Genomic DNA, 112461 nt, shown 5'->3' on the forward strand with positions numbered 1-112461 from the left:
CCTGACCACCACCCCCAACCAGAACCCACACCCAACTTCGGCGCCCAGCCCCCGCGTTCGGCGCCCGCACGAGACACCCGCCCCCTCCACGCCCCGCACGCCCGCTTCCGCCCCCGGCGCCCGACCCGCCTCGACCACGACCCGCCCGCACCGACCATGACCCGCCCGCCCCGATCCCGCCTGCACCGACGATGATCTGCCCGCCCCCGCCCGCCTTCGACCGCCCCGATTGCTCGGCGCCTTTGCCCGCTTGTTCTTCGACCTGTCCCATTCGATCCCGCTCATGACCAAGGAACATGGACACAACTCCACCCCTGCCCATCGCCCAGGTGTTCCGGACCGAGATGAACCACGGCGGGCCCCTGTCGGCGACCCAGGCACACCAGGTCCTGCTGTACTGCGCGCTGGACGCGGCGTGCGTGCCGATGGACCCGCCCGCCGTGCAAGCCGTCGTCCGGCTGGCACAGCTGGACTACCCCACCGTCCAGGCCGTCATCGACTGGATCACCACGGCCGGAACCCGACGCCCCTGACCCGATCCCGCCCTCGCCGTTCGGGAACCCGGCGCCCCTTCGACCCTGTTCCCGGGCCTGGGCCCGCCCCGGCTCCCGCTGGCGTGGGGGAGCAGCAAAGGTAAGGAAGGCGGGACGTGAAAGGGGTGCCTTTGGTCAAGGGGTGATCGTGGTTGGTGGCGCCTCCCGACCTGGGGAAGGCTGGTGGCCGTGCCCCTGACTTGTTGAATCGACCTCAGACGCCAGGTCTGCAGCCGTAGCGTGCAAGGTGCCGGTCGGCACGGGCTCGCGTTGCCCCATGCCGCCCCGCGGGGCTGGCTCATGATTAGCGTGCCGCCGCCGACGGGCGCCCGCGCGGTGTGGCTCGACAGAGGCATGAACGTGTGAGACCGCAACTTCAAGTCAGGTCAGGGTGCCCACCGCACACTTCTGCCGCTTCGAGTACCAGGTCAGGACGTGCGTGATCACGATCGGGCTCGACCTTCGCAAGTCCTCTCACACCGCCGTCGCGATCGACGCCGTAGGCCACAAGATCGGCCAGCGTCGGTTCGTCGTGAACGCCGGAACCTTCGGCCAGCTCATGCGCTGGAGCGAGCAGTGGCCCGAGCGACGCTTCGCAGTCGAAGGAGCCGGCGGCCTCGGAGGAACCCTCGCCCATCAACTCGCCGCCGCAGACGCGCCGTCCGGCCGGGCTCGCGCCCGACTTCGACGTCGTCTGCCTTCCTCGTCACCGAGGAGCAACTAGGGGAGTTCGCCCTTGCGGTCCGCCAAGCGGCCCAAGAAGTCTCACGGCGGCTCTGACCGAGGGGGCACAACGGGCAACTGCTGCCCACTCCGCCGCTTGGACCGGCACCATACTGGCCCGGCGAGGCAGTTCCGTTCGATCCGTGCAATAGGTGCGCCAGTAGGCGGCGACCAGCAGCAACCGGCTCTCTGAGGGCGCGCAGGCGGCGGAGGCAGGAGAGATCTCTCCGATATCGCCGCCGTCCCTTCGCGACGAGCACCGCTCCCGCGCACGCACATTTGCACCCCTGTCGTGTATGCCGCACTGCACCCCACTGCGGGGACCGTCGTTCCGCTGGCCGCCATGGAGGAGCAGTGACCAGTCCCGAAGAGCAGGACTTCGGCGTCACCGCCCGGGGGCGAGGTGATCGGAGTATGCGCCGCAAGCCGGGAAGCCACGAGCCCGGCGCCGGTCTTCGCCCGACCGCCCCCAGCCTGCTCACGATCCGACCATACGGAGCCACCGCGAGACCGGGGCAGGTGGTGCGACGGCCGGACCCAGACATCGGGTTCCGGCCGTCATCCGGGAGTATGCGTGGCTCCCGCTCACCCCGCGTTGCGAAGGATCACGCGTCCGGCGCTGAGGGACGGGTGAAGCTGAAGCTGTCAAGGTTCGCCACGCCGGGTGAGGAACCCAGAGCCACGAGGAAGATGTCGTGTACTCCCTTGGTCGGCGTGATGGGGACCGACTGGGGGATGTAGGTGTCGAAACCTCCGGTGGACAGCACGGTCACGGTGCCGATCACCGGTCCGGTGCGGCTGTCCACGCGGATCTGGAACTGCCGCCCGCTGTAGGACGGGTCGTCCCCGATGCTGCCGGTGAACCAGTCGCGGCCGTTGCCGAAGTCGACACCGGTGTACTTGACCCAGTCACCACCGTCGAAGTTGCCCAGGACGCTGCCGGTGCCCGCGTCGTGTCGAGCGACCCCGCTGCTGTCGGAGTACCGCTCGGCCTGCACGGTCGTACGTTCCACCGTCGAGCCGCCCACCCACTTCGGCACGCCGTACTGGTAGGCGCCGGCGTCGGGATGCCGGTCACGGTACCCGTCGGTTGCCGGTGGCCTCACCACGCCTGCCGAGCGGGCGGGGGAGCCGGCCTGGAGCGAGTAGTCGTGGTTCAGGGGATCGGTGAACAGAGGGTCCGTGGAGTAGGGGAGGTTGTGGGTCTGGGAGACATTGGCCGGACCGTCGGTGTCCCCGATGTTGTTGGCGATATCCATGTCGCTGTAGGTGCCGCCGAAGAAGCTGACGGCCCTGCTGTCCGTGCCCGAGGTGTTGTTGTAGACCTTGTCACCGGACGAGGTGTCCCCATTGAACAGGACGACACCGTAACTGGTGCCGTTCCAGGCGACGTTGTTGTGCACGGTCGCGTTGAAGACGTTGTTGTCCAGGTAGATGCCAGGGGCGAGCGTGCCCCTGCCGGCAAGCCCGGGATCGTGCAGCAGGTTGTGGTCGAGCACGCTGCCGGCCATGTCGACCTTGCAGCACACGTAGATGGCGCCGCCGTCGGTCACGAGGGTGTTGTACCCGGAGAAGTCGTTGTAGGAGATGTGGTTCCCGGCGAACGCCTGCCCCGTCATCTTGTTGTCGACGTTGAGGTCGCTGCGGCCCGCGCCGGCGACGGTGTTGTGGGTGATCGTGTGATCGGAGCCGATGACGTTGATGCCGGCCGCGTAGCTGCCGAGGTAGTCGACGTTCGTGATGGTGTTGTTGCTGACGGTGTTGTCCGTGCCGGTCACCACCACGCCGTTGCCCGCGCTCCAGTCGACCGTGCTGTTGCGGAAGCTGTTGGCGGTGCCGTTGAGGATGATGCCCGAGGTCGATTCACCGGCGGTGAGCATGGCGCAACCGTCGGGGTTCTGCACCATGTTCGGGTCAGGGTCGAGATCGTCGTAGGCGGAGACGTAGCGTGCCGTGATCCGGTCGAGCACGTCGTGGGTGGAGGTGGCCGACGTCTTGATGGTGGTGCCGCGCACCCCGATTCCGACCAGGGAGGTGTAGGAGCGGCCGGACAGGTCGAATCCCACCTCGCGCTGCTTCGCCTCGACGGTGTGCTCCGCAGGGCTGTCCCCGTCCTTCGTCCACGCATAGAGGGTGTGGGCGCCGGAGTCGTAGAACCACTCCCCGGAGTGGCCGAGCAGGCTCAGCCGTCCGCTCAGGGCGTATGTCGTCTTTTGATTGGGGCTGAGACTGATGCAGTTGGGCAGGGAGTCGGCAGTCAGGCTGCCCACGGAGGAGGCGGTGACTTTGGCGGTCTCGGTCACGAACCAGTTGCGAGCGGTCAGCCGGGCTCCCTTCCAGAAGCCCTCGGGCTGGGTGAGCGCGGTGTCGGACAGGCTGTTCTGGGTGCCCGACTCCGCCGTCGCCCAGTGCGGGTCGAGCGGGTTGTCACCAGGGTAGGGCCACTGGGCCTCGATACTCATGGCGCCGTCGACGAACACCTGGTTGCCCGGCAGTTCGGGGTTGAGCGTGGCGGTGGCCTGGTACACATGACCGTCACCGACCGCCGAGGCGAATGGCGAACCGTCGATGGTCGTGTCGTGGGACTTCAGCCGGGAGAGGTCGTCGTCGGTGACCTTCGACCAGCCGGTCACCGGGTCCGTGCCGTCTACGGTCACACTCGCGCCGGGAGCCGCGCGGTACGTGATTCGGGCCTGGGCGGTGCCCTGGTGGGCCGGGGTGATGCTCTCGTGGTAGGTGCCCGAGGCGATCTCACAGGTGTCGCCGGCGGTCATGACTGCGGCGCATTTCTGTATGTGCTCGAAGGGAGCGGAGGCGGAACCGCTGTGGGTGTCCGACCCGGAGCTACTGACGTAGTAGGTCCTGCCGTGTGAGGTCTGCGCGCCGGCGGCGGCCGTCCCGGCGGACAGGAGCACCGTGGCGGAGACGAGCGCCGCCAGCCGCAATCTGGACTGGTTCATGATTGATCCAATCGCCTATCGATGATCGAGCAAGCTAGCGGCGTCGCCAGGACATCGTCAATCACTTGCAACGCTATCGATTAGATGTGAAGTGAACCTTAGAGCGGACCACGACTGTCCCGGAGCTGGCTTCGGACAGGGAAACGGCTGTGTCCCGCGACCACACGGTCGCGGGACACAGCCGTTTCCCTGTCCGGCTCAGCCGGCGGGGATCTCACCTCGCGCGTGAGCGGCGAACTTCTCGGCCGCCAGCTGCGGGTCGCCGGACTCGAGCGCACGCAGCAGGCCGGCGTGCTGCTCGGCCATCTCGCTCCAGTCGCCGGCGAACAGCGGGTCGGACACGACACGAAGGGCACGCAGGCTCGGCTCCATCACAGCCCACACCTTCGGCAGGAAGGGGTTGTTGCTCGCTACGCAGACCATCCGGTGGAAGACGATGTCGGCGTCCCGGAACCGCCCCACGTCACCTGCCGCGGCCGCCTCGCGCATGAGTTCCACCTGGGCGTGAAGCTGGGTCAGTGCCGTGGCGGAGGGGTGTTCCGCCAAGGTCCGCGCCGCCAGTTCCTCGATAACCACCCGGACCCCGCGGGCAGCGTCGGCGTCGTCCTGAGACACCGAGGCGACGAAACTGCCGCGCCTCGGGACGTGCTGCGCCAGTCCCTCGTGCACCAGGCGCTTGACCGCCTCCCGGACGGGCGCCTGGCTGACGGCGAGCTGGCGGGCGATCTCGGACTCCACCAGGCGATCGCCCGGTTTGAGCTCTCCGCTGATGATCAGGCCGCGCACTCGTGTGTACACCTGGTCGGACAGCAGGACCCGCGTCAGCGGCTGTCCGATGGCGCCTGCCATGAAGCCTCCTTGTGTAGACCTATCCGCATCTTATCGATGATCGCGTCAATTTCGTTACCGCCTCTTGACAGCTGGATCACGCAGGCGTTCATATCGCCTATCGATAGAAGCGAATCTTAGGGAGCGCGTCATGAGACTGAGACATACCCGAGCAGTCGGCACCGCGGCCGTCGCCGTGCTCTCGCTCAGCCTGGTCACGGCCTGCGGCGGGGGAGGCTTCCAGTCCGAGGACGGCAGCGACGCGAGCGGGGGAGCGACGGGCACCGTACGGATGCTCGTCAACATCACACCGAACCTGACCAAGAACTACTGGCGCGACCTCGTGGCCCCGTTCGAGAAGGCCAATCCCGGCATCAAGGTCGAGATCGAGGCCCCCACATCGTCGGACGGTGCCGTGGACACCACACTGCCGCAACTGCTCGCCGCAGGCAGCCCACCCGACGTGGTCGAGGGCTCGCACAGCAACAAGGTCGTGCCCTACTTGCGCGACCTGTCGGACCAGTCGTGGGCGACGTCGGCACCCATGGCCGATGCGCAGCGGCTCGACGGTCACCTCTACGACGTCTCGATCGGCCAGCAGGCCCAGTCGCTGATCTTCTACAACAAGACAGCCTTCACCAAGGCCGGCATCACCGATGAGCCGACCACCATGAAGGAGCTGACGGCTGACATGGCGAAGCTCAAGAACGCCGGCTACCTCCCGATGCAGACGGCGGGGGAGTGGGTGACCGAGGCGCAGTTCATGCAGCTGTTCGTCCCCACGCTCACCACCTCCGACCCGGACTGGTACCTGCAAGCTGCCAAGGGCAAGCGCTCCCTGGCAACGGACCTCGGCCCGGCCGCGACGCAGTACAAGTCGTGGATCGACAAGGGGTACATCGACAAGAACGCCCTCGGCACGAAGTACGCGGACGGCGAGACCGACTTCCTGTCGGGCAAGTCCGCGCTGTACCCGATGGGTTGCTGGTTCGTGGCCGCCGAGCACGCTGCGAAGAAGGACTTCGAGGTCGGTGTCTTCGCGGCACCCCAGATGACGAACCCCTCGACCCCGAGCCTGTCGGTCACCCCCGGCTCCAACTACCGAATTTTCAAGGGAAGCAAGCATCAGGCCGCCGACGCCAAGCTCGTGCAATTCCTGACGACGGACAAGGCGGCAGTCGAGAGCCAGCTCAGGCAGGACACCTCCTACCGCACCGGCTATCCCTACCAGCTCACCCCCCTTTCCGACGAGGTACAGAAGCTGCTGGACGACGCGGCCGACGGTCACCAGGCGATCATGGGCGGTGGCGAGTACCAGATGCCCGCCGGTTTCGAGGACGAGGAGGGCAAGCAGATCCAGAGTCTCTACACCGGCGGCAGTCCCTCCACGGCCATGAAGAACGTCGATGCCTGGCTGAAGGCGCAGCCCAAGTGAACGTCGGCCCTTCGCCCCGCCGTCCGTCTGCGCGGCTGCGATCCCCCCTGGGCAGCGCACGCACGCGAGACCGACTGGCCGGAGTGGTGATGACCACCCCCGCCGTAGTGCTGTTCACCGTAATGATGATCGTGCCGCTCGCACTGTCGGCCTATCTCAGCCTGACCAACTGGGACGGCTACACCGCCGACCCGGCTCTTGTCGGCCTGCACAACTACCGTCAGCTGCTGCACGATCCCGAGGTCCGCCACGCTGCCTGGGTCACCGGCCTGATCGCCGTCGTCGGCACCATCGCGATCAACCTGGTCGGCCTCGCGGCCGCCCTGGCGATCGCCGCCCCCTCACGGGTGAACACCTTCCTGCGCACCGTCTTCTTCTATCCGTACGTCATCAGCGCGTTGATCATCGGCTTCCTCTGGTCCGCCCTGCTGTCCACCGACGGCGCGATCAACGCGGTGCTCCACACGCTCGGACACGCGGGCCTGCCCTTCCTGTCGCAGCCCGGATGGGCGCTCGCGAGCCTGATCCTCGTCATCGTCTGGTCCGGCTTCGGCTTCACCCTCGTCCTCTACATCGCGGGCCTCCAGACGGTCCCGGCCTCGCTCGTCGAGGCCGCGCGACTGGACGGGGCGGGACGCTGGCAGATCGTGCGCAACGTCACTCTGCCCATGATCGCCCCGATCGTCACCGTGAACGTCGTCCTCACCCTCGTGTCCCTGCTGCGTACCTACGATTTGGTGCTCTCGCTGACCGGAGGCGGCCCCGCAGGCACCACGCAGACCGGTGCCTATCTGATCCTCGCCGAGTCCTTCCAGAACAACGTCCTGGGTTACGGATCCGCCCAATCGGTTGTCCTCACCGTCATCACCGCCATAGCCGCCCTTGCCGTCACCCTGCTGCGGCGGCGCGTGGACGCGGGAGCTGCCGCATGAGCCACGAACAAGGACCTCTCGTCCGGTTGTCCGACGCGATTTCGCCGCCTGCCGAGGACCGGCCGCACATCCCGGCCTGCGACGAGCCCGTCCGACCCGCTCCACCGCGGACGGGGGCCCGGCAGAGCGCCTGGACCGCCGTCCGGGCGGTCACGCTCAGCATCGGCGCGCTGGTGATGCTCGTGCCGCTGTGGGTACTGATCGTCAACGCCTTCAAGTCCGAACAGGACATCCGCACATCGCCCTTCGGGGTGCCGCTGTCACGGCTGAGCCTGTCGCACCTCCACGACGCGCTGACCGATCCCGACTTCGACGTGGTGAAGGCGTACGGCGTCACGATCCTGTTCGTGGTGCTCGTCAATATCCTGTCCCTGCTGCTCGCGGCACCCGTCTCGTATGTCGTTGCACGCGGCCGCACCCGATGGCACACCGCGCTGCTCCTGCTGTTCGTGGCAGGCACGTTCGTGCCCAGCCAGGTGTTGCTCATCCCCGTCGTCTACGTCCTGAAGTACCTCGGACTGATGGGCACGATCCCCGGATTCGTCCTGTTCGAGACCACGCTGACGCTGCCCGTGTCGGTGTTCCTCTACAGCGCGTACATCCGGACCGTGCCGGCGGAACTCGACCAGGCCGCCGCCGTGGACGGAGCGGGACGGCTGCGCACCTTCTGGCTCGTGGTCTTCCCACTCATGCGGCCCATCGTGGCCACCGCAGTAATCCTGCACAGCCTGAACGTGTGGAACGACTTTGCCAACCCGCAAATCATCCTCGGCCCCGGCAGCGGCCTCTACACCGTCACCACCGGGGTATACGCCGCCGTCGGCAAGTACTCCACGCACTACGCGGTGGTCTTCCCCAACCTGTTGCTCGCCGTGCTGCCTGCCCTCGCCTTCTTCGTGATCATGCAGCGGCACATCATCAGCGGGCTGACCACCGGCGCCACGAAGGGCTGACATGACCTTCACCGAACCCGACCCCATGTCACGTCCGAGGCCCGAGATCGTCGCCACCACCCCGAGCACGGCACCCCCGACCTGGGCCGTCCTGCAACGCCGCCTGTTCGACGACCTCGACACGGCCTGGCGCGCCTTCCGTGACCGGTACACCGACCCCCGGGACGGCCGCCTGCGCTTCGCCGGCCGCATCGACGACCGCGACGGCGCCGACGACTTTTACGAGGCATTCTTCAACTGGCCCGCTCTCTACCTGCTCGGCGGCGCGGACGACCTGCTGCCCGCCGTCAAACGGCACTGGGAGGGTGTCACCGCACAACTGACCGAACTCGGCCTCTACAAGGACGAGTTCGAGCGCGGCTACGACTGGTTCCACCAGGGCGAGGCACTCCTGATGTTCTACGGCATCTGCGCCGCCGACCCCGCCGACGAGCGCTTCCGGCGGCGCGCGCTGCGCTTCGCCGAGCAGTATCTGCCCGACAGCCCCGCCGGCAACTACGACCCCGAGACACGCATCATCCGCACCCCGCACAACGGCTCCGACGGACCACGCCCCGGCCTCGGGCCACAATGGGACGACGGCTTCGCCGCCGACCAGCCCGGCATGCGCCCCTACGGCCTGCCACTGGAGGACGTGCCCGGCATCACCAGATGGGACGACCTCGCCGACCCCGACCTCGCCGTTCGCATGGGCCACCACATGCGTGACCGCCTCGGCCGCGGCGACACCGTGGTCAACCTGGCGGCCACCGCCCTGGTGACCAACGCCTGGCTTTACGACCACGATCCGCGGTTCGCCGCCTGGGTACTGTCATACGTCGATGCCTGGCGCGAACGCGCCGCCGCCCGCGGTGCCATGCCGGACAACGTGGGGCCCACGGGCACCGTCGGCGAAGACCACGGCGGACGCTGGTACGGCGGCCATTACGGCTGGAGCTGGCCACACGGCGTGCACTCCGTCGGGGCCGCAACACTGGTCGGTGCCGTCAGCGCCTGCCTGGTCAGCGGTGGCTTCGACCGCCTCGACCTGGCCCGTCGCCCGCTCGATCAAGTGTGGGAACAACGCCGCACCGGCATTCTGTCCCACCAGGACACCAGCAGGCGGCACAGTTGGGAGCCGCTGCTGGGGGAGGAAGCGGGGAATTCCATCAACCTGCTGCCCACCCGCGTCGGCGTCCACGGATGGTTCGATCCTGAACCCGCCCAGAGCGCGTACTGGACCTGGCTGTGGTGGTTCGGCATGCAACCACAGGACCAGGCCCGCCTTGACGCCCTGCGGGACGCCGCCGGCTACGACTGGAGCGCCGTCCGGGCCTTCCGCGACAAGGAGGAGGCCGGGCACGAACCGCCCTGGTTGGCCTACCTCGCGGGCGTCAACCCCGGCTACCCCGAACAGGCCCACCGCATGGCCCTCGGCCAGGTCCGCCACCGTATGGCTCTCCTCGCGGCCGACTCCGCTGGGACCGAAGAGACCGACCTGCACCGGTGGCAGCGACTGAACCCCGTGGTCACCGAGGTGCTCACCCAGCTCACCACCGGTGCACCCCAGACCCTCTACAACGGCGGCCTGCACCTGGCCAGGGTTCGCTACGACGACCTCGACCGCGAACGCCCCGGGCTGCCCCCGGATGTGGCCGCCCTCGTCGACCGACTCGGGGCGGAAACGACCGGCCTGCACCTGGTCAACCTGAGCCTGACGCACACGCGCAGACTCCGCGTGAGAGCAGGCGCGTTCGGTGAACACCTGATCACGACCGCGCAGTGGGAGAGCACGGCCGACGAACACGTTCCCGACCCGCGCGACTACGCGCTGCCCGTACCCGCCACCCGATTCGACTCCGTCGAAGTGCACGCCAACGCCCTGCACATCACTCTGCCGCCGAGATGTGAACTGCACCTGCGGCTGGGCATGCGGCTGAACGCAATGCGCGCCGCGCACCAGAGCGCTACCGAACAATCCAGGAGAACTTCGTGACCGACACGCCCGCTTCCCCCGTGCCCGCTGACGCCGACACTGCGGACGCAGTGTGGCCCCTGCCCGTCCGGGGCGAGACACCAGGGCATCCGGACAGCGCGGAGCTCAGCGCACTCAGCCAGGTCAGCGCCGCCACCGCCTGCGCCAAGCTGCACGAGCTGGGCATCCGGCGCACCTACATCCAGGGACCGGCCCCGCTGACACCTGGCCAGAAGGTCACCGGTCGCGTCCGCACCCTCCAGTTCATGCCCCAGCGTGAGGACATCGCCAGCGGACTGGGCCAGGAGTACGTCGAGCGCAGCACCGCGCTGTGGGCCGTCCTGGAAGCGGTCGAGCCCGGGGACGTACTGGTTGTGCAGGCCTACGGCAGCGCCTTCACCGGCTGCTTCGGCGACATGCTCGTGCGCTATTTCAAGCGCAAGGGCGGCGCCGGCATCGTCGTGGACGGATGCATCCGCGACGCGCCCCGGGTCCGCCAGCTGGGTGTGCCGATCTGGTGCACGGGTAGCACGCCCCACTACGCCTCCCAGTCCGAACTCTTCCCCTGGGCGTACGACGTGCCGGTGGCGGCCGGGGGAGTGCTGTGCCTGCCCGGCGATCTGGTCGTGGCCGACGACGACGGAGCCGTTGTCGTACCCCGGGCGAAGTCCGCGCTCGTCGTCGCCAGCGCCTCCGACCACGAGCAGTGGGAGGAATTCAGCAGGCTGCGGATCGACGGCGGCGCGCGGCTGTCCGACTACTACCCGCTCACCCCCGACAGCCGTGAGGAGTATGAGCAGTGGCGCGACTCGCGTACGGCGTGACCGGCGGCCCACCTGCTCTGCCCCGGCTCGGACTCGGTTGCGCCCCCATCGGTGACCTGTATGCAGCCATCGACCCCGCCGACGCGGTCGCCACCGTGCACGCGGCGCTCGCGTCGGGCTTCGAGCTGCTGGACACAGCCCCCAAGTACGGCAACGGCCTGTCCGAAGCACGGCTCGGCCGGGCGCTCGGCTCCGTCGACCGACGCACATACCGGCTGTCCACGAAAGTGGGCTGGGACGTCGCCGAAGGCCGCGATCCGGTACCGGCGTTCGATCCGGAGGCTGTGCTGCGCAGCGTCGAAAGCAGTCTGCGACGGCTGGGCGTGGACCGGCTTGACATCGTTCATGTCCACGACCCTGACGACCATCTCGACCAGGCCGTGGCCGAGACCGTCCCCACGCTGCTTCAGCTGCGCGACGAAGGCGTCGTGGGAGCCGTCGGGGCCGGGATGAACAGCGACCGTTCGCTGGCCGAACTGGTACGCAGCGCCGACCTCGACCATGTCCTGATCGCAGGCCGGTACACCCTGCTGGAACAGGGGGCGCTGTCCGGTCTCCTTCCGCTGTGCGCCGACCGGGGCGTCGAGGTCATCGCGGCAGGTGTCTTCAACTCGGGCCTGCTCGCCGATCCTCGCCCCGGCGCTCCCTACAACTACAAGCCGGCCCCCGCGGACGTCCTGGCACGGGCCCTGCGGATCCAGGCGGTCTGCGAACGCCACGGCGTGCCACTGCGGGCCGCGGCGCTTCGTTTCCCACTTGCCCACCCAGCCGTGACCACCGTCATCGTCGGCGCAGCGAGCCCCGCCGAGGTTGCGGACAACGCGGCCATGACCCGGACGCCCCTGCCATCCGTGTTGTGGGACGACCTGCGCGATGCCGGTCTGATCGATGCGGGTGCGCCGCTGCCATGACGACGGACACCGAACCCGCAGACTCCGTCGCGCCCTTCGATCCGTATTTCGACACGCTGTTCCGGCCGTTCACGTCCGGCTGCCCGGTTGACCCGGCGGCCGAGGTCGAGCGGTTCTGGGCGGTGCCCGAGCGATACCTGCCACCCGCAACCGACGTCCATGACGACCAGGTGGCGGGACCGCACGGCCGGATACCGGTGCGTGTCCACGCGCCCGCGGACGGCGCCCCCACCGGCGGTGCGGTGGTGTGGGTGCACGGCGGCAGCTTCGTCAGCGGCAACCTCGACGTCCCGGAAGCGGACGCCGTGGCTCGGGCGCTGTGCGTGACCTCGGGCTGCATCGTCGTCAGCGCGACGTACCACCTCGCCGGCCCCGGCACCCGCTTCCCGGTACCGCATCACGACGTACTTGCCGCCTGGCGCTGGGCCCGCCGGCACCTCGAGGAACGGGGACTGGACCCGCAACGGACGGCCCTCGGCGGGGCCAGCGCAGGAGCGAACCTGGCCGCGGGAGTGGCACTGCACACGCGGGACACCGGTGAACCGCAGCCGGCCGGGCTCGTCCTGGTGTACCCGACGATGCACGCGCATGCACAGCCGCCGAGCGCCGAACTGGCACGCAAGACAGCTCGGTTGCCACCGGAGTTCCGCTGCCTTCCCTCTGCGGTCGACGAGATGACGAGAAACTACCTCGGTCCCGAGACGACCGAGGTGCCGGATCACGCCATGCCCGGGCAGGCGGATCTGCACGGTCTGCCGCCCACGCTTTTGATCAGCGCCGAGTACGACGACCTGCGCTCGTCGGCCGAGGCCTTCACGACATCACTGTCGGAGGCCGCAGTGCCCACACACATCCGCATGGAGGAAGGCAGTCCGCACGGCTACCTCGCCCATCCCGTCAGCCCCGCGTTCGACCGCTCGGTGCGTGCCATCGCCGGCTTCCTACGGTCCGTTCGGGGTGGGTCCCCCCTTGGGACACGGCTCGTCAGCCGATCGAGAGACGATCATGAGGCCTGCGCCGCAGATGTAGCACCCGGCCCCGTGACAACGATGCAGTGCCATTGCGGCTGAGCAGGTACGCGCACGCTCGCGCTGGGTGTGCATCGCGCTGCCGGCCACGACCACGCCCGCCAGATCATCGATGGTCTCCGGCAGCGGCTGGAAGCAAGTGATCCTGTTGGTCTTCTCGTCCACGTCGAGCCGGTCCGGGGCCAAGCTGAAACGCCTCGTCAGCCGCGATGGCGTGATGAGTTGTATCCGGCGCTCAAGAGCGTGCCCGAACATCAGGTCCTAAGTCCGGCGAAGGGGCGGGTCTGGATCCCTGGACCGATGATGGCGCGTCATCGCATGGCTACAGTCAGATCACATGGGAAACGACGGCACGCTCGACGAGGCCTACGAACGGCTACACCGGACCGGACCGGAATTTGAAGGCTGGCTGACCAATCACGGTCCCATGGCAGTGGAATCCATGGTCAGACGCGGACACGCGCGACAGGTCCACCGCTGGTTGGACCTCTACATGAATCGGCTGGACGATCGCCCCCGCGGCGCCTCGCCCATCACCGCCGCCGAATGGCGCACAGCGCTGGGGGACCCGCATCGTCTCGGCGACTGGCTTACGTTCTTCGAACGAGAGATCACCGAACGGCCCTGGCGCGCGGTACTGGAGACGTGGTGGCCGCGGCTTCTGCCCGGTATCGCGGCCGGTGCCACCCACGGGGTGATCCGTACCGGCCACGCCGTCCACGCCCTGCTGGAACACGAGGACGGACCGCGCCTGGCCGAGCTCGCCCAAGCCCTCGGCTACTGGGCGGCGCGCTGGCAGCGGGTGCCATCCGCCACCCCTTCCGGAACCGCCGACGCGGCGTCCGCTCTCGCGAGCGTTCCGCGCGTTCCCGACCAGACCGGGGGCATCAACCACCGCCTCGACCAGCTCACCGGCCTGACCGGCTGGCCGAGCGCGCTGGCCGCGCTGAGACCCGCCGCGGACGCCGGGGCGGCCCGGGACCTGCTGGCCGAACTGACGACGGCCGCCGCCATGCACTACCTCCCGAACGCGCACGGCTCGCCCGTCATGCTGGTTCACGCCGCAACGGCACCCATGGCTGTGCTGCGTACCTTGCCCGCAATTCCCAGCGCCCAATGGGTCATGAGCCTGCACGCGGCCTGGGGCGCGAGCGCGGCCGTGGCCGCGGCCTACACCCCGGACGCACCCGCACCTCGGCACACGCTCCCCGCCGCCTCCCAGTCAGCGGAAGAGACATTCGCCCTGGCCGTCCGCCACCAGGACGAACACGTCATCAAGCTTGCCGACACCTGTCTCGACGTTCACCAACGCACAGGCCGCCCCGATGCTCTGAGCGCGGTTATTCGTGCGACCGAACTGATCGACGAGCCCTGATGCCCCCCTTCGGCTCTGTTCCAGGTGCTGACCGAGCGCGAGGAGAAGAACAGCGTCGCCGTCGCCTCCAACGCACCGTTCGGGGGGTGGACCGAGAACTTCACTGATCCCCGCCTTTGCACAGCCATTGTCGATCGGCTCACCTTCAACGGCACGATCAAGCGTCGCCGGATCAACACGGCGATCGACGACCCGGCTGCGACGGCGCGTGCTTGCACGAGTTGGGTGGCGAAGTGCCAGTCTGCGCCTTCCGCGGGTGTGGGTATGTGCGGCTGGAGGCCGCGGGTGAGCTTGTGCATTCCGTCGATGGCTCGCAGGTGGTGCCGGGTCAGTGGGGAGGCGGGACCGGGGGTCTCGCCGCCGAGTACCCGTTCCAGAGTGGTCCAGGCTGCGGGCCCGCACCAGCCCATCTCGGCGACGAACGAGGGGTCGTGGTCTCGGTAGTGGGCGTAGTCCGTCTCGTTCCAGGGGTCCCAGAGGTGGGTGGGGCCGTGAGTGTCGGTTGCCGGGTCGGTGTGGAGGGCGCCGGACCATGGGGTATTGGGCAGGTACGGGCGGGTCGGGTCGAGACGGGCCAGTACGTCGGGCAGTATGTCGAGGTAGTAGCGCGTGCCCCATCCGCGCTCGCCGATCTGGTCGCTCCATCCCCAGTGGTGCCGGCCCAGTACTGTCTCGTTGCCGCCGCACCACACCACCAGGCTGGGGTGCGGCGACATGCGGGTGACGGCTTGCTCGGCCTCGGCAGTGACCAGTGCCGCGGTGGTGTCGTCCTCGCAGACACGGTCGTCAGGGTTCGGTCGGCCCCACCGGATCACGCACTACCAGCGTCGGGGGCTGGCAGCGTTTCCACGAGGCCTGCAGCCATCGCTCGCAGCAGCAATGTGAGGTGGGCCGTGAAGTCGAGCGTGAGATGCCGCCAGCCCGGAACCTGCTGGTACAGCTCGGCGAGGGTCGGCGTGGGATGGGCGGCCTGCCAAAGGCCGCTCGCCAGGGGGAGCGTGGCGGCCACAAGCGCCCGCAGTTGGCTGTTGGACATCAGGCTCGCAAGCTCCAACAACTCGATGATCTCGTCGTGCGCTGCGAAGGCGTGAGTCTTGTAGCGGCGGGCGCACTCGATGTCCACGTCACCCTCGAGGCTCATCGTGGCATGGGCGAGGAGGTCGCAGAACACCGGCAGTGATGCGATTGTCTCGACAAGCATGTCTGAAACGTCGGACGGGCCGAGGCCAGTCCGCCCAGCCAGTCGGGTGCTGATCGCGTTGCGCCAGTGCGTCCAGCCGCGCTCCGCGAGTGCCAGCAGCAGCTCTTCCTTGCTTGCGTAGTAGCGCCGCACGCCGGTGCGGTGAAGGCCGGCGCGCTCCGTCACGGCTGCGACGGTCACGAATCGTACGCCGCCGAGTTCGAGCGCGAGGGCTTCCGCGGCGGCGAGCAGGTCCTCGGAACGTTGCGCCTTGTCTTCTGTGGATCTCGCTCTCTCTCGCACCCCACCACGATAACGCACGTGACGTCGCGCTACGTGGTATGGTCTCGGTTAACGCATCACGAGGTGCGTTAGATCGATGTGAGGAAAGCTGTGAAAGCTGTGCAGGCTACCCATTACGGAGACCCGAACGTCCTCGAGGTGGTGGAACTACCTGACCCCACACCGGGTCCGGGTGAGATCACCATCGACGTCACCCATGCCGCGGTCGGCCTCGTCGACTTGTTCTTCCGTGAAGGTCGATTCAAGGACCGACCCGGGATGCCGCAACCGCCGTTCGTCCCCGGGCTCGAAGTCGCGGGGACGGTCCGTGCGCTTGGCGACGGGGTTGCCGGATTCACAGTCGGCGAGCGGGTCGTGTCGATGTCCAACGGGGGCATCAACGGCTACGCGTCGGTGTTCCTCGCGCAGGCAGCTCTAGTCGTGTCGCTCGAGGGGTACGACATCGACCCCGCTCTGGCGGTCTCGGTCGTGCCGAACGCGGCGATGGCTCACGTCGCATTGACGCGTGTGGCCCGACTCGTCGAGGGTGAGAGCGTACTGATCCACGGAGCGCTCGGCGGATTCTCCTCCGCGTTCCCCGGCATCGCGAAGCAACTCGGCGCCAGTCGGATCGTCGGCACGGTACGCGCGAGCAAACTCGAAGCCGCCGCAACCACGAAGCTTCCTTACGACAAAATCGTTGATTCGGCCGAGTTTCCGACTGCACTCGGAGAGGAGCGATTCGACGTCGTCATCGATCCGGTCGGCGGCGAGGTACGCAGCAGGAGCCTCGACGTGATGCGCCCCGGCGGCCGGCTCATCGCTTCCGGCAATGCGAGTGGTGACTGGGGCCACTCGATCGAGACCGACCGGCTCTGGCTGGGAAGCGTCGCATTCATGGGCTTCAACGCCGGTGCCTACATACCTGCCCACCCGGACACCGTGAGGCCTGCACTCGAAGCAGCCGTGTCGGCCGTCGCCGCCGGTCTCGGCCAGACTGAGGTCGATGTGCTCCCCTTCGGCCAGGCAGTCACGGCCCACGAGCGGATGACGAAGCGCTCCCTCAAGGGGCGTATCGCTTTGACGCCAGGCGAGTCGGCGTAAGGAACCGGACCGCAGCGAAACGCCGCCAAGGCGTACTCGTCCGGACATGGCCTTCCATTCATGTGATCGCTCGTGAAGCGATCCGGATCATTCACATCTTCGTTACGTGAGTCCCACAAATTCGCCGAGGCGTTCCGCTTTGAGTCGCCTCCAGTGCAGGGACAGCTCCCAGGGAGATCGCGTGCGTGCTACACCAGCGGTGGACTTAGCCGCGTCGGGCGGATTAGCTGGGGCCGATGCCGCCTTCAGCACTGTCGATGTTGTGCCGTCGGATGTGCTCGCCGCGATCGAGGAGCAGGCGCGGCAGACCCCTGACGCGCCGGCCGTGATCGACTCGATGGGCACGTTCTCCTACGCCGAGCTTCTGACCGCGGTGGTGCCGCTGGCTGGGTCGCTGCACGCGAGTGGGGTCCAGGCCGGGGACCTCGTGGGGTTGTGCATGCCTCGGGGTCGGGAGGCGGTCGCGGCGATGCTTGCGGTGCTGCGGGTAGGGGCCGGTTACTTGCCGCTCGACCCGGGCTATCCCGCGGCGCGGCTGACGATGATGGTCGAGGAGGCTGGGCCTCGGGTGGTGCTGGTTCCGGGTGACCGGGCGGACGGGTTCGCCCGCTCTCTGCCCCCGGGGACGTCGGTGCTCGCGGTCGATGCGGCTGCAGCCGCTGCTGCCGGGCCGGACACGACCGTCGTGCCAGAGGACCCGGCGTACGTCATCTTCACCTCGGGCTCCACGGGACGGCCCAAGGGCGTGGTCGTACCGCGCCGTGCCCTGACGCATTTCTGCCGGGCGGCCAACGAACGCTACGAGTTCTCTCCCGCCGACCGTGTGCTGCAGTTCGCTTCGCTCAGCTTCGACGCCAGTGTGGAGGAGATCTTCCCCCCGCTCCTGGGGGGTGCCACGGTCGTCGTCCGGGACGACGACATGATCAGCCGTCCCGATATCTTCCTGGACCGCTGTGCCGGCCTCGGCATCACCGTCCTCGATCTGCCGACCGCGTACTGGCACGATCTCGTCGGGGCGCTCGAGCGCGGCGAGACGGCCCTCCCGGCAACGGTGCGCATGGTGATCATCGGCGGTGAGGCGGTCCACGCGGAGGCGGTCGCCCGCTGGCAGAAGCAGGTCGGCACGCGCGTGCGGCTGCTCAACACCTACGGCCCCACCGAGACGTCGGTCGTGGCGACCGCCGTCGACCTGACCACGTGGGCGGGCGACGGCCCCGTGCCGATCGGCACCCCGCTGCCGGGTGTCACCGTACGGGTCGTGGCCGAAGACGGTACGACCGCTGTGCCCGGCGAGCCGGGCGAGCTGCGCATCGGTGGCGCAGGGGTGGCCACCGGCTACCTCGGGAGGCCGGATCTGACCGTGGACCGGTTCCGTGACGGTCCGGACGGGTGCCGGGAGTACCTGTCCGGCGACCGGGTGCGGCAACTGCCGGACGGCGGCCTGGAGTACCTGGGTCGGCTCGACCAGCAGGTGAAGATCCGCGGTTTCCGGGTGGAACCGGGCGAGGTCGAGAGCGCGTTGCGGCAGGTGCGCGGCGTCACCGACGCCGTCGTCCTCGTCGACGACGGCGCGGGCACGCCACGGCTCGCGGCCCATCTCGTGACCGCCGACGACGCGCCCGGAACCGACGCCGTCCGGCGTGAACTGGCTGCCCGGCTACCGCACTACCTTGTGCCGGCCGTGTTCTCCGTGCATGCCGCCTTCCCGCTGACGGCGCAGGGGAAGGTGGACCGCACCGCGCTGGCCGCTGCCCCTTCGGTGTCCCCGCCCGTGGCGGTCGACACCGAGGACTCCTCGCCCGAGGCCCTCGTGGCCGCCGTGTGGCGGGAGTTGCTGGGCGCCGGCGACATCCGCCACACCGACGACTTCTTCTCCCTCGGCGGGGACTCACTCTCCGCCATACGCATGATCAGTCGGCTGCGGTACTCCCACGGGGCCGACCTCACCCTCAGCGCGCTCTATGCGGCGCCGACCCTCGCTCACGTCGCCGATATCGTCCGTGCCGCCGACGGTGTGCCGCACCCGGCCCCTACTGCTGAGCGCGACGAGGACCGCCCGGCCGAGGAGCCGTCGACGCTCCCACTCACTGCGCTGCAGCGCGACTTCTGGATGGCCGAGCAGGTGAGCTCCGAACTGCCGGTGCACACCATCGGCATCCGCTACCGTTGGACGGCGCCCGTCCGCACCGAGCTGCTGCCCGGATGCCTCGCGGAGCTGGCCGCTCGCCACCCCGCCCTGGTTTCCCGCTTTCCCTATGTCGGCGACGAGCCCGTCATGACCGTCGGCACGTCCGCCACCATCCCGTTCGCCGAGATCGACCTGCGGGGCCTGGCACCGGAGGCGGCACGCGCGCGGGCGGCCGCGGAACGCCGCCGGATCGTGTCGGAGCGGATCGACCTCGAGCAGGGTCCCGTGGCGCGCGTGACGCTGGTGCGCACCCCCGACGGGGACGAACTCCTGCTGACAGTGCACCACTTGGTCTTCGACGGCTGGTCTGTAGGGGTACTTGGGGACGAGCTCGCTGACATATACGGCGACTTGAGCGCAGGTCGCCAGCCACGGCACGCCGACCCCGACCGGCTCACGCAGATCGCGCGGCGGCGGACGGCCGCGTTCGGCGATGCGGCGCTCACCGCGTACTGGCGCGAGCGCTTCGACGGCGCCGACCTGGACCTGGAGCTGCCCGCGGATCGGCCACGCCCGGCCGTGGCGAGCCACCGCGCGGGACGGGTCGCCCGCGGCCTGGATCCGGCGTCGCTCGCACTGCTGAACTCGTGCGCCAGGGAGCACCGGGTCAGCCTCTTCATGGTGGTCCTGGCGGGTGTGCAGGTCGTCCTCGCCAGGTACACCGGCCGCAGCGACGTGACCGTCCTGGCTCCGGTGGCGGGGCGGGAGGATCCGGCGCTGGACCGTGTCGTGGGCTCCGTCCTCAACATCCTTCCACTGCGCGGCGACCTGACGGGTAATCCGACCTTCGTCGAGCTGCTGGGCCGGGTGCGGGACGCGGTCCTGCGCGACCTGGAGCACCAAGGCCTGCCGCTTTCGCAGATCGCGGCATCGGTGCAACGGCCCGGCGGCGGCCGACTCGACCCGCTCAGCCGGGTGAGCGTCACCGTGCACAACACGGCGGCGCCGAGCGGCCGGCTGGTGGCGTATGCCGGCGACGAGGCACCCGCCGCCACCATGGCGGACCTCGCCATCGGCCTGGACTTCCCCGCCGATGGGCCGCTCCTGACCGTCGACTACGCGGCCGAACTCTTCGACGCCGAACGTGTCGAGGCCCTCGTGGACCAACTGCTGACCCTGCTGCAGGCCGCGGCCGCGGAACCCGGCACCGAGCTGGGCCGGCTACCGCTGCTCACCGAGGCGGAACGCCACACCATCCTGCACACCTGGAACGACAGCGCCGCCGAGATCCCCCCGGCACTCAGCCTGCAGGAAGTGTTCGAGGGCTGCGTCGCGCGGCGGCCGGACGCACCAGCCCTGACCTCGGGCCCGCAGACCGTCAGCTACGACTGGCTCAACCGCAGGGCGAACCGCGTCGCCCACCTGTTGCGCGAGCGCGGCGTGCGCCCCGGAGAGCGGGTGGCGATCTGCCTGGACCGCGGGATCGACCTGTTCGCAGCGATGTGGGGTGTCCTCAAGGCGGGCGGCGCCTATGTGCCGCTGGACCCGGCGTACCCGCGTGAGCGGCTACGTTACATGCTCGAGGACAGCCGTCCGGTAGCGCTGGTCACCCGGCTCGGCCTCGCGGGCGCCCCGGAGGCGCCCAGGGACACGGCGGTCCTCGCGCTCGACCGTGACGCCGCACTGGTCGACGCTGCGGCGGACACCGACCCGGTGCCCGTCGGGGCGCCGGACGACCCGGCCTACGTCATTTACACCTCCGGCTCCACCGGCCGCCCCAAAGGCGTGGTGGTGACCCACCGGAACCTGGTGCACGCAGCGGCCATGTGGCAGCGCGCCTACGACCTCGACCCGGACTGGACGTACCAGCAGGCAGCCAGCTTCTCCTTCGACATGTTCGTGGGCGAAACACTGCGCGCACACTGCACCGGCGGCCGGCTGGTCGTCGTCCCCCGCGAGACGTTGCTGGACCCGGCGGAGCTGTACGCGCTCATGCGCGACGAACGGGTCCAATGCACTGAACTAGTCCCGGCCGTGCTGCGGGTGTTGCTGGCCCACGCCGAACAGACCGGGGAACGCCTGGACTTCGTGCGGCTGCTCATCGGAGGCGGCGAGAAGTGGCAGGTGCGCGAGTACCAGCGGGCACAGCGCCTCGTTGGCCCCGGGAACCGGGTCGTCAACGCGTACGGCGTCACTGAGGTCACCGTCGACAACGTGTACTTTGACGGCGACGTCGACGACCTGCCTGCCGAGGCGCCGCTGCCTATCGGCCGCCCGTTCCCCAACAACCGGGTGTACGTGCTGGACGCACACGGGGCACCCGTGCCGCCCGGCGTGGTCGGCGAGCTCCACCTAGGCGGCGCCGGAGTGTCACCGGGCTACCACGAACGGCCGGAACTGACCGAGGAGAGGTTCGTCCTCGACCCGTACGCCCCGGATGACACGGGCGGCACGGCACGCATGTACCGGACCGGGGACAGCGCCCGCTACCGCCACGACGGCACCGTGGACTTTCTGGGCCGCTTGGACGACCAGGTCAAGGTGAACGGCTACCGAGTGGAGCTCGGTGAGGTCGAGGCCGCGCTCGGCGCGCTGCCCGAGACGGCGGCGTCCGCGGCCGCCGTGCACACCCTGCCCTCCGGCGCCGCCCAGCTCGTCGGCTACCTCGTGGCGGCACCGGACGCCGGGCTCGCTGAGGCGGCGGTCCGCGAGGCGCTGGCGACCGCGCTTCCCACGCACATGGTGCCCGCACGGGTGGTGTTTCTGCAGCGGCTGCCGCTCACCCCGAACGGCAAGCTCGACCGGCGCGCCCTGCCGACCCCGCCCGACGCCGCCGATGCCCCGGCGCGCACCGCGCCCCGGAACGCAGCCGAGCGACGCATCGCCGCGATCTGGGCGAGGACGCTGGGCGTGGAGGCGTCGGCGATCGGTATCGACGACAGCTTCTTCTCCCTTGGCGGCGACTCCTTCGCGGCGCTGCGGATCGTCCGGCAGATCGACCCGGGCCTGGCCCTGGTGGAGCTGTACCGCACCCCGACGGTGCGCGCGCTCGCCGCGCTACTCGCGGACCGCGCGGAGCGCGGAGAGGAGCGGGCGCCGCTGCTGCACCGGCTCACCCGGCAGGAGGCAGATCCGGGCGCGGGCGGCGTCACGGTCGTGGCGGTGCCCTTCTCCGGCGGCAGCGCCGTCGCGTACCAGCCGCTGGCCGAGCAACTGCCGCCACAATGGGGGCTGTACGCGGTCGAGCTGCCGGGCCACGACATGAGCAGGCCGGCCGATCCGCTGGTGCCGGGCGCCGAGGTGGCGTCCCGAGTGGTGGCGGAACTCGGCGCGGTGGAGGGGCCCGTCTTGCTCTACGGGCACTGCCTGGGCACAGCCGTCACGCTGGAGGTGGCACGCCAGGCGGAGGCCGCCGGTATCGATGTGGTGGGCGTCGGCCTTGGCGCCAGTTTCCCCACGGCGCGGCTCCCCGGGCGTTTCTTCGACTGGCTGCACCGGCTGCTGCCCACCGACTGGCTTACCTCCGACCGGGAGTACCTGTCCTACCTGCGGGCACGGGGCGGCTTCACCGACCTGGACGACCCCGAGCAGGAGCAGTTCGTACTGCGCAACGTGCGGCACGACGCGCGAGACGCTGAGGAGTACTACACCAGTATCTACCAGGACGCCCCGGCGTCCAGGTTGCGCGCCCCGGTCCTTAGCGTGGTGGGCTCCCGGGACCGGGTCACCGAGCTGTACCAGGAACGCCACCACGAGTGGGAGCACTTCGCGAACGACGTCTCCCTGGCGGTGCTGCCGAAGGCAGGCCACTTCTTCGTCAAAACGCACGCCGAGCCGCTGGCCCGAACGTTGGTGGAGCACGCCGAACGGTGGCAGGAGCCACCGGGGCCGGCGGACGGCCCGCCCGTGGACGAGGGCCGGCCGACCGGACTGGGTGCCGCGGACGAGGGCCATCGCACGGATCCGCCGCACAGGCGGCCGGCGCCGGGACGAAGGGCACCAGACCGAGCCTGTCCCGATTCGCCATCGTGGCACTTGGCCAGTTCCTGTCGATGATCGGCAGCAGTCTCAGCACACTCGTCCTGAGCATCTGGGTCTACCAACGCACCGGCTCGATCGCCGACTTCGCCGTCGTGAACGCGGTCGGCATGCTCCCCGGCATCCTCGCCGGACCGGTGGCCGGCGCGGTGGCAGACCGCTGGAACCGCCGCATGATCATGCTGACCAGCGACGCTGCGGCGGGCCTGGCCATGGGCCTGCTCGGCCTGCTGATTTTCGACCGGGGCCTGCAAATGTGGCAGGTCTATCTGGCCGTATCCGTCACCTCCGTCGCGGGGGCCTTCCAGCGGCCCGCTTATCTGGCCGCGGTGGCCCAGCTGGTCCCCAAGCGGTACCTCGGGCACGCCAACGGGATCAGCCAACTCGGTGTGGGCGTGGGCACGGTGTTCGCGCCCATGATGGGAGCCGGGCTCATCGGGGTGATCGGAGTTTCCGGTGTTGTCATGATCGACGTAGGCAGCTTCGTGGCGGGTGTCGCAACGCTCCTCGTGGTCCGCTTCCCCGACACCCTCTTCCGGCGGCGAGACGAGTCGTTCGGCAGGGAGATCACCGGCGGCTGGCGCTACATCGCCCGCCGGCCCGGACTCCAGGCGGCGCTGCGCTTCTTCGTCATCGACCACGCCTTCTACACCCTGGGCTTCGCGGTCATCACCCCGATGCTGCTCATCGAACAGTCCCCGCTGATGCTGGGCACGGCACTCGGCGCAGCCGGCCTCGGCGGCCTGTGCGGCAGCCTGGTGATGGGCCTGTGGGGCGGCACCAGCCGCAGGGCCCACGGCATGATCATCTCAATGGCGGTGGCCAGCCTGGCGATGGCCATGGTCGGCTTCGCCAGCCCGCCTCTGATCGTGTCCGGGATGTTCCTGCTGGCCTTCGGCGAGTCCCTGGCCGACGGCCACTGGATCGCCCTCGTGCAGACCAAGGTCGGCCTCGAACTCCAGGGCCGGGTACTGGCCATCTTCATGACGCTGATGATGCTGACCATGCCGCTCGGCTACCTGGTCGTCGGCCCGCTGGCCGAGCACTACGTGAAGCCGCTGCTGGAGCCCGGCGGTGCCCTTGCGGACACTGCCGGCGTGTTGCTCGGTACCGGCCCGGGACGTGGTCTCGCGCTGCTCGTTGTCGTCAGCGGACTGCTGCAACTGGGTTGGGCGGTCCGCGGCTGGGTCGACCCCCGCCTGCGGCTGCTGGAGGACGACCTGGCCGACGCTCTGCCCCCGGCGGAGATCGGCGACCTCGACGACCTCCAGGACCACGCCGACGCACAGCTCGTAACCACCCGCGCCTGACACCCCATACGCCGGCGCCTGCCCCGCACAACTGTTCCGGGCACCGGACGCACCTTCCTCCACCACCCCCGAAGGAACCTTCATGCCCACCCCCGCACCGCCGTCCGCCCAAGCGCCCTCCGACGCCTTCGGTACCCCCCTCATTGACGTCTCAGCCCTGGTGCCCGGCGCTCGAGTCCTGGTCAAGGACGAGACCCGCTACGCCTCGGGGAGTCACAAGGAACCCGCCGCCCGCGCCGTCGTGGCCCGAGCCGTGGCAGACGGCCACCGGCACGTCACCATCGCCACCTGCGGCAACTACGGGCGGGCCATGGCCACGGCCTGTCAGGCCGCCGGCGTGGAGTGCACGGTGGTCCTCCCCGCCGGCTGGAGTGACGGCGGCGAGGCGATGCGCGCCGCCGGAGCACACGTCCACCTCGTGGACGGGTCGTACGAGGACGCCGTCGACGAGTCCCGACGACTCGCCGCCATCGGTGACTGCGTCGACGGAAACGTAGACGGCCCCTACGTCGAGGCTGTGTTGGAGGGCCACGGTGTGGTCGTGTCCGCGCTGCGGGCCGCACTGCCTGAACCCCCCGCAGCGCTCTGGCTGCCTGTCGGCAACGGCACCACCGCAATAGCCGTGCGGCGGCAACTGGAGCTGCTCGGCTGGGACACGGTGATCAACGGTGTCGGCTCGGCCGGAAACAACCCGATGGTGACCTACTGGCCGGGCCCGTACCGCCCCCTGCCCCCGGAGTCCGTCACCACCACCGACCACAACCAGCCGCTGGTCAACTGGCATGCGCTGCAGGGCGACGAGGCGATGGCCGCGATCGCGGCCACCGGCGGCACCGCCCTCGGCGTGGACGACCAGGAGCTCTGTGACGCGCGCGACATGCTGGCCGCACACGGTGCCTTCCCCACCGCCGCGGGCGCCGTGGCCATGGCCGGCCTGCTCCGGACCGCCTGCTTTGAGGGTCTGGCACCCGGTCTCCACGTGGTGGTGCTCAGTGGCCGTTGAGCGGCTTAGCCCCGTGCCGGACGATGCCTCGCCCGCCGGCCCGGGCACACTCTTCACCCGGCTCAAGGTGACACCTGCTGACGAGCTGGTCTTCGTCGCCAAACTCGCCCTACTGGCCGTCCTGACCTCCGGCGGGGTGATTCTCGCCCTGCAACAGAATCTCTGGGCGGCCGCCCTCGGCATCGTTGTGTTGGCGGCCATGTTTACCCACGCCGTGGAACTCCAGCACCAGTGCCTGCACCACTCCGCGTTCCGGCGCGCACTGCCCCACCGGCTGATCGGCGTTCCTCTGGGCATACCGCTTTTCGTCGTCTACAGCCACTACCGGGTGCGCCACCTCCAACACCACCGCTTCCTCGGCACGCCGAAGGACACGGAGTTCTTCGGCTTCGACACCCGGGGACCGCTCACACCCCGGGCCCTGCTGCGCGGGCTGCTCGACTATCCGCGGCTGGGCGCGGTGGCCAAGGACGTCTTACGCGCGGCCACGGGACGCTGGTCGTACGAGTTCGGGCACGTCGCGCCAGCGATGCGGCGGCGGATAGTGACCGAACACGTCCTGCTGGGCGCCGCCGTGGCGGGCCTGGCCGGCCTGGCGCTCCTCGGCCACGGTGAGTACGTGCTGCGGCTGTGGGCACTTCCCCTGCTGCTCGCCGTCCCCCTGCACTTCCTCGTGGAGTTGCCGGAGCACCTACTGTGCGACACGGAAACGACGGATGTTCTGCGCAACACCCGCTCCATTCGCGGCAGTTGGCTGAGCACCTGGTTCACCAACGGTAACAACCTGCACATCGAGCACCACGCCGCCATGACGGTGCCGATCAACCGCCTCGGCGAGCGGCACGCGGAGACAAGGTCCTTCGCCGTGCACGTCGAGCGCAGCTACGCGGGCTTCTACCGGGTCCTCTGGCAGGCGCTCAGGAGTCGGCCGACAGAGCCGTAGAGAGCGCCGTACTAGGGAACGGCCGTTCCCGCGGCCACGGCCCGGCCCGTTGGGCCCGCGGGGCGGCCTCGGAGGAAGATTCATCCCCGCCTTTGGCGCCGTTCCGTATGGATCGACCATCCCCCTTCTTCGTCGCCGCTCGAGAGGGGGCGGCAGCAGCGGAGCCACCCGCCCCACAGATCGTCAGAAACAAGATCAACACGCACCGGAGACAGCCTGCCGACCAAGAACGTCGAGAGCAACGCCCGCGGCTCTGAAACGATCAGTTGGGCAACGCCGCCATCATGGCGTGATGCACGCCACACCGCTTCCGTGTCACATTCTCCATTTCCCCAACGGTCCTAAACCGACTGTCGGTTGGACGGCCGGCTCTTCACAGGAAGAGGGAAACCATGCGCAGGAGACATCAGCGGGCACTGCGGGCGCTGGCCGTGAGCGCGGGGGCGTTGGGCCTCGTGGCGGCGATGGCACAGCCCTCGAGCGCCTCCGGTTCCGTCTACCGCGTCAAAAATTCCTATACAGGCATGTGTATGGGCGTGGGCAGCGAGACAGGCAACGGTGCGCCGGTGATCCAGTGGCCGTGCACCGGCGCCAAGGACGAGCAATGGGCCTTCACGGCCACGGACGACGGATACGGCCGCACGGCCTACCAAATCAAGAACCAGTACTCCGGCAAGTGCATCGGAGTCGGCTCCAGCAGCTCCTACGGCGCGCGGCTGATCCAGTACACGTGCACCTCGGCCAACGACGAGAAGTGGTACGGCGACCCCAAGACCAACGGCTTCCTGGAGAACGTGTTCTCCGGTTATTTCGCCGAGCCGTCGAGCAGTGCCCAGGGCACCGACGTGATCGAGCGTTATTACGTCTCGGGCGACAGCGCACAGTGGTGGTACGGCGTGTAGTCGTAGCGGTTTGTGCAGTCGGCCGGTCCGGAGCCCGGGCCGGCCGGTCCGGAACTGAGCTCGGCCGACGCCGGAAGCGGCCCATCGGTGATGAATCGCTTCCGAGCGTTCCCCTCGAGGCTGCTATGTCGTGTCAAGCCGCTTGAGCAAGCTCTTCCAGGGTCGGCTGGTTCCCTCGTTCGAGGATCTTGAAGATCTGGCGGCAGACGTTCCGCTTGAGGCATCGCTGCGCGTCGCGAGGGCTCTTGCCCTCGCCGGTGCGGCGGGCGACGTAGGTCTTCGAGCGCACCGAAGATCGACCACATGTTCGTCGCCCGGCACGACCTGCGCAGCGTCGGGCGGGTGCGCAGCTTCGTCCGAGACTTCGTCTCCGGAGGGCGGCTGGCGGAGCTGGCGGACGACCTGGAGATCATGGCCTCGGAGATCGCCACCAACGCGCTCATCCACGCCGACAGCGAGGTGGAGGTCTGGGTCCGGGAGTACTGCGACCGGATTCACCTCGAGGTCCGGGACGTGGACGCGACACCCCCGGTGCCCACCTCGGTCGTGGATGACGACGAGGCCAACGCTACCGCCGAGCACGGACGTGGACTGACCATCGTCGATGCCCTCTGCCAGAACTGGGGAACCTCGCCCAACGGCCGGGGCAAGACGGTCTGGCTGGACATCGGCACGCCACAACAGGGTTTGTGGCACAGCTGCAGGACGGACGGCGACGGTCGGCACAGCTCCACCCCACCGAACGGCGTCACTGCCCTACCGAAGCGACCTCCCAACAGAAACCGAAAGATATGGTCCCGTCCGGACAGTAGGACTTCTTCACTCGCGACAGGCCCGGCGCGATCGCAGGCGTCGACCTCGCCAGTCGACTCCTCGGTTCGGACCACGGGCGGATCCTGATCAAGTAGACGCACACGAGATGGTTGCGCTGCGCTGGCGACAAGCGACCGAGCGCTGGGGTGTCGGTCGGGTCCGGGTGCAGGCCGTTGACGCGGATCCGCTGAGCTGCCTGCTCCGCGTTCCAGACCCGGGCGAAGGCCACGAACGCGGTCTTGCCGGCGGCATGCAGCGAGAATCCGGGCATGGCCTTCTCGGCGGTAGGCGTCAGGGCTGCGGCGGGGCAGGTCCGCTTAGCCGGAGAACGCCATGATCACGCGTCTCTGATCTCCGTATCCAGGCGCCAGGCGCCAGGCGCCAGGCGCGCGCGCGTCACCGTCCGCAGCTCCGCCCCCGCCGGTGCGGTCTTGCCTGCATCGTCGACGGCCGCCCCGTCCGCGTCCTGCTCACCGCCACCCCGCTCGCCCGCGATGTCCTCGGTGCGGAACTCCAGGGCTGCTACTTGTGACCGTGACGGCCGGGATCACCCGTATACGCGCCCCCGGCCGTTGCGTTATCGGGTCCGGCAGGTGCGCGCCTTGGCGAGAGCGCCGACCGCTCCCACCACTACCGTGTATCCCACGGTCCCTATCAGCAGGTCATTGCCCATGCTGTAGTGCGTCAGGCTCACACAGAGCACGCGCAAACTGCCCACGACACTGGCACTCGGCTGATCGGCACGTAGACGGGCCCACCGACGCGGACACCGTCCACGAGATTCGCATGTCAAAGGTGTAGGCCGCGCCATGAGCCCGGAGTCGAACGCCGATCAATGGGGGGCCGCCTTCTCAGCCAGACACCTTGCGGTTAAGCGCGCCGAGGCAATCTGTACAGGGAGGTCCGACTGTCGTGCCCCGGCTGAGCGGCAGGGCCATGGAGGGCCCCGGCGGCGTGGCCGTGCTAGCGTGGGGCGTTTGCAGCGTCGCTGTGTCGGTGGCCGGTTCGCGGTTCCTGGCTGGTGGCTGCGTCCTTGCCGCGCCTTCCTCGGTACGGTCCCTTCGGAGGAAGGCTTTCTGTGAGCGAATCAGCACGTGCCCATGCCCGGCAGCGGGAGGAGGTGTCCGAGGTGTCGGGTGCCGCCGCGGCTCCGCCCTTGGCGGCGTCCTTCGCGGAGCTGGGGTTGCCGACCGAGATCCTGCGGGTGCTCGACGAGCGCGGTGTGACGGTGCCTTTCCCCATCCAGGCGGCGGCACTGCCCAACGCGCTCGCGGGACGGGACGTCCTGGGCCGCGGTCGCACGGGATCCGGCAAGACGCTCGCCTTCGGCCTGGGGGTGCTCGCCCGGACGGCCGGGCGCCGCGCGCAGCCCAAGGAGCCGCTGGCGCTCGTTCTGGTGCCCACCAGGGAGCTGGCGCAGCAAGTCGGTGAGGCGCTCACCCCGTACGCAGAGGCGCTGCGGCTGCGGCTCGCGACCGTGGTGGGCGGGGTGTCCATCGGACGGCAGGCCGCCGTGCTGCGGGACGGTGCCGAAATCGTTGTCGCCACACCCGGCCGATTGCACGACCTCATCGACCGCAAGGAATGCCGCCTGGGACGGGTGCGCATAACGGTCCTGGACGAAGCCGATCAGATGTGTGACATGGGGTTCCTGCCTCAGGTCACCGAAGCCCTGGACCAGGTGCGTCCCGACGGGCAGCGGATGTTGTTCTCCGCTACTCTCGACCGCGACGTCGACCTGCTCGTGCAGGACTACTTGCGCGACCCCGCCGTCCACTCCGTGGACCCCTCGTCCAGCGCGGTCTCCGCGATCGAGCACCACGTCTTCGTCGTGCACGGCCCGGACCGGTATGCCGTGACCACGGAGATCGCCGCCCGGGACGGCCGCGTCCTGCTGTTCCTGGACACCAAGCACGGTGTCGATCAGCTCACGCGGTATCTGCGGGCCAGCGGTGTGGCCGCCGCCGCCCTGCACAGCGGGAAGTCCCAGCCACAGCGCACCCGGACCCTGGCCCAGTTCAAGAACGGACAGGTCACGGCCCTGGTCGCGACGAACGTTGCCGCACGCGGCCTCCACGTCGACGATCTCGATCTCGTGGTCAACGTCGACCCGGCCACCGACCCGAAAGACTATCTGCACCGCGCGGGCCGCACGGCCCGGGGCGGCCGCTCCGGCACGGTCGTGACACTTGTCCTGTCAGGACAGCGCCGCGAGACGAGCCAGGTCATGGCGGACGCCAAGGTCGCCCCCAAGGTCACCAAAGTGCGGTCCGGCGAGGCGGAGCTCAGCCGGATCACCGGCGCCAAGGCCCCCTCCGGAATGCCTCTCGACGGCGGGCCGGCCGTACCACGCCCCAAGAACCACAACGCCCCGTTCCGCGGCCTGGGCAGTACCAAGGACGCGAAAGGCGGCTCGGGTGGACGGCCGTCCCGCAGGAGCACCGAGGCCCGTACGCTCGCGGAGGCCCGCGAGGCGGCCCGGGTGCGGCGCGGCAGCTGAGCTTCCCGGACTGCCGGGCGGTGCCTTCGTCCCCGCTGTTGGACGGACACGCGGGACCGGAGATCGGTCGGGGTGCACCGGACGGCGTGATGCACGGGTGATCGTGAACACGGGCCGGCGTGCGGGCGATGGAGAACTGCGCGGACCTGCGTTCACCAACGCACAGGCCGCCCCGATGCTCTCAGCGCAGTTGTTCGTGCGACCGAACTGATCGACGAGCCCTGATGCCACCCCTTTCGCCTCTGTTCCCAGGTAGTTCCTCCGCCCCTCAGAGCAACTCCATGTGTCCTCCTTGGTCGTTGCCGCGGAAGTCCAGGCTCCACTTCTTCCAGCCCGGCAACGCTCAGTTGCGGACGCCCGCCACGGTCCTACTGGATGAGGTCGGACACCGACCTGACTGCCAGGCGGATGAAGGACGAGGGGATCGGGGTATGACGCAGGGGTTCGTCCGCGCGAGAGGCGACACGAAAGGTGTGTGACTCGCCTGGAAGGAGAGTGACCATGGAGGTGTCGACCATCAGGGTTTGCGGGGGAACGCCGAGGGGGGTGGCGAGGCGATCGGGGAAGACGCAGATGTCGCGTGTGACTGTCCGGGCCGTCACCGTCAGGTGAAGGACGCCGTCGGCGAAGGTATCGGTCACCTCGAGGACGGACCGCGGGGCCGTCAAGGTGCGGTCGGGGCGGTAGGCCCATGTCGTGCGTACGCCGTCCGCGTCCACGACAAGCAGCTCGGCGTGCGGGTCCGTCGGAGAGGCCACCGCCCGGTCCAGGGGAAGCGTAACTATGGCGCCGGCCGCGCAGGACACTTCGAGACGGGTACGGGCCAACTCGCGGCCGTCGAAGCCGATTCGTAGGACATCGACCTTTGGGGCCCATTCTGTGGCTGTGTCGTTGACCAGCGTGAATGCCAATCCCTTTCTGCCTGTCGGGTTGTGCGTCGGACCCGGGGCGACGGGTTGCACGGTGGCCAGGCGCGGCGCGAAGGAATGGCGCAGAGCGTGCCAGAGCGGTTTCTCGATGCCAGCGACGTCAATCGCGGACCAACTTATGGCCGGCCAGCAGTCGTTGAGTTGCCAGACGATTGCCCCTCCGCAGCGCTCCCGCGAGCGCAGCCATTCCACCCCGGCTGCGACGGCGCGTGCTTGCACGAGTTGGGTGGCGAAGTGCCAGTCTGCGCCTTCCGCGGGTGTGGGTATGTGCGGCTGGAGGCCGCGGGTGAGCTTGTGCATTCCGTCGATGGCTCGCAGGTGGTGCCGGGTCAGTGGGGAGGCGGGACCGGGGGTCTCGCCGCCGAGTACCCGTTCCAGAGTGGTCCAGGCTGCGGGCCCGCACCAGCCCATCTCGGCGACGAACGAGGGGTCGTGGTCTCGGTAGTGGGCGTAGTCCGTCTCGTTCCAGGGGTCCCAGAGGTGGGTGGGGCCGTGAGTGTCGGTTGCCGGGTCGGTGTGGAGGGCGCCGGACCATGGGGTATTGGGCAGGTACGGGCGGGTCGGGTCGAGACGGGCCAGTACGTCGGGCAGTATGTCGAGGTAGTAGCGCGTGCCCCATCCGCGCTCGCCGATCTGGTCGCCCCATCCCCAGTGGTGCCGGCCCAGTACTGTCTCGTTGCCGCCGCACCACACCACCAGGCTGGGGTGCGGCGACATGCGGGTGACTGCCTGCTCGGCCTCGGCAGTGACCAGTGCCGCGGTGGTGTCGTCCTCGCAGTAGGCGGCGCAGGCGAAGAGGAAGTCATGCCAGACCAGGACGCCCCGGTCGTCGCAGGCGTCCAGGAACTCCTCGGTGGCGAAGTGGCCACCTCCCCAGACCCGCAGCAGGTTGGCATTGCCGGCGACGGCCTGGTCGATGCGTTCAATGACGCGTTTTGGGGTGGCGCGGCTGGCCAGGGTGTCGTCTGGAATCCAGTTGTAGCCGCGGATGCGTACCGTACGGCCGTTGACCACCAAGGTCCAGCGGGTGCCCACCGCGTCGGGGGATTCGTCGACGGCGACCGAGCGCACACCAACGCGTACTGCGGCCTCGTCCAGCGGTGCGCCGTCCAATTCGAGGCGGGCGCACAGCAGGTAGCGGGGCTGGGAGCCCAGGCCCACAGGCCACCACAGTTCGGGATCAGCGAGGGTGAACGTCACCGTGACCTCCTTCCCGGCGATCTCACCGGCGGCGTGTCCGGCCGCTCGCCGATCTGGGCCGGCCAGTTCGACCAGGACGCGGGAGCCGACTGGCGCGTCGACCCTGACGTGCACGGTGACCTCCGCACTGCGGTGGTCGTCGGCAAGCCGGACGAGCGGACGGATGTGGTCGATCCTGCCGACGTACGTCTCCAGTCTGATGCCGCGCCAGATGCCGGCGGTGACATAGTGCGGCCCCCAGTCCCAGCCGAAGTTGGCCGCCGCTTTGCGGATGTGCGGGTACGGCTCGTCGTACGGGGAAGGCAGCGGTCCGTGGTCGCGCTCGTGTGCGAGGGCTGCGTCCCAGGCGGAAGCGAAACGCACCTCGATCGTGTTGTTGCCGGGCACCAGCGCCTGGTCGACCGGCCACCGGTAGGCGAGGTGCTGGTCGCGTGCGGAGCCGACGTGGTGCCCGTTGACATACACCTCGGCAATGGTGTCCAGACCGTCTGCCAGCAGGTCGGTGCGGGTGCCGGGGATCGGCTTCCATTGGAAGGAACGGCGGTACGACCACTGGGAGCGGCCCACCCAGTCCTGTTCCAGCTCGCCGAGTCCCACGTCGGGGTCGGCCAGATGGCCGACGTTGAGCAGCGCGGTGTGCACCTCGCCGGGCACCTGAGCGGGCAACGTGGCGCCGCGGACCGTGGCCGGTGTGGCGTCCGGCCCGTCCAGCCAGCGGAGTTCCCACTCGCCGCCGAGGTCGTGGCGGGACGCCGACGGTGTCGCGGCAGCGGTGGAGGTGGCATCAGTAGGGGTAGTTGTGCTGAGTTCAGAGCCGAGCGTCATCCTTTGACTGCTCCTGCGGTGAGAGCTTCCTGCATACGGCGGCTGGAGAGCGAGTAGGCGAGATACACCGGCAGAAGGGTCAGCACGGTGCCGGCGGTGAGCACGCCGAAGTCGGTTGCGTCGGAGACCAGGGTGGGCAGCGCCACCTGCGCGGTGCGGACGTCAGGCGCGGTGCCGGTGATGGTGAGGGAGAAGAGGTATTCGTTCCAGAAGGTGAGCAACTGGAGGATCGTGACGCTCACGACGCCCGGCATGGCGATGGGAAGGAACACGTTGACCAGGAGCCGCCAGTTGCCGGCGCCGTCCAGTGCGGCCGACTCCACCAGGGCCGGTGGAACGGTCTTCATGAACTGGGTGAGCAGCAGTACCGACAGTGGCAGGGCGCTGGCCGGCAGCAGAAGCATCTGGAACTCGCGCGTGTAGAACAGGTGCATCTTGATCGCGAGGATCACGGTGGGGATCAGCGCTGCGAACGGCGGGATCAGGAAGCCCACGGAAAAGGCCCCAGTGACCAGGTGTGAGAGCCGGTTGTCCAGTCGGGCCAGCGCGAAGGACGCGGGCAGCGCGAGGCCGAGCGTGAGGACGATTGCGACGGCGGAGACCAACACCGAGTTCCACAGTGCCCGGCCCAGGTCAGCGGTCTGCCAGGCGGTGCCGAAGTTGCCCCAGAGCCAGTGCTGGGGCAGCGCGAAAGGGTGATTGAAGATCTCGATGTTGGTCTTGAGGGCGCTCACCACGAGGTAGTAGAGCGGCGCGGCGAGCAGCAGCGCGTACAGCCACGACAGCGGGGTGGCGACTCGTGCGGCGCCGCGTCGCCACGAGTGGCGCACGGTACGGGTGCGGGCGGGCGAGGGGGTGTGCGCGGTCATCGGATCTTCTCCAGGGGGCTGCGCATCAGCACGCGGATCAGCAGCATCCCGGCGATACCGATCAGCAGCAGGACGACGCCGACGACCTGGCTGTAGCCGAGGTCGCTCTGCGAGAAGGCCTTCTCGTACACCAGGTACGACAGGGTGGTGGACGAGGTGCCGGGGCCGCCCTTGGTGAGCAGCAGGATCAGCGCGGCGGAGGTGAACAGGGTCCACAGGAACTGGAGCATGGTGAGCGTGCGGACGTAGTCCTTGACCATGGGGAAGACGATTTGCCACATGATTCGGAGGCGTCCGGCGCCGTCGATCCTGGCCGCCTCGATGACCTCGCCGGGGACGCCGGCCAGTCGGGCGGCGAACAGTACCGCGGTCCAGCCGACGCCGCGCCACAGGTCGATGGCGATCAGGCTGGGCAGGGCGGTCCCGGGGTCGGCGAGCCAGGAGTGCGCGAGCGAGTCCAGGCCAAGGGTGTTGAGCAGGCCGTTGACACCGCCGTTCGGCGAGAGCACCCCGTAGAAGATCATGCCGGTGATAGAGATCGAGATCAGTCCCGGCGAGAAGTACAGCACGGACAGCACACGGTAGCCGCGCGGTTTGGTGCTCAGGTGATAGCCGAGCATGAAGGCCAGCGGGATCATCACTGGGATGACGACGGCGACCTGCACGGTGCTGTTGCGCAGCGCGTCGTGGAAGACGGGGTCGCCGAAAACGTGCCGGATGTTGGCGGTGCCGACGTAACTGGGTTCGTAGATGAGGCCCTTCCAGCGCAAGGTCGCGATGACAAACATCGCCACCAGCGGCCCTACCGAGAAGACGGCGAACCATACCAGGGACGGGACCGTCAGCCACAGAAGACGGGGAGTGTTCAGGCCGCCGCGGCGCCGTCGGCGACTGGCGGGCGGCGGTGCGGCCGTGGGTGCGGCGAGGGTGCCGCCCAGGATGCTGGTCGAAGACATGAACGGTTTCTTTCGGCCGGGGCTGAATGGGGCTGCACGCGAAGGCGGTGGGCGGGCCAAGGGGGAGGGCCGAGGGGGCCGCAGTGGTCCGGCGGTCCGGGGGGCGAGCTGTGCGTTCGACGGGTGTCAGCCCTTGGTGGCGTTGTCGAGCCCCTGGCAGATCTTGTCGGGCGAGGACGTGCCGTACGCCCCGGTCAGGACCTGGATGATCGGGTCGGACGCGGAGCCGATCCACACGTCGGGCACCACTGCGTAGTCCACCGAGGTGTCGAGCTTCAGGGACTGTGAGAGCAGCGGGTCGGTGGCATAGGCGGAGAAGTCGCTGTTGGTGGGCGGCAGAATGCTTGCGTCCTTCACGAAGTCGCCGATGGTGGCGTCCTGGTAGAAGGAGGTGATGAACTTGCGCACGTTGTCGATACGGTCCTTCGACGCGCCGCGCTTGGTGATCATGAAGCCGACGCCGGTGAAGCCCTGGAAGGCGGTGGGCTTCTTGAACGTCGCCCCGGACGGGACGGGCAGACCGGCGAGGGCGGTGTGTGTCTCTATGCCGGTCTTGGAGCCCTTGGCGTCGGTGTACGCCCAGGAACCGGCGGACATGATGGCGGCCTTGCCTGAGTAGAAGGCGGCGTACATCGCATCGGCGTTCAGGCCCGCGGAGTTGTCTGCGAAGACCCCGGCGTTGCGCAGCTGAGTGAAGAGCTTGATGCCCTTCATCACCGAGGGGGTGGCGCAGTAGCCGCCGCTCTTCATGACCTTTTCCATGGTCGAGGCGTCGGTGTAGGACTCGGCGATCTGGTAGAAGAGCTTTTGGCCGGTCCAGTCGTTGCCGCCCACGGTGAGGGGCTGGACGCCGTTCGCACGCAGCTTCTTGGCGGCATCGATCAGTTCGTCGGTGGTGGTCGGGATCGTGTCGACGCCAGCCCTCTTGAGCAGGTCGGTGTTGTACCAAACCGGCCAGCTGAAACCGGAGAAAGGCAGGCCCTGGAGGCGGCCGTCGGGCTTTCCGCCGACCCGCCAGTCCTCGAGCGCGGCGGGCTTGAGCTTGTCGGCCAGGCCCCACTCTTTGATGTAGCCGTCGACCGGGACGGTGACGCCGGCGTCCAGCCAGCCGAGCGTCTTGTCGTAGAGGTTGACGATCACCACGTCGGGGGACTTGCCGGCCGCGACGGCGTTCTCCACCTGGTCGTCGATGGTCTCCAGACCGTCGGTGGCGTTGACCTTGACGCCGGTCCTCTTGGTGAAGGCTTTGAAGACCCGGGCCTGCGCCGCTGCCGCGGTGTTGCCGGCCGACCACCGTGTCACGACGTCGATGGAGTTGCTGGCACCGATGTCGTCCGCTTGGTCGCCGCTGGTGCCGCAGCCGCCCAGGCCGAGGGCGAGGGCGCTGACGACGGACACGGCCATGACGCGCACGGCCCAGGGCCTGGTGCGGTGGTCCATATCGCTTCCCTTGTTTGGAGACGGCTGGAACGCGACACAGCGTCCAGGAGGGGCGACTGGAAGTCAATAAGAAAGATTAATAATCTATGTAATCCGTGAGCAGCCTCGAGACCAGCCTCAGAGGCTGCCGCGGACCACCAGGCGGGCAGGTGGTGCGACGACCGTGGCGGCGGGAGCGCCGGCCAGAGCGCAGGCGAGGGTATGTCCGGCCAGTTCTCCCAGGTCCTGCACGTCGTGGCTGACAGCGCTGAGAGGCGGAACCGCCAACTGGCACAGGGCCGAGTCGTCCCAGGCCACCAGCGACAGGTCGCTGGGCACGAGGAGCCCGAGTCGGCCCGCCTCGTGCAGGGCACCGAGCGCCATCACGTCGTTGTCGAAGACCACCGCGGTGGGCCGGTCGACGAGTCCGGCCAGCGCGGACAGCGCCCGTACCCCCGCGGCCTCCGAGTAGTCCCCTTCGAAGGTCGTGATACGGGCCCCGTATGACGCGGCCGCGGTCTGGAACGTCCGGCGCCGGATGATCGTGTGCGCCATCTGCGCAGGTCCGGCGACATGTCCGAGGTGGGTGTGTCCGGCGGCCACCAGTTCGGCCACCACGTTCTGCATGGCCACGTCGTCCTGGGTCCACACCGCGGGAAGACCGCCGGCGGTCGCCGGGTCGCCGATGACCACCGTGGGTATGCCCAACTCCTTGACCAGCACCACCCGCTCGTCACCGGGGAGCAGGTCGATGAGAATCACTCCCTGCACCTGGCTGTGCTGCGCCCAGGCCCGCATACGCTCGCCGGCCTGTGCCACCGTGGCGACGACCTGGAGCAGCACCGGCACCCCGAGTGGCACCAGAACCCGTTCCATGCCGGCGATGAATTCGTGGAAGAACGGCTCGGCGCCCAGTACCTCGGCGTCCCGCACCAGGGCGAGCCCGACCGGGATACCGCGCTGTGGGCCGGCCTCGGCGCTGGTTGCGGGCGCGGGCATGGGAGCCTCCCGGTGGTGGGTCTCGTCTAATCTCGTCCGTAACGTAGTCGTGCGACAGCGTACGGCGAAGCAGGAGGTGGACGCGGGTGGCCCGTCGGGAGTCTACGGCTGCGGGACCCGGCAGCCGCGCGCTCGTCGTCGACCTCATCAGATCGTCGGGGCCGATCAGCCGGGTGGAACTGGTCAAGGCGACCGGGCTGACGCAACCGACGATCTCCAACATCGTGCGGCGCCTGATCGACGACGGGGTCGTGCGCGAGACCGGTGACACGGTCGCGACCGGTGGCAAACCGCGCACCATGCTGATCATCAACTCCCGCGCAGCGTACGGTGTGGGCATCCACGTCGGAGCCGACGCGCTGACCTGTGTGGTGACCGACACCCGCGGCGGCACGGTGGGTCGCGTGCTGGTCGCGGGACCGGGTGCGATCCCGGACGGGTCCGCGGGCGCGGGGAGTTCGAGGTCCGATGACGGTACCCACGACATGGTGGACCGACTCGCTGTGCTCTACCGGGACGTAACGGAGGGGCTGGGCCTGGAGTCACAGAGCGTCGCCGGGCTTGCCGTGGTCGGACCCGGCCCGGTGGATGTGGCACGCGGCGGCTTCCTCGCACCGCCGGGTCTGCCGTTTTGGGTGGGCCGGGACCTCACCGACGCACTGGCTGCCCGGCTGGGCGTTCCGGTGTTGGTCGACAGCGACGCGGCGGCCGCCACCGTCGGCGAGTTCTGGGGACGACAGGTCTCCCGGGAGCGCACATTCGGGTGCCTGTACATGAACTCCGGTATCGGCTCAGGCCTTGTGCTCGACGGCTCACTGCACCGCGGCGCCAGCTCCAACGCGGGAAAGATCGGACATGTTGCGGTGATCCGCGACGGGGAGCCGTGCCCGTGCGGCAACCGCGGCTGCCTGGAGATGTATGCGGCGCCGCGCGTGATGGTCGATCGTGCGCGTGCGGTGCCGGGGCTCGCGGAGCGGCTGCGGATCCATCCGACAGATCCGGACGGGCGGGCCTTCGATGTGCTGGCTCAGGCCGCGATCTACGGCGACGACGCTGCCCGGGCGCTGCTCGACGAGTCGGCGGTACTGCTCGCCGAGGGCGCGGTGGCGCTGGTCAACCTGTGGGACCTGGACACATTGGTGCTCGCCGGGCCGGGTTTCGCGGTCGCCGGTTCGATCTACGTCAGCGAGATCCGGAGGCGACTCGCCGAGCGGGCCTATACCCGCGATGTACACGGCGTGCGAGTGCATCTGTCGAGTAATCCGCGAGACGCGGCGGCGATCGGCGGAGCCGCCCTCGTGCTCCAGGGGTCGGTCGCTCCGGGGCACGGCCCTCAACTGGCCTCCCGCGCCTGACCCGAGGTCAACCTCCGGGGTACCAGCCCCCACTTTCGTCGGATGTATTGATGCGACGTCGGCTCGCCGGTACGGTGCTCGACCGCTGGACCATCGCGAGCCGTGGCGACGAACGACGCCCCTTTATTTCATAGATTAATTATCTAACTTCTCGTGTCGCCGCCTCTCCCCCCTCGTAGGAGCCGCTTATGAGACGCACCATGAATCATCGTCAGAGTCCGGGATGCGCCGGGAGACACCACAGCACACACCTGGCGACCGCGGTGCGGGCACTGTGGGCCGCGGCAGCCGCCATCGCACTCGCCGTGCTCACCCTGCCGGCGGCGGCGCCGGCGCACGCGGCCGACAGCCCCCGCGTCATCCACGTCGCCAAGAACGGCAACAACAACAATCCCGGTACGCAGGCCGCCCCGTATCTGACCATCAACCACGCCGCCCAGGTGGCGCAGCCCGGTGACATCGTGATGGTGCACGCCGGGGTCTATCGCGAGACGGTCAAGCCCGCACGCGGCGGCACCGACGAGACGCACCGGATCACGTACACGAACGCCGGCGACGGCGAGGTCACCGTGAAGGGTTCCGAGGAGGTCAACTCCTGGGCGCGCATCAGCGGCAATGTCTGGAGCGTCACCCTGCCCAACACCTATTTCGGCGACTTCAACCCGTATGCCACCGGGCAGCCGCAGGGCGGTGGCGGAGGCACGTTCCCCGGCTACACCGCCGGCGACGTCTACCTCGACGAGACTGCGTACTACGAGAGATCGTCGCTGAGCAGTGTGCAGAACGCGCCCGGAACCTGGTACTCCGAGGCCGGCTCCGGCGGTACCACTATCTGGGCCAACTTCAACGGCGCCGACCCCAATGCACGCCTGGCCGAGATCAACGTACGCCGGCAGGTCTTCGCCCCCGACGTCTGGGGCCTGGGTTACATCACCGTAAACGGCTTCACGATCAAGCAGGCGGCCAACACCTACTCGGACTTCCCGGACAGTCCGACGCGGCGGCAGGCCGGCGCGATCAGCGTCTACGGCGGCCTGAAGTGGGTCATCGAGAACAACATCGTGATCAATGCCCGCACCATAGGCATCGACATCGGCCTCAGCAACGACGAATGGGCCGGCAACCGACCGGGTGCGACGCGTACGGACTTCCACAACACCAGCGCATACGGCTCGCACATCGTCCGCAACAACTACATCGCCAAATGCGGGCAGTCAGGTATCGCAGGCGTCTTCTCGTGGCATTCGCAGATCCTCTACAACATGATCGAGGATACCAACTACCGCAACGAGTTCAGCGGTGCGGAAACGGCTCCGATCAAGGTCCACTACATGAACGAGGGCCTGATCAAGGGCAACTACATCAAGAACTCCAAGGGCGGGAACTCCGCGGGCATCTGGACCGACTGGGGCGACCAGAACGTCCGCATCACCGGCAACATCGTGATGAACAGCCCATGGGGCTATTACGCCGAGGCGGTCTTCGGGCCGATTCTCGTCGACAACAACGTTTTCATCGGCAACAGCGACATCCGCACGCTGGACGCGACCGGTGTCGTCTTCGCCAACAACCTCTTCATCAACAACGGGAACATCCACAACGACGGCAGCGGCCGGGACGCTTACTACTTCCAGCCCGGCACCATGAACCAGACAACGGCGCTTACCTCACCGCAGAAGTTCTTCTGGTACAACAACATCGTCCAGGGCTCGGTACTACCCGACAACGCGACGGACAAGACGCAGGTCAAGGAGGGCAATGCGACCGGCGCTCTGTCCAACGTCCAGTACACGGCGACCAACACACAGATGAAGCTCAGCTTCGACCTGGACGCTTCCGGCATCCACGGAAACACCCCGGTCACCCGGTCCCGCGTCGGCACCATCCCACGCGCCGACCAGAGCATCGCCGCGGACGTGACGAACGACTTCTTCGGCCGGGCGGTCGCCACCACCGACACCATGGCCGGCCCCTTCGCCGCCGCACACGGCGGCAGCAACTCTTTCACACTGTGGCCACCGGCCGGCCAGACCGTCCCGACCCCACCGGCCCCGCCTGCCGGCACCCCGGTGAACCTGTCGCTGGGCACCAACGCCCGGGCTGTCGCCTCCTACCAGGACGGCGACCACCCGGCCTCCAGTGCCATCGACGGCAACGGTTCCTCGCGTTGGTCCAGCGATCACAGCAACGACCCGAGCGCTTGGATCCAGGTCGACCTCGGCGCCCAGTACGCGGTCTCCACTGCGGTGCTCAACTGGGAGGCCGCGTTCGGCAAGGCCTACAGGATCCAGGTCTCCGACGACTCCACACACTGGACCGACGCCTACTCCACGACCACCGGACAGGGTGGCACGGAGACAGTGAGCGTCAACAAGAACGCACGTTACGTGCGAATGCAGGGCGTCACGCCCGCCACCCAGTACGGATACTCCCTCTGGGAGTTCGAGATCTACGGCACCGTCATCGGAGGCTCGGGCGCCGACGGGGTGACCGTCTACGGCGACGCCGGATACGGCGGCCCGTCGGCGACGTTCGGCGCCGGAAGCTACGACCTGCCCGCACTTCAGGCCAAGGGCATCGCCAACGACAGCATCTCCTCGCTCCGCGTCCCCGCCGGCTACACCGTGACCGGCTACGCCGACGCGGGCTTCTCCGGTACCGCCTGGACCTACAGCAGCGACACCACCGACCTCACGGCCGGCGGCAGCAACGACATGATCTCGTCCCTGCGCGTCACCTCCGGCAGCTGAGGAGCGAGCCCCCATGAAACCCACACCTGCACGAACCCTCACCCGTGGAAGACGACCGCTCGGCGTCGTCGTGACCTTCTTCCTGCTGCTTGTGACGGCGCTCGGGGCGCCGCCCGTCTCGCATGCCGCAGACACCCCGGTCAACCTGGCCCGCAACTCCGGTGCCCGGGCCGTCGCCTCCTATGAGGACGGCGACCACCTGGCATCGAGCGCCATCGACGGCATCGGTTCCTCGCGCTGGTCCAGCGACCACAGCAACGACCCGAGCGCCTGGATCTACGTCGACCTCGGCGCCGAATACGCGGTCTCGTCCGCCGTCCTCACATGGGAATCGGCCTACGCGAAGGCATACAGGATCCAGGTGTCGGACGACTCCACGCACTGGACTGACGCCTACTCCACCACCGACGGTCACGGTGGCACCGAGACCGTCGCCCTCAATGAGAACGCACGCTATGTGCGGATGCAGGGCGTCACGCCCGCTACCCAGTACGGCTATTCCCTGTGGGAGTTCGCGGTCTACGGCACCGTAACGGACGGTGCCGGCACCGACGCCGTCGGCTCGCCGACCGTGGCACCGTCCACCACGTACCCGACGACGTACAGCGACTGGCAGAACGGTCTGCTGGCCGGCAACGGCAAGCAAGGCGTCATCGTGTTCGGCAACCCACGCAACGACACCGTCGTCTTCGACGACAAGGACTTCTTCATGGCGCGGACGGAGGCCCGTCCGCACCGCACCTTCAACACCGTCAGCCAGGACAACGTCAACAAGATCCGCGACCAGCTGATCGCCGGCCAGTACCAGCAGGCCAACCAACTCGCGGCGGACGTGCAGGGCTACCAGGGTGGAGGCGAGGGCAGCAAGCACCCCGGCTACAAGATGACTCTCCAGATGCCCGACGCCGGCACGGTCAGCAACTACGTCCGCTCCACCGACTACGCGGCAGGCGTGCTGAAGGTCAACTGGACCGACGACAAGGGATCGTGGGAACGCGACTCGTTCGTCTCCCGCACCGACGGCGCCACCGTCCAGTACCAGGCCGCGCCACCCGGCCAGAAGGAGACCGTCACTCTCGGCCTGTCCATCGACCCGGGCATGAACCTGCTGAACAAGGGCGTCACTTACACCACCAACAACACCACCGACTATCTGAACCTGCGAGCGAAGTACCCCAACGGCAGCTACAACGCCGGCTACGAGGGCGCCACCCGCATCGTCACCGACGGCACAAAGACGCTCAGCAACGGCCAGGTCACCGTCTCCAACGCCAGCTACGTCCTGCTCCTTTCACTGACCCAGCGCTACAACGGCACTTACAACGGCGGCGTCCCCGCCGAGCAGGAGTGGAACAAGAACCTGCTCCAGCAGAAGCTCGCCGGACTGAGCACCAACTACCAGACGCTGCTCAACCGGCACGTCGCCAAGCACAGCGCGATCTTCAACCGGGTCTCTCTGGACTTCGGCGCCACTCCGGCGGACCGCGCCAAGTCAACCGAGCAGTTGCTCGCCGAGCAGAAGTCCTCCTCGACGCCCGTTCCCGCTCTCTACGAGCGGATGTTCTACGCCGGCCGCTACCACCTGCTCGGCTCCAGCAACGAGACGGCCGCACCCGACCTGCTCGGCAACTGGACCGGTGACAGCAACGTCGGCTGGGACGGCTACTACCACCTGGACGCCAACCTCAACCTGCAGATCTCCAGCGGCAACATCGGCAACATGCCGGAGGCCATGGCAGGCTATTTCTGGCTCAACCAGCAGTGGCAGAAGGACTTCGAGACCAACGCGAAGAAGCTCCTCGGCACCCGCGGCATGCTGACCGGTGGGAACACCCCCAACGCCGAGGGCCTGATCTCCAACATCAACTACGACTACCCCTACCAGTACGTCACCGGCGGGGAATCCTGGCTGCTGTACCCGTTCTGGGAGTACTACGAGACCACCGGGGACAAGACGTTCCTCGCCGACAAGTACTATCCGCTGATCCGCGACATGGGCGACTTCTACGAGGACTTCCTCGTCAAGAAGGACGGCAACGGCAACTACATCTTCGCCGGCTCCATCTCACCGGAGAACACCCCGCCCGGCGGAACGCCACTGTCGGTCAACTCCGTCTACGACATCTCGGGCGCCAGGTTCGCCCTCACCACGCTCATCCAGACAGCCAAGCTCCTCGGCCGCGACGCCGCCAAGATCCCGGTCTGGCAGGAGAAACTCGACCACCTGCCGCCCTACCTCATCAACAACGACGGCGCGCTGGCCGAGTGGGCCTGGCCCGACCTGCAGAACAAGAACAACTACCAGCACCGCCACTCCAGCGGCCTCATGCCGGTCTGGCCGTACCGCGAGATCACGCCGGAGACCAACCTCGCCCAGTACAAGGCCGCCCAGGTCTTCCTGCAGAAGAAGGACCAGGGCAACTACGAGAACGCCGGCCACGGACTCCTGCACGGTGCGCTCATCGCCGCCGACCTCAATCAAGCGGACTCCGTCGGCGCCAAACTGCTGCGGTTCGCCAAGGACGGCTACTACTACAACAGCATGGCCACCTCCCACTACAACAACCACAACACCTTCGCCACCGACGTCGTCAACTCCGTCCCCACGGTGATGATGGAGATGCTCGCCTCCACCGGACCCGGCACCCTGGAACTGCTGCCGGCCCTGCCGAAGGGCCTGGACAAGGGATCCATCTCCGGGATGCTCGGAAAGAGCCAGTTCACCATCGACAACCTGGCCTGGGACACCACGGCCCACACCGCGAGGGTGACGCTCACCTCCAAGAGCGACCAGAACCTGACACTGATCCAACGATCGGGCATCTCGTCGATCACCGGTGACGGAGTCAGTGTCCAGAGCTCACCCCTGGGCGCCATTGCCCGCGTTCTGCCGCTCAAGGCGGGCGAAACCGTCACCGTGAACCTCACGATGAACGCTCCGAAGGCCAATCTGGCCCAGGGCAAGCCCGCGACCGCCTCCTCACAGTCCAGCACCGATCAGTCCGCCGCCAAGGCTTTCGACGGCGATCTCGGCACCCGCTGGAGCGCCAGCCAGGACCCGAACAACTGGATCCAGGTCGACCTCGGCAGCACCTACAGTCTCTCCGAGGTGGACCTGTTGTGGGAGGCGTCGTACGCGAAGTCCTATAAGATCCAGGGCTCCACCGACGGCTCCACCTGGCACGACCTCTACAGCCAGCCCAACTCGACGGGCGGCAGCGAGAAGATCCCGATCAGCGGCCAAGCGAGATACCTCCGTATGCAGGGCAGCCGGCTGTCAGGCCAGTGGGGCTATTCGCTCTACGAGATGCAGGTCTACGGCTGACGAATTCGTGCCCGGTAGGCGGTGAGACGTCGAAGTAGGCCCACTGCGCACAAACGCCCCATTACAAGCTCGTGACCTGGCCTGCTGGTTCGGCGTCAACAGCTCTACCTCCACCCTTGCTCGGCGCAGAGCGACCTCCTCTTCGCCGGGCGAGGGCGCCGATCTCGCGCCGGTGTGCGGCCGGCAACCGGGCGAGGAACTCCACGACGTGGTGTGGGACGTCGAGCGCGGCGGCATGGGTGACCAACGTGAAGCCTCTGATTGGAGCGGGCCTGATCTCGGCAGACCGGTCCTACCAGGGGCCTCACGCCTGCCCGGCCTCATGGCCCACCCAGAGGTCATTTCGCTGGCGAAGCCCGGGTAAGAGCCACGCTGCGCTCAGCTCCAGGTCTTGCCGGCCGGTTCTTTGATGGTGCGGTTGATCCGGTTGAAGAAGTTGGTCAGCGCGATCTCCAGGTTGATCGCGCCGATCTGCTCCTCGCTGAAGTGGGCGTTGGCCTCTTCCCAGATCTCGTCGGTGACGCCATGCGCACTGTCCTGGAGCCGGGTGGCGGCCTCCGCCAGCGCCAGTGCCGCGCGCTCTGCGGCGGTATAGAACGGGGCCTCACGCCACGCCGCTACATTGTGCAGCCGCTCGTCGGTGTCACCGGCCTCCCTCCCCCCGGCGACACTGGCGTAGACGCACGCCGAGCAGCTGTTGATCTGGCTTACGCGCAGGTGGACCAGGGCGAGGAGCTTCGGGTCGACGCCCCCGGCGGCGATCGCCTTCTGGAGGTGCTGTATCGCGGTCCACACATCGGGGTTGTTCGTTTTCTTGTTCTTGAGTCGGTTCTCCATGTGGGAGTGCTCTCCTTCAGCGGGTTACGTTGTCGCGCCTGTGCGCGTCATCCCTATGACGGAGCAGCTTCCAGGGAGGTAACAACATGGCCGGCACCCATCCCGCGGACCCGATCGCCGAAGCCTTCGAGTCCCACCGTGACCGGCTCCACGCCGTCGCCTACGGCATGCTCGGATCACATGCCGACGCGGAAGACGTGGTCCAAGAAGCGTGGCTGCGTCTGTCCCGCCAGGACACCGACACCATCTACAACCTCGGCGGCTGGCTGACCACCGTGGTCGGCCGTATCAGCCTCGATGTCCTGCGGTCGGGCCGGACGCGCCCAGAGGTCTCCCTCGACGACCAGCTGTCCGAATTCACTGTGACGCTCGACGACGCTCCCGCTCCGGAAGACCTCGTGGCAATCGGGGACTCCGTCGGCCTCGCGCTAGTCACGGTCCTCGACTCGCTACGCCCTGACGAACGGCTGGCGTTCGTGCTGCACGACGTGTTCGCCGTGCCCTTCGCAGAGATCGGCACCGTTCTCGGCAAATCTGCCGCTGCGACCAAAATGCTCGCCAGCCGCGCCCGCAGGAAGGTACAAGTCGCCCGGCAGCCGACGGGCGCCGGACGGCAGCAACGCGAGGTGGCGCAAGCCTTCCTGGCCGCGGCCCGCGACGGTCGGTTCGAGCAGCTGCTGCAGGTTCTCCACCCGGAAGTGAAGTTCACCGTCCACACCCCGAACGGCACGTTCGTCACGCTCGGGGCCACCGAAGTCGCCGCCCGCGCGCAAGTGGCCGGCAGCGCGGCACGGGGACATGCGGCGACCGTCAACGGCCGCCCCGGCGTCATCTCCTGGAGCGAGGATGGCACCCCGCTTTCCCTTCTGGCCTTCACTGTCGCCGACGGCCACATCACCGAGATCACCGCCGTCGCCGACCCGGCCGCACTCGCGCTCATGGACCTGCCGGACCCGGTGTGACTGTCTACCTGCGAAGGACGCGCCTACTCGAAGTGGTCCACGCCTGTTCCCACAGAGACGTTGCACTTTGCCTCTGAGAGAACCTCAGTGCCTCCGGAGCCCGTGACACCACCCTCCAGGCGATGCACTCGGCCGGGAGGGGTGGCTATGCCAACTTTGAAGGTCGGTGGCCCTGTTGCAGGGCTGCTTGGACGGTGATGGGGGGCGTCAATGCCCGTCGAGGGGGTAGCTGCTGCCTTTCCACCGCGTCCTGCTGCACGGGCAGTTGTCGGTGACTGATGCGGAACCGGACCTCTTGGCACGGCCGTCGGCGCCGCGCCGTGTCGAGTCCGTGGTCGTGCGGCCGACCGGAGAAGACTGCGGCCGTGCGATGGGCCTGCTTGATCAACAAGGTGGTGTCTCGACCGGGAGTCCGGGACCGAGCCCCAAGGGTGTTGATGTCACCGCGGCCTGATCTGCGGCTCAGACCTGATCAGGCGGCGGAGCCCGGTGATACATGCTCAGACAGCTGCAGCCAGTCCGCCTGCTTCGTTCAGGTGGCGACCGGGGGCCGGTCTCGCTGCGCGATGATCATGGCCATGTCGTCGTGGGCCTGACCGTCCGCGTACTCCCGTACGTCGGCGGCGATCCTGTGGACCAGGGGTTTGGACGGCAGGTCGGCCCATCTCACGACACGTTCGGCCAGTGGGTAGAAGACACCCCGCGCGTTGCGGGCTTCGGTGAAGCCGTCGGTGTAGAGCACGAGCCGGTCCGCGGTATGGAACGGGAAGGTCGTCGGCACGTACGCGCCGTTCGGGACCATGCCCAAGCCGAGTGGCGGTGCCGGCTCGGGCACCCGTAGTGCGGTGGCGCCGGCTTCGCGCAGCAGCAGCGGTGGTGGATGTCCGCAGCTGATCACATGGATCACCGGCCTGTCGTCTGGGATGTCCACCATCACGGCGGTCACGAAACGTTCGGAGGCGTCTTCCTCACCTTGGGAGAATTCGGCGAAGCCCCAGCGGACGGCGTCGTCCACGTACGCTGCCAGTTCCGGCAGCGCGAGGTTGCGGGGGGCTGCGGCGCGGAAGGCGCCCAGCACGGTCGCTGTGTCGCTGATCGCGGCGAGGCCTTTGCCGCGGACATCGCCGATGATCAGCCGGGTGGAGTCGTCGGTGCGGGCTGCTGCGTACAGATCGCCGCCGATGGATGTGTCGGCCTCCGCACTGCGGTACTCCAAGGCGAAGGACACCGGCCCGACTCTCTGCGGGAGCGGTCGCAGCACGACCCGCTGCGCCGCGTCGCAGACCGTGTGCGCCCGGCGTAGCTCAGCTGTGCGCCGTTCCCGCAAGTGGGCGAAGAGCACCAGCAGGGCGCTCAGCGCTGCCAGGCTTGCCAGTTCGACGAGGACGCTTTCGGTGGTCAGGGTCTCGCGTTCCGCACCGGCGGCCACGAGCGCGAGCACGGCCAGCCCGCCGACCAGCGCGGTGACGCGAGGCCCAGCGCGGGCAGCGGTGACGGCGACGCCCACGACAAACAGGTGCGCGATATGGATATGCGGGGGCACAAACGCATCAACGACCGGAACAGCGGCGGTCAACAGGCAAGCCCAGATGAGTGGATTCGACTCCGGCCGCAGCCGACACCAGGACCTGAGCCTTGCAGCCACGGCCGTGAAGGGGGTCGCAGTTGTCACATCGTGCTCCGATCGTCAAGGTTGCTGCGCGCGGCAATATGCTGCCGGTTGTCCCGCATTCCTCTCGGCTGCCGTCTGGGCGTTGTCCCCCGCGAGGCGCCGAGTGCTGTGAAGTCAGGAAACGGTTCCGACTCGGCAGTTGCTGTTGGAGACGCTCGCCCACACGCACGTCCCGGACGGTTTGGTGCAGACGCCGCTGGAGGTGGACAGTGCGGCCACGACGTCGAGACCGCGGCCGGTTTCGGCCATGGTGCGCGACGCGACTTCGGGATGCACGTGCCACACCCCGAAGTCGGCAACAATGATCACAAACCATGGCCACTCGCTGAGGACCGTCAGTGTGATGCTGTCGGTCCCGCTGTGGACGACAGCGTTGGCGACCAGCTCGTCGACGATGACGCGTACGTCGTCCACCAGCTCCCGTCGTCCGCCAAGGCGTAGCAGCTGGTCCACCGCGAATTCCCTGGCCTTGGGGACCAGCCGGACGTCAGCTGCCATCACCAGCTGTCCGACTTCGGTGTCTTCCTGGGTGTGCGGCCGTCGGCCGGGCACCGCAGCTTCCCGCTGGGGTGAGCAGAAGCTGCTCGTACACGGGTCAAGCATGGCTTTCCCTGCCTGTTCGACCTGGGCCTCGCGGCCGCAGATCACCTTGCCTGGTTCTATATCTCATGTAAACAAGCAGTCTGGGTGTTCGGCACCCGCCGGCCATATGAGTTCGCGGAATCCGGTATAAGCGCAGCTGCGGGCGCCGTGTCTGGCCGCCGCATTGTGATGTGCGACGGCGATCCGGGCACGCTGTCGCGCGCCTTCGTGTGTGTATCGGCGCCGCTCGAGGGGCTCGTCGTCGAACGGGATCCTCGGGCGGCGCCGCGTGCCTTGTACCGGTCAGGCTTTCTGGGTGCTCACGCTCTCCAGCTCCCGGACGAGGCTGGAGGCGACGTTCTTTGCGTCTCCGAACAGCATGAGGGTCTTGTCGAGGTAATAGAGTTCGTTGTCGACGCCGGCGAAACCGGCGCTCATCCCTCGCTTGATGACCATGACGGTGCGGGCCGAGGCGACGTCGAGGACGGGCATGCCGTAGATGGGGCTGTCCTCACGGGTGCGGGCGGCTGGGTTGGTGACATCGTTGGCTCCGACGACCAGGGCGATATCGGCCTGCGCGAAGTCACCGTTGATGTCCTCCATGTCCACGATCCGGTCGTAGGGAACGTCGGCCTCGGCGAGCAGGACGTTCATGTGCCCGGGCATGCGCCCGGCGACCGGGTGGATGGCGTACCGGACTCGTGCACCACCGCTTTCCAGGATCTCGGCGACTTCCTTGATGCGGTGCTGGGCCTGGGCGACGGCGAGCCCGTAGCCGGGAACGATGATGACGTCCCTGGCCGATTGAAGGAGCATGGCGGCCTCGTCGGGGCCGGCACTGTGCACGGGACGGTCCTGGGCCTCGCCTGGCGTGGCGGATGTTGTGGTGTCGACCTGGCCGAACGCACCGAACAGCACGTTGCGGAACGACCGGTTCATGGCGCGGCTCATCATGATGGACAGCAGGAAGCCGGAGGCACCGTCGAGTGCGCCCGCGATGATCAGGGCCTTGTTGTCGAGGACGAGTCCCATGGCTGCGCCGGAGAGTCCGGCGTAGGAGTTCAGCAGTGAGATGACGGTGGGCATGTCGGCGCCGCCGATGGGTACCACGAGCAGGATTCCGAACAGTGCGGAGGCGGCGATCAGCACAGGGAAGCGTGCGTCGGCCGACGGAGTGATCACCAGCCAGACGGCGGCGAGGACCGCCACGGTGAACAGGGTCAGGTTCACCAGCTGTTGGCCGGGGAAAACCGTCGGACGGCCCGGAAGGATGCCCTTCAGTTTCCCAAACGCCATCAGGCTGCCGGTGAAGGTCACGCATCCCAGCAGGACCTCGCACATGAGCGCGGCCGCGATGAAGGTGCTCAGCTGCGCGGCGTGCTCGTAGTACTCGGCGGTGCCGACGAGTGCGGCCGCCAGCGCGCCGAAGGCGTGAGAGAGGGCGATGCGTTCGGGCATAGCGGTCATCGGCATGTACTTGGCCATGGCGCCGCCGATGACGGAGCCGATGACGGCGGCCGCCAGAATCCACCGGAAGTCGACGATCTCCTGTTGGATCAGTGTGCCGACGACGGCCGCTGCCATGCCGACCACCGTGAGCAGCAGTCCCCGGCGGGCGCTGCGGGGGTGAGTGATGCCGCGCAGACCGAGGATGAAGAGGGTGCCGGAGGCGAGGTACAGCAGGGGGATGACGATGTCACGCATCGGCCTTGGCCTTTCGTGCTGCGTGGGCCGGCTTACTCGGCCGGAACATGCGCAGCATGCGGTTGGTGATGAGGAATCCACCGACGACGTTGATGCTGGATGCGGCGACGGCGACGGTGCCGAGCGTGGTGATGAGGGGACCTCGATGGGAGCCGGCCAGCAGCAGGCTGCCGACCAGTGAGATACCGGCGATGGCGTTGGTCAGGGCCATCAAAGGGGTGTGCAGGAGAGCGGGAACGCGCCGGATGACTTCCAGGCCGACCACGGATCCCAGGACCAGGACGTACAGGCCGGATTCAATGGCTGTTGGCATGATCAGTTTCTTTCTGCCGTGACGGTGTGCAAGGCGCCCGTTGCGGGCGCGTCGGGGACATCCACGCCGAGCAGGGTGCGCAGCCCGGCGTGGACGACCTGCCCGTCCCTGGTCAGGAGGGTGTCGCGGATGATCGGGTCGTCCACGGTGAGCCGAGGGCCGTCGTCGCCGAGCAGGTGGCGGGTGAAGTTGGCGATGTTGCGCGCGTACAGGCGGCTGGCATGGGCGGCGGCGCCTGCCGGCAGATTGGTCGGTGCGATGATCGACACGCCGAAGCGTTCGATCGTCTCGTCGGCTACGGACAGGGCGCAGTTGCCGCCCTGCGCGGCCGCAGCGTCGACGAGGACGGATCCGGGGCGCATCGCACGCACCATGTCCTCGGTGATGAGTACCGGTGCTGGTCTCCCGGGGACCTGCGCAGTGGCGATGACGACGTCGGCGGCGGCGACTTCGTTGCCGAGCACCTCGCGCTGCCGGGCGTAGAACTCCTCCTGCTGCGCCTGGGCATAGCCGCCGCTCCCTTCGGCGGTTGAGGTGTCGAGGGGCAGGTCGACGAAAATGCCTCCGACGCTTTCGACTTGCTCGCGCGCCGCGGCACGGATGTCGTAGGCGTGGACGACGGCTCCCAGCCTTCGCGCCGTGGCGATGGACTGCAGCCCGGCCACGCCCGCGCCGAGAACGAGGACACGTGCCGGGGCGATGCTGCCGGCGGCGGTGGTCATCATCGGCAGCAGTTTGTCGACCCGCTCGGCCGCGATCAGGGCCGCGCGGTAGCCGGCAATGGAGGACTGCGAGGACAGTACGTCCATGGCCTGGGCGCGGGTGATGCGCGGCAGAAGGTCCAGGGAGAACGTCGTGACGCCGTGCTCAGCCAGGCGGCGGACGGGTTCGGGATGGCTGAGCGGGTTGGCGAGCCCGACCAGTACCGCCGAGCGCCGCGTCCGCTTCAGGTCCTGATCGAAGTCGAAGTCGGAGTCGAATGCGCGGTTGCCGGCACCGGCGAGGTGCACTTGCAGCACGATATCGGCGTTGAACGCGTTGGCCCGGTCACCGGACAGGGCGCCCGCGTCGAGATACTCGTTGTCGGGATGGCCCGCCCGGTCGCCGGCGCCGTGCTCGACGACGATCTGGTGACCTTCCGCGGTCAAAGAGCGGACTTCGTTGGGGGTGAGGGCGACCCGGGTCTCTCCTGGGACGACTTCTCGGGGGACGCCGATGTGCATCTGCGTCATTCCTTTCACGCCGCCGGTGCGGAACCGGCGCATGGCTGATGGTGGGAGAGGCAGGGGGCAGCGGGCGACGGTGGTCGCCGGGTGGGGCAGCGGACCGCCCGCTCAGGCGGTCCGCTGCGGCGTGCGGCCGGGGCCGCGCGGGTCACACGCCCAGGGACATGAAACCGCCGTCGACCGGCAGCGTGACGCCTGTGACATAGCTGGCGTCCGGCGAGGCGAGGAAGGCTATTGCTTCGGCGATCTCGCGCGCCGAAGCGAGACGGGCCAAGGGCACCCTGGCCCCCAGGGCCTCGAAATCGTCCTCGCCGATCATGTCGACCACGTTGTCGGTCCTCGTGTGGCCCGGTGCCACAGCGTTGAACCGGACCCCACGGCCACCGAACTCGACGGCCCAGGTACGTGTGAAGGAATCCACGGCGGCCTTGGAGGCGCCGTAGACGGCCGTGCCCCCGAGACCGCTCAGGCCGGCGATCGTGGTGACACTGACGACGCTTCCGCCGCCCTTGGCGGCCATCTTGGCCACCAGCGCCTGAGTGAGGAAGAACGTGCCGCGCACGTTGGTCTCCAGCAGGGCGTCGAACGTGTCCAGGCCTTGCTCGAGAGTGGGGGCGAACGGATAAGAGCCGGCGTTGTTCACCAGGACGTCCACATCCCCGGCCTCCTCGGCAAGACGGCGCACCGAACCCAGATCGCTGAGATCGGCGGCGACGAACGCCGCCTTTCCGCCGGCGGCCTCGATCGCGGCGACCGTTTCCGCGCCCTTGGCGGCGTTGCGGCCGGAGACGATGACGAACGCTCCCCGCTCGGCCAGTAGTATCGCGGTCTCGCGGCCGATGCCGGAGGTGCTGCCGGTGACAAGAGCGGTCTGATTGTCGAACTGCATGGGAAAACCTTTCGGCGAGTACGAATGTCCTCGCGCTTGCTAGGTACGAGAACTGCCTTACCAATGTGAGTCGTTTCCCTCGTCCAAGCAAATAGCCCCCGATGCGGCGAAAATTCGACGAGTACCCCCCTGAACTGGGAATTCCTTCCAGCGGCCTAATAAGCTGCTGGCCGCCATAAGCAAACCCGCACGCCCCCGCTCATCAGACCGTCTTCACGTCGGGATCCGGGAGTTCGGCCATTCCTGGCAGTCCCCTCTTCGAGTACGCTGGAATCTGCATACGGAAGGAAGCCGCCGTGCCCGACATCGAAGGCCATCCCTCGATTCGTGAGATGGACATCGGGTCCATATTCGCCGCGCTGGCAGACCCGCACCGCCGCCGCGTGGTCGAGCAACTGTGCGCGGAGCCGGATTTCGTGGAACGCACCTGTGCCTCGTTCGGCCTGAGGGTGTCGAAGTCGACCCTGACGCACCATTTCCGCGTGCTGCGCGAGGCCGGCCTGATAAGGCAGATCGATTACGGAAACAGCCGCAAGGTGACGCTCCGGCGTCGCGAACTGGAGAATCGTTTTCCCGGCCTGCTCGGTCTGGTGCGTGCGCAGGCGGCAGAACCGTCCCCGGCCGAGGCACGTCGCCGTTAGGGATCCCCTGCACGGAGCGTGCCCAGTGTGCAGCTGTACCGCAGGGGCTGACCGGCACGCCCCTGCGCCTGCACACCGCGCGGGTGGGCGGTCGCGGTGCGACCGCCCAGGCATCGCCTCCGAGCGCCTCATCCCGACGGGACCGAACGGGGCGGCCGGCGATCCTCACCAGGGGCGAGTCACAGTTCCTCGGGTCGCTGGACGGCTGTGCGGGCGGCCGCGGGCCGATCAGCTCGCCGATGTTCGCGGTCCCCTGAGCCCTCCGCCGGCTCGCCGGCAGTCAGCACGGTCAGCGCTTGACTCAGCCGCCGGATATTCTCGGCGATCAGTGTCATCCACATCCGTTCGTCAGCTGCGGCCAGGGTCGGGTGCGAAGTGAGCCGGGCAGACAGAAGTCGGGCCAGTTGGGACTCGGCAGCCCGGAGAGCCACGACAAGGTCGGCATTCCATACTTCAAGAGCCGGCCAGTCACCCAAGCGGCGAATCAGCATGTCGTGCTGTTCGACCAGGGCCGCCCAGCTCTGACTGCTCCACGCCCTGCGAGCCGTGGTAGCGGATCGCGCAGCCTCATCCAGCACGGTGCACAGCCTGGACACGTGCGCCCGGTATCGGTCCCACTCCGCTCGTAGGCCGCGGGAACGTCCCGCCTGCTCGCCCGCCGACCTGGAAAGGGGATCGACCGGAGCAGGGCCCATCTCCTCGGGCGCGCGAGCCTCAGGCCGCAGGCAGGAGTCGTCGATCGTGGCGCAGCACGAGGCGTCCGTTCGGAGATGCATGGCAATCGCGTTCTGTCCGGGTATCGCTGCTGTGAATGTGCCAAGTGCCGGAAGGCGGGAACGGGGGAGCGGTCGGGACGATGTGGACTCGCGGCCGGCGGTACACGGCACCGAGACGTCCGCCGGTGTCCGCGACGAAGAGTCGCCAAAGCCCCAAGGGCAGCGGTTCCGCCCCCCTCAGGGCCGGCGATCACGGATGCCGTCGCACCGTGGTCAGTTCACGCTCTGGCCGCCGTCGACCATCACGGACTGGCCGGTGACGAACGAGGCCCGGTCCGACAGCAGGAACAGTGCCACCTGCGCGACCTCCTCGGCCTCTCCGATACGGCCGAGCGGGATCTTCTCACCATGGGGGTGATACTCCGAGCCGTCGTTGTTCTTGGTGATCCCGCTCTGCGTCAACGGAGTGCGGATGATCGTCGGGTTGATCGTATTGACCCGGATGGCGTCAGGGCCGAGTTCGACCGCCGCCGCGCGAGCCAAGGCCGCGACACCGCCCTTTGTGGCGCTGTAGACGGAGATGCCGGGCGTGCCCAGCTCCGCGAACACCGACCCGTTGAAGACGATGGCCCCACCGTGGCCCTGCCGCTTCATCTGAGCGACCTCGGCCTGAAGGTGGAAGAAGGAGCCCTTCAGATTTCCGTCCGCCAAGTGATGCCATGCGGCCTCATCCACGTCCGTGATCGGGCCGACGGCTGCGGTACCGGCGTTGTTGAAGGCCACGTCGAGTCGGCCGAAACGGTCTACGACATGCTCCACCACAGCAGCGGCGCCACCGACGTCGGTGGCGTCGGCCTTGATGAACAGTGCTTCGCCACCGTTCTTCGTGATCTCGTCGACGACCTCCTTTCCGGCTCCCTCACGTCGGCCGGTGAAGGCAACCTTCGCACCCTCCTGCGCAAACAGGACCGCGGCGACACGGCCGATTCCGGAAGTTCCGCCGGTGATCAGTGCGACCTTTCCGTCCAACAGACCCATCATTGCTCCTTGCGATAATTTCGATCAATGCCGGCTGAATACCGGTCACGGTACCCGGCCGAACTGCCATCACCCGTGCGATGGCGAGTTCGACAGCAACGCAGTGCGGGCCGTCATTCCGGGCCGGCCATTACATAAAGTGATGGCCGCCATCACCGGAATCCTCGGACCTCACCCCTTGCACACGAATCCCGATGCCCTGCAGAAAATCGCCACGGAATCCTTCGGCCCGCGGCACAGACCATGAGTTCTGCTGGATGCGGCGATCAGTACGGCTTCTGCCGGGCGGATGACCCGGCGGCACTCCGTGTGCTGATATGGAGAGATGGAACTGCGGGAGCTTCGAGCCTTCATTGCCGTCGTCGAAGAGCACGGCATGTCCGCCGCAGCACGCCGACTGCACGTGAGCCAGTCGGCGCTCTCCCAGACCGTGAGCAGCCTGGAGCGGCAATTGGGATTGAAGCTGCTGATCCGTACCAACACCGGCGTACGGACCACGGAGGAGGGCGGAGCCCTCCTGGCCGAGGCCCGTGCCCTGATCGCTCGGCATGATCAAGCGTTGCGGACGATGGCCGGCTTCACGAGTCCAGGCTGTGGGACCCTACGGGTCGGCATCCCCCTCGAACTCCCGGCGGATCTGTTCGGATCGGCGATGGAACAGGTGGCAGCCGCATGTCCCGAGACCCGGGTGCAGGCCCGCCACCTGTCATCAGCAGCGCAGCTGGACGCGCTGCGCGCAGGGGAACTGGACATCGGCCTCCTCAGGGAGCGCCCCGCGGACCCGGACCTCGATGCCATGCTGGTCGTCACGGAGAAGCTGGGTGTGCTGCTGGCGGCGAGTGTGGCGGCGGAGCTGGCGGACGAGGACGGGGTGCGCCTGGAGACCCTCCACGGACTGGAGTGGGTGGGCTTTCCCCGCTCAGGAAGCCCCGCATGGTATGACGAGGTGTCCTCGGTGCTGCGCAGCTTCGGCCTCGACCTCGGGCCGGAGCCACCGCAAGACCAGGCGTTGATCGCAGCGGTCAAACTCACCGCGGTCACCACTGAGAAGGCGTTCGCGCTGGCCCCGCCCAACTGGCCCCATCCGCTCCCAGCCAACGTCGTCTGGAAGCCTTTGCACAAACACCCCCTGGTGCGCCGTACCTGGGCTGCGTGGCCTACCCATTCCCGGCGCCGCGACCTGGCCAGCTTCATCGCCGCACTCCCCACTCCGGATGACTGACCGGCCCGCGTGCCAGGTGGGCCCCGGCCCGTCACGCGCGAATCGTCCGCGTGCACGACCCACGGGTGCGCCTGCACAAGGTCGACCGGCGCTGTGACGCTGCCGCATCGTGCGCCGATTCCCTCCGTGTGCCGAGCCGTCAAGGGCGCCTGCTGCGGAGCGCCTGTCGCCGTCCGCCACCTTCGTGCAGCATGGGCGCGGGAAAGGCCCCAAGGCGCTACGGGAAGACGGGATTCCCGTCATCGCCGATCCACGGATGCTGATCCGGATCCCGGCCGACGGCTTGCCAGACCGAGTGTGCTGCAGCGAACTTCACGTCACCAGGCCCGGTGTCTGCCGGCGCCGTGACGATCTCGACGACGGAAACAAGCACTTCACGGGCCGATTCGGGAAGTTGCACGAGCGCGTACCAGGCGCCTTCCCGCGCCTCTGCCTGGATCCGTTCATCACCGGCGCGGCTGGCGCACACCGCGGTGCCATAGGACCGGCCGCGCCATCCGAACACATCGGCGCCCATCCTGACGTCTGGCTCGCCAGCCACGGTTATGTGGACAGTGACCTGGGCAAACCGTGCCCACCGACTTGTCTGGCGCTGCAGCCTGTACTTCCCCTCCACCGCCCACATTCTCCCGCACGCGTCCCTGAACGGCGGGCCCCACAGAGATCACTTTCGAAACAGGCCCTGGGCGAGGCAATCGCCAACTCCGAAGGTCGGCAGCCCCGTTGCCGGGTGCAAAGACGGTAATGGGGAGTCAGGATTCGTCGGCGCGTAGCAGGGATTCGACGAGTACGGCGACGTGCCGGCGGTCGGTGGGGCTGAGTTTGTGGACGCTGGCGATGAGGATTTCCACTTCGGGGTCGGCGATCTCGGGTGCGTTCTCGAAGTAGACGTGGACGCCGGCGGCTTCGGCCGCGGCCCGCTGGATCGGCGCCACCGGCACGCCCAGGCCTCGGGCCAGGCCTTCCAGGGTGGCCTGCTGGGGCATCTGCGCCAGCCGTGCGGACGTCGCCAGGTGGTGGACCGTGGAGCGGGAGATCCCGCCACGGCGTGCTACATCGCTGTAGGACCACCCTTTTTGGTCCAGCTTGCTTTTGATCAGTTCCTGCAGTGTGTTGGGCACCGCTGGTTCTTCCCGCCCTCGACCGGCCGCTTGTCAATGAGTCTAACGGCCCCGCCGCCGGGCAGTTCTGTACGAGCCCGCGCCCCTGGGGCGCACTGCCCGAGCGGGGTGGGTCCGGCGCCCCGTCGGCGTGGGCCGCCGCTCGGCCGCCGCCGTCCTGCACGCCCGCGTGCGCTCCCGGGCGCCCGCATGCCCACCGGGCGGTCCTTCATCTCGGTGGGCGCCCCCTGGTGGTACGGCGGTACGTAGCGGTTGGCGGGAGGGATTGGGCAGGACTCAGATGTGGGGCCAGTCCTGGCCGGCTGTGACTTCGCGTGCGAGGTGGCGCCACTGGCTCTCCCCGCCGGGCAGGGGCCAGGCCCAGGTCGGCTGCTCTGCGGTGTTCAGGTCATGGAGGAGGCGGACGAGTTGTGGGCCGGCGGTGGCGGCGCCGTCTGGAACGGTGGGGCCGTGGACCGCGCGCAGTTCGGCGAAGCGTGCCAATTCGTCCTGGTAGAAGCCCACGGCCTCATTGATGCGTGCGGTCAGGTCGTCGTGCGGCACCGTGCGGTGCAACTGCAGTAGCGGGGGCTCGACGGATTCGGCGATCGCTGCGGCGAGGCGCGCGTGGCCGTCCAGGATCAGATGGCAGTCCAGGCCACTGACCCACCACAACAGGACGGGTGGGAGCGTTCCTTCACGGGCCTGCTTGCGGTACGCCTTGACCCTGCTGTCGTCGGCATCGGGCATCGGCCGCAGCGCAAGGACCTCCCACGAACCGGAGTGGACGAACCAGTCGATGAATCCGTCCGGATGGCCGTCGACGATCATCGAGCTCCAGTACTCGGCATGCGAGGTGTCGGCGTGGCGCCAGCGCTGGAGCGGACTTTCGCACGAGAGCAGCCACCGGCCGTCGTGCAGCGGGCTGTCCGGTGAGCCGATGAGGTACTGCGCAAAGCGGTGAGCCCACCGTTGCGGGCTGCCTGCCAGGGCCCGCCCCGCCTCGGCGCGCAACGGCGGGACGAAGGAGCGGTACTCGTGGGTGCGCCAGAAGTCCACGCCCTGGAGGTGCTCGTCGACAACGGCGAGCAGCACGGGCCGCGACAGTCGGGAGATCAGGAGCCGCGGCCCCGCACTGAACACGCACAGCCCCGGCTGGTGGCGGTCCTGTATGTCCAGCGACAGGCCCACCCATGTGCCGTCGTCCCGCGTGACATCGCTGCGCTGCATGCCGAGAGCGTAGACGGCTGCTTGGGGGCCCCGATGGCACGATTGGCCGTCCGGGGGCGGGGGTCGGTACACCGGTCAGGTGGTGGTGAGGTCGGTGCCGTTGCGCGCGGCCTCCGGGGTGAGTCCGGTCCAGCGGCGGAAGGCCCGGTAGAAGGAGTTGGTGTCGTCGTAGGCGAGGAGGTAGGCGACCTGGGAGGTGGGCAGGGACCGGTCCGCGAGGTAGCGGCGGGCTAGCTTCTCCCTGGTATCGCTGAGGACGGCCTGGTAGCTCGTGCCCTCTGCCTGTAGCTGTCGCTGGAGCGTGCGGGGGCTGAGCATGAGCTGGGCGGCCATGGTGTGGATGGAGCTCTCGCCAGCGGGCAGACGTTCGTGGAGCGCGGCACGCACCCGGTCGGCTGTGGTGGTAAACGCTTCGACCTCGGACAGGCGTCGGCGCAGTTCCGGCGCGAAGAAGTCCCACATGGACTCGTCCTCGGTGAGGAAGGGCAGCGAGGCGTCCTCGGCGGAGAAGGTGACGGCGTCGGCCTGGCCCTCGCGGATCTGCGTGCCGAAGTATGAGGTTGTCTCGGCTGAGGGCTTCGGGGCGCGGCGCATGGCGACACGGGTCGGGTTCACCTCGCGCCGCGTGCCGATGCGTGCCAGTGCGACCCAGAACGCGAGCTCGGCGGTGACAAGGAGCGCCGGAGGCGGCGGGCCCTGGGGCCAGTGGACCGTGACGGTCAGCCCGGTGCGGTCGGAGGTGATGTCGAGGTTGACGGGGCCGATGAGCGGTTTGAACGTGGCGATGCGCTCGGCCGCGGTCCGCAGGTCCGCGCTGCACAGCGCCGCGAAGATCGGCGGATTGAACGCCTCGGCGGACAGGGCCCGTCCGATCCTCACGGCCAGGTCCCGATCCGCGGCCTCGGCGTCCAGCGCCTCCCAGAACCGGTAGTACTCCTCGGGCGTCATCGTGACCGCGCCATGGGCGAAGAGGCCGGCCGGGAGCTGTGCTCGCCGCAGCACGCGGGCGGCGGAGATCCCGAGGTCGTGCAGGAGCGCACGGGTCCCCGGGTCCAGAGTGAACAACTCCTTCGATGCCATGCCCTCAGACTAGATCCCCGCACACCAGGGCGTGGATGCCGTGTGCGCCAATCAGTACGCAGAAGACGCCACCTCCGGATGGCGTGAACGGCAAGAAGGCAGGCGTCTTCCGCTAGTTCTTTGTCGTGATTCTCCGCCTAGCGTGGAAGCCACGAACCACCGCAGCGGTGGACACGAAGAAGGATCGGAGACGACCATGACCAGGACCATCCTCATCACCGGCAGCTCGAGCGGCATCGGTCGGGCGACCGCGGAGCTCTTCCACGAGCAGGGCTGGAACGTGATCGCCACGATGCGCAGCCCCGAGCGGGAGACCGAGCTCACCGAGCTGGACAACGTGCTCGTCACCCGGCTCGACGTGCAGGACTCCGCCTCGATCACCTCGGCCGTCGACGCCGGCCTGGAGCGCTTCGGCCGGATCGACGTGCTGCTCAACAACGCGGGATACGGCGCCTACGGTCTGCTGGAGGCGATCCCGATGGAGAAGGTCCGCCGGCAGTTCGACGTGAACGTCATGGGCCTGCTGGAGACGACCAAGGCCGTCCTGCCGCACCTCCGTGTGAACGGCAGCGGCACCGTCATCAACATCTCCTCCATCGGCGGCAAGGTCACCTTCCCGCTCGGCACCCTCTACCACGGCACCAAGTTCGCCGTCGAAGGACTGAGCGAGGCCCTGCACTACGAACTCGCCGCGATCGGCGTGACCGTCAAGCTCGTCGAGCCGGGCATCGTCGACACCGACTTCGGCGGACGCTCCTTCGACTTCACCAACGACGAGACCCTCGCCGAGTACCAGAAGCTCGTCGAAGCGGTCCTCGCAGGGCAGGCGCAGCTGGCCGTCGGCGGCGACGCACCCGAAGTCATCGCCGAGACCATCTACCGAGCAGCAACCGACGGCACCGACCAGCTGCGCTACCCGGCAGGCACGTCCGCAGCCGATCTGATCGCCCACCGCGCCGCTGCCGACGACGCCACCTTCATCGGCGGCATCAAGGCCCAGTTCGGGATCTGAGCCCGGACCGACCGGACCCCACCCCGCCAGACGATGAGGACCCCCATGTCCACCACCAAGACCGCCCTCGTGACCGGCGCCTCCTCCGGCATCGGCGAAGCGACCGCCCTCAAACTGATCGGCCTCGGCTACACCGTCTACGGAGCAGCCCGCCGCACCGACCGCCTGCACAAGCTCGCCGGACACGGCGTGCGTCCGCTGGCGATGGACGTCACCGACGACGACTCCCTGCAGACCGGAGTCGACCGCATCGTCGCCGAGACCGGCCGCATCGACGTCCTGGTCAACAACGCCGGATACGGCTCGTACGGCGCCCTGGAGGACGTCTCGCAGGACGAGGCCCGCCGCCAGTTTGACGTCAACGTCTTCGGTGCCGTCCGCCTGACCCAGATCGTCCTGCCGCACATGCGTGCCCGGCGCAGCGGGACGATCGTCAACGTCACCTCGATGGGCGGGAAGATCTACACCCCGCTGGGCGGCTGGTACCACGGCACCAAGTTCGCGCTGGAAGCCCTCAGCGACTGCCTGCGCATGGAGGTCAAGCCCTTCGGTATCGACGTCGTCGTCGTCGAACCCGGCGGCATCCGCACCGAGTGGGCCGGCATCGCCGCCGACCATCTGGAGAAGTCCTCCGCCGGGGGCGCCTACTGCGAGCAGGCCGAGGCCGTCGCCGCTTCGATGCGCTCCGAGACCATGACCAAGCGCATGTCCCCGCCCACCGTCATCGCCGACGCCATCGGCAAGGCCGTCACAGCCCGCCGGCCCAAGACCCGCTACGCCACCGGCTTCAGCGCCCGCCCGCTCATCGGCTTGCGGCGCTTCCTGCCCGACCGCGCCTTCGACGCCCTGATGTCCCGATCCATGGGCCTTCCCCGCTGATCCCCGGGAGCGGTCCCACGCCGCGGGCCGCCAGTGGCGTGGACGTGGCGACCGCCGGGCGATGTCGTTGCCCCCGATGGCTGATGAGGCGCGTAGCCAGGAGATTGTCCACCGGGGGCTGCATCGCGCCTGACACAGCGCCGAGGGCCGCCTCCCTTGTGGCGCCAGGCCATCAGTCGTCCCCGGTGCGTGTCCTCGTGCGTGTGGCCGATGGATGGGCCGATGAGCATGACGAACGGCTTCAGCGCGTCCGAGCGTCCTGGCCGCCGGGGGGGAGAGACCTCTCCCGGCGCCTGTGAGTGGCGGCGTTGAACTGGCGTCAGCCGGCGCCGGTGGGCGAGCGCGCAGGCCTGATCACCATCCGACAACGTCGGCCGAGTCATCCTGGCCCCGAATGTATCCGTGCGGGAGTGATCCAACGGCTTCGAAGATCGTTCGATGGAAGTCCTGCGTCCGGTGCCCCGTCGGTGTGGGCCGCGGCTCGGTCGCGATGCTCGTTGGTCGCTGTCGCGCCCTCCCGCGTGCGCTCCTGGGCGCTCGCCTGTCCACCGGGAGCCGGTGACTGTTGTGACCCTGGGTCGACCGCCGTCCGGGCGGCAGGGGCGTCGAGGCGGAGGTGGCAGTGCCGGTGTTGCCCAGCGAGGGTCTAAGCAGCTGTGAGGGGCCGGTCGTCAGCGCACGCAGGGACGCGCCGTGCACCAGCGGATGCCGGGGCGCGCGTCGTCGTCCTGAGCGAACGGCTTCAGCGTGTTCCAGCGTTCCGGCCCCGGGAGGTGGTGGCCGCTGCGTCTCGCGCCGGGGCCGTCACGGGGTGGACTCCCGGGGTGAGGGTTGGGCGGCGGTGTCCTTGGTTCGGCAGGCCTGCTGCTCCCGGTGGTCGATCCGCTTGGTGATTTTTTCGGCGGTGGTGCGCAGGAGGGTGAGTTCGGCGGGGTCGAGAGCGTCGAAGACGAGGTCGCGTACCCGGGCTACGTGTCCGGGGGCGGCTTCGACGAGATGGGCGTGGCCGGCGTCGGTGAGGATCGCCTGGGTGTACCGGCCGTTGAGGGGGTCGGCCTCGCGGCGGACGAAACCCCGGCGTTCCAGCCTGCTGATCAGGTGCGAGAGGCGTGACTGCTCGGAATGGGCCAGGATGGCCAGCTCGCTCATGCGCATGCGGTGGTCCGGCTGGTCGGACAGTCCGGCGAGGACGTAGTACTCGATGAAGCTGAGGTCGGCGTCCTGCTGCAGCTGCGCTCCCAGGGCGGCGGGCAGCCGGTGCAGCATCAGGGAGAACTGCCGCCACGTCTCCAGTTCTGCCGGGGTCAGCCAGCGGGGCTGACCGTTGGACGGCCGGGGCTGTTCGGGCATGTCCGGAGTGTATCGGGGATGAACGTTCACACGTCAGACGCACGCTTGAATCTTCATGAGTCGCCGCCTAGGGTGTGACATGAAAGTTCAAGTGAAGGGGTCGGCCTTGTGTCGGCGGCCCGTCAAGGAGAAGACCTCATGAGTGACCTGAAGATCGCCGTCATCCTCGGCAGCACCCGGCCCGGCCGCAACGGCAAGGCTGTCGCGGACTGGGTGGTGGATCGTTCCGGCGCCCGCGCCGGTGTCGAGTACGAGCTGGTCGACCTGGCCGACTACCCGCTGCCCCACCTGGACGAGGCCATGCCGCCGGCCATGGGTCAGTACCAGGGCGAGCACACCCAGGCGTGGGCGGCCAAGATCGCCGAGTTCGACGGGTACATCTTCGTGACCCCCGAGTACAACCACTCCACCTCGGGCGTGCTGAAGAACGCGATCGACTACCTGTACGGCGAGTGGAACAACAAGGCCGCCGCTTTCGTGTCCTACGGTTCGCTCGGCGGCGCCCGGGCCATCGAGCACCTGCGGGGCGTGGCCAGCGAACTGCAGCTCGCCCACGTGCGTCAGCAGCTGTCCTTCTCGCTGTTCACCGACTTCGAGAACTTCTCCGTCTTCAAGCCGGCCGAGCAGCACGACGCGGCCGCGACCACCCTGTTCGAGCAGCTGGAGTCCTGGGCCCGCGCCCTGAAGACGGTCCGCGGCTGACGCCCGCGCCCGCCGGAAGGCGGGCGTAAGGACTTCGCCCCTCCGCTGTAGCTGCAGGAGAGGTGCCGAACGCCGAACGCCGAATGCGGGATGCCGCGTTGGCGGCGGGTTCGGCCGGATTCGCGGCCGACGTCCGCAACGGGGCTCCGGTGGCCCGGGGCTCCGTTTGCGGACGTCGGCCCTTTCCGCTTTCCGGGGGCAGGCGGCCACCCCGGCGCCGCCTGCGGTTGAGGCGTGTCGTGGTCAGGTCGCCAGCACGGTGAGGACGTCTCGCACGGTCATCGCCACGGCATCGCGGGCCGGGCCGAGGTATGTGCGCGGGTCCGTCAGCGCCGGCTTGCTGAGCAGCACATCGCGGACGGTATGGGTCAACGAGATGTTGAGCGCCGTCCCAATGTTGATCTTCACCATGCCCGCCAGGACCGCGGCGCGGAGTTCTGCATCGGGAACCCCGGATGATCCGTGCAGCACCAACGGGACCGGAACAGTCTCGCGAAGGCGTGCGATGAGGGTGTGGTCCAAGACCGCCGACCGCTCGGTCATGGCGTGGCTGCTGCCGACCGCGACCGCCAGGGCGTCCACACCCGTACGCGCCACGTAGTCGGCGGCTTCCGCCGGGTCGGTGCGCACTCCTTCGGCGTGCGCACTGGCGGGGGAGTCGGGCTTGCCGCCGACGTATCCCAGTTCGGCCTCGATCCAGAGGCCGGCTGTGTGCGCCCATTGTGCCGCTGAGGTTGTAGCGGCGAGGTTGTCGGCGTAGGGCAGTGCCCCGGCGTCGAACATCACGGAGGAGAAGCCGGTGTCGGCCGCCTGGTGCAGCAGGCCGATGTCGGTGACGTGGTCGAGGTGCAGAGCGACGTCGACCGTTGCCGTCTGAGCTATGGAGGACGCCGCCAGCGCGAGGGGAGTGAGCCGTCCACCGTGGTACCGCACGGCGTTCTCGCTGATCTGCAGGATCACCGGCCGGCCGGCGGCCTCGGCGCCCGTCACGATGCCCTCGGCGTGCTCCAGGGTGATGACGTTGAAAGCGGTGACGCAACCGTGCTCGGCGGCGGCCCGGGCAACGAGGTCTGCGGTGGGGACCAAGGGCATGTGCGTACTCCTCGTACGGGGCTCGACTGTCGTGAGGGAGAAACCTGGCCCGCCCTGTGGGCGGGCCAGGTCCAAGCAGCAGCAATGCAGCGGCTTACGGGCGCGCAGCCGGGGTTGACGGCTGAAGTGCCTGGGGGATCTCCTCGCGCTTCTCGTCGGCGTAGACCATCAGCGTCGATCCGCCGAGGGCGAGCACGATGCCGATCGTCGCCCAGATCGTCGGCAGCGTCTGATAGACCACCAGCGACAGCACGATCGTGAGGACGGGCGCCAGGGCGTTGGTGATCGGTGCGACGACGCTGGCCTTGCCGCGGCTGAGCGCCATGACGAGGAACAGTGCGCCCACGGCGTTCAGGATCTGGGTGCCGGCGGTGAGAGCCGGGGCCTGCCAGGGCGCGTCGGGCAGCCCGCCCATCATGAGAACGGCGACAGGGACGAGGAGCAGTCCGCTGATGGTCATCCAGCCGAACGTCGTCGCGTCGTTGACCCCGGCGAGGGCGGCCTTGCGCATGAAGAACGCCTGCGCTCCCCAGGCCACACAGATGAGGACGGCCAGGAGCAGCCAGGAACCGGTGCTGACCGAGCCGCCCGCGCCCGCGGGGATGCTGATCAGCACGATGGCGATCAGCGCGGCGATCACTCCGATGACGGCGAGTCTCCCGATACGCTCCCGGAGCAGTGCCACGGCCATCAGTACCGTGATCACGGGCGAGAGGGAGACCACGGGGAAGATCAGGTACGCGGGACCATCGGACAGCGCCTGGAACAGCAGGAGTTGACCGCCTGCTCCGGTGAGTCCGGCCGCGAGCCCGTACACCGCGGCGATCGGGCGGCGGTCGAACCTTTCCCGGCGCAGTGCGACCGCGGCGGGGACGAGCATGGTGAAGGCCCAGATGACGTAGATCATCTCGTCCGGGTAGCCGTAGCGCTCGGTCGGCTGACTGGAGAACGCTCCCCAGACGCCCCAGAACAGAACCAACAGGCCCGCGTAGAGGATCCAGGTCCGTTTGTCACGCGTCGTCATGGCTGTCCTCCGTGGTGGTGATGTCCGAGCAGGAGCGCAGGGTGGCCAGTGCCTCGGTGCCGAGAGGGGTGCCGGCGAGCTTGGCCGCGTAGATCGCGGCGCCCACCACCGGCTCGAACAGGGGTTGCCGCAGTTCGTACTCGGCCGCGCTGCTCTTGAGCGCGGTGGTGAACGCGTCGAGCACGCGGGCCGAGCGGAAGACGCCGCCGGAGTAGGAGACGAGGACGGTCTCGTCGGGGGAGAAGCCCAGGCGGCGTCGGGCACTGTCCACCAGCAGGGCCAGTTCCCTGCCGGCCTCGGTGAGGACGGTGGCGGCCTCCGTGTCGCCCGCCTCGGCCGCCTCGACCACCAACGGGGTCAGGGAGGCTATCTCGCTGCGGTGTCCCTGCCAGCGGTTGAGTACGACGTCGATCACCTCGAGGTCCGAGGCCAGCTGGAGGTGCCGGCGCAGCAGCTTTGCGAGAGGGCCCTCGGGCAACCGGCCGTCGCTCATCCGGGAGAACACGTTCAGCGCCCGGGCGGCGATCCAGTACGCCGATCCCTCGTCGCTGAACAGTTCGCTCCAGCCGCCGGTGCGAACCCCGTGGCCCTGCCGCTCGCCATAGGTCATCGAGCCGGTGCCGCTGATCACGTTGATGCCGTCCACCGCGCCGAGCGAACCAGCCCAGCCGCAGATCATGTCGTTGTCGCTCGCGTAGCGCTGGTGCCCCAGTACCCGGCCGGGGGCGGCGTCCAGCGCGGCGACGTCGCCGGGGACCTCTCCGTAGCCGGGCAGGCCCAAAAACGCGTGGTCGATGTCCGCGGGTGTGATGCCCGCGGCCCGGGTCACGGCCCCGATGCCCTGTTCGAGGACCCGTACGACGTGGTCGACGCCACCGGTGGCGTTGTCTGCGAAATAGTAGGCACCCTCTCCGAGAGCGCGGGCCCGGATGGTGCCCGCGCTGTCGATCAGACAGAAGGCTGTCTTCGTGCCTCCGCCGTCCACACCTAGAAACATCGTTGTTCCTCCGCTCGGCTTTCTCTGGACGCTGTTACGCGACGTCGTTCTGTCGCTCGGGGAGCGCGTGCACGGTCACGCCCTGCACCACGCGGTTCACCTCTCCCGAGGGGAACGGGTTGTCGGGCCGGATGCCGCGGGCCATGGAGGAACGCAGGGCGATGAGCTGCGCGGTGACCACGGCGGGCAGGGCGAGCGCGGCGTCGTCGGCGCCGACGAGTCCGGGCAGCAGCCAGGTGTCGTCCCCGGGCAATCCGTCGGGGGACGCGGTGACGGCCACGACGCTGCCGGGCGCGAGGCCAGCGCGCAGCTCGGCGATGATGTCGAGGTCGTAGCGGCGCGTGTAGGGGTCGTTGGACACGTACACGACGACGGCCGTGCGGTTGTTCAGCACCGACTTGGGGCCGTGGCGGAAGCCGAGTGAGGACTCCGAGGATGCGACGAGTGCGCCCCCGGTCAACTCGAGCAGTTTCAGGGCGGACTCCTGGGCCAGGCCCTTCAGCGCACTGCTGCTGCCGAGGTAGACCAGCCGCTCGGGCCGGCGGGCCAGCAGGGCGTCGATGGCCTGGTCCAGGCCTCCTGCCGTGATGTGCTCGGCCGCCGCGGCCGGTGCCTCGATGTCGTCGGTGTCCAGCGCACCGAAAGCGAGCAGGGACGCCAGCAGCATGCTGGTGAAGCTCGACGTCATGGCGAAGCCCTGGTCGTTGGCCGCAGCAGGCATGAGCAGGACGTGGGATGCGGGTGCCTCGCCGTGCGTCCGGGCCAGGTGTCCGGCGCTGTTGCAGGTGATGACGAGGTGGTTCACGCGGGTCAGGACCTGCTCGGCGAGCCGGGTGGCCGCGACGCTCTCGGGGCTGTCCCCGGACCGCGCGAAGGACACGAGCAGCGTGGGGACGTCGTACGGGAAGGCGGCACAGGGGTCGGCGACGATGTCGGTGGTGGACACCGCGTCCACGTGCCGGCCGGTGGCCTGCGCTATCGCCGACCGGACGACCTCCCCGGCGAAGGCCGAGGTCCCGGCTCCGGTCAGGACGATCCGCAGGTCCTTCTCGGCGAGCAGCGGGGTGAGGAACGTGTCCAGGCGGTCCCGCCCGTCGGCGACGATCGCGCCGACCTCACGCCATACCGAGGGCTGCTGGGTGATCTCCGCGACCGTGTGGTCGGCCCCGCCGCCCTGGGGCATCGCGTCGTGGGTGGAGGTGGTCACACGTACTCCTTGTCTTGAACACGGCATGCGCGGTCGTAGTCGCGCAGGACGTCTCGGATCCGGTCGACGACCAGGTCCCGGGGCGTCGCGGTCAGAGCGCCGGTTCGAACCCGCCGGTACTGGTCGGGCAGGTGGGCACTCAAAAGGGGAAGGGGGATGTCCAGGGCCGAGAGGTTGGCGAACAAGCGGTCCTGCGCGGCGGCTATCTCGGGGTCCGGCCAGTAGTAGCGCATGCGGTCGCTGTAGCTGTATCGCCTGGCCAGCCGCTGCTCGGCGGCGTCTCCCTCGTAGTACCCCGACCACCAGGAGGGCTCCTCGCGCATCCGGCGGTCGACCACCTCGGTGATCCACGAGCGCACCCCGGAGGCAACAAGCTCGTCCTCGACGGCAGCCAGTGCGAACAGGGCCTCGCGCAGCGCGAACGTCAGCCCCGGCCCCACTTTGAGCACGGCCCAGTGGTCCTCCACCAGGGCCGCCAGCCCGTCGACGGTCTGGTAGTCCGTCGAGTGGGCCTCGAAGACCATGTTCGGCTCGCCCGCCAGGACCTCACGCAGCTCGATCGTCCGCTCGCGCCGGTAGTCGAACACCTGAAGGTGGTCGAATTCGACACCCGGCTGCACGACCAGGGCCATCACACGGGGCCAGGCCTCGGAGACACGGTGCGCCGTGAACGCGTCCCGATTGCGCTCCAGGGTCAGGCGTGCGGAAGGGGGGCTGGTGGCCGCCATGTCCTCCAGGGTCTCGTGGGCCCCTCCCGGCACCGGCACCTCGGTGCCGATGACGTAGCGCAGGGCGCCGGCAAAGCCGCCCGCGGTCTCCTCGGCCACACGCACCAGGCGGGCGGTGCGTTCGGCGACCACGTCGTCCGTCAACGGTACGGGGTCGCCGGCGCAGGAGAAGCTGCAGTCGAGGTGGATCTTCGTGAAGCCGGCCCGGACGTACGCCGCGACGAGGGTGTCCGCCTCGGCCATGGCCTCCTGCGGCGGCAGCGAGCGCCACCGGTTGGGTCCCAGGTGGTCTCCGCCGAGGACGACCCGGTCCAGCGGCAGGCCGTGCTCGGTGGCGATGCCGTGAACCAGCTCACGGAAGTCCTCCGGCCGCATGCCGGTGTACCCGCCGTACTGGTCCACCTGGTTGGAGGTCGCCTCCACCAGGAGGGTGCCTCCCGAGGCGAGCGCCTGGCGTACGGATGCCTCGATGACCAGCGGGTGGGCCGAGCACACGGAGGTGATGCCGTGCGACTCACCCGCCTTCTGGCGTCGCACCACTTCGTCCAAGGGGTTCCACATGATCCGCTCCAAGGTTCGCCGAAGGGCGCGGCCCGAAACGGTACGCATGCCTCCGGAAACGTCTCCGGAATGCTATTGGTATGCCTCTTGGTCGTCAATGGTCTCAATCTGGTATTGAACTGGTCTCACTCTAACTGGTATACATCTGGTATGCCATCGGACAATGCTCTCCCTCAGGGCCTGCTGGGCGCCGACTCCCTGCCCCTGTACTCCCAGATCGCCGGCCGCCTTCTGGACGACATCGCCGCCAACGGCGCCCGACCCGGGGACCGCCTGCCGTCCGAACGGTCGCTGGCCGGCCGGTACGGGGTCTCACGCGTCACACTGCGCAGCGCACTGAACGAACTGGCGGAGCGCGACGTCATCGAGTCCTCGCCGGCCCGTGGATGGTTCCTCGCTCAGGGCTACGAACGCGCGGTACCGGCCTCCCGGCCGTCGTCCGCTCCCGAAGGCGGTCAGTCGGTGCAGGGCTTCGCCGACTACGCCGACCAGCACGGTTTCCAACTCCGGGACGAGGTCCTGGAATCCAGGGTCCGAGCGGCCACGGTCCAAGAGTCCGAGCTGCTGCGCATCGGCCCGGGGGCGGCGCTCTTCGAGATGCGCCGACTGCGTTTCCTGGATGACATCGTCGTCGTCCTCGAGCACAACCGGCTGCCCCTCGGGCTGTGTCCGCAACTGGCAGAAACCGACTTCACCAAGGACACCCTCTTCGCCACCCTCCGCCGCGCCGACCCACCCCAACTGCCCAAGGTCGCCGACTACTCCGTGGAGGCCCGGCACCCCACCGAGGAGGAGCGCAACCTGCTGGAGATCACCGATGCGACCCCCGTCCTGGTCGCCACGCAGCTCGCCTTCAACCAGAACGCCCAGCCGCTGGAACTCACCGCAGCGGTGTTCCGCGGCGACCGGTACCACTTCAGGGCCTCGATCACCGGGTGAACTCGCCGCCCCCCCGTGACATGGCTTGGGCCGGATCCGCGACTGAATCCGCAACGGGGCTCCGGCAGCCCCAGGCCCCGTTGCGTACTTCGGCCGTTCCGCTCCCGGGGGATCAGCACGGGTCAGCATTTTGCGTCCCTGCGATGCCCGGATCTTGCGGATCTCGAAGCCGATCGCATCTCCGACGGTCGGGCGTTGCGGTTGATCGCCGGGACTCAAGGTGGTTCTGCCGGTCCGGGGTGTCATCCTTGGCCCGTGTTCTCATCTGATCATGTGGGCGTCGTGCTCTTCGATGTTGATGGCACCCTCGTACCAGGTACGAGTTCTCCGGCCTTTCTGGCCGGCTTCCTCGGTCATCGAAGCGAGCTGGTCAAGGCAGAGGACGCCTATGCCTCAGGCGCCCTGGACAATCGGCAAGTCTGCGAGCTGGATGCCGCGGGCTGGGACGGCGTGACTGAACAACAGGTCTCTGACTGGCTCGACGGGCTTCCGCTGGTCTCGGGCATCGCGGAGACGGTGGCCTGGTGCCGGCAGAACGGGTTGGCGCCTGTGCTGGCAACCCTGGCCTGGGCGCCGGTCGGCCGCTACCTCACCGACCGCTTCGGCTTCCACGCGTTCAGCGGACCTCGGCTGGAGAACGCCGGCGGCCGGTTCACAGGCAGGGTCGCCCGTCACTTCGACGAGTACGGCAAACGCGATTTCGCTCTCGCGCAGCTGCGAGAGCTCGGCTTGACTCCCCGCGCGTGCGGGGCCGTTGGAGACAGCCGCTCTGACCTGCCACTGTTCGCATCTGTCGAGTTGAGCGTGGCGTTCAATGCCTCGGCAGGAGCGCGCGGCGGCAACCGCCGCGGTGGACGACGATGACCTGCGAGGCGTGCTTCCCGTCTTGAGCCGCTTGGTGACAGCCACGCGTTGACGGCCGCAGCGAGGACGGTCGCCTGGTAGCGGACGGCGAGCTCGCTCCTTGAAGTCTCCGCCGTAGACGGTGTGTTCGGCGGCCGGTTCGTGGCGGCCTCGCAAGCGGCCTGAGCGGCCTGAGCACATTGCGCCTTCGGTGCTCTCGCGCATCCTGATCGTGGCGGAACACCGTCCAGAGCGCGACGTGGCGGCCGGGCGTGATCCAGGCACATGGCCCGACCTCGTGACGGCATCCGCTCGGCTGCAGAGTTTACGATCCAGAGCGCAGTCCCAGCACACTGTGCTGCACCACGCCCGAGGGAAGGTTCTGATCTCCCGAAGCCTGGGCAGTCAACTCCACGAGGCCGGCTCGGAGTTCGGCGGCGGGCTCACCAAGGACGATCGCGCTGATGATCAGCTCCATCATCAGACAGTCGTATGCGTCCCCCATACTCCGGTAGCGTTCGCGATCGGCCTCCACAACAGCAGAGGCGATCTTCCTCCCACCACCGGTCACTGGGGCGAAGGACGCCTCATAGACGCCGTGGCCGGTCCAACTCCGGTGCATGAAAAGGACATCGCCTTCAACGAAGACGTTCCACTTCTCATCCATGTCCCGGGCGTGATATCCGCGTCGGATCCGGTCCCAGTCCTCGTCAGTCCAGACCCGATCCGGCACCTGAGACACCGGGAGGGGCGTGCTGATCGGATGGAGGCGCCGGAACGACTCTCGAGTGAGCGGGACATCGGCAGTCATGACGTGATCCTACGGCAGCGCACGGCGTGCGGAAGCCGGCCAGCCTATGGGGTGCGGGCGCCAGTCGTGTTCACCGCGAGGTTCCGCTCAGATGCCCGCCGTGCGGTGTGAGTTGACCGCTACGGCAGCGGTGGAGCGGTACGGGCACAAACCGCATGGCCACGAACCAGGGCAGGCCGCTGAGCGGTCCTCTCTTCGGTGTGGAGGGCCCCGGCAAAGGTCTTCCGCCCTTGCAGCGGGGCGATGGGACTTGGGCGCGGATCCTTTGAGGGCAGGCGGCGCTGGCTCCGTTCAGGCTTCAAACAATCTCGGGTGCCCGGGCGGGGGAGGGACCATGACAATGGTGACATGCGGTCGCCCAAGCTCACTGAGGATGACTATGAGCGCACTGTCGAAAGCCTGCGCGGCACGCGCCTTATAGAAGTGACTTACTACCCTTTGAGCTGTGGAGACGATGACACCGAGGTCGAGGAGTGGGACTTCGGTGCGTGGCACCAGCCCACGATGGGCGTCGCCATGATTGCCGAGAACGGCACGCAATATTCGGCAGTGTGGGGCCATAGTTTCGACCACCATGGCTTGGAGGTCTTCCGAGAGCCGATGGCCAGCCTGCTGACCATGATCGGACAGCCCGGAGGGACGCCATCCGTTGTTGTAACGGGCCATCCCTCATGGTCAGGGCTCATCGGAGTTCCGCTGGTGGGCGCCGAAATCCTCTGGTCCGAGGGCGACTTCGGACTCCGGCTGCCGGTTGCTGTCGAGCTTCGTGCACCTGCTGCCACGGCGTGGCTTGTCTCGGGCCGTCCGGCACAGTGGCCATCAGACGGGCGTTTCTACCTCGGAACCGACGACGTCATGACCGTTTTCACGCACGAAGCCGCCACTGCCATCGGCCTCTCTCCGGAAAGTACAGAAGACTGACGACGGCCAGGAGAATCCAGGGGCACCGGTGGCGCGATGAAGGCGGCGCAGGACGGAGCGTTTCGGCGCAAGCGGGCATGTGGGACGGTCCCTTCTCATTCACCACCCGTGTGGTGCGCCGACTGGTTCGAGGGTGCGTGACCGGGTGCTGATCGCCCACGCCACCCAGATCGACCCGGACGGCCCGTGGTTCTGGGTGCCGCTCGATGTCCGGCGCGAGGTCTGGCCGACGGAGGACTACGAGCTAGCCCGCTCACTGGTCGAGATCCGGCTCCCCGAGAACGTCTTGTTCGCCGGCATCACCGTCTGACCCCGGCCTCGCCGGAAAGCCCCGTCCGCCCAGGTGGCGGAGACGGGGCCACGCACTGCCAGGCCCTCCAGTACGGCGGTGCCGAACGGCAGAAGGTCTACCTCTCGGACCGAGCTGCACGCCTGGTCCTTGATGAACTCGGCGCCCCTGATGCCTTCTTCGATCTCGCTGACACGCGATCAATCACAGTGCATGGCCTGATCCGGTGGTCTTGGACGACTCACCGCTGGGACGAATGCCCAAACTGCCGACGGTGAGCATGCGCTCGCTGTCTGCGTGCGGTCTGTTACCGCAGCGCGAGGACCGCGAGTACGCCCCGTGCAGCTGTTCCGTCTGGCCAGGTCCATCCGGCGACGAGGTGTGCGGAGGACCTGTGCGCGTCCTGGGTCGGCCGCAGGATGCGGTTGATGTGAACGTCAGTCCCGGGCTGTGGGGCGGTTCCCTGCACGGTGACGGTGGGGTCGGGGGTGTCGCTCTTGCTCTGGTGCTGCGGTATCGCCTCGCCGTGCAGAAGCGCCCGCAATTGGGCCATGACCACTGGGTCGTGGACGCCGTCGTAGATCCACCGGGTGCCGAGCACCCCGTGCTCGGACGTGCCGATCAACGCCTCGCTGGGAGCATCCTCCCATGCCGCGCCGCGGTAGCCCATCGGCACCAGATACGGGACCGACTCCTGGGCGGTGGTGTCCGCTACGATCATGAACTCGATCCCGACCGCGCCTTTCGGATCGTCCAGACGGAACCCGCCGGCCTTGACCAGTTCCGGCGTGTGTGCGTCGCCCACGTACCAGCTCTGCTTCGGCAGCCAGCCGGTGAGCAGCTCCAACTTGGTGGGCGTCATGGTGGTGCGATGGATCGCGGCCATGCGAGTTCTCCCTCACTCGTAGGTCTGGCCCGTTCTCCAACGGGATGTGATCGAACCTATCGGGCACAGCCCGCTCCTCCCGCTTTCCGGGCGGCAGCGAGTGGTCTCGTAGTCCGTGCCCGTGGTCCTCGTGCCCTGTGACCGTCACGTTCCCGACCTGCAGGAACAGGGCTTCCGCCGCGGCGGTTTCGCCCCCTTGGAAGGGTGGGGTCTTGCCGTGGTGGAGTCCTGGTGCGGCGTGATGTGTTCGTTCGGTGGGCTGAACGCGGTGGTTGTCCTGGTCGTATCTGGGAGAGTGCCTTCGTCACCGACGGCGTCAACTGCCGCTCGGGTGGCGTGTATCCGTATGTCCCCCCCACCAGTGCGTGGACGCGAAACGCGTTCTCGCTTGCGCAGCACGGAGCATGTTGTGACCGACGATCTCTACTGCCGGCTCGGCGCCTACCTTCGCACCGTCCGTCAGTCCCGCGGTATCGCACAGGAGGATCTCGCCCGGGCCGTGAAACTCACCCGCGGTTCCATCGCCAATCTGGAAGCCGGCCGTCAGCGCATCCAGGTCCACACCCTCGTCGCCGCTTGCCACGCACTCGGCCTCGATCCGGCCGAGGCCCTGGCCGGGGCGCTGGAGGGCCGCGTTGCTCCGGCGCCGTTACCGGCTGATGACCGGGCCCGGCTTGCTCCGTTGCTTCGTCAGCTGTCCTCCGTCCGCGACGGCATCGACCAGCTGCTGAGACTGGAGAGCCGGTAACCGGTCACCGGACACCGGCAATCGCGCGCGTGCGTACGCGGGCGGATGTCTGTCAGCGCGTGGTCGGGCGCTGGCGCACGGTGTTGTTCCGGCTCCGGTGCTGGAGTGGAAGGGGCGTGAATCGGTGTGATGCACGCCCCTGCGGCGAGGTGATGCGGCCCCTCTTCGGTGGGGTGGTTTTGCCGGCCCGGCAGGGGGTGTGAGGGACAGGGTGCACGTCGCGGGCCTGCCGGCAGATCCACCGGCGAACGGGTGCCGCCTGCGGCAGGGCCGGTTCGGACGTCGATGGCGTCTCAGTGCTGGATCAGGCCGCAGACCGGGACGGGGGCGACGTGGCCGGTTGCCGGGAGCATCTGAGCCAGGGCGAGCCCGATGTCGACGAGCGATGACCGGCGCAGGCCGGCGACATCGGGGAGCAGGGTCCAGATGGATTCGGCGATGTCACCGTTCGGCTCCGGCCGTAGTCGGCCGTCGGTGATACGGACCTGGTAGAAGATGCCGACATTCTGATGCTCTGGTCCGCCGGGGACGGCACGTTCGGCCGCGGGGATGACCCGGGACTCCACGCCGAGCAGGCGTTCCACCACCGCGTGGCAGCCGGTCTCCTCAGCCACTTCCCGGATCACCGCGTCGAAGGGATCCTCCACGTGTTCGACCCTGCCACCCGGGAGGGTCCAGGTGCTCTCGCCCGTCGGCGGCACGTGACGGGCGAGCAGTACCCGCCCGCCCTCGATGCACACGGCGTATGCCGCCAGCCGAAAACTCATCCCGCGCACCTCCTGTCCGGACCCTACCCCGACGTCCAGGATCCGTCGGTGACGGTGGAGCCGCGGCGGAACAGGCCGGCTGGGACGGGCTGTTGGCAGGCGGTGTCAGGAATCGGCGGGCAGGATCTGGACCAGGCCGACCCGGTTGCTGTCGTCCGCCTCGGTGTGGGTGGCTCGGACCGTGCAGGGGGCCGACGGGCAGCGGGACAGGGGCCTGGGCGGGAGACCCGCCGTCGGGGTGTGCGGTGTTGAGTTCGGAGCCTGCTTCGGCGGAGTGACCATTCTCGATCTCTACCGCGAGATCACCACCCGCGGCTTCCGCGGCCACTGATCCACCGTCCGTGACGGGGCTCGGCGTAGCCTGCCACGGACGCGAAACCTCACTGGATCGTGCCACATGCGGTCCTGGTTGCTGTTCAAGACCGCCGGGAAAGCGTGTCGTCCCGCCTTCTTACACCAGTTCGAGCCGTTCGCGGGCTCCCGTCACCCAGCGCAAGACGCCATGGGAGTCGGTGCTCTCGGCGAGCTCTGCAGCCTCCTTGAGCAGTGTGTCCGCTTCGTCCCGCCGGTTCTGCTCAACGGCGAACTCGGCGAGCATGATCAGATTTGCCGCCACCCCCGGCCAGAACCCGAGTTCGCGCCGCAGACGCGTGGAGTCCTCGAAGTGTGTTCGTGCCGCATCCAGCCGTCCGGCCATGTGCTCCGCGAAACCAAGGTGCCGAAGGGCGTAGGACATGGTCAGCCGGTCGTCGGCCTGGGTGGCGAGATCAAGAGCGCGATTGAAGGAGGGCAGGGCGGTTGTCGTGTCATTGCGGACCACCTGGTGGAAGGTCCCGATCCAGAACAACGCCTCCCCCTCACCCCGCGCATTGCCGAGCCGCCGGTACAGCTGTGCTGCGTGCTCGAACAACTCCAGCTCCCGCGCGTCCTCGACTCTCTCTTCCAGGAAGCGGGCATGAACAAGACGGCCACGGGCCAGTGCAAGGTCTGCCTCGACCGCATCGAGACCCCGGTCGGCAGTGGCCAACGCGGCACTGTCACCGCCGAAGACGGCGCGTTCGTAGAGGAGTTCAGCCTGCTCGATTCGCGTATCCGTAGTCATGCGGCGATCGTATGGTCACCGGCATCCTCTGTGGCGGTCGATTCGCTTGCCGCTCCTGGTACCCCGCAGCCTGCCCCGCCCGTCACCGCTCCCGCCCCCGCATTGACCGGTGCAAGAGGCCACTTGGACAGGCAAAACGCAACTTCGACATGGCCCGCAGAGACAGCTACCTTCACCTGGTCTTCGGCGATTGCCCACGGTCGCATGAGGAGTTCCTTGGGGCTGAGCCATCCGCGAGGGGATGAGTTGGCCACGCCCCACGAATCCTCGCCCCCAGGCGTCAGCCACTGAACCGGGTCCGCCAGGTACCCCCAACGAGGGAGAGTCGCATGTCCCGTCTTGCGCTGTACACATTCGGTGTTCTGAAGTCACCTCTCGCCGATCCCGCACCTCCCACGCGCGAGTTCTACGACATTGGTGAGGCCGTCTACCGGAAGATGAGCCAGCACCCCGGGTACCTTGCGCGTGCTGAAGCGGCAGGTGGTGACCGGGGCATGCTCTTCGAGGCGGACTGGGGTGCATGGGGAGAGTTCGCCGTACCGACCTGGTACGGCAAGGGCCGTACGGTGGAAACCACCGCCCTGGCCGCGACCCTCTCAATGTGGACCGACCTGCGCCCCGCCTTCGACGCCGTCTACACCGGTCTGCACCGTGAGGCGCTGAACAGGCGTTACGACTGGTTCGAGAGGACAGGGCACCCAAATTACGTGATCTGGTGGGTCTCCGACGGAGTGACACCCACCTGGCAGGACGGGGTTTCCAGGCTGGAACACCTCCACGACCACGGCTCCGCGCCGCACGCCTTCACCTTCCACCACTCCTTCGCCCCGGAGGGAACTTTCACCAGGATCAAGGGCATCGGGCCGAAGAGCGACCAGGTTCGCTGACAAGGAAGCCTGAATGACTGGGTTCGCTGTCAAACGCCTCGATTGAACGGAGCCGACCACTTAAGCGCCGGCTTTTGTCCGCATGTTTCTCACCCCCCGAGAGGCCGATGGGTTCAGGGAAACCGAAGCCTGTTCAGCGGGAACTCGCGGGTCGGTCCCACCCTGTGTATCAACTGGGCGTATCCGTTGGGTCGGCTGGAATTGTGGGGTGGGCCGCGAGGCGGCGGGCTTCGGCCGTGACCTCTGCATCGACCTGGTTCACGGTTCTGTCACCGTATTCGAGGACGTCGTACTCATCGTCGAGTTCGGCGAGCCGCTCAGTCAGAGGCAGCTCATGTCCGTAGCGCTGGTGAATCCGGAAAGTGAACTCCCGAGGCGTGACCTCGCCGGCGAGCATGTGGCGTGCGAGGGCTCGGGCGGCGGCTTCCTGGCCGGCCTTGCTGGCGACGGGATAGAAGGTGAGGCCGAGTTCGGGGAGCGCTGCGGGGAGCAGGTCGTGGACGTCGTAGTCCGCCTCGGCGCGCGTGCAGGCGGCGAGGATGCGAAGGCCAGGGGTGTCGAGTCCGGCGACGAGCGCATCACAGGCGGCATTGACGACATCGCTCGCGCGGATTTCCCCCATACTCCAAAGGGCGGCATGGTCCTGTAGAGCGATCGCTGCTGCTTCGGCCGGCGTCACTCGCTCATGATGCCCCTCACGGTGCGTCCCGGTCGAGCAGATTTCACCGACGGTGCTGGTCAACGGCCTGTCCCAGCGGGGCTCGTGCGGAGTCCGTGCAGCGCATCGCGATCTTCTCGTCGAGTGCGAAGACCTCGGCGAGGATCACGCACCCGGTGCCCCGCTGCCGTGCGACCGGACCTGGGCAGGGGGCTTCGCACCGGTCTTCAGATCGCAGGCAGCGGAGGCGCCACCCGTCGTCCCAGACCGAACTCCTCGGCCCCGTCGTTACTGACGAACGCAACTGTTCCTGCGGGGACCCCGGGCAGGATCAAAGGCGTCGGGCCGAAGAGCGACCAGGTTCGCTGACAAGGAAGCCTGAACGACGATCAACGGTCCGCCCATCGACTCCGCCCAGATGGGGGAGGCGGGGGAGGCAGCGGCTGCGGTGGGTGAAGAGGCGCCGCTCATGCAGTCAGTGCGCGTCCGCCCACCGACAACGCCCTGCGCCGTCGGCCGGCGGCGGGCTGGGACCGGTTGGTGTGTAGTGGGTGAGGTGTCCGGGGCGGGCTAGGTGTCCGTGTTCCCCGGCATTTCCCGGCCTGTTGTGCCCGGGCAGTTCACCCTGGTGGTGTCCTGCAGCCTGCGGGAGGCGGCGCGGGGTGGCCGATAGGATGGCTGGCCCTTGCCGGCAGCGATGAGGGGTGTCGCGGTGAACTTGTACCGTCCTGCCTGCGTGGTTCGTGCGGCGGTGCTGTCGGCCGGGTCCTGGGGTACCGCGGTCGCGAAGGTCCTGGCCGATGCCGGCAACGATGTGGTCGTTCATGCCCGCCGGGGTGAGGTCGCCGACGCGATCAACACCCGGCACCGTAATCTGGCGTACTGGCCCGACAGGGAGCTGCCCGCAGGTTTGAGGGCGACGACCGACCCGGCCTTTGCACTGGAGGGCGCCGATTGCCTGGTGCTGTCCATTCCCGCCCAGACCCTCCGCGGCAACCTCGCTGCGTGGGCGCCGCACATCGGCCCGGGCACGGTGATCGTGTCGCTGATGAAGGGCATCGAGGCGGGTACCGGACTGCGGGTCAGCCAGGTCATCACGGAGGTGACGGGGCTGCCGGCGGAACGCGTCGCGGTGCTCTCCGGTCCGAACCTGGCGGCCGAGATCATGGCGGGACAGCCCGCGGCCGCAACCATCGCATGCCCCGACGAGACCGTCGCGCAACGCCTGCAGAAGGTGTGCCACACGGCCTACTTCCGCCCCTACACGAGCACGGACGTGATCGGCTGCGAACTCGGCGGCGCCCTGAAGAACGTGATCGCTCTCGGGGCGGGCATCGCCACCGGCATGGGCGTCGGCGCCAACGCAACGGCGGTGCTGATCACCCGGGGCCTGGCGGAGACCACCCGCCTCGCGGTCGCTATGGGCGCCGATGCGGCCACCCTGGCCGGCCTTGCCGGGCTGGGCGATCTCGTGGCTACCTGCTCGTCCCCGCTCTCCCGCAACTACGCCTTCGGCACACACCTCGGCCGCGGCGTGAGCGTGCAGCGGGCGGTGGCCGCGACCCGCCGGACCACCGAGGGCGTCCGGAGCGCCGAGGCCGTCCTGGACCTGGCCCACGCCCATGGCGTGGAGATGCCGATCACGCGCGTCGTCGTCGCCCTGCTGAACGAGAAGATCAGCCTCGACGAGGCCGCCGCCGTACTCATGCAGCGGCCGCCCAAACCCGAACGCTGACCTGCCCCTTCACCCGCCCCTGCCTCGTCCCCGGTCGCGATGACGACGGTCGGCGTACGGCTGATCCCGGACGGGGCCGGTTCGGGCCCGGGCCGGGGGAGCGGGGTGCGGGGTGGCAGCGGCGTGGCAGGCACGCGCGGCCGCGCCCACCGCTCCGGCTGGGCCCGCCGTGTCCGCCGTAAGGGCTGCGCCGGGCCCGCGGTGCCCAGCTACGGGAAGTCTTCGGCGTGTTGCGGCAGCCGGCGTCCACCGTCGGCGGGCGTGCCCGGGTGTCGCCGTTACGGGTGGTCGGGGTGAGGCGGGGTGGTGTCGGTGGGGGTGGTGGCGGGTTTGGCGTGGAGAACTTCGCGGGCTTGTTCGGCGGCGCGGGTGATGCTTTCGCTGATGAAGTCGAGGAAGCGGGCGACGTTTTCCAGGCGGGTGGCGGCGGGGGTGTGGGGGCCGAGAACGGTGACGCCCTGGCGTGCGGTTGCGACGAGTTGGTCGTTGGCGCGGGCGCTGGCGATGGTCGCCTGGTAGAAGAGTTCGTCGTCGACGATGTAGCGGTCGCGGCGGCGTTCGTCGCGTTCGCGGCGTACCAGGCTCTGGCTCTCCAGGAAGGCGATCGCCTTGGAGATGGACGCCGGGCTGACGTGGAGGCGCTGGGCGAGCTGGGATGCGGTGAGGCTGCCCGCGTCGGTGGTGAACAGGCAGGTCAACACCCGGGCCGTCATCTTGGTCAGGCCGGAGGCCATGAGGACGGTGGTGAGGGTCTCTTCGTACTCGGCGACGGCGGCGGCGTCGCGTCCGTCGGGCTGGGGGGCCGAGTGGGGTGTGCGGGAGGAGGCGGGCCGGCGGTGGGCGCGGCGTTCGGTGGCGCGGTGGGCCAGATCGGCGCGGTAGGCGGCGGGGCCGCCGTTGCGCATCACCTCACGGGTGATCGTCGAGGTCGGACGCTGAAGGCGCCGGGCGATCTCGGCGTAGGGGAGACTGTCCGCCAGCCCCAGCGCGATCTGCCGGCGTTCCTGCTGGGTGAGCCTGCCTCCCGGCATCGTGATCTCCCTGATGGTGCTCGCGTGAGGGTCCTTGACCGGCGGTCGCCGATCCCCGCCACTCTAGCGTTCACCGTTCATCCATTGCAATGATCGGCATCAGGTTCGTTGCGTTGCCAGCAAGACCGTTGCAACATTTTCCCAGCATCCACCTGGAGAGACACCGATTATGTGCAACGAGTGTGTTGTCAGAATATGGAAAGCAACGTAGCGTTTCTGGAGTCGGAAACAGTGAGTGTGTATGGGAGAGCATCATGCAGACGTTCGCCAGCCCCGCCCCGATCTCCGCCGTCCTTCAGGTTGCGGCCGGGCGTGTCCGGTTCATCGCCGCCGACCGTGCCGACACCGTCGTCGAGGTCCGGCCCGCCGACCCCGCCAAGGGCCGCGATGTGCGCTGTGCCGAGCAGACCCGCGTCGAGTACGCCGACGGCACCCTGCGGATCCACACCCCCCAGGAGGCGAACCGCCTGGTGGGCCCGTCCGGCTCGCTGGAGGTCACCGTCCAACTGCCCGCCGGCTCCCGCATCGAGGCCAAGGCCGCCAGCGCCGAGCTGCGCGGCGTGGGCCGTCTCGGCGACGTCGTCTTCGACGGCGCCTACCGCCACATCAAGATCGACGAGGCGGCGAGCGTCCGCCTCACCGCGGTCGACGGCGACGTCGAGATCGGCCGGCTGGGCGGCCCCGCCACGATCAGTACCGCCCGCGGCGACATCCGGATCACCGAAGCCGTGCGCGGCACGCTCGAACTGCGCACCCAGTCGGGCGACATCACCCTCGGCGCCGCCGCCGGCGTCTCGGCCGCCCTCGATGCGCACACCGGCCTCGGCCGTATCAACAACTCCCTCAAGAACGACGGCACCGCCGGGCTCGACATCCACGCCATCACCTCCCACGGCGACATCACCGCCCGCAGCCTGTGAACCCCGGCGGATCCCGCCCCGAGGCGGGATCCGCCGGGCCGTCACCGACCACCCCGCCCCCGCCCGGCGGGGGCGTGCGGTCCCCGGCAAGGGGCCCCGCACCCGCCGCACACGGCGCCTCATCATCAGCGGTGTCGGCCTGATGGGGGATAGTAGGCTGAATCCAGCGGGATCGGGCCCGCAGCACAGCGTCCAGGAGGTGCTTCATGTCAGCCGAGATGGTGGCCCCGGCGTGGATGCATGAGCAGATCACGGCGGAGGAGTACGAGTCCTGGTCCGAGGAGCAGTGCGCCGGTGTCGAGATCGTGGACGGGATGGTCGTTGTGAGTCCGAGTGCGTCCAAGCGGCACAACCGGCTGGCCCGGATTCTGGCGAACGCCCTTGATGCCGCCGCGGGCCCGGAGTGGAATGCCGATACGGACTTCGACGTCCGGCTTCAGGACCTCCCTCTCACCAATCGCCGCCCGGACGTCGTCGTATACCGCGCAGACACGATCGACATCACTCCCACCCGCCCTGAGCATGTGCTGTTGGTCGCGGAGGTGGTGTCGCCAGGCTCGGAGACCACCGACCGGGTTGTGAAGGTCGACCAGTACGCCAAGGCAGGCATCGGCTTCTACTGGCGGATCGAGCAGGCCGCGACAGGCGTTCCTCTCGTGTACACCTACGTTCTCGACCCCGCAACGAAAACCTACCGGGACGGAGAGGTGTTCACCGGCGTCCTCAAGGCAGCGGCCCCCTTCCCGGTGGAGATCGACCTCGGCCAGGTGTGACCCACGCGCTGCTCAGCAGTCGACAGCGCGTGAGCGATGCGTGAGCGGACAGCCCGCAACCCGCGGCGCTGTCTGGGCATGGTCCTGGTCGACGGCGCGTTCCCCTACGACTGGCTGGATGAGGCCATGGAACAGCGGATCACCACCCTGTTCCGGCGGCTGGGCCGGGTTTGGCCGCTGCTGCGCCCGACCGGGCTGGCCCCGCGGATGAGCGCCTTGCAGCAGGCGCACAGCAACATCGAGCTGGGCAGGCTCTCGCGCGTGCACGAACTGGGCCCGGTCTTGGACGACATCACCGTCCCCGTGCGCTACGTGGTCGCCTCGGGCACGTCCTTCGGCAGTCGCGGCGAGGAGCAGGAACTGATCCGCGCCAGCCTCGATGCGGTGACCGCCCGCAACACCCGCATCCGTATCGGCGCGAAGGTCACCAGCAACCACGGCGCGATCCTGAAGAAGGACTACGGGGCCGTCGCCGGCGCCGTCCGCGAAGTCGCCGCCCTCGACCACCACGGGCAGGGCTGACGACACCGGGCTGCGGCCCGCGGCGCATCCCCGCACGCCGCATGTCCTTTTTGTGCGGCCACGTTCCGCAGCCCACGCGCCCTGCGGGGGCAGGGCGGGGAGTTGCTGCACCGGTTGCGCGGAAGCCCGCACCGGCCCGCTCTCCTCTCTGCGCCCCGCGGTCGTCTCGGGCCCGCGGTCGTCTCCGGCCATGGTGCACAGCGGCGGCGTCAGGCGGCGGGTCGTCTGGTTCGTGGGCCGCGCGCAGCCGCTCACGCTCGACGGGCGCCTGCACTTCCCGCGCAGCGCCTGTCCGGGATCCGCTCCGCACCCGGGGCAGCCAGGAGCGGGCCGCCGACCGGAACCGGGGCCGCGGCCGGGCCGCCGCGCCGGCTCCGCCCTGTCCACGGCCCGGGTTCGCCGGCAGTCGTGATCACGTGGTGGGGGAAGAGGAGGTTGCGTAGGCAGGCGGCCCGGTGGAGGCGGGCGGTGTCCACCGGGCCGTCGCACAGCGTTAGGTGCTGAGGGGTCGCATCGCCGAGGACGTCGGTGAGCGGAGCAGGTGAAGAAGCGGCCGTGAAATCCGTTGGGTGCGTGTTCGATCTGGACCTAGCATCGCGCGCATGACGACTCATCACGAGATACTCGAAGCCGCGCTGGCCCAGATCACCGCCGGCTACGTGTTTCCCGAAAAGACGGCTGCCATCGACGCGGCGATCCGGCGTCGGCTGGCTGACGGCGCATATCAGGACCTGGACGTGCGGGAGCTGTGCGAGCGAGTCACGGACGACCTCCAGAATGCCTGTCCGGACAAGCATTTGCGGTTGTTGTGGACCGAGGAACCGCAGTCGATGGACGGGGAGCCGCAGGACGTCGCTCGCGCTCGTTTCGCGCAGTACGCAAGGGAGAGCAACTACGGCATCCGGCGGGTGGAGCAGTTCGACGACAACATCGGCTACCTCGACCTGCGCATGATCGCCCCCGCCGATCTGGGTGGTCCCGCGGTCGCTGCCGCCATGCAACTGCTCGCTCCCACTGAGGCATTGGTCATCGACCTGCGGCAGTGTCGGGGTGGCTCACCGGAGGGCGTGCAGTTGTGGTGCAGCTACTTCTTCGCCGACGACGGGGTGCACCTGAACGACATCTACGAGCGGGCCACTGGCTTGACCCGCCAGTACTGGACCCTCGGGCACCTGGCCGCACCGCGCTACCTTCACCGCCCGGTCATCGTGCTGACCAGCGACCTCACCTTCTCCGGCGGAGAGGAGCTGGCGTACAACCTGAAGGTGCTGGGGCGCGCCACCGTGATCGGCCAGACCACCCGCGGTGGCGCCCATCCCACCGACCGTATTCCGCTCGCCCCGCACGTGACCGTGACCGTTCCCGCTGCCCGCTCTATCAACCCGGTCACCGGCACCAACTGGGAAGGCGTCGGTGTCGAGCCCGACACGGTCATCGCGGCCGGGGACGCGCTGAAAGCGGCGCTGGAGGACCTGCGCACGCGGATCGGCTGAGCAGCGAGCAGCGTTCGACGCTGTGCAGAGCGCGTCCACCCGCTGCTGGGATGTACGTCCGCAACACCGGCCATGAGCGGCCGCCTGTGTGCGCGGCCTTTAAGGAGTGGACTCGGTGCTGCCGGGGCCTGTAGTTTGCGGGTTGACCGGACACCGCCCAAGGAGGTGAGACCCATGAACGCTGTATCGATGTGGGTGCTCCCCCTTGCTGTCACGGTCGGGCGATTGACGTAGGTGTCGCCGGGAGCGCCTGGACAACAAGGCACTCCCGAAAGGCAACACCCATGGACTCTGTGCAGTTCACCGCCGAGCCGTCGTCGAACGACACGGCCGAGCGCGACATCCCCGTCGGCGACATCCGGGTGGGCGAAGTCCCCGGCACTGTCCCGTCGCCGGCGTCCGGCGTCGGTCGCCCACCCCTGGCGTTCGATGTGATCATCGCCGGGTGCGGGCCGACCGGCGCGATGCTGGCCGCCGAACTGCGGCTGCACGACGTGCGGGTACTCGTCGTGGAGAAGGAAACCGAGCCCGCGTCGTTCGTCCGCATCGTCGCTCTGCACATGCGCAGTCTCGAGCTGATGGCGATGCGCGGACTGCTGGAGGGCATGCGCGCACACGGACGGCAGCGTCCGGCCGGCGGAATCTTCGCCGCCATCGACAAACCCGTGCCCAAGAACCTGGATTCCGCGCACGCCTACCTGCTGGGCATCCCGCAACCCGTCGTCGTCCGCCTGCTCGAAGAACACGCGATCCGCCTGGGTGCGCAGGTGAGGCGCGGTTGTGCGGTGGCCGGTGTCCAGCAGGACGATCAGGGGGTGAGTGTCGAGCTGGCCGACGGCGAACTACTGCGCTCGCGCTACCTCGTCGGCTGTGACGGGGGGCGCAGTACGGTGCGCAAACTCCTCGGCGTCGGCTTCCCCGGCGAGCCTTCACGGACCGAGACGCTGATGGGCGAGATGCAAGTGGGTGTGCCGCCCGAGGAGATCGCCGCCAAGGTGGCCGAAATCCACCGGACCAACAGGCGGTTCTGGCTCAGGCCCTTCGGTGCGGGGGCATACAGCGTCGTCGTCCCTGCCGCGACAGTCAGCGACCGCGCACAACCGCCCACCCTGGAGGACTTCCAACAGCAGCTGTGCGCCGTCGCCGGAACCGATTTCGGGGTGCACTCCCCGCGCTGGCTGTCCCGCTTCGGGGACGCCACCCGGCTGGCCGAACGCTACCGGGTCGGACGGGTGCTGCTGGCCGGCGACGCGGCACACATCCATCCACCCACCGGCGGGCAGGGACTCAACCTGGGCGTCCAGGACGCCTTCAACCTCGGCTGGAAACTGGCCGCGCAGATCCGCGGGTGGGCGCCGGACACCCTGCTGGACACCTACCACACCGAGCGCCATCCGGTCGCCCAGGACGTGCTGGACAACACCCGCGCCCAGATGGAACTGCACTCCACCGAACCGGGCCCGCAGGCCGTGCGCAGGCTGCTCACCGAACTGATGGACTTCGACGAGGTGAACCGCTACCTCATCGAGAAGATCACCGCGATCGGCATCCGCTACGACTTCGGCGCAGGCCCCGACCTGCTCGGCCGCCGCCTGCGCGACATCGACGTGAATCAGGGCCGCCTCTACGATCTGCTGCACCGTGGCCGCGGCCTGCTCCTGGACCGCACCGGACGCCTGAGTGCCCACGGCTTCTCGGACCGGGTCGATCACCTCGCGGATCCCACTGCGGCACTGGATGTTCCGTGCGTCCTGCTCCGCCCCGACGGCCACGTCGCCTGGATCGGCGACGACCAGCAGGACCTGGACGACCACCTCGCCCGCTGGTTCGGCAAACCCGCACACTGACATCGCCTGATAACGCCAGGGCAACCGGAAAAGCCCGCCGGGAGGACTGCGGTGGCCAAAAGCGGCTGACCATCTTGGGACTGGAGGCAGCATCAGCCGTAGTGCTCTGGCGCCAGGGCCGGCCGGCGGCGAGGGGGCCTTCGCGCGAGGACCGCAAAAGGGCCGCAGAGCACTGCGGAGCGGATTCAGGCGAGGCCGTGCGTTCGACCACCCCATTCGGCCTCACGACCGGCCCCGTCGCCCAGGCCCCGGGCGACGGGGGAGGGGGCAGAAGACGCGGGGCGGGCCTCGTCCGCGGCCTGCCACCCGCCCCCACACCCGCTGGCATGCTGCCGGACCGGCAGCATGCCAGCATCCGGCCCGGCAGCGTGTCACCGAAGTCGGCCGCAAGGCGAAGCACCCCCGATTGGTAACAGCTGTTACCATCGGGGGGTGGCAAAGACACAGAAGACACAACTGGGTGCGCGCGTCGACGATGAGATCAAGCAACTGGCCGAAGCACGGGCCAGGGACCGTGGTCTGAGCCTCGGCGACTACATCGCGGTCCTCGTACGCGAGGACACCCAAGGTCTGCGGCGGCGTGGGCTGGATGCCGCGGAGCGCTTCCTCGCCGAGCACCAGGGCGTCTTCGACGAAGCCGAAACCGCCGATCGTCCCGCCCCGGGAGCGCACGCCGCGTAATGGACCTGTACATCGACGTCCCGTGGATCCTGCAGGTCGCCGAGTTGGCCGGGGCAGGCGATCCCTCGCCCGACGACTACGGAGTACCCATCGCCGCGGTCGCCTGCCACCGGGCCGAACTCCTCGAGCAGCCCGTCTACGACGGCCCCTACGCCCGCGCCGCCGCCCTGGTGCACGTCCTGGGCCGCTGCCGCTGGCTGGAGCGCTCCAACCTGGCCGTTGCCGCAGCCACCGGGGTGATGTACCTGGAGGCCTGCGGCATCCCGGTCAAGCCCACCCACGAGGATGCCGTCGCCCTGCGAGACCTGATGCGTGATGCCGGCTGCACTGCCGCCCGGATCGCCGCACTGCTGCGCTCCTGGCCGCAACCCACCTGAACCACACCTGAACCGGCCGTCGGCCCCGGGCCGCTCCTCCCTCGCGGGGCGCCCCCGGGGCCGTGCGGTGCACTGCGGGCCGGGGGCGCCCGGCCGGTGGTGATGCCGGGTCAGAACGTCACGGCCGGGTCGCGGGTCGCGGTGGGGGTGGAGATGACCGCGTCGAACGCGTCGCCCAGCGCGGTGTCCATGACGGCGCTCTGGGTGCGGATCCCGTCCAGCAGCAGATGGCCGTCGGGGTGGGTGGGTGCCTGGCGCAGGTCGGTGAGGGTGGGCCCGTCGGTGAGGCCGGCGTCGGCCAGGGCGGCTTCGATGGTGCCGGGCCGGGGGGCGGGCAGGCGGGTGGTCTCGAGGGTGAATCCCACCGGCGCCGATGCGTCGGGGCGCATCTCGGGCACGTGGTCGTCGGTGTGGGTGAGACCGATCGCCACATACGTGCCGCCGAGCATGCGCGCCAGATGCTGACCCATCGGCAGTGCGGCCATCGTGCCGTCGAAGACGCTCGGGGTCTTTTGGATGTGGTTGTTGTGCGCGGCGAGCACGAAGCGGGCGCCGGAGCCGGCCTGTTCGAGGTGCCAGGCGAGGGTCTGCGCCATGTACAGATCCCGCACCGACAGGTCAGCGACGCTGTTGGTCCCGGTGAGCAGGGCGTTCATCGCACGGAACATGTAGTCCACGGTGCAGGCGCCGACCAGCAGCCGTTCGGCGACGGCCGTGCGGTGGGCGCCGGTGCGTGCCTCGGCCAGCGGCCGGATGGCGTGCAGCCGGAGACTGAGGCGGGTCAGGGCGGCGGTCAGCGCGTCCTGCCGGTCGGCCGGGAGCCGGGCCCAGGCCGGGGCCGCGGCGGCACCGGAGGCGGAGCCGGCCAGGAACGCGTCGCTGATCTGCAACGCGGACTGCACCAGGGGCAGAGACGCGGGATCGGCCTCGGCCAGGTAGTCGGCCAGCGGCTCAAGGACCGGGCGCAGGCACCGCCGGCCTCGGGCACGTCGATGCCGGCGAACCGCAGCGGGCTGCGGCTGGTGGCGTTGTGGGTGCGCAGCCAGTCCATCAGGTCGGCCGCGCCCCAATCGGCGGCAGCCGGGCTGACCTCGCCGAGCGGGCGGTCGTCCTCTCCGGCCAGCCAGGTATCCAGCACCCCGGCGCCGGCGAAGCTGTACTCGAGGGCGAAGTGGGTGAAGCCGCACCGCTCGGCCAGAAACCGCGTCAGCCGCCGGCGGACGGTGGAGAACTCGGTGACGAAGTGGGCGCCCTCACCGATCGCGACGACGCGGGCGTCGCCGACGATGCTGCGCAGCACCTCCAGGTCGGTGAGGTCCGCGGCCGGGTCGATCGTGGTCAGCGTGGTGGTGTGCGCGCGCATCCAGGAGGTGGGCACAGAAGAAGAGGAGGCAGAGGAAGGGGTGTTCACGGAAGGGGTTCTCGTCTCTGGGAGCAGGATCGCTTGCCGTGGCCGCCATGGCAGCCCTCGCACAGGCATCTCACGCCCCCGAGACCGTGCGGCCTCAGGGCGTCAGGCCCGGCGCAGCGCCCTGGTCACAGAAAGAGGAAAGTGGTGAACACGCAACGCAGGCTAGCAGCCCTCACAGAACGGCACGGAACGGTTTTTGGCAGGCCCGGCCTGCGGCGCCTGCACGGCCTGCTGCCCCTGACAGCCCGCGGCGCCTGCACGGTCCGCGACGCCTGACGGTGCGCTCCGGCCTACAGCTCCCGCACACCCGCAGCCCGGCGCACGTGCCGTACCGGATGCTCCTCGGTGCGGTGGCGCCTGGGGGCGCCCCCGTCCCCGCGTCCTCGGCGGGCAGGCAGCCCGCCTCAGCGCGGCCGGTCGTGCGGCCGCGCCGGCTCCGTGGGCGGCGGGTCGGCGGCGGAGATCCGCTCGAGCTCCACGGTCTCTTCCAGATCCGCCCGCACCTCCCGGCCGATCCGGTCTTTCCGCTCACCTCGCGCGTCCCGGTCTTCCTTCTCTTCCCCGTCCCCATGCCGTTCCTGATCGTCCCTCCCTTCCCGCTCACCCCGCTCGCCCGGCTCGCCCCGGTCCTCCTTCCCCTCGGGCTCGCCCGGCTCGCCCCGCTCCGGCCGGTCCTGCAGGCCCGCCCATTCCTCCCAGCCCTCCGGGTCCTCGAGGTGCTGCCGGTCCTCCGGGTCCTGCCGGTCTTCTTCTGCTGTGGGCGGGGCGGGTGCCGGCATCCAGGCGCAGGCGAGGGAACCGCCGATCAGACCGCATGTCAGTCCCAGGAACAGGCCGCCGAAGTTGGCGAGGGGGAAGGAGACCAGGGAGAGCAGCAGGGCGGCGATCCCGGCGAAGACGCGGTGCTGCTGCTGGAACCACAGGGACAGGCCCAGGACGACGAGGAGGACCCCGATGATGAGGGATCCCGCACCGGACGTGGTCGACAGGGCCAGGACCATGCCCTGCAGATCCAGGTCCGTGTAGGGGAAGTAGACGATGGGCAGCCCCGCCATCAGGGTGAACAGCCCAGCCCAGAAGGGCCGTTCGCCCCGCCAGGCCCGGAACCTGCGCCAGGTGCCGGCTACGGCGGCGGCTACCGCGGTGGCGGTGCGCCGTGCCGGGCGCGGGTCGGACATCGGATCCAGGAACACGTCTCTCCCTGAGGTGAGGACGGAACAAGAAGAGGGGGTGGGCGGGGTGTGCGGTGTGTTCGCTCGCCGTCGGCCCCTCGGGGGGTGGGGCCGCAATATGGAGGGGGGTGTGGGGGGTGTCGGTCGGGGGTTAGAAGCAGGGGTTGTTGCCTTGTTCGACTCGCATGCGGAAGTTGGGGACGTTGAGGGTGCCGGCGGAGGTGGCGACGGAGATCACGCGTACGTTTTCGAGTACGACCGATGTCGCTTGCTGGGCGAAGACGTCGGGGTTGAACCAGCGTGATTTTCTGTCTTGGGGGTTGATGGGCCCTTTGGTGACTGCGCCTGCGGCGACTCCGATGTCGATGTTGTTGGTGTTGGCCTGGGCGGCGGCGACGGAGGTGGCGTCGATGAACAGGTTTGCTGCTTCCACTGGCCGTCCGGTGCCGCCGGTCACTACCAGGGTGTAGGGGCCCAGGACCGGGATGGGGATGACGACCGACAGGCACAGCCTGTTGATCTGGGCGTGCCGGAATCCGAGGACTACGACGGGTACGAGGGTGCCTTTGCGGGTCACGTCGACCATGGGGTAGATGCTTACGCCGCGGCCGCTGAGGGTGTCGGCGGCGAGTTGGAAGCGTTGGCCGGAGATGAGGAACGAGGCGGCCAGTGCTCCTTGGGCCATGCCGATGCCCAGGGCTGCCGCGGCGGTGAGGGAGGGGACGAGGACGACGGCGAAGCGTCTCCAGGATGTCCTGCCGGAGCGGTGCAGCATGGCGCCTCCTCCGTCGCGCATGGGATCCCCTACCCGTGCCGGAAGGAAGGGCGGGCGAAGTGCGGGTTGGCTGCTGACGGAGTCTAGACTTCCGGGCCCGGTAGTCGACGGCACGTCAGGTCGGCCGGTCGGGTGGTCTGCCGTCGAAGGATCTTCGTGAGGACCAGCCGCGGCGAGCGGTTGTTCGACATCGTTCAGTGGACGCCGGGACGGCGGGGCGCGTTGTGGTTAGGCTGCCCGGATGAAGATCACGGGGGCGGTCGTGGCCGGGTCGGTGTTCGGATCGCTGACATCGCTCGCCAACGCTGTGTCATCGCCGTATGGGCCGATCGGGGCCCGTGTCGCAGCCAGTGCCGCGGCCGGGGCGGGCACGGTGGTCAGTCTTCTCCTCGATGCCGGGTGGTCGTGGGCGGCGCTGGCTGTCGTGGTCGGGTGGGCGGTGGCGACACCGGCCCGCGGTGCGTTGGCCGGGGCGGCGGCGCTGACGGCCGCGACCGTGTCGTACTACGTCATGGACGCCTACGTGTGGGATGCGGGCACCGACATGGTCGTGTGGCTGGTCGTGGGGGTGCCCTTGGGGTTGGTCCTCGGCGCGGTCGGAGCACTCGTCAGGCGGCCGGGCCTGACCGGACTGTTCGCTGCCCTGGTCGTCCCGGTCGGGGCCGCGGTGCAGATGGTGGTGATACCGCCGGGTGAGGGCCTGATCGACGCCCGGCTCGCCACGACGGCGGCAGGCATCGTCTGGGCCGCAGCCGCGCTGAGTGCGGCGTGGGCGCTTGGCCGGTTCTGGCGCCGTCGCCGCGCTGCGGCCGCCGCGTAGGCAGGCCGCCGGCCTGAACGGCCTCCCCGCGACCGCGCGGCAGGCGCCGACCACGCGATGGGCGCCGGGCCGGGCCCTGCGGTCCTGTTCCTCAGTGCTGTTGTGGCGTGATCACCCGGAGCCAGACCTCTCGCAGTGTCCGGGTGGCGCGGTCGAGGGTGTCGCCGTCGTCGCGGTAGGCGCGGTAGTAGCCGCGTTCCGTCATCCAGCACAGCGCACGGGCGAGGGCGCCGGCGTCCGTAGGGCCCTCGCCGTCGGGCAGCCCGGCGCGCACGAGGACGTGCCGCATGGCCTCGGCGAAGGCCTCCACCGTCTCCTCCCAGGATCGCCCCACGGCCTCGTTGAGGGCCGCGTTCTCCACGGCCGCGCGCATCACCGTGCCGTGTTCGCGCCACATCCGCTCGGTGTGCTGCAGGGCGCGCTCGACGGCCCGGGCCGGGGGCGTGGCGGTGTCCTTTGCCGCGCGGGCGGCGTCCTCGCGGATGGCGACCATCGTGCGGGCCACAAGCGCCGCGAGGACGTCCTGCTTGGAGCCGAAGTAGAAGTAGAGCGAGCCGCGCGAGATCCCCGCCCCCTTCGCGATGTCCTCGACGGTCATCCGCTCCAGCCCCGTGCGCGCCAACAGCTCTTCCGCGGCGTCCAGGAGCGCCTGCTCGCGCAGGTCGCCCTTGCGTGGCGTCTCGCTCCGCCTGCCCATGCGACTTCGGTCTCCTCAACGCGCGGGGCCGTGCCGGCCCGGACCGCCCGAGCCTACCCGCCCCACCAGAAAATCTACGCCACGTCGAAAAAAACCTGCACTGTGTAGACTCGGTGGTGTCCCTGTTCTCCGACCCGGGAGCGGCCGCGTCATGACGCACCTCACTCACAAGACCTTCCTCATCACCGGTGTCAGCAGCGGCCTCGGCCGTGCCTTCGCCCAGGGCGCTTTGGGCGCCGGCCACACGGTGGCCGGGACCGTCCGGCGCTCCCAGGACGGCGCCGCCTTCGAGGCCCTCGCGCCGGGACGCGCCCACGCGCGCCTCCTCGACGTCACCGACGGCGACGCGGTCGCACGGGCCGTGCGCGACGTCGAGGAGAGGGTGGGCGCGATCGACGTGCTCATCGCCAACGCCGGCTACGGACTCGAGGGCGTCTTCGAGGAGACCCCGCTCGCGGACCTGCGGGCCCAGTTCGAGGTCAACGTCTTCGGAACGGCCGCCACCGTGCAGGCGGTCCTGCCGTACATGCGGGCCCGGCGCCGTGGGCACGTCCTGGCCGTCAGCTCGATGGGTGGGCTCGCCTCCTTCCCGGGCGTCTCCGCCTACTGCGCCAGCAAGTACGCGGTGGAGGGGCTGCTGGAGGCCGTCGGCAAGGAGGTCGCGGGCTTCGGGATCCACGTGACCGCGATCGAACCCGGCTCCTTCCGCACCGACTGGGCCGGCCGCTCCATGGTCCGCGCGCCCCGGTCCCTTCCCGACTACGACGCGTTCTTCGAACCGATCCGCGCCGCCCGGCAGTCGGCGAACGGCCGGCAGCTCGGCGACCCCGTCAAGGCCGCCGCGGCGGTCCTGAGCGTCCTCGACCTGCCCGACCCGCCCGCCCACCTGGTGCTGGGCTCGGACGCGCTACGGCTGGTGCGGGCCGCACGCGCGGCCGTCGACGAGGACCTGAGGGCCTGGGAGGAGCTCTCGCGTTCGACGGACTTCCCCGACGGCGCCCAGATCGCAGGATCGCCGCTCACGGCACGGACGCGCTGACATGGAGCATCAGGGCCGTGACCGCAATCGGCCGATGCCTGAGGGGCAGATCCGGATCATGCCCGACGAGTGCAGCAGCTGCGGCTTTAGGCCATCGGTCAGGGGTTACTCGCTCCTTCGCGGGGTCAGGAAGTGCGCTCCGCAGGGCTCCTCGTCGCTGCGGCGAGGAGCCCCTATCTGGATCGCAAAGTAGGCATATGGTCAGGTAAGAGCCGCTTGTGAAGGATTCGCGCGAGACGCTGTCTCCGTGCAGCGGGGGTAACCGTACAGAGTCCCCGCCTCCGCCAGATCGGGTGATCACATGGAGCCCCTCGTGGATTCCAGGAATTGCCCCCTCGATCTGCTTCCCGCCGCCGACCTTCAAATGGAGTGCGAGCGGCTCAAGGCGGAGAACGAACAGCTTCAGCGCGCTGTCATCTCGAACGCCATCGTGGATCAGGCCATCGGTGTTGTGGTGGTCATCGGGCAGATTGCCCCCGAAGAAGCATGGCGAGTCCTGCATGATGCCTCACAGCGCACCAACATCAAGTTGCGCGTCGTTGCAGAAGATGTGCTGAAGTTTGCTCGCGGTGGCAGCATGGCCGACGGCGAACTGGGCGAACTCCAGCGAGTGCCAGCCCGCTATCAGGCGTGTGCTGTCCCTGCGGGGGCGCCCTGTGAGTCGCGGCTGCACGCGTAAGACGTTGCCGATGAACCCGGATGAGGCGAGGCCGTGGAAGCCGGCGGCAGTACAGCAGCCCTGCGCAGGAACTGCCAATGTTCGGCAGCCGCGGCAGCGCCCTCGTGGAGTTACAGCCCGAGGGCTGATCTCGTTCCGCTTCGGCGGGGCCGCATACCGGCAAGCGCCTTCCTCGCGAACCACGCAGGCGCCGCAGCGCAGCCCGCACAGCGGGGGTGCCGTCGCACCGTGCCGGCTGATTGCGATAACCCGGGGTTCGCCTACCAGAGCGGGCCGGTGCACATGTGCTGGATGGTGGACGCCAGCGCCTGCTTCAGTACGTCGGCGTCCGCCCCGGCGATCGCGTCGAACTCCAGCAGGTAGCGCCCCACGTGCAGGCCCAGCAGATGGCTGGCCACCAAAGAGGCCCGAAGCTCGGCCCGCTCGGGGGCGATGGCCGTGACGATCGGAGCCACCACGCACGTGGTGAACAGCTCCCGCATGAGCGTGGCCGCTTCCGGACGCTCGCACGCCGCGTGCAGCAGGGTGAGAGCCGTGTTGGGCCGACCGTCCTGCTCCCAGGTCTCAAGGAACACGTCGGCCAGATGCTCGCCGATGTGGTCGGGGCCCATGGCGAGGACCTCGCGGACCACCGTGTCGGGGTCGAAGGGCCATTCGACTGTCGCGGCCAGCAGGCCCGCCTTCGAGCCGTAGAAGTGCACGACCAGTGAAGGCTTGACCCCTGCGTTCCTGGCGATCTCGCGTAGCGACGTCTGCGCGTAGCCCTTGTCGTCGAAGGCCGCACGGGCAGCGGTCAGGATCATGGCGCGTGACGCCTCGCCGTCCCGCGCACGCGTCGCATCGGGCGACCGCACTCCGGGGGCGTCGGCGTCGAGGGGCGGGGTCTTCGGCGCTGTCATACCCACAGTCTGGCACCCTCGACTGTACATGTACAGTTCCTGTACTCTACAGCTGTACATGTACAGCAGGAGCGGCCCGGTGGCGCCCTTCGCGAATCGTCCGCTCCGGTCCTGCGTACGCGTCCCACCGGACTGCGGCCGGACTTTGTCGCGGCACAGCGAGGTGGCGCCGCACCCGGTGCTGGTTTTCCACAGCGGGACGTTCGGACCGGATGCGCGTGCGTCCGTGCTTGACGCATCCACGACTCCTGGGAGATTTCATGACAGTCCGTCAGCACGGCGGCAGGGTTGAGCCCCGGGAGCGGATGATCGCGCTCGGAACCTCCAAGGCGGCCGTGAACCAGTTCGCCCGCTACGTCGCGCAGGAGATGGGGCCTCGCGGGACCACCGTCAACGTGGTGGCCGCCAGCCCAGTGGACGAGACCAGCATCGCCGATGTCCTCGGCGACGAGCACAGGAAACGCCAGGCTGCTCAGACCGTGCTCGGCCGGATGGCCAAGCCCGACGACGTGGCCCAGGCCGTCGCCTTCTGCGCGGGTGAGGACAGCGGTTTCATCACAGGCACGATCGCCGGGGTCAACGGCGGCGGGGCCTGGGACTGACCTTTGGAAAAGAAGCCCACGGCGTGGATCAGCGATCCACTCGACACCGGGCCGGCCATGCACGAGATGCCGAATTCATGGAGAAAGACACCCGGCGTGCGGCCCTGAAGCCGTTCTGCCCGGTGCCACTGAGCTTGACCGTTTACCACTGAGCTTTGCCCGGTGGCCGGCGCCTGCCGGACCGATCACCGGGCGACACGATCGAAGGAGTCACTATGAAGGCCATGCACACTGCGCTGGTGGTGCAACCCGGTGAGGCGGCCGGAGCGTCGCTCAAGGACGGCGCGTTCGAGCTGCTCGCCGACGGGGGTGCGGTCAGCGCCAGCAGGCTCACCCTCGCAACCGGCGCCGACGGGGCACCCCCGCACCACCACAAGCTCTCCCACGAGCTCTTCTACGTGCTGGACGGGACGATGTTGTTCCGTCTCGGCGACACTTTGACCACGGTGGGAAAGGGCGGCCTCGTCGTCGTACCGCCCGGCCTGCCGCACGTCTTCGGGGCGGCAGAGGGTGACGTGGCCGACGTGGTCGTCGTGCTAAGCCCCGGTATCGAACGGTTCGGCTACTTCGAACAGCTGGCCGCCATCAGCCGTGGCGAGGCAGAGTTCGCTTCACTTTTTCCCGAACAGCACCGCTACGACGTGCACTTCGAGGACCTCCCCGACTGGCGGTCGGCCCCCTCACGATAAACCGTTCCCCCGAAGGCGGTCGAGGAAAGCAGCCTGCAGCGTAAGCACGGCCGGTGCGCTCTTCGCCGGGCACTCTTGGCGGCGGCCGCACCGCAGAGGGCAAGCCGGCCCGGAACCACGCCGGACCGTAGGTGAGTGTCCACGTGTGTGACAACGCCGACGAACAACGGCGAACGAGAGACATGCCAACGACACCCTGCAGGCCATGACTACGCCCGCGCAGCATGACGGTCCTCTGTCTGACTTGGAATTCGACCAGTTTCGTGCTCTTCTGCGTCGGCGCTGCGCGCATGAACTCGATCAATGGGACAACCTGCAGACCGAGACGCCGTCCGGGCCTGTGTACGTGTCCTTCGCTCACGCACTGCCACCCGACACGGCGTCCGAGGAATACAGGGCGTTCCAGCTCGGGCCCGCTTCCTGAGGGAGGACGTATCGCCCCACGTGCTGGCGGAGAAAGCTCTCCAACCGTGGAAGCTCGATCGCTTCGGCCGGAAGGTCACCGGGACGGGTACGGTAGAGCTCGACCAGTCGGGTCATCAGCTCTTCGTCGAGCAACGGCACTTGATAGCGATCAATCGTCCCGATGTAGAAGAGCCAGCTGAACAGCCGGTTGGTGGGGCAGTGCCCTTGACCCGCATGCAGGTTCTCCGGCTGGTGCTCGTCACCCCAGGAACCGACATACAGGTAGGCGGCGCGGGATGTTCTGTCAGCGTCGACGAGTAGCCTGCGACGATCAGCAGTGGCACGCCTGGAAGCTTCGTGGAAGCCGCCGCTCTCGTCAGTCCCGATCGATTGTGGTCGGCGCTAGAGGTTTTGACGCGCCCGACCCCTGTCCCAGCGCCGGCAGGAGCCTACGGGTGGCACTTCAAGCACCCGCCCCACCCGGATCTGGATACCGGGCGCCTGCTCTACGTCGGCATAGCCCCGCGGTACATGGCGAACCGGACCAGCACCCAGAATCTGCGTAAGCGGGTGCGCTACCACTACCGGGGTAACGCGGCCGGCTCGACCCTGCGGCTCACCCTCGGAAGCCTGCTCGGACTTGAGCTGCGCCGCGTGGGCAGCGGCAAGCGGATGACCTCCGGCAAGGCCGGCGAAGCCACCCTGAGCCAGTGGATGGCGGACAACGCGCGAGTGTGCTGGGTCGAGCAGAGCGAACCCTGGACCTTGGAGTCACAGCTCATCTCCCAACTCGACCTCCCGCTGAACCTCGACCAGAACCGCCACAATGCCTTCCACACCCGGTTGAAGGAACTGCGAGCCCAAGCACGCCAGCGAGCCCGCGAGTTGCCCATCAGTTCGTAGACCGTCGGACGGGCCAACGGGCCGTTCTCTGGGCCGTCCGAGGCCGCTCAACAGTGGCCGAGGACGACCGATGACGACCACCAGGCCCTCAGGAACACCGCTCCTGAGCAGGGAAAACGCAGGTCACCAAGATCCCCGGCAAGACCCAGAAGAACTGAACGTTCAGGCCGACGCACGGAAGCAACACCTACGTCTCCGTCCAGCTCTGACGAGGTACCGGCTGTCAGACCCGCACGCCATACCCGCTCGTACTCGAAGGTCTCTCCCGGTTCCAGGCGCCGCCACACCGCCGCGGCGTACTCACCGGTGTCCGGCAGGACCAGGACGGCGTCACCCGGGCCGTTGACGCCGCCGTCGGTGGCAAGTTCCCGGTCCTGAGCGAGTCCCCGGTCTTCGGTCTGGAGGCGGCACTCCAACTTCATCGAGCGGACCTTCGGCGAGACCCGCCGCCGCGTGAAGGTCATCGGCCGGTTCCCCGGCGGGACCTCCTGCGTCAGCCTCGTGTGGGCCGTCTTGGACCGCGCCTCACGCGGCTTCACCATGACGTCGCAGGTCCTCCGCACCCTGCAGGACCTCCGCCGAGCACTACTGGAGCCCCCAACCACCCTCTACAAGATACCCGTTGAGATCGCCGCGGCACTCGAGCACGCCGCGTAACATGACCCCCACGGAACTACCGCGTCGAGCCGCTATTCCACCGCTCCGCGGACGCGACCCTCACTCCCTAGTGCTCTTACTGACTTCGGCTCGTCAAGGTGAGGCTGGGTCGTCGAGGGCCAGGCCGGTGCCCGCTATGAAGCCGTCGAGGGTTTCGGGCCGGCGCATGATCATCCAACAAGTGTAAACAGTCTTTTGCGTAAGCACGCCGCAGCTCGACCTCCGGGTCACATTAGGGATGAAGATATGACATACCTCACAGCGTTGCGGAGGAAGGAAAACAGGATCACGAGACGCTAGTAGACCGGCAAGGGAACTCGTCTCGCACTGAAAGAAGAACTTCACCATGAAGACACCGCTGCAGAAGGTCGCCATCATCACTGGAGCCTCGCAGGGCATCGGCGCCGCCCTGGTAGACGCCTACCGCAAGCTCGGCTACGCCGTCGTCGCCAACTCGCGCTCCATCACCCCGACCGACGACCCGGACATCCTGACCGTCCAGGGCAACATAGCCGACCCCGCCACCGCCGACCGCGTCGCCGCTGCCGCAATCGACCGCTACGGCCGCGTCGACACCCTTGTCAACAACGCGGGCATCTTCATCGCCAAGCCCTTCACCGAATACACCCTGGATGACTACGCCGCCTACACGGGCACCAACCTCGACGGCTTTTTCCGCATCACCCAACTTGCCGTCGAGCAGATGCTCGCCCAGAGCAGCGGCCACATCGTCAACATCACCGCCAGCATTGTCGACAACCCCGACGCCCGCGTGCCCTCCGTGCTGGCCGCTCTGACCAAGGGTGGGCTGCAGTCCGCCACGAAGTCCCTGGCGATCGAGTACGCCACCCGGGGCATCCGCACTAACGCCGTGTCTCCCGGCACGACCAATACCCCCATGCATCCGCGCGAGGCCCACGACACCCTCGCCGCTCTCCAGCCGGTCGGCCGGTTGGGCGAGCTGAGTGATGTCGTAGACGCGGTGATGTACCTGGAGAACGCCTCGTTCGTCACCGGGGAGATCCTCCACGTTGACGGCGGCATGAGCGCAGGCCACTGAAATGGGAACACAAGCAAGGGGTAGCAAGAACGACGCGGAAGCGATCCTGCATGATGTTCTCGACCGGTGGAGGGATGCCGTCAACGGGCACTAACCGGACGAAGTGGCCGAACTTTTCACGAAGGATGCGATCTTCCAGAGGTCACACCCCTACACCGTAGGCCGGCAAGGCGTCGCCGACTACTACGCCTCCCAGCCCGAAGGCCTGTCCGCCTCCTACAGCATCATGGAGAGCAGGCGACTGTCACCCGACCTCGTGCTCGGGTACGCGGCCGTGGACGTCTCCTTCACCGACCAGACCGTGGTTGGCGTCAACCTCGCCGTCCTGATGAAGCGTTCGGACGACGGATGGCTCATCGCCCACTACGAAATCTCCCTCCTCGCGTCCTAAGGTCCAAGGTCGCGAAATTACAGCTTTGGATGTGGTCGCACAGTGGGCTGGGGATCTGAATGTCGGCCAGGCGGCGGTCCTGCATGGCCGGGCACCACTACGGCAGCCACCCGGAACAGCCATACGGGTAGGGGAAGCACGACTCGAGCCGCGTGCCGCGTGCCGCCAGTGAATTCGAACAGCCTGGCCAGGCGATGGCTCTCCCGTCTCAGTTTCCGTCTCATTCAGCAGCGTTCATCGACGAACAGACGGGACCAGATGTCCAGCCCGACTGAAGTCCCGGACGGGCATGAACGCAAGTGAACCTCCCTGTCGAGCATCAGGTCTGGACGGATCTCCAGGACTCCACAGTCGCTTCGGCAATGATTTCGATGCGGCGTCCGTATGCCAGATGCCCATCAGACACGAAGCTGCCGTCCCTGAACGGCAACCTGCAGAACGCAGTGCGGAAGTGCCCGGGAGTTCCGCCCGGCGGGAGCGGCGCGTACGCCGCGAGTGGCGCCATGTCGTAGCTCGACCGTGCCCCGTGCTTGTTCCGTGCTACCTGATGAGCTGCCACACGAACCAGCGCGTCAAGACCCTTGTCCACGTAGAGCTGCAGCTGACGGAACTGACCATCAAGATACTTCTCATGGGCTCTGGAAGGATGCTGCAGGAGATATGCGCAGACCACAGGCGCGTGCCACCTGTACATCTGAGGATCGACCTGCTCTTCAGCCAGGATTCCGTGATAGTAGGCCACGCACACGCCTAGCGGGCCAGCCATCGCACTGCAGTCGCACTGACCCATGCTGGGGTTGTCGGTCATAGCCTGCAACATAGATGGCCGGTAACAGCCTTGTCGACGGCATTTGGCGCAGACGACCGCACGGACGGATGCATGAGCTCCCGGCGGCCAGTGCGGCCGAGAGCGGAGAGCGCTGGGCCTGTCGAATACGTGTCGAAGCTCGCAAGAACAAAGATCACCAATGTCAGGGCACGCAGGTCAGAGACCGCATAGCCGCACAGCAAGCCAGTCCCTTCTAAGCGCTTGGTCACTCGGAACCTGCTGTAATCGTGCCACATCTTGCGGTCAACCACGGTCAACGTTGGTTCGCCGCAGTCGAGATGCGCTGGCCTGGCCTGTTACTGAAGCCCCTGTGACCTGGATGCAAGGGCTGCACCGTCCCGCTGCCGTTCAAGGCGGGGGTCGCGGAAGGTCCGGGCAGTCGGGATCACCATGCCTCCCTACACTTCCAGGTCATGCCGACTCAGTATCAGCCCGCGAGCCCCACCGACGACCTGTTGTCGATCATCGACAGGCTGAGCTCGCTCTCCTTCCCCGAGTCGGAGGTCAAGCCCTCAACAAGGGGCGAGTGGGGCGGGCCCGGGTATCACCTGGCTGTGCTCCGCGAAAGCCAGGACTTCTGGGACGACCGGAGCGAGGACATCGTCGAGGCAGCCGAACGGGAAATGGAGGCCGATTTCGCCTCGCTGGCTGGCGCTTTGACCGGGTGCTGGGGAGCCTCAGAGACCGTCGACCTGGGCCGGTACCTCGGCCTTGACGAATGCGACCCCGGGTTTCGGGCTCCGGAGCCGCTCGGTTTCCTCAGCGCAGTCGCCGTCCGTATGCAGGTGTGGCGGCCGCCGTCCTCCGGGCGCTGGGTTGGCCTGGCCATCGGCCAGGCTGATCCTGAATGGCCATTCCAACTGCTTGCGGCCTTCGGCGACTCGTCCTCGTTCCAGTGAGGCGGTGGCCCCCGTTCGATCCCTTGCAGCACGCGCCGGTGGCCCCCGCCGATACGGGATCAGGGTTGGACACCGATAGCGCCCTCGAGCGCAGCGCGAGTGCTGCGGCGGACACGGTCCGCAACCAGAGCGCCAACCTGTGCGTGCAGGCGGTCTTGCCGTACATGCGGGCCCGGCGCCGTGGGCACGTCCTGGCCGTCAGCTCGATGGGTGGGCTCGCCTCCTTCCCGGGCGTCTCCGCCTACTGCGCCAGCAAGTACGCGGTGGAGGGGCTGCTGGAGGCCGTCGGCAAGGAGGTCGCGGGCTTCGGGATCCACGTGACCGCGATCGAACCCGGCTCCTTCCGCACCGATTGGGCCGGCCGCTCCATGGTCCGCGCGCCCCGGTCCCTTCCCGACTACGACGCGTTCTTCGAACCGATCCGCGCCGCCCGGCAGTCGGCGAACGGCCGGCAGCTCGGCGACCCCGCCAAGGCCGCCGCGGCGGTCCTGAGCGTCCTCGACCTGCCCGACCCGCCCGCCCAGGTCCGCGACCCCTGGAGCCGACCGCGACCCGGAACTACCCGCACTGCCAGAAGCCGATCACAATCGTCGCGCTGCTGGCGACGCCAGAGGCCGCCCGGCCGACCATGCCCCACCACCGCACCGACATCATCCCGGTGCGGAGAACTCCGTGACCGAGCCGTTCATGCTCCACCAGGTCGACGAACTGGTCACCCGCAGCCACAGCGACGGCATCACCGACCTCACCGCCGCGGCACTGATCGAGCAGCACGGCAGGTTCCTAGAGCCGAACATGACGCGAGCCTGGAGCCTTCCGACCGGCCCGGTCCTGCCCGGGGAGACCGTCGGCGACGGCCTGCACCGCATCCTCGCGAAGGGCTTTGGCTACTCGGACGCCGAGATCACCGGCTTCCTCGGCACCATCGACACCGACGACTCGGCCACCCGCACCTTCGTCTTCGCGATCAGCACCGGCCAACCCGACGGCATCTGCCGCGACGGCCAGATCCCGCACCGCTGGATCGACAACATCACCATCAGCGACCTCGTCCCCGGGATCAACCCGGTCCTCCGCACCTACTACGCGACCGACCACGACTGACCCTCACCGATCGCCAGGGCCCGACGACCTTCGGTCGCCGGGCCCTCAACATCGCGCAGAAAGTCGCGTCGGTCTGGCCACGTCAAAGGAGTTGGAGTACCTCGACCAGTGCGCCGGGACGCCGGTCGACGGGCAAGGGATCGACCAGGTGGACCTGGCACCCCAGATCGGCAGCGCCGACGTCCGCAACAGGCTCGTCTCCCACCATGAGTGCTTCGCTGGGCGCCACTCCGAGTTTGTCGCACGCCATCTGGAAGATCCGGGGATCGGGCTTCTTCACCCCGCACTCGAAGGAGAGGAAGTAGGCGTCTACGAGGTCATCGACACCGTGGTCGTGGAAGACAGGGCGCATGTCCCAGCCGATGTTGCTGACGACAGCGACCGGGATGCCTCGCCCACGCAGGGCGCGGAGGGTTTCCTTGGTATCGGGATAAGGCAGCCATGCCCGGGCACTTGGGAACGTTCATACAGGGCCTCGGCCAGGTCAGCCGCAGGCAGCTTCGCTTCCCGGCTGAGGGCTGTGAAGGCAGCCCGATGTCGTTCGGCGGTCAGATCGCGCTCCCGCCACAGTGCCTCCAGATGGGGCGGCACTGTGCGCGGAGGAACCCCTCCGGGCTGAGCCCCGAACTCTTCCAGCCGGCTGACGCACGCCTCGAGTTCACCCTCGGGCACGTCCAGACCGGCCTTCGTTGCCACCGCGCGCAGCCACTGCGCGGCCGATTCAATCCGGAAGAGGGTCCCGGAGAAGTCGAACATCACACCCTTGATCATGCAGCCGATCCTGGCGGCGGTGACGAGCCGGCCGCAAGCCCAAGACGATCAAGATCTGCAACCCGAGCGATCCGCCACGTCCTCAGATCCTTGATGTCCGAATCAGCTGAGGAACAAGATCTACGCTGGGCGATTTCAAGAATCGCCATCAGAGAGCCGCTCGCGCACCCATGACGGTTCGGGATTGGTGTACGGACGGCCGTCCACGATGACGGTGGGCACGGTCTCATTGCCGTCGTTGGCTTTTCTCACCGCTGCTGCTCCAGCCGGGTCACGCCAGATGTTGACCCAGTACAACCGGCGGGCGTCGCGACCCAACCGGATACGCAGGCGCAGACAGTACGTGCAGCCCGGCCGCCAGAAGACGACCGGCCGGCCGTCGATCGTGCTGCGCTGTTGCGCCTCCAGCGCACCGATCGATTTCGGGAAGATCAGCGGCGAGTTCACACCCGCGAGCAGCACGAACACCAACAGCAGTACTGCGCCTGGTACGCGGTCCCCTCCGGAGATCAGCCCCGTCGCAGCGACCGAGCCGCAGAGCACCAGCAGTATCGGCAGGATCCACGCGCGCATCATGGTGCCGCAGGCTACCGATGAGCCGCCGTGGGCCGCGAACCAGGCCGCTCGCCGGGGCGTTGACCGGACGAGCGGGTGGTCATCGTTTGGTCATGTGCTCAGTCGCTTACTGCCAGATGCATTCGTCGATCACGGTCTGGGGGTCGGTTGTGCGGCGTGTGAAGACGTAGCGCAGCCCTCCCCGGCCGTGATCGAAGTAGATGACATGGGCTCCGCCGGGGCGGGTGGACTGGACGGATTCGGCACTCATCCCGGTGGGTAGGTCTGCGGCTTTGTCGATGCCTCGGAAGTAGGGGTCGTTCGCGGTGACGAGTTCGGCGCGGGCGGCATCGACCAGGGTGCTGGCCGGTGGTGGGAGGGCGTTTCTGTTGTCCTCGGCTTCTTTCGTCCAGTCGGCCCCCCAAGGGGGCCCATGAATTCGGCTGTCACTGGCCGGGCTGGGCCTTACTCGCCTCGCGGCGCAGCCGTCCCGCCTTTTCCACCAGGCTCTTGGCGTGTGCGTTGTCCGTGGCGCGGGCGGCCTCGTCTTCCAGGCAGTGGACCCGGGCCTCCCCGACGGTCCCACGCGAAACGTCCCTACCGGCCGGCTGCGCGCCCGGTCGGTGCGGCCCGCCGCGGCAGCGGGTCGGCGGAAGCGGCCGCTGTGGGGATACGGGTGAGGAAACCTGCTTTCGAAGTGCTCGCCCGACACCGGCCCGGGGTCGGGTACGTCAGCCGGGCATCACCGGTGCGTCACCGTGCGGTTCACCGGCCGTTGGCGCGGCAGGCCACCGGCTCTGCGAAGATCCTTCCATGGTTACCGAAATCGTCATTATCGACGTCCAGGCCGGTCAGGGGGCCGCGTTTGCCGCGGCCTTCCGGGAGACCGGTTACGAGCTCCTCGCGACGACGCCAGGATGCATCAGTGTGAAGTTGCATCAAAGCACCGAGAACCCCTCGCGGTTCGTCAATGTGAACGAGTGGGAATCCGAGCAGGCCCACCTCGAGAACTTCCGCGACAGCGACCGCTTCGTGAAGTTCGGGCAAGCGCTGGGGCCCTTCCTGGCCGGTACCCCGCTCGTCGAGCACTTCACCGACGTGACGGCCGGCTGAGTCCGGCCCGCTCCCGCCATGCCCGGGCGGCTTCGTTCGCGCGAGGGCCGGTCCGGCGTGGCTGCGCCGAGCACCGCACGGGCCCTTGGCCGGTTCCGGCGCCGGCGCCGCGCTCCGGGCCCGTCGTGGACGCCGCCGCCATGAATGACGGCGGCCGCCCCACTGCCCGCCGCCGTGGGGTAGTCGCCGGCCGTGGCTCTGCCACCCGCCGGTGTGTTCGGGTGCACGGCGGGGGAGGGGCGGGCAGCGGCGGTGCCGGTTATCCGACGTGTGCGGCGATGGTCCGGGCGCACTCCATCGATTCGGTGTGCGTGGTGTCCACTTCCAGGTCGTAGACCACGCCGTGGTGGACGAGGTCCGCCTGGGAGACGGCCATTCCGGTGACCCGGTCGCCGCGTGCGATCTCGCGGCCCGCCGCCACCGTGCCGTCGCACCGGACGCCGACCCACAGCACCTGCAGGTCGCCCAGCGCCTTCTGCCAGCGCTGCTGCGAGTCCGCCTGGCCGAGGAAGACCTCGTCGACGATGATCCGGGCACCGGCGCGGGCCATTGCGGCGATGCCCTCGATCCAGGCAGCCTCCAGCGCCCGGAACCGGGGCCCGACGCTCACCTCGCCGTCCGCCGCGAACTCGATCCCCGCATCCGAGGCGCGCAGCGACGCGGGCATCGCCTCCACCAGGGTGTCGGTCCCCAGCGCCAGCCAGGGATCGGGCAGCAGCGCCTGCAGACATCGCACGATCCCGGACTTGCCCGAGCTGGAACCGCCGTTGAGCACGATCACGTCCATGGTCACCGCGCCACCTTAGAGGGCACCGCACCTCCGCCCGAAACGGATTTCCGGGGTGGCGGGCGGGTCCTCGTACCGTGTCAGGGGGTCGGGTCCGCGGGGCCGCAGGACACCACCTGTGCGCCACACGGGCGGCCGCGGTGGTCCCGGCGGCGGCTTGCGGGTCAGGTGGAGCGGATGCAGAAGGGGTGTCCGGCCGGACTGGCATACACCCGGGAGCCTGTGTGGCGGGCGGAAGCGCCGGCGTCGTCCGCGGGCCGCAGTCGTCGCCCGCCGGCGTCGAGTACGCGCTCGTTCGCGGCCGCCGCGTCGTCCGTGGTGAGGTCGACGTGCATCTGCTGCGGGGCGCCGTCGGGCCACTGTGGCGGCACGTGGCCGGCGGCGTGCTGGATCACGATGACGGGGAAGTGGTCGATGTGCAGGAAGTGGTGCGTGGCCGTTTTCGTGATCGAGCCGCCGAGCAGCCGGTGCCAGAACGAGCTCTCGCTGTCCAGGTCGGCGGCGTCCACGACGAGTGCGCTGAGGCGGGTGTGCATGGTGCGTGCCTTTCGCTAGGAGGGTCTTTGCGCGGGTGCCGCTCACACCACGGGGATGATGCCGCCGTCGACCCGGAACTCGGCCCCGGTCAGCCACTTGGCGCGGTCGGAGGCGAGGAACGCGATCATCTCTGCGACGTCCTCGGGCTCGCCGGGGCGCCCCATCGGCACCTTCAGGTGGTCCACGATCTGCCGCTTCACTTCGTCGAGGGCGACTTGCCGGCGGTCGGCCATGTGCTGGAGATGGGTGAGTGCCCCCTGTGTGGCGACGAAGCCGGGCAGCACGCACACCACGCGGACGCCGTGCCCCGCCACCTCCGTCGCCAGCTCGCGGCTGTAGGCGTTGAGTGCCGCCTTCGCCGCGGCGTACGAGGCTTCGGCGGGCTGCGGGAGCCGGCTGGCGATCGAGGAGACGTGCACCACGACGCCGGAGCCGCGCTCGATCATCCCGGGCACCAGTACCCGGTCGACGCGGACGGCGCCGAGCAGGTTCATCTCCAGGTCCGCGTGCCAGGACGCATCGGAGCGCTGCAGGGTCGGTATCGGAGCACTGGAGGCTCCCGCGTTGTTGACCAGGACGTCGATGCCTCCGACGCTGTCCAGCACCCGCCGGCCGAGGTCCGCTGCCCCTTTCTCCGACCGCAGGTCCACGGGGATGAACGTGGCCGGCAGGTCGTCCGGGGGCGCGGTGCGTGAGGCCGTCAGTACGGTCGCACCGGCTGCGGCGAAGCGGCGGGCCGTCGCCTCTCCCAGTCCACGGCTGCCCCCGGTCACCAGCACCCGCAGCCCGCTGAGTCCCTCGTCCACGCCTGTCACGCGTGTGCCCCTTTCGATAAGGTGAACCCGACTCCGGAAACTGTACACATAACCGGAACCCGACTCACCTTATGGAGGACTGTTGCCCTCGTCACGCCCCCTGCGCGCCGATGCCCGCCGAAACCGCGAAGCGCTGCTGGCCGCGGCGCGCGAGGCGTTCCTGGCCGGCGACGCCGACGCGCACGTGGAGGAGATCGCCCGGCGGGCCAACGTGGCGGTCGGTACGCTCTACCGCCACTTCGCCACCCGTGAGGCACTGGTCGCGGAGGTGTACCGGCAGGAGGTCACCGAGCTCTGCGCCGCCCCCGCCCGGCTGCTCGCACAGCATGCCCCGGACGAGGCGCTGCGCCGCTTCCTGCTGCTGCTCGTGGAACACTCGGCGGTCGGCAAGGGCATGGCGGAAGCACTGGAGAGCATCATGGCGACGGACTCCGCGGTCTTCGACGACGCCCGCGCCGAGATGGCCCGCGCCCTCGACGAACTCCTCGCCGCAGGCGTGGAAGCCGGTGTCGTCCGCGACGGCGTCAGCGGACGGGTCCTGCTCCGCGCGCTCGGCGGCATCTGCCACATGCGCACCCAGGGGTGGCAGGACGACGCGGCGCGCATCACCGCGATCTTCTACGACGGGCTGCGCTACGGCGCAGCGAGCCGCGACTGAACCGCTCCGGCGCCGCCGGGGACCTACTGCGGCCTGTTTCGGTGCGGCACGTCGTATCGGCCTTCTGGGGCTGGGGTGTTCGGCCGGCGTCACGGCCGGGGCCGGTGTCCTGCCGCGCCGGGGTGGGTGGATGTGGGGGCGTGACCGGACCGTCTGAGTTGCAAGAGAAAACTCAAGGGGTAGACTCAGAGCGGCACCCGTGCGGGATGTGGACACGGGTGGCGGACTCGGGTGGAGGTGGGCGGTGTCGACCGGACGGCAGTGGTCGGGTCCCGGGGACGAGGAGCCGGCCTGCTCCATCGAGCGCAGCTTGCAGATCCTCGGTGAACGCTGGTCGTTTCTGGTGCTGCGGGAGATCTTCGCCGGCCGCCACAAGTTCGCCGAGATCCGTGCGTCCCTGGGTATCGCCTCCAACCTGCTCAGTGCCCGGCTCAAGCTGCTGGTCGAGACCGGCGTGCTGGACACGCAGACCTACCAGGAGCCGGGCAGCAGGCCGCGGCAGAGCTACCACCTGACCGAGGCCGGGCGCGAGTTGTGGGTGGTGCTGGCCGCGCTCCAGCAGTGGGGCGACCGGCACCGCCCGCGTCCCTCTGGCCCCTCCGCGCTGCGCCGGGTGCGCTCCACCAGCCGCCCCGTCCATGTGGGATTCCTCGACGACGACGGCCGCGAAGTGCCCGCCGCCGACGTGGTCATGCTCACCGGCGCACCGGCCGCGCCTGGGCCGGCCGCCGACGGCAGCTTGGCCACCGGGTAGAGCCCCGCCTTCCTTGCGCCCGGCGGGGGCGGGCAGCGCGGGGCCGGCGGTCGGCGAACTGCTGCTGGAGATGTGCCTCGGCCGCCCGGGAGAGGGTCCGGGGATCCGCTTGCGTGTCCAGGCAGGCGTGATGGATGTGGAGACAGAGGTGCTGATCGTCGATCGGCCGCGGGCGGAGGCTGTGCCCGGCGGCGACCGGAGAGAGCTGCTGGTCGACGCGGCGTCCGTAGAGGCGTATGTCGAGGACCTGTTCGTGCACGGCTGGTCGTGACCCGCGCAACCGGCCCGCTCGCCGGGCAGGTCGACGCAGACGAACTGAGCATCCACGGCCGGGACTTCGCCCGTGCCGTCGGCCTGCCCAACGGCCCCGACCGTACAGGCGCCGGGCCCGCGCCCCGCTCGGGTGCGGTGCGACCTGCTCCCCGTCTCGATCGGAACATAGGGGAGTTGACGTTCAAAGCCCCCTGTCGCTAGCTCTGCCGGGTGAACAGAACCCAAAGGGGCCCTGGACCGTCAGCGAACAATTCGTCTCGATCGAATAACAAGCGATGCGACACCCGATGTGATGCGCGTAGACAAGGCGGTGGCCTGATTTCTTGCGTATCACATCCGGAGATCCCATGCTGAAGTCCCACAAAGCGGTAGCGGCTGGTGCTGCCTGCGTCCTCGCCGGTGCCGCGCTGTACGGCGCCGGCGCGGCCGGCGCCGGCCAGTCGACGGCGAACTCGACCAGGGAGCCCTACAACATCGGGCTCCTGGTGAAGGACATCGACACGTACTACGGCACCACCACCGACGCTGCCGGCGTCTACCAGGCATCCCCCGACAGCCCGTACGCCAAGGACCTCGCGAAGATCGACGCCGCCGCCAAGAGCTACATCGACAAGGCGGCCCGCGAGGACCACCGTCGCGGGAAGAAGCCGGCTGTCGTCTTCGACATCGACGACACGCTCCTTCTCAGCCTCGACTACGAGAAGCGCTACAACTACACCTACAACGCGACCACGTGGAACGACTACGTGGACCGCGCCGACCGCCCGGCCGTGTTCGGTAGCCCCGAGCTGGTCCGTTACGCCGCCTCCAAGGGCGTCGAGGTGTTCTACAACTCCGGTCTCAGCGAAAGCCAGCGCGCGGGCGCGGTGGAGAACCTGAAGAAGGTCGGCGCCGACGTCAACCTCGACACCGCCCACATGTTCCTCAAGGACAAGGCCAACCCACCCGCCTACCTGAGCGACTGTGCCACGCCGGCCACCTGGACCTGCACGACCGTGCAGTACAAGTCCGGCACCCGCGGCCACATCGAGCACGACCTCGGGTACGACATCATCGCCAACTTCGGCGACCAGTACTCGGACCTGGACGGCGGCAACGCCGACCGCACGTACAAGCTGCCCAACCCGACGTACTTCGTCTCCTGACGTCCCCGTGCCGGGCGGGTGAACCTCCCGGCACGCCCGTTCGTCTCTCGGCCCCGGTGATGTCCCCGCCGCCGACGTGGTCATGCTCACCGGCACGCCGGGCGCGCCCCGACCGGCCGCCGACGACAGCCCGGACACCCGATAGCTCCTGCTTCTCCTGGAGGGTGTCCGGGCTGTCGTGCCTCTCAGTCGGGGCAGCGGGTGACCGCGGCGCCCTGGCGCAGGGCGCGCGGGATCTCGGCGACCTCGTCGACGGTTGCGATCAGTGCCGTGACGAGCGCCTGCGGGGCGTCGCTGTCGACCTCCACCGTGTAGGAGATTCCGGTCGACTTCCAGCGGGAGGTGTCGAAGCCGCCCTCGGCCCGCACCCGGACACCGCGCAGTTCCACCCCGCCGGCCTCGGCCTCCCGGTAGAGGTCGTTGAGCACGCACGCCGCCACCGCCAGGTTCAGCACGTGGCCACCGGTGAACGCCGACCGCACCCCGACCCCGCGCGGCGTCCACCGATGCGGCAGCCGGACGTCGTCGCCGTCCTCCTGCAGATACGATCCCGCGCTCGCCACCACCGCGAACCGCTCCTCCATGACTGCCCCCTCATGGCCGTTCGTGCAGTTGCCGTCCCACCCGGACCCGCCCCCGCATCATGGCGCAAACCCGCAAGCCCAGGTGGCGACTTCGCATCGCCGGTGTCCGCCCGGGCGCGCCGTGATCGGTGGTGAATAACAGGCGACGTCAGGCGCCGTGATCGCTAAGACAGGCCATTCTCATGCCGGTGACGGCGGAGCTGGTGAGCAGCGTCACTGACCTGCGACGGGCGTTGAGGCAGCACGACCGCCCGCGCCGAGGGCCGAGGGTGTAGCCGTTGTTGACCGTGGCCGACCCTTGCATCTGGCACGCCGGTGGCACGGTCGAGTGGTCCGCCGGGGGCATCCTGCTGACGAAGTCCGCCCAGCCTCACGTAGTCTCGCGCCTCGTGGAGTTTCTCGCACGGCTCTGGTGGGCCTACGGCCGTATGTCTTGTTCGGAGTCTTCAGGTGCCGGGGTTGTGACGCGCCGCTATCGGCGAGCCTTCGATGCGTGGAGTGGCAGCCGTTGCAGTGCATTCGGGGTAGGGAGCACTACACGTACGGGCCCTCCACACCAGCTCCGGGATCTCCGTGACCTCTCCCCGAGCCCCCCTCGGTACGTCACAGGAACGGCATTCAAGACCCACTGACGTACAGCAGCCATTCCCGACTTGACCTGAACCTTGCCCGATCCGGGGTCGCCGTGCAGCGATCCCCTGGCCCACCCATGGCCCACGAGACCCCGAAAAGGCCCCTTCCTGGGGTCGCACATGGCTACGTCCATGAGAACGGGTTCTGGCTCGGGTTTCGTGCAGCGGCGACTGAGCGTTGTGAGCCGGGAGGCGGCTGCCCCGGTGGTCGGGGCTGGGGTTGAGACGAGTGCCGTCCGTAGGGGGCCAGTTCCGGGCGGCGCGGTCAGTGGCGCCGACGGCGGCGTCGGAGAGGCTGCGGCCGGGCCGCAGCCTCGCGAGGGGTGAGGCCCTCCAGGAGCCGTCGGTAGGCGTCCGGGTCCCGCTCGAAGTCCGTCCCGGCTGCAAGGGCGGCCCGGTCGGTGTCCTGCCCCCGGAGCAGGTCGACCGATGCCTGCGCGAACCGCTCCCGCAGGCCGCGCCGTTCGGCGTCGGCCAGCAGCCGGCGCAGCTCGGTGACCGCCGCCTCGGCGTCGGCGCGGGCGGC

General features: G+C 68.6%; 106 protein-coding genes and 5 pseudogenes (2 of these 111 running past the window's edge). 60 read left to right on the top strand and 51 right to left on the bottom strand.

The window, feature by feature from the left end; all coding sequences use genetic code 11:
* From ACSHXN_RS42780 to ACSHXN_RS42790, 3 genes are all read left to right on the top strand, one after another.
* A protein-coding gene (locus tag ACSHXN_RS42780) for an IS3 family transposase (RefSeq protein WP_438302376.1) crosses the window boundary here: on the top strand, positions 1–5 show its 3' end. Its footprint begins 847 nt before the window's first position; the window shows 5 of its 852 coding nt (coding positions 848–852); the start codon falls outside the window, past its left edge; its stop codon occupies positions 3–5.
* Positions 6–296: 291 nt separating this feature from the next.
* Positions 297–533: a hypothetical protein gene (locus ACSHXN_RS42785; RefSeq protein ID WP_356114610.1), complete on the top strand. Its 237-nt coding sequence runs from the start codon at positions 297–299 to the stop codon at positions 531–533.
* A gap of 391 nt (positions 534–924) precedes the next feature.
* On the top strand, positions 925–1257 hold the full coding sequence (locus tag ACSHXN_RS42790) for a hypothetical protein (RefSeq protein ID WP_355142191.1): 333 nt from the start codon (positions 925–927) through the stop codon (positions 1255–1257).
* Between the two features lie 604 nt (positions 1258–1861).
* Here the strand turns inward: ACSHXN_RS42790 and ACSHXN_RS42795 are convergent.
* Positions 1862–4216: a carbohydrate-binding protein gene (locus ACSHXN_RS42795; RefSeq protein WP_383358818.1), complete on the bottom strand. Its 2355-nt coding sequence runs from the start codon at positions 4214–4216 to the stop codon at positions 1862–1864.
* 198 nt (positions 4217–4414) lie between these two features.
* A complete protein-coding gene (locus ACSHXN_RS42800; protein WP_355142195.1) occupies positions 4415–5065 on the bottom strand; it encodes a GntR family transcriptional regulator in 651 nt (216 codons plus the stop codon).
* Positions 5066–5195: 130 nt separating this feature from the next.
* Between ACSHXN_RS42800 and ACSHXN_RS42805 the strand changes: the two genes are divergently transcribed.
* From ACSHXN_RS42805 to ACSHXN_RS42845, 9 genes and pseudogenes are all read left to right on the top strand, one after another.
* Positions 5196–6479: an ABC transporter substrate-binding protein gene (locus ACSHXN_RS42805; protein ID WP_438306346.1), complete on the top strand. Its 1284-nt coding sequence runs from the start codon at positions 5196–5198 to the stop codon at positions 6477–6479.
* 89 nt (positions 6480–6568) lie between these two features.
* Positions 6569–7411 (top strand): carbohydrate ABC transporter permease, encoded by an 843-nt coding sequence (locus ACSHXN_RS42810; RefSeq protein ID WP_438306347.1) that lies wholly within the window; start codon positions 6569–6571, stop codon positions 7409–7411.
* Positions 7408–8364 (top strand): carbohydrate ABC transporter permease, encoded by a 957-nt coding sequence (locus tag ACSHXN_RS42815; RefSeq protein ID WP_356297436.1) that lies wholly within the window; start codon positions 7408–7410, stop codon positions 8362–8364. Before ACSHXN_RS42810 ends, ACSHXN_RS42815 begins: the two co-directional genes overlap by 4 nt.
* A 1-nt stretch (position 8365) precedes the next feature.
* A complete protein-coding gene (locus ACSHXN_RS42820) occupies positions 8366–10339 on the top strand; it encodes a hypothetical protein (RefSeq protein ID WP_438306348.1) in 1974 nt (657 codons plus the stop codon).
* The gene (locus tag ACSHXN_RS42825) at positions 10336–11142 is read left to right on the top strand and encodes a ribonuclease activity regulator RraA (protein WP_355142205.1); all 807 of its coding nucleotides are present in this window, start codon (positions 10336–10338) and stop codon (positions 11140–11142) included. Before ACSHXN_RS42820 ends, ACSHXN_RS42825 begins: the two co-directional genes overlap by 4 nt.
* Positions 11118–12053, top strand: coding sequence for an aldo/keto reductase (locus ACSHXN_RS42830; protein ID WP_438306349.1), 936 nt, complete (start codon positions 11118–11120; stop codon positions 12051–12053). The genes ACSHXN_RS42825 and ACSHXN_RS42830 overlap by 25 nt, the downstream gene beginning before the upstream one ends.
* Positions 12050–13123: an alpha/beta hydrolase gene (locus ACSHXN_RS42835; RefSeq protein WP_356114616.1), complete on the top strand. Its 1074-nt coding sequence runs from the start codon at positions 12050–12052 to the stop codon at positions 13121–13123. The genes ACSHXN_RS42830 and ACSHXN_RS42835 overlap by 4 nt, the downstream gene beginning before the upstream one ends.
* A 295-nt stretch (positions 13124–13418) precedes the next feature.
* Complete coding sequence (locus tag ACSHXN_RS42840; RefSeq protein WP_438306350.1) at positions 13419–14456, top strand: questin oxidase family protein; 1038 nt, start codon at positions 13419–13421, stop codon at positions 14454–14456.
* A 15-nt stretch (positions 14457–14471) separates the two neighbouring features.
* Positions 14472–14615 (top strand): annotated as a pseudogene (locus ACSHXN_RS42845) (ATP-binding protein); the annotation flags it as partial.
* Between the two features lie 652 nt (positions 14616–15267).
* Here the strand turns inward: ACSHXN_RS42845 and ACSHXN_RS42850 are convergent.
* Entirely contained in the window at positions 15268–15939 is a 672-nt protein-coding gene (locus tag ACSHXN_RS42850; protein ID WP_355142075.1) for a TetR family transcriptional regulator, read from the bottom strand.
* 90 nt (positions 15940–16029) lie between these two features.
* Here ACSHXN_RS42850 and ACSHXN_RS42855 point away from each other — a divergent pair, with 90 nt between their 5' ends.
* The 6 genes from ACSHXN_RS42855 to ACSHXN_RS42880 all read left to right on the top strand — a co-directional run bounded on the left by ACSHXN_RS42855 (position 16030) and on the right by ACSHXN_RS42880 (position 27346).
* Positions 16030–17022 carry a quinone oxidoreductase family protein gene (locus ACSHXN_RS42855; protein WP_438306351.1) on the top strand — a complete coding sequence of 331 codons (993 nt, stop codon included), beginning with the start codon at positions 16030–16032 and terminating at the stop codon, positions 17020–17022.
* A 262-nt stretch (positions 17023–17284) separates the two neighbouring features.
* Positions 17285–23206, top strand: coding sequence for an amino acid adenylation domain-containing protein (locus ACSHXN_RS42860; protein WP_438306352.1), 5922 nt, complete (start codon positions 17285–17287; stop codon positions 23204–23206).
* Positions 23179–24498 carry an MFS transporter gene (locus tag ACSHXN_RS42865; RefSeq protein WP_438306353.1) on the top strand — a complete coding sequence of 440 codons (1320 nt, stop codon included), beginning with the start codon at positions 23179–23181 and terminating at the stop codon, positions 24496–24498. The genes ACSHXN_RS42860 and ACSHXN_RS42865 overlap by 28 nt, the downstream gene beginning before the upstream one ends.
* Positions 24499–24580: 82 nt before the next feature.
* Positions 24581–25501, top strand: coding sequence for a pyridoxal-phosphate dependent enzyme (locus ACSHXN_RS42870; RefSeq protein WP_356114619.1), 921 nt, complete (start codon positions 24581–24583; stop codon positions 25499–25501).
* Positions 25502–25514: 13 nt separating this feature from the next.
* Positions 25515–26444, top strand: a complete 930-nt coding sequence (locus tag ACSHXN_RS42875; protein ID WP_438306354.1) for a fatty acid desaturase family protein — start codon at positions 25515–25517, stop codon at positions 26442–26444.
* Positions 26445–26836: 392 nt separating this feature from the next.
* Positions 26837–27346, top strand: coding sequence for an RICIN domain-containing protein (locus ACSHXN_RS42880; protein WP_438306355.1), 510 nt, complete (start codon positions 26837–26839; stop codon positions 27344–27346).
* A gap of 133 nt (positions 27347–27479) precedes the next feature.
* On the opposite strand, the gene ACSHXN_RS42885 is transcribed toward ACSHXN_RS42880, so the two are convergent.
* Entirely contained in the window at positions 27480–27635 is a 156-nt protein-coding gene (locus tag ACSHXN_RS42885; RefSeq protein ID WP_438306356.1) for a hypothetical protein, read from the bottom strand.
* Between the two features lie 14 nt (positions 27636–27649).
* Between ACSHXN_RS42885 and ACSHXN_RS42890 the strand changes: the two genes are divergently transcribed.
* Positions 27650–28246 (top strand): ATP-binding protein, encoded by a 597-nt coding sequence (locus tag ACSHXN_RS42890; RefSeq protein ID WP_438306357.1) that lies wholly within the window; start codon positions 27650–27652, stop codon positions 28244–28246.
* Between the two features lie 49 nt (positions 28247–28295).
* Here the strand turns inward: ACSHXN_RS42890 and ACSHXN_RS42895 are convergent.
* Positions 28296–28430, bottom strand: a pseudogene (locus ACSHXN_RS42895) (short-chain dehydrogenase); the annotation flags it as partial.
* An 807-nt stretch (positions 28431–29237) separates the two neighbouring features.
* Between ACSHXN_RS42895 and ACSHXN_RS42900 the strand changes: the two are divergent.
* Positions 29238–30659, top strand: a complete 1422-nt coding sequence (locus ACSHXN_RS42900) for a DEAD/DEAH box helicase (protein ID WP_438306358.1) — start codon at positions 29238–29240, stop codon at positions 30657–30659.
* 368 nt (positions 30660–31027) lie between these two features.
* Here ACSHXN_RS42900 and ACSHXN_RS42905 read toward each other — a convergent pair whose 3' ends face one another.
* The 5 genes from ACSHXN_RS42905 to ACSHXN_RS42925 form a co-directional block, all read right to left on the bottom strand.
* Positions 31028–33613, bottom strand: coding sequence for a glycoside hydrolase family 2 protein (locus ACSHXN_RS42905; RefSeq protein ID WP_438306359.1), 2586 nt, complete (start codon positions 33611–33613; stop codon positions 31028–31030).
* Positions 33610–34482 (bottom strand): carbohydrate ABC transporter permease, encoded by an 873-nt coding sequence (locus ACSHXN_RS42910; protein WP_355141460.1) that lies wholly within the window; start codon positions 34480–34482, stop codon positions 33610–33612. The genes ACSHXN_RS42905 and ACSHXN_RS42910 overlap by 4 nt, the downstream gene beginning before the upstream one ends.
* Positions 34479–35438, bottom strand: a complete 960-nt coding sequence (locus tag ACSHXN_RS42915) for a carbohydrate ABC transporter permease (RefSeq protein WP_355141458.1) — start codon at positions 35436–35438, stop codon at positions 34479–34481. Before ACSHXN_RS42915 ends, ACSHXN_RS42910 begins: the two co-directional genes overlap by 4 nt.
* A gap of 126 nt (positions 35439–35564) precedes the next feature.
* Positions 35565–36878 (bottom strand): ABC transporter substrate-binding protein, encoded by a 1314-nt coding sequence (locus ACSHXN_RS42920; protein WP_438306360.1) that lies wholly within the window; start codon positions 36876–36878, stop codon positions 35565–35567.
* A 117-nt stretch (positions 36879–36995) separates the two neighbouring features.
* Positions 36996–37856 (bottom strand): LacI family DNA-binding transcriptional regulator, encoded by an 861-nt coding sequence (locus ACSHXN_RS42925; RefSeq protein WP_438306361.1) that lies wholly within the window; start codon positions 37854–37856, stop codon positions 36996–36998.
* A gap of 86 nt (positions 37857–37942) precedes the next feature.
* Here ACSHXN_RS42925 and ACSHXN_RS42930 point away from each other — a divergent pair, with 86 nt between their 5' ends.
* The 3 genes from ACSHXN_RS42930 to ACSHXN_RS42940 all read left to right on the top strand — a co-directional run bounded on the left by ACSHXN_RS42930 (position 37943) and on the right by ACSHXN_RS42940 (position 45286).
* Complete coding sequence (locus ACSHXN_RS42930) at positions 37943–39211, top strand: ROK family transcriptional regulator (protein ID WP_355141452.1); 1269 nt, start codon at positions 37943–37945, stop codon at positions 39209–39211.
* 200 nt (positions 39212–39411) lie between these two features.
* Positions 39412–41961: a discoidin domain-containing protein gene (locus tag ACSHXN_RS42935; protein ID WP_438306362.1), complete on the top strand. Its 2550-nt coding sequence runs from the start codon at positions 39412–39414 to the stop codon at positions 41959–41961.
* A gap of 13 nt (positions 41962–41974) precedes the next feature.
* The gene (locus tag ACSHXN_RS42940) at positions 41975–45286 is read left to right on the top strand and encodes a glycosyl hydrolase family 95 catalytic domain-containing protein (RefSeq protein WP_355141448.1); all 3312 of its coding nucleotides are present in this window, start codon (positions 41975–41977) and stop codon (positions 45284–45286) included.
* 378 nt (positions 45287–45664) lie between these two features.
* Here ACSHXN_RS42940 and ACSHXN_RS42945 read toward each other — a convergent pair whose 3' ends face one another.
* Entirely contained in the window at positions 45665–46123 is a 459-nt protein-coding gene (locus ACSHXN_RS42945; RefSeq protein ID WP_355141446.1) for a carboxymuconolactone decarboxylase family protein, read from the bottom strand.
* A gap of 86 nt (positions 46124–46209) precedes the next feature.
* Between ACSHXN_RS42945 and ACSHXN_RS42950 the strand changes: the two genes are divergently transcribed.
* Positions 46210–47085, top strand: a complete 876-nt coding sequence (locus ACSHXN_RS42950) for a sigma-70 family RNA polymerase sigma factor (protein WP_355141444.1) — start codon at positions 46210–46212, stop codon at positions 47083–47085.
* Between the two features lie 532 nt (positions 47086–47617).
* Here the strand turns inward: ACSHXN_RS42950 and ACSHXN_RS42955 are convergent.
* The 6 genes from ACSHXN_RS42955 to ACSHXN_RS42980 form a co-directional block, all read right to left on the bottom strand.
* Positions 47618–48628: a PP2C family protein-serine/threonine phosphatase gene (locus ACSHXN_RS42955; RefSeq protein WP_355141442.1), complete on the bottom strand. Its 1011-nt coding sequence runs from the start codon at positions 48626–48628 to the stop codon at positions 47618–47620.
* Positions 48629–48871: 243 nt separating this feature from the next.
* The gene (locus ACSHXN_RS42960; protein ID WP_438306363.1) at positions 48872–49255 is read right to left on the bottom strand and encodes an ATP-binding protein; all 384 of its coding nucleotides are present in this window, start codon (positions 49253–49255) and stop codon (positions 48872–48874) included.
* 387 nt (positions 49256–49642) lie between these two features.
* On the bottom strand, positions 49643–51043 hold the full coding sequence (locus ACSHXN_RS42965; protein WP_359460984.1) for an NAD(P)(+) transhydrogenase (Re/Si-specific) subunit beta: 1401 nt from the start codon (positions 51041–51043) through the stop codon (positions 49643–49645).
* Positions 51036–51356 (bottom strand): NAD(P) transhydrogenase subunit alpha, encoded by a 321-nt coding sequence (locus ACSHXN_RS42970; protein WP_355141436.1) that lies wholly within the window; start codon positions 51354–51356, stop codon positions 51036–51038. The genes ACSHXN_RS42965 and ACSHXN_RS42970 overlap by 8 nt, the downstream gene beginning before the upstream one ends.
* 2 nt (positions 51357–51358) lie before the next feature.
* A complete protein-coding gene (locus tag ACSHXN_RS42975; protein ID WP_438306364.1) occupies positions 51359–52579 on the bottom strand; it encodes an NAD(P) transhydrogenase subunit alpha in 1221 nt (406 codons plus the stop codon).
* A gap of 151 nt (positions 52580–52730) precedes the next feature.
* Positions 52731–53471, bottom strand: a complete 741-nt coding sequence (locus ACSHXN_RS42980) for an SDR family NAD(P)-dependent oxidoreductase (protein WP_355141432.1) — start codon at positions 53469–53471, stop codon at positions 52731–52733.
* Between the two features lie 296 nt (positions 53472–53767).
* Here ACSHXN_RS42980 and ACSHXN_RS42985 point away from each other — a divergent pair, with 296 nt between their 5' ends.
* A complete protein-coding gene (locus ACSHXN_RS42985) occupies positions 53768–54112 on the top strand; it encodes an ArsR/SmtB family transcription factor (protein ID WP_356297022.1) in 345 nt (114 codons plus the stop codon).
* A gap of 179 nt (positions 54113–54291) precedes the next feature.
* Here the strand turns inward: ACSHXN_RS42985 and ACSHXN_RS42990 are convergent, their stop codons facing one another.
* Positions 54292–54690 (bottom strand): hypothetical protein, encoded by a 399-nt coding sequence (locus tag ACSHXN_RS42990; RefSeq protein ID WP_438306365.1) that lies wholly within the window; start codon positions 54688–54690, stop codon positions 54292–54294.
* Positions 54691–55101: 411 nt separating this feature from the next.
* Entirely contained in the window at positions 55102–55869 is a 768-nt protein-coding gene (locus ACSHXN_RS42995; RefSeq protein ID WP_438306366.1) for an SDR family NAD(P)-dependent oxidoreductase, read from the bottom strand.
* 322 nt (positions 55870–56191) lie between these two features.
* Here ACSHXN_RS42995 and ACSHXN_RS43000 point away from each other — a divergent pair, with 322 nt between their 5' ends.
* Entirely contained in the window at positions 56192–57088 is an 897-nt protein-coding gene (locus ACSHXN_RS43000) for a LysR family transcriptional regulator (RefSeq protein ID WP_356297017.1), read from the top strand.
* A 217-nt stretch (positions 57089–57305) separates the two neighbouring features.
* Here the strand turns inward: ACSHXN_RS43000 and ACSHXN_RS43005 are convergent, their stop codons facing one another.
* From ACSHXN_RS43005 to ACSHXN_RS43020, 4 genes are all read right to left on the bottom strand, one after another.
* A complete protein-coding gene (locus tag ACSHXN_RS43005) occupies positions 57306–57704 on the bottom strand; it encodes a hypothetical protein (RefSeq protein WP_438306367.1) in 399 nt (132 codons plus the stop codon).
* Positions 57705–57840: 136 nt separating this feature from the next.
* A complete protein-coding gene (locus ACSHXN_RS43010; protein ID WP_059128439.1) occupies positions 57841–58209 on the bottom strand; it encodes a helix-turn-helix domain-containing protein in 369 nt (122 codons plus the stop codon).
* Between the two features lie 276 nt (positions 58210–58485).
* Positions 58486–59418, bottom strand: coding sequence for a hypothetical protein (locus ACSHXN_RS43015; RefSeq protein ID WP_355141651.1), 933 nt, complete (start codon positions 59416–59418; stop codon positions 58486–58488).
* A 75-nt stretch (positions 59419–59493) separates the two neighbouring features.
* On the bottom strand, positions 59494–60498 hold the full coding sequence (locus ACSHXN_RS43020) for an AraC family transcriptional regulator ligand-binding domain-containing protein (protein WP_438306368.1): 1005 nt from the start codon (positions 60496–60498) through the stop codon (positions 59494–59496).
* A 196-nt stretch (positions 60499–60694) separates the two neighbouring features.
* Between ACSHXN_RS43020 and ACSHXN_RS43025 the strand changes: the two genes are divergently transcribed.
* A complete protein-coding gene (locus ACSHXN_RS43025) occupies positions 60695–61510 on the top strand; it encodes an SDR family oxidoreductase (RefSeq protein WP_356296333.1) in 816 nt (271 codons plus the stop codon).
* A gap of 45 nt (positions 61511–61555) precedes the next feature.
* Positions 61556–62389, top strand: coding sequence for an oxidoreductase (locus ACSHXN_RS43030; RefSeq protein WP_438306369.1), 834 nt, complete (start codon positions 61556–61558; stop codon positions 62387–62389).
* A gap of 804 nt (positions 62390–63193) precedes the next feature.
* Here the strand turns inward: ACSHXN_RS43030 and ACSHXN_RS43035 are convergent.
* A complete protein-coding gene (locus ACSHXN_RS43035) occupies positions 63194–63739 on the bottom strand; it encodes a MarR family winged helix-turn-helix transcriptional regulator (RefSeq protein ID WP_355805273.1) in 546 nt (181 codons plus the stop codon).
* Positions 63740–63877: 138 nt separating this feature from the next.
* Between ACSHXN_RS43035 and ACSHXN_RS43040 the strand changes: the two genes are divergently transcribed.
* Positions 63878–64441 (top strand): NADPH-dependent FMN reductase, encoded by a 564-nt coding sequence (locus tag ACSHXN_RS43040; protein ID WP_355141643.1) that lies wholly within the window; start codon positions 63878–63880, stop codon positions 64439–64441.
* A 243-nt stretch (positions 64442–64684) separates the two neighbouring features.
* On the opposite strand, the gene ACSHXN_RS43045 is transcribed toward ACSHXN_RS43040, so the two are convergent.
* The 5 genes from ACSHXN_RS43045 to ACSHXN_RS43065 form a co-directional block, all read right to left on the bottom strand.
* On the bottom strand, positions 64685–65533 hold the full coding sequence (locus ACSHXN_RS43045; RefSeq protein ID WP_438306370.1) for a class II fructose-bisphosphate aldolase: 849 nt from the start codon (positions 65531–65533) through the stop codon (positions 64685–64687).
* A gap of 94 nt (positions 65534–65627) precedes the next feature.
* Positions 65628–66557, bottom strand: a complete 930-nt coding sequence (locus ACSHXN_RS43050; RefSeq protein WP_355805267.1) for a DMT family transporter — start codon at positions 66555–66557, stop codon at positions 65628–65630.
* Entirely contained in the window at positions 66544–67554 is a 1011-nt protein-coding gene (locus tag ACSHXN_RS43055) for a BadF/BadG/BcrA/BcrD ATPase family protein (RefSeq protein ID WP_438306371.1), read from the bottom strand. Before ACSHXN_RS43055 ends, ACSHXN_RS43050 begins: the two co-directional genes overlap by 14 nt.
* Before the next feature lie 34 nt (positions 67555–67588).
* The gene (locus ACSHXN_RS43060; protein ID WP_438306372.1) at positions 67589–68761 is read right to left on the bottom strand and encodes an SIS domain-containing protein; all 1173 of its coding nucleotides are present in this window, start codon (positions 68759–68761) and stop codon (positions 67589–67591) included.
* Positions 68758–70050 carry a D-tagatose-bisphosphate aldolase, class II, non-catalytic subunit gene (locus tag ACSHXN_RS43065; protein WP_438306373.1) on the bottom strand — a complete coding sequence of 431 codons (1293 nt, stop codon included), beginning with the start codon at positions 70048–70050 and terminating at the stop codon, positions 68758–68760. Before ACSHXN_RS43065 ends, ACSHXN_RS43060 begins: the two co-directional genes overlap by 4 nt.
* Positions 70051–70200: 150 nt before the next feature.
* Here ACSHXN_RS43065 and ACSHXN_RS43070 point away from each other — a divergent pair, with 150 nt between their 5' ends.
* The gene (locus tag ACSHXN_RS43070) at positions 70201–70989 is read left to right on the top strand and encodes a GntR family transcriptional regulator (protein WP_345554603.1); all 789 of its coding nucleotides are present in this window, start codon (positions 70201–70203) and stop codon (positions 70987–70989) included.
* Positions 70990–71271: 282 nt separating this feature from the next.
* Positions 71272–71905 (top strand): annotated as a pseudogene (locus ACSHXN_RS43075) (HAD family hydrolase).
* 252 nt (positions 71906–72157) lie between these two features.
* On the opposite strand, the gene ACSHXN_RS43080 reads toward ACSHXN_RS43075, so the two are convergent.
* Positions 72158–72643 carry a hypothetical protein gene (locus ACSHXN_RS43080; RefSeq protein ID WP_438306374.1) on the bottom strand — a complete coding sequence of 162 codons (486 nt, stop codon included), beginning with the start codon at positions 72641–72643 and terminating at the stop codon, positions 72158–72160.
* Positions 72644–72991: 348 nt separating this feature from the next.
* Between ACSHXN_RS43080 and ACSHXN_RS43085 the strand changes: the two genes are divergently transcribed.
* A complete protein-coding gene (locus ACSHXN_RS43085; protein ID WP_355141626.1) occupies positions 72992–73564 on the top strand; it encodes a hypothetical protein in 573 nt (190 codons plus the stop codon).
* A gap of 133 nt (positions 73565–73697) precedes the next feature.
* Positions 73698–73874, top strand: coding sequence for a hypothetical protein (locus ACSHXN_RS43090; RefSeq protein WP_438306375.1), 177 nt, complete (start codon positions 73698–73700; stop codon positions 73872–73874).
* A 286-nt stretch (positions 73875–74160) separates the two neighbouring features.
* Here ACSHXN_RS43090 and ACSHXN_RS43095 read toward each other — a convergent pair whose 3' ends face one another.
* Entirely contained in the window at positions 74161–74739 is a 579-nt protein-coding gene (locus tag ACSHXN_RS43095) for a maltokinase N-terminal cap-like domain-containing protein (RefSeq protein ID WP_355141624.1), read from the bottom strand.
* Between the two features lie 409 nt (positions 74740–75148).
* On the opposite strand from ACSHXN_RS43095, the gene ACSHXN_RS43100 reads away from it, so the two are divergent.
* Positions 75149–75487, top strand: coding sequence for a helix-turn-helix domain-containing protein (locus ACSHXN_RS43100; RefSeq protein WP_355141622.1), 339 nt, complete (start codon positions 75149–75151; stop codon positions 75485–75487).
* Positions 75488–75780: 293 nt separating this feature from the next.
* Here the strand turns inward: ACSHXN_RS43100 and ACSHXN_RS43105 are convergent, their stop codons facing one another.
* On the bottom strand, positions 75781–76254 hold the full coding sequence (locus ACSHXN_RS43105; RefSeq protein WP_438306376.1) for an NUDIX hydrolase: 474 nt from the start codon (positions 76252–76254) through the stop codon (positions 75781–75783).
* Positions 76255–76705: 451 nt separating this feature from the next.
* Positions 76706–77356 (bottom strand): tetratricopeptide repeat protein, encoded by a 651-nt coding sequence (locus tag ACSHXN_RS43110; protein WP_356114235.1) that lies wholly within the window; start codon positions 77354–77356, stop codon positions 76706–76708.
* A gap of 329 nt (positions 77357–77685) precedes the next feature.
* Between ACSHXN_RS43110 and ACSHXN_RS43115 the strand changes: the two genes are divergently transcribed.
* A complete protein-coding gene (locus ACSHXN_RS43115) occupies positions 77686–78243 on the top strand; it encodes a DUF3291 domain-containing protein (protein WP_438306377.1) in 558 nt (185 codons plus the stop codon).
* A 169-nt stretch (positions 78244–78412) separates the two neighbouring features.
* Here the strand turns inward: ACSHXN_RS43115 and ACSHXN_RS43120 are convergent, their stop codons facing one another.
* Positions 78413–78985: a hypothetical protein gene (locus ACSHXN_RS43120; RefSeq protein ID WP_438306378.1), complete on the bottom strand. Its 573-nt coding sequence runs from the start codon at positions 78983–78985 to the stop codon at positions 78413–78415.
* 628 nt (positions 78986–79613) lie between these two features.
* On the opposite strand from ACSHXN_RS43120, the gene ACSHXN_RS43125 reads away from it, so the two are divergent.
* Positions 79614–80636, top strand: a complete 1023-nt coding sequence (locus tag ACSHXN_RS43125) for an NAD(P)H-dependent glycerol-3-phosphate dehydrogenase (RefSeq protein WP_383357863.1) — start codon at positions 79614–79616, stop codon at positions 80634–80636.
* Between the two features lie 278 nt (positions 80637–80914).
* Here ACSHXN_RS43125 and ACSHXN_RS43130 read toward each other — a convergent pair whose 3' ends face one another.
* Positions 80915–81667 carry a helix-turn-helix domain-containing protein gene (locus ACSHXN_RS43130; protein ID WP_383357862.1) on the bottom strand — a complete coding sequence of 251 codons (753 nt, stop codon included), beginning with the start codon at positions 81665–81667 and terminating at the stop codon, positions 80915–80917.
* A 254-nt stretch (positions 81668–81921) separates the two neighbouring features.
* Between ACSHXN_RS43130 and ACSHXN_RS43135 the strand changes: the two genes are divergently transcribed.
* The 7 genes from ACSHXN_RS43135 to ACSHXN_RS43165 all read left to right on the top strand — a co-directional run bounded on the left by ACSHXN_RS43135 (position 81922) and on the right by ACSHXN_RS43165 (position 88280).
* On the top strand, positions 81922–82587 hold the full coding sequence (locus tag ACSHXN_RS43135) for a DUF4097 family beta strand repeat-containing protein (protein ID WP_383357861.1): 666 nt from the start codon (positions 81922–81924) through the stop codon (positions 82585–82587).
* Between the two features lie 206 nt (positions 82588–82793).
* Positions 82794–83360, top strand: coding sequence for a Uma2 family endonuclease (locus ACSHXN_RS43140; protein ID WP_355142426.1), 567 nt, complete (start codon positions 82794–82796; stop codon positions 83358–83360).
* 36 nt (positions 83361–83396) lie between these two features.
* Complete coding sequence (locus ACSHXN_RS43145; protein ID WP_355142424.1) at positions 83397–83882, top strand: hypothetical protein; 486 nt, start codon at positions 83397–83399, stop codon at positions 83880–83882.
* Positions 83883–84484: 602 nt separating this feature from the next.
* Entirely contained in the window at positions 84485–85375 is an 891-nt protein-coding gene (locus ACSHXN_RS43150) for a S41 family peptidase (protein ID WP_355142422.1), read from the top strand.
* A 284-nt stretch (positions 85376–85659) separates the two neighbouring features.
* Positions 85660–87222, top strand: a complete 1563-nt coding sequence (rox, locus tag ACSHXN_RS43155; RefSeq protein WP_383357859.1) for a rifampin monooxygenase — start codon at positions 85660–85662, stop codon at positions 87220–87222.
* Between the two features lie 432 nt (positions 87223–87654).
* Complete coding sequence (locus ACSHXN_RS43160) at positions 87655–87903, top strand: hypothetical protein (RefSeq protein WP_383357858.1); 249 nt, start codon at positions 87655–87657, stop codon at positions 87901–87903.
* Entirely contained in the window at positions 87903–88280 is a 378-nt protein-coding gene (locus ACSHXN_RS43165; protein WP_383357857.1) for a fic family toxin-antitoxin system, toxin component, read from the top strand. Before ACSHXN_RS43160 ends, ACSHXN_RS43165 begins: the two co-directional genes overlap by 1 nt.
* A 110-nt stretch (positions 88281–88390) precedes the next feature.
* Here ACSHXN_RS43165 and ACSHXN_RS43170 read toward each other — a convergent pair whose 3' ends face one another.
* From ACSHXN_RS43170 to ACSHXN_RS43185, 4 genes are all read right to left on the bottom strand, one after another.
* On the bottom strand, positions 88391–89182 hold the full coding sequence (locus tag ACSHXN_RS43170; protein WP_438306379.1) for an erythromycin esterase family protein: 792 nt from the start codon (positions 89180–89182) through the stop codon (positions 88391–88393).
* Complete coding sequence (locus ACSHXN_RS43175) at positions 89074–89658, bottom strand: erythromycin esterase family protein (RefSeq protein ID WP_438306380.1); 585 nt, start codon at positions 89656–89658, stop codon at positions 89074–89076. The genes ACSHXN_RS43170 and ACSHXN_RS43175 overlap by 109 nt, the downstream gene beginning before the upstream one ends.
* A gap of 437 nt (positions 89659–90095) precedes the next feature.
* Complete coding sequence (locus ACSHXN_RS43180; protein WP_383357856.1) at positions 90096–90884, bottom strand: DUF6114 domain-containing protein; 789 nt, start codon at positions 90882–90884, stop codon at positions 90096–90098.
* A gap of 130 nt (positions 90885–91014) precedes the next feature.
* A complete protein-coding gene (locus ACSHXN_RS43185) occupies positions 91015–91638 on the bottom strand; it encodes a DUF6230 family protein (protein WP_356114243.1) in 624 nt (207 codons plus the stop codon).
* A gap of 241 nt (positions 91639–91879) precedes the next feature.
* On the opposite strand from ACSHXN_RS43185, the gene ACSHXN_RS43190 reads away from it, so the two are divergent.
* Entirely contained in the window at positions 91880–92458 is a 579-nt protein-coding gene (locus ACSHXN_RS43190; protein ID WP_355136822.1) for a hypothetical protein, read from the top strand.
* A 91-nt stretch (positions 92459–92549) separates the two neighbouring features.
* Here the strand turns inward: ACSHXN_RS43190 and ACSHXN_RS43195 are convergent, their stop codons facing one another.
* On the bottom strand, positions 92550–93155 hold the full coding sequence (locus tag ACSHXN_RS43195) for a TetR/AcrR family transcriptional regulator (protein ID WP_355136820.1): 606 nt from the start codon (positions 93153–93155) through the stop codon (positions 92550–92552).
* Positions 93156–93306: 151 nt separating this feature from the next.
* On the opposite strand from ACSHXN_RS43195, the gene ACSHXN_RS43200 reads away from it, so the two are divergent.
* Together ACSHXN_RS43200 and ACSHXN_RS43205 are read left to right on the top strand one after the other, a co-directional pair.
* Complete coding sequence (locus tag ACSHXN_RS43200; RefSeq protein ID WP_356114245.1) at positions 93307–94194, top strand: oxidoreductase; 888 nt, start codon at positions 93307–93309, stop codon at positions 94192–94194.
* A 313-nt stretch (positions 94195–94507) separates the two neighbouring features.
* Complete coding sequence (locus ACSHXN_RS43205; RefSeq protein WP_356114246.1) at positions 94508–94873, top strand: ANTAR domain-containing protein; 366 nt, start codon at positions 94508–94510, stop codon at positions 94871–94873.
* A 260-nt stretch (positions 94874–95133) separates the two neighbouring features.
* On the opposite strand, the gene ACSHXN_RS43210 is transcribed toward ACSHXN_RS43205, so the two are convergent.
* The gene (locus ACSHXN_RS43210; RefSeq protein ID WP_383357853.1) at positions 95134–95772 is read right to left on the bottom strand and encodes a TetR family transcriptional regulator; all 639 of its coding nucleotides are present in this window, start codon (positions 95770–95772) and stop codon (positions 95134–95136) included.
* A 260-nt stretch (positions 95773–96032) separates the two neighbouring features.
* Between ACSHXN_RS43210 and ACSHXN_RS43215 the strand changes: the two genes are divergently transcribed.
* The 4 genes from ACSHXN_RS43215 (at position 96033) to ACSHXN_RS43230 (ending at position 98371) form a co-directional block, all read left to right on the top strand.
* Positions 96033–96374: an SDR family NAD(P)-dependent oxidoreductase gene (locus ACSHXN_RS43215; RefSeq protein WP_383357852.1), complete on the top strand. Its 342-nt coding sequence runs from the start codon at positions 96033–96035 to the stop codon at positions 96372–96374.
* 215 nt (positions 96375–96589) lie between these two features.
* Positions 96590–97063: a cupin domain-containing protein gene (locus tag ACSHXN_RS43220; RefSeq protein ID WP_355136810.1), complete on the top strand. Its 474-nt coding sequence runs from the start codon at positions 96590–96592 to the stop codon at positions 97061–97063.
* Positions 97064–97507: 444 nt separating this feature from the next.
* Complete coding sequence (locus ACSHXN_RS43225; RefSeq protein WP_356295915.1) at positions 97508–97789, top strand: hypothetical protein; 282 nt, start codon at positions 97508–97510, stop codon at positions 97787–97789.
* A 210-nt stretch (positions 97790–97999) separates the two neighbouring features.
* Positions 98000–98371: a GIY-YIG nuclease family protein gene (locus ACSHXN_RS43230; RefSeq protein WP_355136806.1), complete on the top strand. Its 372-nt coding sequence runs from the start codon at positions 98000–98002 to the stop codon at positions 98369–98371.
* Between the two features lie 47 nt (positions 98372–98418).
* Here ACSHXN_RS43230 and ACSHXN_RS43235 read toward each other — a convergent pair whose 3' ends face one another.
* A complete protein-coding gene (locus ACSHXN_RS43235; protein WP_438306381.1) occupies positions 98419–98913 on the bottom strand; it encodes a hypothetical protein in 495 nt (164 codons plus the stop codon).
* A gap of 461 nt (positions 98914–99374) precedes the next feature.
* Here ACSHXN_RS43235 and ACSHXN_RS43240 point away from each other — a divergent pair, with 461 nt between their 5' ends.
* Both ACSHXN_RS43240 and ACSHXN_RS43245 read left to right on the top strand, forming a co-directional pair.
* Entirely contained in the window at positions 99375–100088 is a 714-nt protein-coding gene (locus tag ACSHXN_RS43240) for an SDR family NAD(P)-dependent oxidoreductase (protein WP_355136802.1), read from the top strand.
* A 103-nt stretch (positions 100089–100191) separates the two neighbouring features.
* On the top strand, positions 100192–100479 hold the full coding sequence (locus ACSHXN_RS43245; RefSeq protein WP_438306382.1) for a hypothetical protein: 288 nt from the start codon (positions 100192–100194) through the stop codon (positions 100477–100479).
* Positions 100480–100798: 319 nt separating this feature from the next.
* On the opposite strand, the gene ACSHXN_RS43250 is transcribed toward ACSHXN_RS43245, so the two are convergent.
* Complete coding sequence (locus tag ACSHXN_RS43250) at positions 100799–101287, bottom strand: DUF5946 family protein (RefSeq protein WP_355136798.1); 489 nt, start codon at positions 101285–101287, stop codon at positions 100799–100801.
* Positions 101288–101721: 434 nt separating this feature from the next.
* On the opposite strand from ACSHXN_RS43250, the gene ACSHXN_RS43255 reads away from it, so the two are divergent.
* The 3 genes and pseudogenes from ACSHXN_RS43255 (at position 101722) to ACSHXN_RS43265 (ending at position 103311) form a co-directional block, all read left to right on the top strand.
* On the top strand, positions 101722–102207 hold the full coding sequence (locus ACSHXN_RS43255; RefSeq protein ID WP_355136796.1) for a hypothetical protein: 486 nt from the start codon (positions 101722–101724) through the stop codon (positions 102205–102207).
* Between the two features lie 110 nt (positions 102208–102317).
* Positions 102318–102734: pseudogene (locus tag ACSHXN_RS43260) on the top strand (SDR family NAD(P)-dependent oxidoreductase); the annotation flags it as partial.
* A gap of 145 nt (positions 102735–102879) precedes the next feature.
* Entirely contained in the window at positions 102880–103311 is a 432-nt protein-coding gene (locus ACSHXN_RS43265) for a hypothetical protein (RefSeq protein ID WP_355136794.1), read from the top strand.
* Between the two features lie 82 nt (positions 103312–103393).
* Here the strand turns inward: ACSHXN_RS43265 and ACSHXN_RS43270 are convergent.
* The 3 genes and pseudogenes from ACSHXN_RS43270 to ACSHXN_RS43280 form a co-directional block, all read right to left on the bottom strand.
* A pseudogene (locus ACSHXN_RS43270) lies at positions 103394–104082 on the bottom strand (HAD family hydrolase).
* A gap of 135 nt (positions 104083–104217) precedes the next feature.
* Complete coding sequence (locus ACSHXN_RS43275; protein WP_355136792.1) at positions 104218–104658, bottom strand: glutaredoxin domain-containing protein; 441 nt, start codon at positions 104656–104658, stop codon at positions 104218–104220.
* A 106-nt stretch (positions 104659–104764) separates the two neighbouring features.
* Complete coding sequence (locus tag ACSHXN_RS43280; RefSeq protein ID WP_438306383.1) at positions 104765–104908, bottom strand: hypothetical protein; 144 nt, start codon at positions 104906–104908, stop codon at positions 104765–104767.
* 542 nt (positions 104909–105450) lie between these two features.
* Between ACSHXN_RS43280 and ACSHXN_RS43285 the strand changes: the two genes are divergently transcribed.
* Entirely contained in the window at positions 105451–105750 is a 300-nt protein-coding gene (locus ACSHXN_RS43285; protein ID WP_355136786.1) for an antibiotic biosynthesis monooxygenase family protein, read from the top strand.
* A gap of 259 nt (positions 105751–106009) precedes the next feature.
* Here ACSHXN_RS43285 and cpt read toward each other — a convergent pair whose 3' ends face one another.
* From cpt to ACSHXN_RS43300, 3 genes are all read right to left on the bottom strand, one after another.
* A complete protein-coding gene (gene cpt / locus ACSHXN_RS43290) occupies positions 106010–106537 on the bottom strand; it encodes a chloramphenicol phosphotransferase CPT (RefSeq protein WP_383357878.1) in 528 nt (175 codons plus the stop codon).
* A gap of 164 nt (positions 106538–106701) precedes the next feature.
* Positions 106702–107073, bottom strand: coding sequence for a VOC family protein (locus tag ACSHXN_RS43295; RefSeq protein WP_438306384.1), 372 nt, complete (start codon positions 107071–107073; stop codon positions 106702–106704).
* Between the two features lie 42 nt (positions 107074–107115).
* Entirely contained in the window at positions 107116–107889 is a 774-nt protein-coding gene (locus ACSHXN_RS43300) for an oxidoreductase (RefSeq protein WP_356295934.1), read from the bottom strand.
* Between the two features lie 82 nt (positions 107890–107971).
* Here ACSHXN_RS43300 and ACSHXN_RS43305 point away from each other — a divergent pair, with 82 nt between their 5' ends.
* The 4 genes from ACSHXN_RS43305 to ACSHXN_RS43320 all read left to right on the top strand — a co-directional run bounded on the left by ACSHXN_RS43305 (position 107972) and on the right by ACSHXN_RS43320 (position 110719).
* The gene (locus ACSHXN_RS43305) at positions 107972–108547 is read left to right on the top strand and encodes a TetR/AcrR family transcriptional regulator (RefSeq protein WP_355136778.1); all 576 of its coding nucleotides are present in this window, start codon (positions 107972–107974) and stop codon (positions 108545–108547) included.
* Positions 108548–108791: 244 nt separating this feature from the next.
* Entirely contained in the window at positions 108792–109301 is a 510-nt protein-coding gene (locus ACSHXN_RS43310) for a winged helix-turn-helix transcriptional regulator (RefSeq protein ID WP_438306385.1), read from the top strand.
* Positions 109302–109431: 130 nt separating this feature from the next.
* The gene (locus tag ACSHXN_RS43315; RefSeq protein ID WP_356295940.1) at positions 109432–109572 is read left to right on the top strand and encodes a hypothetical protein; all 141 of its coding nucleotides are present in this window, start codon (positions 109432–109434) and stop codon (positions 109570–109572) included.
* A gap of 349 nt (positions 109573–109921) precedes the next feature.
* Complete coding sequence (locus ACSHXN_RS43320; RefSeq protein ID WP_438306386.1) at positions 109922–110719, top strand: HAD family acid phosphatase; 798 nt, start codon at positions 109922–109924, stop codon at positions 110717–110719.
* 185 nt (positions 110720–110904) lie between these two features.
* Here ACSHXN_RS43320 and ACSHXN_RS43325 read toward each other — a convergent pair whose 3' ends face one another.
* Together ACSHXN_RS43325 and ACSHXN_RS43330 are read right to left on the bottom strand one after the other, a co-directional pair.
* Positions 110905–111303: an OsmC family protein gene (locus ACSHXN_RS43325; protein ID WP_438306387.1), complete on the bottom strand. Its 399-nt coding sequence runs from the start codon at positions 111301–111303 to the stop codon at positions 110905–110907.
* A gap of 897 nt (positions 111304–112200) precedes the next feature.
* Positions 112201–112461 carry the final stretch of a hypothetical protein gene (locus tag ACSHXN_RS43330; protein ID WP_438306388.1) on the bottom strand. It continues 735 nt past the right edge of the window, so 261 of the gene's 996 nt are visible here — the last part of the coding sequence; its start codon lies beyond the right edge, outside the window — the gene reads right to left on this strand; the stop codon is at positions 112201–112203.

This window comes from Streptomyces sp. HUAS TT11, from assembly GCF_051553595.1.
Lineage (GTDB): Bacteria > Actinomycetota > Actinomycetes > Streptomycetales > Streptomycetaceae > Streptomyces.

Bases quoted from the DNA above. Each gene is read 5' to 3' on its own strand.
- ACSHXN_RS42995 (WP_438306366.1), bottom strand. From the start codon at position 55,869: ATGATGGGTCTGTTGGACGGAAAGGTCGCACTGATCACCGGCGGAACT.
- ACSHXN_RS43240 (WP_355136802.1), top strand. From the start codon at position 99,375: ATGAAGACACCGCTGCAGAAGGTCGCCATCATCACTGGAGCCTCGCAG.
- ACSHXN_RS42800 (WP_355142195.1), bottom strand. From the start codon at position 5,065: ATGGCAGGCGCCATCGGACAGCCGCTGACGCGGGTCCTGCTGTCCGAC.
- ACSHXN_RS42940 (WP_355141448.1), top strand. From the start codon at position 41,975: ATGAAACCCACACCTGCACGAACCCTCACCCGTGGAAGACGACCGCTC.
- ACSHXN_RS43080 (WP_438306374.1), bottom strand. From the start codon at position 72,643: ATGACTGCCGATGTCCCGCTCACTCGAGAGTCGTTCCGGCGCCTCCAT.
- ACSHXN_RS42905 (WP_438306359.1), bottom strand. From the start codon at position 33,613: ATGACGCTCGGCTCTGAACTCAGCACAACTACCCCTACTGATGCCACC.
- ACSHXN_RS43190 (WP_355136822.1), top strand. From the start codon at position 91,880: ATGAAGATCACGGGGGCGGTCGTGGCCGGGTCGGTGTTCGGATCGCTG.
- ACSHXN_RS42870 (WP_356114619.1), top strand. From the start codon at position 24,581: ATGCCCACCCCCGCACCGCCGTCCGCCCAAGCGCCCTCCGACGCCTTC.
- ACSHXN_RS43035 (WP_355805273.1), bottom strand. From the start codon at position 63,739: ATGCCCGAACAGCCCCGGCCGTCCAACGGTCAGCCCCGCTGGCTGACC.
- ACSHXN_RS42935 (WP_438306362.1), top strand. From the start codon at position 39,412: ATGAATCATCGTCAGAGTCCGGGATGCGCCGGGAGACACCACAGCACA.
- ACSHXN_RS43315 (WP_356295940.1), top strand. From the start codon at position 109,432: ATGGATGTGGAGACAGAGGTGCTGATCGTCGATCGGCCGCGGGCGGAG.
- ACSHXN_RS43145 (WP_355142424.1), top strand. From the start codon at position 83,397: ATGCGTGAGCGGACAGCCCGCAACCCGCGGCGCTGTCTGGGCATGGTC.
- ACSHXN_RS43135 (WP_383357861.1), top strand. From the start codon at position 81,922: ATGCAGACGTTCGCCAGCCCCGCCCCGATCTCCGCCGTCCTTCAGGTT.
- ACSHXN_RS43210 (WP_383357853.1), bottom strand. From the start codon at position 95,772: ATGACAGCGCCGAAGACCCCGCCCCTCGACGCCGACGCCCCCGGAGTG.
- ACSHXN_RS42840 (WP_438306350.1), top strand. From the start codon at position 13,419: ATGGGAAACGACGGCACGCTCGACGAGGCCTACGAACGGCTACACCGG.
- ACSHXN_RS43255 (WP_355136796.1), top strand. From the start codon at position 101,722: ATGCCGACTCAGTATCAGCCCGCGAGCCCCACCGACGACCTGTTGTCG.
- ACSHXN_RS43030 (WP_438306369.1), top strand. From the start codon at position 61,556: ATGTCCACCACCAAGACCGCCCTCGTGACCGGCGCCTCCTCCGGCATC.
- ACSHXN_RS42950 (WP_355141444.1), top strand. From the start codon at position 46,210: ATGGCCGGCACCCATCCCGCGGACCCGATCGCCGAAGCCTTCGAGTCC.
- ACSHXN_RS43110 (WP_356114235.1), bottom strand. From the start codon at position 77,356: ATGACTACGGATACGCGAATCGAGCAGGCTGAACTCCTCTACGAACGC.
- ACSHXN_RS43275 (WP_355136792.1), bottom strand. From the start codon at position 104,658: ATGATGCGCGCGTGGATCCTGCCGATACTGCTGGTGCTCTGCGGCTCG.
- ACSHXN_RS42810 (WP_438306347.1), top strand. From the start codon at position 6,569: ATGACCACCCCCGCCGTAGTGCTGTTCACCGTAATGATGATCGTGCCG.
- ACSHXN_RS43085 (WP_355141626.1), top strand. From the start codon at position 72,992: ATGCGGTCGCCCAAGCTCACTGAGGATGACTATGAGCGCACTGTCGAA.
- ACSHXN_RS43195 (WP_355136820.1), bottom strand. From the start codon at position 93,155: ATGGGCAGGCGGAGCGAGACGCCACGCAAGGGCGACCTGCGCGAGCAG.
- ACSHXN_RS42960 (WP_438306363.1), bottom strand. From the start codon at position 49,255: ATGGCAGCTGACGTCCGGCTGGTCCCCAAGGCCAGGGAATTCGCGGTG.
- ACSHXN_RS43250 (WP_355136798.1), bottom strand. From the start codon at position 101,287: ATGACCGACAACCCCAGCATGGGTCAGTGCGACTGCAGTGCGATGGCT.
- ACSHXN_RS43165 (WP_383357857.1), top strand. From the start codon at position 87,903: ATGGACCTGTACATCGACGTCCCGTGGATCCTGCAGGTCGCCGAGTTG.
- ACSHXN_RS42925 (WP_438306361.1), bottom strand. From the start codon at position 37,856: ATGCCCGCGCCCGCAACCAGCGCCGAGGCCGGCCCACAGCGCGGTATC.
- ACSHXN_RS43150 (WP_355142422.1), top strand. From the start codon at position 84,485: ATGACGACTCATCACGAGATACTCGAAGCCGCGCTGGCCCAGATCACC.
- ACSHXN_RS42890 (WP_438306357.1), top strand. From the start codon at position 27,650: ATGTTCGTCGCCCGGCACGACCTGCGCAGCGTCGGGCGGGTGCGCAGC.
- ACSHXN_RS42970 (WP_355141436.1), bottom strand. From the start codon at position 51,356: ATGCCAACAGCCATTGAATCCGGCCTGTACGTCCTGGTCCTGGGATCC.
- ACSHXN_RS43130 (WP_383357862.1), bottom strand. From the start codon at position 81,667: ATGCCGGGAGGCAGGCTCACCCAGCAGGAACGCCGGCAGATCGCGCTG.
- ACSHXN_RS43200 (WP_356114245.1), top strand. From the start codon at position 93,307: ATGACGCACCTCACTCACAAGACCTTCCTCATCACCGGTGTCAGCAGC.
- ACSHXN_RS42805 (WP_438306346.1), top strand. From the start codon at position 5,196: ATGAGACTGAGACATACCCGAGCAGTCGGCACCGCGGCCGTCGCCGTG.
- ACSHXN_RS43325 (WP_438306387.1), bottom strand. From the start codon at position 111,303: ATGGAGGAGCGGTTCGCGGTGGTGGCGAGCGCGGGATCGTATCTGCAG.
- ACSHXN_RS42835 (WP_356114616.1), top strand. From the start codon at position 12,050: ATGACGACGGACACCGAACCCGCAGACTCCGTCGCGCCCTTCGATCCG.
- ACSHXN_RS43115 (WP_438306377.1), top strand. From the start codon at position 77,686: ATGTCCCGTCTTGCGCTGTACACATTCGGTGTTCTGAAGTCACCTCTC.
- ACSHXN_RS43045 (WP_438306370.1), bottom strand. From the start codon at position 65,533: ATGCCCTTGGTCCCCACCGCAGACCTCGTTGCCCGGGCCGCCGCCGAG.
- ACSHXN_RS43320 (WP_438306386.1), top strand. From the start codon at position 109,922: ATGCTGAAGTCCCACAAAGCGGTAGCGGCTGGTGCTGCCTGCGTCCTC.
- ACSHXN_RS43295 (WP_438306384.1), bottom strand. From the start codon at position 107,073: ATGCACACCCGCCTCAGCGCACTCGTCGTGGACGCCGCCGACCTGGAC.
- ACSHXN_RS43220 (WP_355136810.1), top strand. From the start codon at position 96,590: ATGAAGGCCATGCACACTGCGCTGGTGGTGCAACCCGGTGAGGCGGCC.
- ACSHXN_RS43230 (WP_355136806.1), top strand. From the start codon at position 98,000: ATGGCGAACCGGACCAGCACCCAGAATCTGCGTAAGCGGGTGCGCTAC.
- cpt (WP_383357878.1), bottom strand. From the start codon at position 106,537: ATGGACGTGATCGTGCTCAACGGCGGTTCCAGCTCGGGCAAGTCCGGG.
- ACSHXN_RS43235 (WP_438306381.1), bottom strand. From the start codon at position 98,913: ATGGTGAAGCCGCGTGAGGCGCGGTCCAAGACGGCCCACACGAGGCTG.
- ACSHXN_RS42795 (WP_383358818.1), bottom strand. From the start codon at position 4,216: ATGAACCAGTCCAGATTGCGGCTGGCGGCGCTCGTCTCCGCCACGGTG.
- ACSHXN_RS43070 (WP_345554603.1), top strand. From the start codon at position 70,201: ATGCCATCGGACAATGCTCTCCCTCAGGGCCTGCTGGGCGCCGACTCC.
- ACSHXN_RS43050 (WP_355805267.1), bottom strand. From the start codon at position 66,557: ATGACGACGCGTGACAAACGGACCTGGATCCTCTACGCGGGCCTGTTG.
- ACSHXN_RS43185 (WP_356114243.1), bottom strand. From the start codon at position 91,638: ATGCTGCACCGCTCCGGCAGGACATCCTGGAGACGCTTCGCCGTCGTC.
- ACSHXN_RS43000 (WP_356297017.1), top strand. From the start codon at position 56,192: ATGGAACTGCGGGAGCTTCGAGCCTTCATTGCCGTCGTCGAAGAGCAC.
- ACSHXN_RS43280 (WP_438306383.1), bottom strand. From the start codon at position 104,908: ATGAGTGCCGAATCCGTCCAGTCCACCCGCCCCGGCGGAGCCCATGTC.
- ACSHXN_RS43040 (WP_355141643.1), top strand. From the start codon at position 63,878: ATGAGTGACCTGAAGATCGCCGTCATCCTCGGCAGCACCCGGCCCGGC.
- ACSHXN_RS42910 (WP_355141460.1), bottom strand. From the start codon at position 34,482: ATGACCGCGCACACCCCCTCGCCCGCCCGCACCCGTACCGTGCGCCAC.
- ACSHXN_RS43065 (WP_438306373.1), bottom strand. From the start codon at position 70,050: ATGTGGAACCCCTTGGACGAAGTGGTGCGACGCCAGAAGGCGGGTGAG.
- ACSHXN_RS42965 (WP_359460984.1), bottom strand. From the start codon at position 51,043: ATGCGTGACATCGTCATCCCCCTGCTGTACCTCGCCTCCGGCACCCTC.
- ACSHXN_RS43020 (WP_438306368.1), bottom strand. From the start codon at position 60,498: ATGGCATCGAAGGAGTTGTTCACTCTGGACCCGGGGACCCGTGCGCTC.
- ACSHXN_RS43285 (WP_355136786.1), top strand. From the start codon at position 105,451: ATGGTTACCGAAATCGTCATTATCGACGTCCAGGCCGGTCAGGGGGCC.
- ACSHXN_RS43140 (WP_355142426.1), top strand. From the start codon at position 82,794: ATGTCAGCCGAGATGGTGGCCCCGGCGTGGATGCATGAGCAGATCACG.
- ACSHXN_RS42945 (WP_355141446.1), bottom strand. From the start codon at position 46,123: ATGGAGAACCGACTCAAGAACAAGAAAACGAACAACCCCGATGTGTGG.
- ACSHXN_RS43055 (WP_438306371.1), bottom strand. From the start codon at position 67,554: ATGTTTCTAGGTGTGGACGGCGGAGGCACGAAGACAGCCTTCTGTCTG.
- ACSHXN_RS43015 (WP_355141651.1), bottom strand. From the start codon at position 59,418: ATGCAGCGCAGCGATGTCACGCGGGACGACGGCACATGGGTGGGCCTG.
- ACSHXN_RS43215 (WP_383357852.1), top strand. From the start codon at position 96,033: ATGACAGTCCGTCAGCACGGCGGCAGGGTTGAGCCCCGGGAGCGGATG.
- ACSHXN_RS42820 (WP_438306348.1), top strand. From the start codon at position 8,366: ATGACCTTCACCGAACCCGACCCCATGTCACGTCCGAGGCCCGAGATC.
- rox (WP_383357859.1), top strand. From the start codon at position 85,660: ATGGACTCTGTGCAGTTCACCGCCGAGCCGTCGTCGAACGACACGGCC.
- ACSHXN_RS43105 (WP_438306376.1), bottom strand. From the start codon at position 76,254: ATGAGTTTTCGGCTGGCGGCATACGCCGTGTGCATCGAGGGCGGGCGG.
- ACSHXN_RS42920 (WP_438306360.1), bottom strand. From the start codon at position 36,878: ATGGACCACCGCACCAGGCCCTGGGCCGTGCGCGTCATGGCCGTGTCC.
- ACSHXN_RS42785 (WP_356114610.1), top strand. From the start codon at position 297: ATGGACACAACTCCACCCCTGCCCATCGCCCAGGTGTTCCGGACCGAG.
- ACSHXN_RS43025 (WP_356296333.1), top strand. From the start codon at position 60,695: ATGACCAGGACCATCCTCATCACCGGCAGCTCGAGCGGCATCGGTCGG.
- ACSHXN_RS42980 (WP_355141432.1), bottom strand. From the start codon at position 53,471: ATGCAGTTCGACAATCAGACCGCTCTTGTCACCGGCAGCACCTCCGGC.
- ACSHXN_RS42975 (WP_438306364.1), bottom strand. From the start codon at position 52,579: ATGCACATCGGCGTCCCCCGAGAAGTCGTCCCAGGAGAGACCCGGGTC.
- ACSHXN_RS43095 (WP_355141624.1), bottom strand. From the start codon at position 74,739: ATGGCCGCGATCCATCGCACCACCATGACGCCCACCAAGTTGGAGCTG.
- ACSHXN_RS42915 (WP_355141458.1), bottom strand. From the start codon at position 35,438: ATGTCTTCGACCAGCATCCTGGGCGGCACCCTCGCCGCACCCACGGCC.
- ACSHXN_RS42815 (WP_356297436.1), top strand. From the start codon at position 7,408: ATGAGCCACGAACAAGGACCTCTCGTCCGGTTGTCCGACGCGATTTCG.
- ACSHXN_RS42880 (WP_438306355.1), top strand. From the start codon at position 26,837: ATGCGCAGGAGACATCAGCGGGCACTGCGGGCGCTGGCCGTGAGCGCG.